Raw genomic sequence first — 115343 nt, 5'->3', positions numbered from 1 at the left:
GGATCGCATCACACCGCGTCCGGCGGCCGATCTCCCGGCGCGCATTAAGGCCCGGACGGGCATAGACGATAACGCCCCGGTTATGGGGGAACGCTTTATTCAGTGGGTGGTTGAAGACAATTTCCGCGACGTTCGTCCCGCGCTGGAAACGGTGGGCGTGGAGCTGGTGGGATCCGTCATCCCTTATGAAGAGGCGAAGATCCGCATCCTCAATGCCTCCCATAGCTGTATCGCCTGGGCGGGTACTCTGGTCGGGCAGCAGTATATCCATGAAAGCACGCTGACAGAATTTATCTACAAGATTGCCGACCGCTACGTGACGGAAGATGTCATTCCCTGCCTGGGAGATAATGGCATCGATCTGCCAGCCTACCGCGACGTGGTGCTTAAGCGTTTTACCAACCCCTGGATTCAGGACACCAACCAGCGCGTCGCGGCCGACGGGTTCTCGAAGATCCCGGCGATGATAGCCCCAACGCTGCGTGAATGTTACCAGCGCGGCGTACGTCCTGACGCTACCGCTATGCTGCCTGCGCTGTTCTACGTCTATATGGAGCAGTGGCATCACGGCAAGCTGCCATATGAATACCAGGACGGTATCCTCAACGCCTCTGCGGTACATGCGATGTTCGAATCGGACGATCCGATAGCCCGATATGCCAGCGATACCGCCCTGTTTGGCGATCTGACCGGCCGGGAAGATTTTGCCGCGCTTCTGCGTGAAAAAATCGCTGACGTCTACGCGCTGATTAAGTGAGAGGTGGGTATGTATCTGGGCATCGATCTTGGCACATCAGAAGTAAAGGCGCTGGTCATTGACGAAAACAACGGCGTTGTCGCCACCCATAGCGCGCCGCTGACGATACAGCGTCCGAAGCCGCACTGGTCTGAACAATCGCCGGAAGCCTGGTGGGAGGCAACCGAATACCTGATTGCCACCCTCCGGGAGAAGTGCGGCCACCACTGGCAGGCGATAAAAGCCATTGGCCTTTCCGGACAGATGCACGGTGCGGTACTGCTGGATGCCGCGGGTGAACCCCTGCGTCCGGCCATCCTGTGGAATGACACCCGCTGCGCGCAGGAGTGCGCAGAGCTGGAAGAGATGGCGCCCGAGCTGCACCAGGTGGCGGGGAACCTGGCAATGCCGGGGTTTACGGCACCAAAGCTGCTCTGGGTGCGCCGTCATGAGCCGCAGAACTTCAGCCGTCTCGCCACCGTGCTGCTGCCGAAGGATTATCTGCGCTTCAAAATGACCGGAAAAAAAATCTCTGATATGTCGGACTCGGCAGGGACGCTGTGGCTGGATGTGGGAAAACGAGACTGGTCGGATGCACTGCTGGAAAAATGTGGGCTGTCGCGTGCCGCCATGCCTGCGCTGGTGGAAGGGTGTGAGGTCTCGGCGCTACTCGAACCTGCGGTAGCGCAGCGGTGGGGTCTGAACCCCTCGGTTATCGTTGCCGGCGGCGGGGGAGATAACGCCGTCAGCGCGATAGGGGTTGGGGCCGTTTCGCCGGGCGATGCGTTTATTTCGCTGGGCACCTCCGGCGTGCTGTTTGTGGTCACAGATGCCTACCGTCCGGCGCCCCAGTCTGCCGTGCACGCGTTCTGTCACGTGCTGCCAAACCTGTGGCATCAGATGAGCGTGATGTTAAGCGCCGCCAGTTGTCTACAGTGGTTTTGCCGTCTGGTGGGCGTCACGGAGCTGGCATTGCTTGAGGAGATCGCCCAGCTAAGCGATGCGGAGAAAGCGAGCGCGCCGATGTTCCTGCCGTACCTTTCCGGGGAACGTACGCCGCATAACGATCCCTGTGCTCGGGGCATGTTCTGGGGGCTAACGCACTCCAGCCAGCGTGCGCTGATGGGGTATGCGGTGCTGGAAGGCGTCAGCTTCGGTATTGCCGATGGCCTTCGCGTGTTGCAGGAGAGCGGCACGCAGATTGAACAGTGCTCCCTCGTCGGCGGCGGGGCGCGGAGCCCCTTCTGGGCCCAGCTGCTGGCCGATATTCTGGCGATGCCGGTGGTGACGCATAAGGGCGGCGAAACCGGCGGTGCGCTGGGGGCTGCACGGCTGGCCTGTCTCGCAGCCGGTAAGCCGCTGGCTTCCGTGTGCGAAAAACCTGAAGTCTATAAAACCTGGCGCAGCGATCCGGCGCGCCACCGTGCGCTGATGACGCGTTACCAGCAGTTTAACGCGCTTTACCAAAACGACCTGAACTACCGAAACCCATAATTCTGTGGCAAAGACCCTCCGGTGATGCTGCCGGAGCGGTTCCCTGTACCCTAAAAACGAGGTCAATATGTCGTTAAATAACAAACAATGGCTGGGATTACCCCTGAGTCTGGTCTGGGGGTATATCGCTATCGCGGTCTTTATGACGGGCGATGGTTTCGAGCTGGCATTCCTGTCGCACTATATTAAGGCGCTGGGCTTCACGCCTGCTGAAGCCTCTTTCGCCTTCACGCTCTACGGTCTCGCGGCGGCGCTCTCCGCATGGATTTCCGGCGTGGTGGCTGAAATCATCACCCCGCAAAAAACCATGCTGATTGGCTTCGTCCTGTGGTGCGTTTTCCACGTCCTGTTTCTCGTTTTTGGTCTGGGTCAGGCAAATTACGCATTAATTCTGCTGTTCTACGGGATCCGCGGCCTGGCCTATCCGCTGTTCCTCTATGCCTTTATCGTCGCCATTGTGCATAACGTTCGCAGCGACAGTACCAGCGCGGCGCTGGGCTGGTTCTGGGCGGTTTACTCTATCGGCATCGGCGTGTTCGGCAGCTACATTCCTAGCTTTACCATTCCGCACATCGGGGAGATGGGCACCCTGTGGCTGGCGCTGGCATTCTGCGTAACCGGCGGGATCATTGCGCTGGTCTCTATGCGTAAGGTGGAAACGCCACGGCATATGCAGACTCTCTCCACCCGGGAAAAATTCGCCGAGCTGGGCCGTGCGGCGACGCTGCTCTACACCAACCGCAGTATTCTGCTCTCCAGCATGGTGCGTATCATCAACACCCTCTCCCTGTTCGGGTTTGCCGTCATCATGCCGATGATGTTTGTTGACGAGCTGGGCTTCACCACCTCCGAGTGGCTTCAGGTCTGGGCGGTATTCTTCTTCACCACCATCTTCTCGAACGTCTTCTGGGGCGTGGTGGCGGAAAAAATGGGCTGGATGCGGGTGGTGCGCTGGTTTGGCTGTATCGGGATGGCGCTCTCGAGCCTGGCGTTTTACTACATTCCGCAGCACTTCGGGCATAACTTTGCCATGGCGCTGGTCCCGGCCATCGCGCTGGGGATTTTTGTGGCGGCCTTCGTACCGATGGCGGCGGTGTTCCCGGCGCTGGAGCCGCGGCACAAGGGGGCGGCGATTTCGGTGTATAACCTGTCAGCCGGTCTGTCAAACTTCCTTGCGCCGGCGATTGCCGTGGTGCTGCTGCCCTGGTTCAGCACGCTCGGCGTGGTCATTGCCTACACGGCGCTGTATGTCGTGGCCTTCATCCTGTGTCCGTTTATTCGGGTTGAACAGCCTGGGTTTGTTCGTCAGGAAACCTGTAAGGGTGAAACGGTCGGAATTTCGTAATTTATTCAGGCCTGACGGCAGCGTCGGGCCATTCACGGAGACGTATGATGGATGTTAAGGCGGTAATTTTTGACATGGATGGCGTCATCATTGACTCCGAAGGCCTGTGGCGTCAGGCGCAGAAAGCAGCTCTGGCAGGCTGGCGTGCTGAGGTCAGCGACGAAGAGTGTGAGTCACTGACGAAAGGCAAGCGGCTGGATGAGATTGCCCGGACCTGGTGTGAATACTGTAAACTTGAGGCCGATCCTGTAATGATTGAAGCGGCCATTCGTCTGCGCATCATCGAACTGATTGGCCGGGAAGGCAAAGCGATAGAAGGCATCTACGACGTGATGTCGTATTTTCGTGAGGCAGGTTACCGGATTGCACTTGCCACCTCTTCGTCGCATGAAATCGTGCATGCGGTGCTTAAGAAACTCAGGATGGGTCACTATTTTGAGGTCATTTGCAGCGCCGACGATGAACGCTACGGAAAACCGCACCCTGCCGTCTATCTCTCGGCGCTGCGAAAATTAGGCCTGACGGCCTCGCAGTGCATAGTGATTGAGGACAGCCAGAGCGGCTACCGTGCCGCCCTTAGTGCGGGGCTCAAAACCCTCATCGTCTCGCCAGCGTGCCATCATGCCAGCTTTAACAATGCCAGTGGCCGGTATGCGTCTATGCATGCGCTGCTGGAAACGCTTGCCGTTCCAGCCCCGGAAGCGGGTTAGTTGACTGATTTGTAAGCGCAGAAGTTTCCGCGGGTTGTTGCCGGTCAGCATATTCCTGCTTCTGCGCTTACCTTCAAATAACGTCTCCCGATCAACCTCACATTTCCCCGCGCTTTTGTGAAAATTGTCACGTCCGACCGTGCATATGCCCAAAAAATAGCCTCTCCTTAACGCGTTTTGTCCGAGGACGTGCTGATTTTTTATGCTTAAATTACATACTGAAACGCATTTTTAAAATCATAAAACCCCTTTGTCATTTTCTGCTTCTGGGCTTATCGCCGGACTTAAGGACCGATAATGAAAATTGAATCTGTAGACGTCACCGTTTTTCAGTACCCGACGCGTCGGGTCTCTGACGCCGCGGGGCATTCGCATCCTGGGCCGGAGAGCATGGCCAAAATGGCAATGCTGACCATCACGGCAGAAGAGGGCACCCGCGGATATTCGTTCGCGCCGCCGGAAGTGGTGCGCCCCTTTGTGGTCAATACCTTCTTTCGCAAAGTGCTGGTGGGGCAGGACGCATTCAACCGGGAACGCATCTGGCAGGATCTGGCGCACTGGCAGCGGGGAAGCGCGCATCAGCTGACCGAGCGTGCGCTGGGCTTCGTTGAACAGGCGCTGTGGGATCTGATTGGCCGTAAGCTCAACCTGCCGGTCTGGAAACTGCTTGGAGGCTATCGCGATAAGGTGCCGGCCTATGGCAGCACCATGTGCGGCGACGATCTGCCGGGCGGATTATCCACGCCGGAGGAGTACGCCAGCTTTGCCGAAAAGCTGGTGGCGCGCGGTTACAAGGCCATCAAGCTGCACACCTGGATGCCGCCGGTCTCTTTCGCCCCCAATCCAAAGATGGACGTCAAAGCCTGTGCCGCCGTGCGTGAAGCGGTTGGCCCGGACATTGACCTGATGATTGACGGCTACCACTGGTACAGCCGTACCGAGGCGCTGTACATCGGCAAAGCGCTGGAAAAGCTTGACTTCGCCTGGTTTGAAGAGCCGATGGAGGAGGAGAGCATGGCCTCCTACGCGTGGCTGGCGGAGAACCTCTCGATTCCGGTTATCGGGCCGGAAAGCCTGGGCGGAAAGCACCACAGCCGTGCTGACTGGATCAAAGCCGGGGCCTGCGACATCCTGCGCGCAGGGTCGAACGGCGTGGGCGGCATTTCCCCAACGCTGAAGGTGGCGAACCTGGCGGAATCTTTTGGCATGGACTGCGAAATACACGGCAACGGCGCGGCCAGCCTGGCGGTGATTGGCGCCATCAAAAACTGCCGCTGGTACGAGCGCGGCCTGCTGCACCCGTTCCTCGACTACGACCAACCGGCGGCGTACCTCAACAGCCTGGTGGACCCGATGGACGAACACGGCATGGTCAGTCTGCCGACCCGCCCGGGACTGGGCGAAGACATTAATTTTGCATATATCGAAGCCAATACCGTCAGCCACGACTGACAGATAAAAACGTACCCTACAGGCGATATATACATGAAACGATCTCCCTTAGCCGGGGCGTGCTTGCTCGCGCTCTCGCTGATGATGGGGAGCGGTGCGGCGTACGCGAAAACGCCGCCCGACCAGCTCATCATCGGCATGAACATGAATAACCTGCTGACCCTCGATCCGGCGGCAATGACCGGTAACGAAGTGGTCGGCATTGTGGTCAATCTCTACGACTCGCTGGTGGAGCTGGACCCGAACGCGCTCACCAACGTCAGGCCCGCGCTGGCGACGTCCTGGGATATTTCGCCGGACCGTAAAACCCTGACCTTTCACCTGCGTGACGACGTTAAATTCCACTCTGGCAACCCGCTCACGGCGGAGGATGTGGTCTGGTCGATGCGCCGTCTGCTGCACCTCAACCTTGCCCAGGCCTCGGTGTGGAAGTCGTATGGATTTTCTAAGCAAAACATCGACAGCCAAATCAGCGCCCCCGATGCCTACACGGTGCAAATTGTTCTGCCTAAGCCTAACGATCCGCAGCTGGTGATCTACTCCCTCGGCGCGCTCGGCAACCTCGGCGTGCTCGACAGCAAAACGGTGCAGCAGCACGCGGTGAATAACGACTGGGGCAACCGCTGGCTTACCACCAACGAAGCGGGTTCCGGCCCGTTTATGCTGGAAACCTGGCAGGCGAAGGATGTGCTGCGCATGCAGCGCAACCCGCAATACTGGCGGGAAGAACCCAAAATGAGCCGGGTGGTGCTGCGTCATTTCCAGGAGTCACAAACCCTGCGCCTGATGATTGAGAAAGGCGACCTCGACGTTGCCAACAACATGGCGGTGGCGGACATTAACGCCCTGCGCAAAGACCCGCAGCTCACCGTCGAAGCCGTGCAGAAAGGCACGGTCTACTACGTGGCGATGAGCATGAAAGAGGCCCATTTCGCTAACCCGAAGGTGCGCGAAGCGGTGCGCTATCTGATTGACTATCAGGGCATCAACAGCGCGCTGATGCCGGGCTACGGCGTGCTGCACCAGCGCCCGATCAAGGCGGGTATGCCGTCCACGCTGCCGGACCCGGGCTATAGGCTCGATATCCCGCGCGCCAGAAAGCTGCTGGCGGAGGCGGGCTACCCGGACGGGTTTGACACCACCCTGCGGGTGCTGGCGGATCAGCCGTTCCTCAATATCGCCATCGCCGTGCAGTCGACGCTGATGCAGGCGGGCATCAACGCCAAAATCATCACCGGCACCGGGAACCAGATTTACGGCGCAATGCGCGAGCGCAAGTTCGACATGCTGGTGGGGCGCGGCGGTAGCGGCGTCGAACCCCATCCGCACTCCAGCCTGCGGGCGTTGGTCTATAACCCGGACAACAGCGATGAAGCCCGTCTGACCAACTTCCAGGGCTGGCGTACCAGCTTCTACGACAAGCCGCTCAACGAAATGATCGACAAGGCCCTGCTGGAGCGCGATCCGGAAAAACAGTTCGCCGACTACCAGCAGATCCAGGTCCGCTACGACGCGCTGATCCCGGCGATGATCCCCCTGTCACAGATGGTCGATTCGGTGGTGGTGCGTAACGAGGTGAAGAACTTCCAGTCGCACCCGTCGGCCACCACCTTCCTGCGTGAGGTCTACAAAACCGGAGGTGACAAATGAGTGTGGCAATTCTCGCGCCCGGCTCACGGACCCGGCGCTTCTCAAAGCGGTTAACGCAGGTGGTGGTGACGCTGTTCGGCCTTCTGCTGCTGACCTTTTTCATCGGCCGCGTAATGCCCGTTGATCCGGTGCTGGCGATTGTCGGACCGGATGCCGACCACAGCACCTATCAGCAGGTCTATCACCAGCTGGGATTCGACCGGTCGCTGCTGGCTCAGTTCGGTATTTACCTCAATAACCTGCTGCACGGCGATCTGGGCAATGCCCTGCTGACGGGTAAACCGGTGACTGCCGATATTCTGCGCGTCTTCCCGGCGACGCTCGAGCTGGCGACGATGGCGATTATCGTCGGTGCGGGTCTGGGCATTCCGCTGGGCGTACTGGCGGCGGCGCGGCGCAACAGCGTTTCCGACTACGTGGTGCGCATCATCAGTCTGGCGGGTTATTCCACGCCGATTTTCTGGGTCGGGATGATGGGGCTGCTGCTGTTCTACGCCTGGCTTGGCTGGGTGGGGGGCGCGGGGCGTGTGGATCTCGGACTGGAGGGGGTAGTCCCACGCCGCACCGGACTGATGACGGTGGATGCGCTGCTGGCCGGGAACGGCGCGGTGTTCTGGAACGCCATTAACCATCTGGTTTTGCCCGCGTCGCTGCTTGGCTTCCACTCGCTGGCCTATATCAGCCGCATGACCCGCAGCTTCATGCTGGCGCAGCTGTCGCAGGAGTTCATTATCACTGCCCGGGTGAAGGGCTTAACTGAACGTCAGGTGATCTGGAATCACGCGTTTCGCAACATTCTCGTGCAGCTCCTGACGGTAGTGGCGCTGGCCTACGGCTCGCTGCTGGAGGGGGCGGTGCTGATTGAAACCGTCTTCTCCTGGCCGGGCTTCGGTTCGTATCTCACCGGCAGCCTGCTGCTCGGGGATATGAACGCGGTCATGGGCTGCGTGCTGCTGGTGGGGGTCATCTTCGTGATGCTGAACCTGCTCTCCGACATGCTGTATCAACTCTTTGACCCGAGGACGAAATCATGACCGTTTCTCTGGATTCGCCGCTGGGGACCGGGCCATCCGAACGCCGCCAGCGTATCAGACGCACGCTGGGCCGCGCCGCGGGCTTCGTCGGCAAGATGGCGCGCAATCCGCTCACCGCCATCGGCGGCGGGATTATCCTGCTGCTGCTGATTGTGGCGGCGTTTGCCCCGCTGATCGCGCCGTACAACCCGCTGGTGCAGGACCTCAATAACGCGCTGGTCGCCCCGAACGCACTGCACTGGTTCGGCACCGACGAGTTTGGCCGGGACATCTTCAGCCGGCTGGTGTACGGCGCGCGCATCACGCTCTACATCGTGCTGCTGGTCTCCGTGACCGTTGGCCCGCTGGGGCTGCTGCTGGGCGTGACCGCAGGCTACTTCGGCGGCAGGGTGGACGCGGTGCTGATGCGCGTCACCGATATCTTTATCTCCTTCCCGAGCCTGGTGCTGGCGCTGGCGTTTGTCGCGGCGCTCGGGCCGGGGCTGGAGCACGTGGTGATTGCGATTACGCTCACCGCCTGGCCGCCGATTGCCCGTCTGGCGCGCGCCGAAACTCTCTCTCTGCGCCAGGCCGATTTTATCTCCGCCGTGCGGCTTCAGGGTGCTTCCCCGGTGCGCGTACTGTGGCGTCACATCGTCCCGCTGTGCCTGCCGTCAGTGATTATCCGCATCACCATGAACATGGCGGGGATCATTCTCACCGCCGCCGGGCTGGGCTTTCTTGGCCTTGGCGCACAGCCGCCGGAGCCGGAGTGGGGAGCGATGATCTCCAGCGGTCGTACCTACATGATGGAGTGCTGGTGGGTGGTGACTATTCCGGGGCTGGCGATCCTGATCAACAGTCTGGCGTTCAACTTCTTAGGAGATGGCCTGCGTGACATCCTCGATCCTCGTAGCGAATAACCCGATGCTCGACGTGCGCGATCTCCACGTCGATTTTATCAACGGCGACGCGGTCACCCACGCGGTGCGCGGCGTCTCTTTCCAGCTCGGACGCGAAAAGCTGGCGATTGTCGGTGAATCCGGTTCCGGTAAATCCACCGTCGGGCGGGCGCTGCTACGCCTGCATCCGGCCAAAGCGCAGATCCGCGCCGCGCGGATGCAGTTTGGCGATGTCGATTTACAGGCCGTCAGCGAGGCGCAGATGCGCGGCATTCGCGGCAAGCGCATCTCGATGATCATGCAGGACCCGAAATACTCCCTTAACCCGGTGGTGTGCGTGGGCGACCAAATTGCCGAAGCCTGGCTGACCCATCATCCGGGGCGCAAGGCGGAAGCCAAAGCCAGAGTGCTGGAGATGCTCGACGTGGTGCGCATTCGCCAGCCGGAGCGGGTGTATCACCTCTGTCCGCACGAGATTTCCGGCGGGCAGGGGCAACGCATCATGATCGCCATGATGCTGATCGCCGACCCGGAGCTGGTCATTGCCGACGAGCCGACTTCGGCGCTGGACGTGTCGGTGCGCTTGCAGGTGCTGGGGTTACTGGATGACCTGGTGCAGTCCCGCGGTCTGGGGCTGATCTTTATCAGCCACGACATCAACCTGGTGCGCAGCTTCTGCGACCGGGTGCTGGTGATGTACGCCGGACGGGTGGTGGAGTCGATTGCCGCGAAGGATCTGCACAACGCCAGGCATCCCTACACCCAGGGGCTCATCAGCGCGCTACCGGAAATCAACCATCGCCGACCGACGCTGCCGGTATTACAGCGTCAGGCCAGCTGGCTCACCGAGTAAGGAGCAGAGATGATCGAGATACAACACCTTAACCTGACGTTTGGCGAGGGCGAGAAGCGTAATCAGGTGCTGGACGATGTGAATATCAGCGTGAGGGACGGCGAGATTTACGGCCTGGTGGGGGAGTCCGGTTCGGGCAAAACCACGGTGCTGAAATGCCTTGCCGGGCTGTTTACCCACTGGGAGGGCGAGCTGGCGATTAACGGCAAGCGGCTGGAAAAACGTATCAGCCAGGAACGCTGCCGCCGGGTGCAGATGGTATTTCAGGATCCGTACGGCTCTTTGCATCCGCGTCACACCATCGGCGATATTCTGGAAGAGCCGCTGCACATTCACCGCATAAAAGATCGGGAGCGGCGCGTTCACGCCCTGCTGGATAAAGTTGGGCTTAGCCGGGCGTTTCGCGATCGCTATCCGCACCAGCTTTCCGGCGGGCAGCGCCAGCGCGTGGCGATTGCCAGGGCGCTGATTCTGGAGCCGCAGGTGCTGCTGCTGGATGAACCTACCTCGGCGCTGGACGTCTCGGTGCAGGCGGAAATCCTCAACCTGCTGGCGGAACTTCAGCGTGAGTCGAACCTGACCTACCTGATGGTGACCCACGATCTGGGCGTGATTGCCCATCTGTGTCAGAAGGTGGCGGTAATGCAGTATGGCAAAATCCTTGAAAGCCTGACGGTGGACGAACTGGTCGCCGGGCAGGCCAAAACCGACTATACGCGGATGCTGGTCAATGCCTCACAGCAGTATTCCCGCGAGATGGCGCGGGAGGTGGCGGTGTATTAGGTAGCCGGGTGGCGACTACGCGATCGGTCCTGTAGGCCGGGTAAGGCGTAGCCGCCACCCGGCAAACCATCAGCGCAAGAGCTGACAATCCGGCGGTAATCGGCACTGCAATGCGCCCGGAACAACTTCGATGCGGAATTTCTCTCCGCTCAGCGGTTCGCCATCAAGGTTAAAGGTCATGCCGTGTGGGGCGATCACTTCAAACCACGCGGATTTCCCGGCGATAATATTGGGGCTCTCCTCTGGCTGCGTCAGCGTCGTAAACAGCGCGGGCAGCAGCCCGTCGCCAGTAAAAATGCGCAGCTGTAGCTGACCATCATTAATCAGGGCTTCCGGGCAAAGCAGCTGTCCGCCGCCTGCCTGACGTCCGTTGCCGATACCAATCACCAGCGCGTCGCCCTGCCAGTGGAAGTTCTCACCGTGGATTTCACAGCTGTCGGGCTTGAGGGTGTCCATGCGCATCAGGCCGTGAATGAGGTACGAGACGCCGCCCAGCGCGGCTTTCAGCTTCTCCGGCGTTTCGCTGGTGATCCGCGTGCCGAAACCGCCCGTTGCCATGTTGATAAAACAGGTTCTTTCATTCACCTGCGCGATGTCGACGGCGGTCGCTTTCCCGAGGATAGCCAGTTGCAGTGCTTTGCCTAAATCCTCAGGTATGCCGGCGCTGGTGGCAAAATCATTGGCGGTACCGAGCGGTAAAATGCCCATCACCGGGCGATGTGCTGTGTTGAGGTCAATAAGCGCACCAGCGATCTCGTTGATTGTTCCGTCGCCGCCGCCTGAAATGATGGTCTCAGCACCTAACCTGATGCCTTCGTCGATATAGCGTGCCGCATCGCCTTTTTCAAAGGTCACCCGCACGTGAATGCGCGCGCCATCTTCACGCAATTCGGTGATCGCCTGGCGCAACAGATCGTTGCCTGCACTTTTGCCATTGAGAATTAATAAACTGTCTGGATAGGATGCCATCCGGGTTGCTCCCTTTTTTAACTATAGAAAGAGTGTATCCCAGAGAAGGAAAAAGCGGGTAAGAACAGGATGAAAGGCAAAAAATAAGCCCGCGTAAGGGAGATTACGCAGGCTAAGGAGGTGGTTCCTGGTACAGCTAGCATTTATGGGTTATGTTTTTCAGCGGGGGGATAATACCCGTATTGAACGAAGCGGTATGTGATCCGATTCTAAGAATTATCCCAGCGTGAAAAAATCCCGTTGATTGACTATTTGCCGTGTGGATTTCGGGTATTTTCACCTTCAAAATTACGCATCAGCAGTGCAAACTCCAGCTCTACCTCTTCAGGAACCGGCAGCCAGACCACATGGCCGTCGCCAGGAGCGACCTCTATCGCCTCACCTTTTTTGTTTTCCAGGTGCTCGAGGCGGAAGTTCATGTTGCCCTGAGGCGTCATCAGCTCCAGGCTGTCGCCTTTAGTGAATTTGTTTTTTACGGCGACGGCGGCCAGCGGACCTTTACGTTCGCCGGTGAAGTCGCCTACAAACTGCTGGCGTTCGGAAATCGAGTAGCCATGCTCGTAGTTCTGGTAGTCGTCGTGGGTGTGACGACGCAGGAAACCTTCGGTATAGCCGCGATGCGCCAGACCTTCCAGCGTTTCCAGCAGGCTGGTGTCGAACGGTTTACCGGCGGCGGCATCGTCGATGGCTTTGCGATACACCTGTGCGGTACGGGCGCAGTAGTAGTAAGACTTGGTGCGGCCTTCGATTTTCAGGGAGTGTACGCCCATCTGGGTTAAACGCTCGACGTGTGCGATGGCGCGCAGATCTTTGGAGTTCATGATGTAGGTGCCATGCTCGTCTTCGAAGGCGGTCATGTATTCGCCCGGACGTTTGGCTTCTTCGATCATAAACACGCTGTCGGTAGGCGCGCCGATACCCAGCGTTGGCTCAACGTTGGTGACCGGGATCGGCTCGTGTTTGTGCACGATATTGCCGATGTCATCTTCTTTGCCTTCCTGAACGTTATATTCCCAGCGGCAGGCGTTGGTGCAGGTGCCCTGGTTCGGGTCACGCTTGTTGATGTAGCCAGAGAGCAGGCAGCGGCCGGAGTAGGCCATGCACAGCGCGCCGTGAACGAAGATTTCGATCTCCATATCCGGCACCTGGGTGCGGATCTCTTCGATCTCTTCGAGGGACAGCTCGCGGGACAGAATGACGCGGGTCAGCCCCATCTGTTTCCAGAATTTCACCGTTGCCCAGTTGACGGCGTTAGCCTGCACCGAGAGGTGAATGTCCATCTCCGGGAAGTTCTCCCGAACCAGCATGATTAAACCCGGGTCCGACATGATCAGCGCGTCCGGCCCCATCTCCACGACCGGCTTCAGGTCGCGAATGAACGTTTTCAGCTTGGCGTTGTGCGGCGCGATGTTCACCACCACGTAGAATTTTTTGCCCAGGGCATGCGCTTCATTGATGCCGAGCTGAAGATTCTCGTGGTTGAATTCGTTGTTACGCACGCGCAGCGAGTAGCGCGGCTGGCCCGCGTAAACGGCGTCGGCACCATAGGCGAAAGCGTAACGCATATTTTGCAGCGTTCCCGCCGGGGAAAGGAGTTCCGGTTTAAACATGTTTGTTCTCGTTCTGATGACAGGTCAGATCCGCGTGCACCTGGTGCAGCGGTAAGGGGAGATCCCCCACTTTAAGGGCGGGCATTGTAGCGCTGCGGGGCGGGGAGGTAAAGCGCCTCACCCCTTTCAGATGACATAATACTTCGTATCTTTAAACCATTAGCGATATGACATACAAACACAAATATATTAAAGCAAGTAGAATAATACCGGCGATAAGAATGAAACCAATGGCATTCATCGTAGCCGTTCCAGAATACTTGACTGTCCAGATGGCAACTGTTCGAATGTTATGCAGTATTTTTGTGATCATATAGCTGATGAAAACAATAAGCAGCGTCAATTGCGTAAACATGGAAAGGTAAAACATGATAGCCTGCGGAATGAAGTAGTTAGATATTGCCCCTTTTGAGGTAAAGATAATCATGGTTTCGTTATCGATGAAATCCAGTGAAGACCGTATCACTTCCAGCGGGTTCCATGTCATTACAGGTCTGTCTTCAAAATACAGGCCTTGCTGGATATAGAGGTCCTCAATCGAAGCATTTTTAAGATGGGTGACGATAAGTGTAAATGAGAGCATAACGCCCAGAACAATTGAAGAAAAATAAACGATCGATTTTACAGACGAAAACCCTTTCGATAGACCTGCGTTAATGTAAGCTCTGATAAGATAAATTGACATCACATCAAGCAGTAAAGAGTACCAAAAGCCAAAATGAATAAAGTCATGTAATGCAACTTTAATGGTCAATGGCAGATGTTGAGGAATGATGTGCTCAGGATTTCTAAAAGTCAGCACCCAGAGATACCAAACTACAAATAAGATACTGGAATATAAAATCAATAAAAACGGTATGGTAATTAATTGCCTTTTTGAGAATGCATGATTACCGAATGCCAGGAAAAAAGCGCTTACCCATTGCTCGGAAAACTTGGTTATTCTGTTTTTTTTAGGTATGAGGAGTTCTATTTTTTGTATTGCTTTTGTTTTCATTTTTTTATTATAAGCAAATAACCCCAAGAAAAGGCTGGCAACGCTTATAGCTGTGGTGATGATAATGAATAAATTACCAATAACATTTTGCATTTCTTGAAGCCGTAATATTGTGATTTATTTCGTTTTTAACATCAAACATTACAATTTGCAATTGTCAAATCAGGTAGGGGTGTTGTTAGAAAGTGAATGTTATGAAGAACGATGATTACCTGGGCAGGTAATCATCGTTAAAGCAAATATTAAGCAATCCTGCACGCATCCGCTTCCCAGCGATAACCCACGCCGTACACCGCGCGAATAAACGACTGGTCGGCGTCCAGTGCCTCCAGCTTGCGGCGCAGGTTTTTGATGTGACTGTCGATGGTGCGGTCGGTCACTACGCGGTAATCGTCATACAGATGGTTGAGCAACTGTTCGCGGGAAAACACTTTTCCCGGCTCGTGGGAGAGCGTTTTCAGCAGGCGGAACTCCGCTGGGGTAAGATCCAATAGTTTGCTGCGCCAGCTCGCCTGGAAGCGGCTTTCGTCGACGATCAGCGGGCTTTGCGCATCCAGCACCTGCAATTCACGCTGTGGCTTACAGCGGCGGAGGATGGTTTTCACCCGAGCGACCACCTCCCGCGGGCTGTAAGGCTTGCAGATGTAATCGTCGGCGCCGATTTCGAGCCCCAGCAGACGGTCGATCTCTTCGATTTTGGCCGTCACCATCACGATGGGCACATCGGAGAAACGACGAATTTCCCGGCACAGAGTCAGGCCGTCGGTACCCGGCAGCATCAGATCCAGCAGGATCAGATCCGGCGGCGTCTGGCGCACGTAGTGCAGCACCTGGTCACCGTGGCTGATAAGCGTTGGCGCGTAACTTGCGGCACGCAAATAGTCGATCAGCAGTTGCCCAAGTTTAGGCTCGTCTTCCACGATCAAAATACGCGGTGTGTTGTCGTCAATCGGTAACTCGGTCATGCTTCCCTCGATAAATCCCGTTCCAGAGGTAACTCTACTGTAATGCTAACCCCGCCAAAAGGCGAATGGGCGGCGCGGATGGTGCCGCCGTGGGCCTCAACAATGTTAACGCAAATCGCCAGCCCAAGGCCGGAACCGCCGCTGGCGCGGTTGCGTGAACCTTCGGTGCGATAGAAGCGCTCGAACAGTTTTTCCAGCTGCGCATCTTTCACGCCAGGGGCGGAGTCCGCAAAGGTCAGGGCAAAGCGCCCGTTTTCCTGCCTGCCGGAGATATGCAGCGCGCCGCCGCCGTCGGTGTAGCGGAGGCTGTTCTCCAGCAGATTATTGAACAGCTGCATCAGGCGATCTCTGTCGCCAAATACCACCGCGCTGTCCGGCAGCGAGAGGTTGATTTTCAGGTCACGGCTGGCGAAGCGTTCGCGGAATGCGCCGGTCACGACTTCAAGGATATTGATCACGTCGACTGGGGCTTTCTGGTAGGCCAGGGCGCCTTCGTCGGACATGGAAAGCTGATGCAGATCGTCCACCAGCTTGGTCAGCGTGCCGACTTCCGCCTGAAGCGAGGCCACGGACTCGGGGGTGAACTGCCGCACGCCGTCCTGAATCGCCTCCAGCTCGCCGCGCAGCACCGCCAGCGGGGTGCGCAGCTCGTGCGAAATGTCGGCCATAAAGTCGCGGCGCATCTGCTGGTTTTTTTCCAGCGTGCTGGCGAGCTGGTTGAAGTCCTGCGCCAGCTTGCCCAGTTCATCCTGGCTGCGGGTGTCCACGCGGGTCGAGAAATCACCCGCCGCCAGCTTGTGCGTGCCTTCCACCAGGCGCTTAACCGGCGCCAGCAGGCCGCGCGCCAGCGGGAAGGTGGCGAGCGCCGCAAGCAGGGTAGAAAGCGCGACAATCAGCCAGCTGGTCTGACGCTGCTGGCGGTCAAAGTTGATGTCGGTGTTGCGCGTCAGCCGCTCGACCGGCGAGGCGATAACCCAGCCCACCGTGGCGCCGTTAGAGGTAATGGCGCGCTTTGTGCCGTCCGGCGGTACCGGAGAGCGTGGTCCAACGAGCACGCGCATCTCCTGATCTATCACCCAGAACTGGGTGCGCCAGCCGTGCGGCGGCATGCCCGGCCCCGGGCGGTCGTCGTCATTATCGTGCTCCAGCGAGCGCAGGATTTGAAACACAAAGCGATCGTTATTGCGCAGAAAACGCCAGTTACCGTGCAGGCTATACTGTTCGCCCAGCGCGTCGCTTAAGCCCTGTAGTCGCTGTTCGTTACCGTGCTTAATGTAGTCAATAAAGCCGCGCTCAAAGCTGACCCGCACCGCCCAGTGCATGGTAATCAGCAGAACGATACAGGTGGCGAAAATCGCCACAAAAAGCTTACCGGTGATCCCCGGACGCCAGAATTTCATGGTGCACTCCTTTTGCCGCGTCGGATCACGACGTTTTTGGTCGTGTCATTCGGTACTCTGGCAAAGATAAAAGCGGGCAGGGCGATAATTACCGCCATGCTGAGGTAAGTGTATAAAAAGACCTGATGCGCGACGGGGGTGTCGGCGCTGAGATGGTGCTGCCCGTACATGCCGAGCAGCAATCCGGCGACCGTGACCCCCACGCTCATGGAGAGCTGCATGATCATCGACAGCAGGCTGTTACCGCTGCTCGCCAGCTCGTCCGGCAGATCTTTCAGCGTCAGGGTGTTCATCGACGAGAAGCGCATGGAGTTGATGATCCCTTGGCAGAACAGCACCAGCGGCAGGATGTAGTACCAGCCCAGCAGCGCCACGGCCATAAACAGCAGGCAAACCAACGCCAGCCCGATCGTGGCGGCCACCAGCACCCGGCGATAGCCAAAGCGGTTCACCACCTGCACCACAATACGCTTCATCCCCATGCTGCCGAGCACCATCGGGATCATCATCAGCCCGGCGTGGAACGGCGAGAAGCCCATCCCAATCTGTAAAAATACCGGCGTCATAAACGGCAACATGCCGCTGCCGATGCGTCCGGCAAAGCTGCCGAACAGACCAAGACGGTAGGTGGGATTCCTGAACAGATTCAGGCTGAACAGCGCGTTAGCGTTGCCTCTGGCATGCCACAGATACCAGAGAATCGCGGTGATCCCCAGCGCCACCAGCAGGGCGAGCGACAGGGAGGATATCCCCAGCCCTTTTTGCCCGTCGAGGGCCAGGGTGAGCATCGCCATGCCAGCCGCCAGCAGGATGAAGCCAAAAAAATCAAAGCGCCGGGTCTGCATTTTATAGTTCGGCATCAGCGTCAGGGTGGCAATCGCGCCGATAATACCGACCGGCAGGTTGATCAGGAAGATCCAGTGCCAGGAGGCGTACTCCACCAGAATACCGCCTAGCGCCGGGCCAAGCAGCGGGCCGACCTGACCGGGCAGGGTGACGAAGGTCATCGCCGCCATATACTGCGCGCGCGGAACAATTTTCATCACCGTTAACCGCCCGACGGGCACCATCATCGCGCCCCCGACGCCCTGTAGCACGCGCGCCATCACCAGCTGGTCGAGGGTATTGGCCTGGGCGCAAAACAGCGACCCGGTGGTAAACAGCACAATGGCGGTGAAGAAGATATTTCTCACACCGACTTTATCCGCCAGCCAGCCGCTGGCGGGCAGCATCACGGCGACCGTCAGCACGTAGGCGACAATCACCATATGCATGTGCAGCGGGCTCTCCCCCAGGCTTTTCGCCATCGAGGGAAGGGCGGTGTTCACGATGGTCGTGTCCAGCGACTGCATAAAGAAGCCGAACGCGACGATCCACAATTGCCAGCGAACGTTACTGGGTAGGTCGGTCATTTACTCGGTCACCGTGGTTCTCTTTTTACGCGAAAAACGCAGCCGCAGTCGGTCAAAGAACAGATAGACTACCGGCGTGGTGTAGAGCGTCAGCAGCTGGCTCATCACCAGGCCGCCGACAATCGTGATCCCCAGCGGCTGGCGCAGTTCAGAGCCGTCACCGCCGGATATAACCAGCGGTAGCGCACCGAACAGCGCGGCCAGCGTGGTCATCATGATCGGGCGAAAACGCAGCAGACAGGCCTGGAATATCGCCTCGTCCGGCGTCAGGTTGCCGTTACGCTGGGCGTCCAGGGCAAAGTCGACCATCATAATCGCGTTTTTCTTCACAATACCTATTAATAGCATGATCCCGATGAGCGCGATTAGGCTGAACGGGGCACCGAACAGCTCCAGCGCCAGCAGCGCCCCCACGCCCGCAGAGGGAAGCGTGGAGAGAATGGTCAACGGGTGCACATAGCTTTCGTACAGCACGCCCAGCACGATATAAACCGTGGCAATAGCCGCCAGGATCAAAATGACCTGCGAGTTCATGGTGTCCTGGAACACCTGCGCCGTACCGGCAAAGCTGCCGCGCACGGAGGAGGGCACCCCGAGCTGGGTCATGGCGCGGTTGATGGCGTCGCTGGCCTCAGACAGCGACGAGCCGGTTGGCAGGTTAAACGACACGGTCGAGGCGGCGGAAAGCCCCTGGTGGTTCACCGACAGCGGCGCGTTCGACGGCTGCCAGCTGGCGAAGTACGACAGCGGGATCGCCTTGCCGTCATTATTGATCACAAACATCTTGTCCAGCGCGCTGATGTCCTGGGTGTAGCGCGGATCAACTTCCATCACCACCTTGTACTGGTTCATCGGCTGATAGATGGTGGAAACTTCACGCTGCCCGAAGGCGTTGTTAAGCAGGCTGTTGGCCGCTTCAACGTTAATGCCCAGGCGGGACATGGTTTCGCGATCGTAGGTGAGCGCCATCTCCGCGCCGTTATTCTGGCTGTCGGAGTTCACGTCCGCCAGCTGCGGCAGCGCGGCCAGCGCTTTACGGATCTTCGGCTCCCACTCGCGCAGGGCGGCTAAGTCATCTGAGAGCAGGGTATACTGATAGCTGGCGTTAGCCTGTCGTCCGCCGACGCGGATATCCTGAACGGCCATCAAAAACAGATTTGCCCCCGGCTCTTTGGCAAGCTTCAGCCGCAGGCGGTCAATGATCTGCTGCGCCGTTTCGTGACGTACACCGCGTGGCTTAAGGGTAATAAACATCATCCCGCTGTTAACGCGCGAGCCGCCGGTAAAGCCGGTGACGTTATCCACGGCCGGATCTTCCCGGATGATTTTCATAAAGTCTTGCAGTTTGCCCCGCATCGCCTGGAACGAAATACTCTGGTCCGCCTGAATACCGCCCATCAGCACGCCGGTATCCTGCTCCGGGAAGAAGGTTTTCGGGATGGTGATATACATCCAGACGTTGAGCACAATGGTGCCGATAAGCACCAGCCCGACCATCCGCGTGTGGTTCAGCACCCATTTCAGCGATTTGCCATAGCCTGACTGCATCGCCATCAGGACGCGGCCAAAGCCTTTCCTGCGCGGCTGCGAGTGCGGTTGGCTGCGCTTTAGCATCCAGCCGCACATCATCGGGGTCAGCGTCAGCGAAATCACCAGGGAGATACCGATGGCGACGGAAAGCGTGACGGCAAATTCGCGCAGCAGTCGCCCCGGCAGGCCGCCCATCAGCAGCAGCGGCAGGAACACCGCCACCAGCGACAGGCTCATGGACAGGACCGTGAAGCCCACTTCGCGCGTCCCCTGAAGCGCCGCCTGGAGCGGCTTCATGCCCGCTTCCAGATGGCGCGAGATATTCTCCAGCACCACGATGGCGTCATCCACTACAAACCCGGTGGCAATCGTCAGCGCCATCAGCGACAGGTTGTTAAGACTAAACCCACACAGGTACATGGCGGCAAAGGTGCCTATCAGCGATACCGGAACCGCCACCGCCGGGATCAGCGTGGCGCGCCCCGAGCGCAGGAACAGGAACACCACTAGGATCACCAGCGCGACGGAGATAATCAGCGTTTGCTCGACCTCCTCAAGCGAGGCGCGAATGGTAGGGGAGCGGTCCTGCGCAATCTGGAGGTCGATGGCCGCCGGAATCGTTTCCTGAAGCTCCGGCAGGCGCGCGCGGATGCTGTTCACCGTCTGGATGATGTTGGCTTCCGGCAGTTTGCGGATCATCAGCAAAATCGCCGGTTTGGCGTTGGTCATCCCGGCGTTACGCACGTCCTGCACCGAATCGGTGACGCTGGCGACGTCGCTCAGGCGCACCGCCGCACCGTTGTTGTAGTGAATAATCAACGGCTGATACTCGGCGGCGGTTTTCAGCTCGTCGTTGGTCTGGATCTGCCAGCGGTGGCTGTTGTCCTCAATCGCGCCCTGCGGCTTACGCACGTTGGCGTTGCTGATGGCGGAACGCACGTCGTCCAGCGACACGCCCTGGTTAAACAGCGCCTGCGGATTCAGCCCCACGCGCACGGCGGGCAGGGAGCTGCCGCCGACGTCCACGTCGCCCACGCCGTCAATCTGGGCGATGGTTTGCGCCAGCTGGGTGGAGGCAAAATCGTACAGCTCGCCCTGGGAGTAGGTCTCTGACGTGAGCGTCAGGATCATGATCGGCGCGTCGGACGGGTTAGCCTTGCGGTAGGTTGGACGGCTCGGCATGCCGCTTGGCAGCAGGCTTTGGGCGGCGTTTATCGCGGCCTGCACGTCACGCGCCGCGCCGTTGATGTCCCGGTCGAAGTTAAATTCCAGAATGATGCGCGTGCTGCCCAGCGAACTGCTGGAGGTCATCTCGTTAACCCCGGCAATTCGCCCAAGCGAGCGCTCAAGCGGCGTCGCCACCGATGACGCCATGGTTTCCGGCGAGGCACCCGGCAGCGAGGCGCTGACCATGATCACCGGGAAATCGACCTGCGGCAGCGGGGCCACCGGCAGCAGCCGGAAGCCCAGCACGCCGCACAGGGTAATAGCGACGGAGAGTAAAATCGTCGCCACCGGACGGTAAATGAAGAGGGCGAAAAACTTCACTTACGCCTCCTCTTCACGTTTCGGGAAGCGGCTTTTCGTCCACAGGGCCAGACGGTCAAACAGCAGGTAGATAACCGGCGTGGTAAACAGCGTCAGCACCTGGCTCACCAGCAGGCCGCCCACCATCCCGATGCCCAGCGGACGGCGCAGTTCGGCCCCCACGCCGGTGCTCAGCATCAGCGGCAGCGCGCCCAGCAGGGCGGCGAGGGTGGTCATCAGGATCGGACGAAAACGCAGCAGACAGGCCTGGTAAATGGCCTCGCGCGGCGCCATACCCTGCTCGCGCTCGGCGGCCAGCGCAAAGTCGATCATCATGATGGCGTTTTTCTTCACAATGCCGATAAGCAGGATGATGCCGATGATCGCAATGACGTCCAGCTCGCTCCCCGCCAGCATCAGCGCCAGCAACGCCCCCACGCCCGCTGTCGGCAGGGTGGAGAGGATGGTGATCGGATGGATAAAGCTTTCATACAGCACGCCAAGCACGATATACATCGCCACCACCGCCGCGACAATCAGCCAGACGGTGCTGCCCAGCGCGGCCTGGAACGCCAGCGTACTGCCCTGGAACTGGGTCTGAATATCGGACGGGAAGCTGAGTTCTTTCTCCGCGCCCAGAATGGCCTCCACCGCTTCGCCCAGGGAATACCCGTCCGGCACGTTGAAGGAAATGGTGGTGGACGGGAACTGATCGAGATGGTTAATCGACAGCGGGGTGTGACGCTCTTCCACGCTGGCAATGGCGCTGAGCGGCACAATCCCGCCGTCTTTGCTGGTCAGGCGCACCGTGTCCAGCGCGGCCAGCCCGGGCGTGTTTTCGGTGTTATGTTCCAGCACCACGCGATACTGGTTGGCCTGGGTATAGATGGTGGAGATCAGGCGCTGGCCAAAGGCGTTATACAGGGCGTTATCCACGTCGGACATGGTAATGCCCAGACGGCTGGCGGTGTCGCGGTTGACGTTCACGTACGCCGCCAGCCCTTTATCCTGCCAGTCGCTGCTGACGTCAGAAACCTGCGGCAGTGCTTTCAGCTTGTCCACCAGCTGCGGCACCCAGGTGCTCAGTGCCTCAAGCGAGGTGGCCTGGAGCGTAAACTGGTACTGCGTGCGGCTCACCTGCGTATCAATGGTTAAATCCTGGATCGGTTGCAGATACAGCTCAATGCCCGGCACGCGCGCCACCGCGCTTTGCAGGCGTTCAATCACCGCGTTAACGCGATCGTCGCGGTCATCGAGCGGTTTAAGGTTAATTTGCAGGCGCGCGCTGTTGAGCGACGGGTTGGTGCCGTCCACGCCCACGTAGGCAGTCAGGCTTTCCACGGCCGGATCTTTCATGATGATCTCAGACACCTGCTGCTGGCGCTGCGCCATGTTGGCGAAGGAGACCGTCTGCGGCGCCTGAAGCGTGCCCTGAATAATGCCGTTGTCCTGAATCGGGAAGAAGCCTTTCGGAATGAAAATCCACAGCATGACGCTGAGCGCCAGGGTGCCGAGCGCCACGCCGAGCGTTGCCCACGGATGGTTCAGCACTTTCGCCAGCACGCGGCCATAGGCGGCAATAATGCGCTCGAACATCCGCTCGGAGGCGCGCGAGAAGCGGTTTTGCTTGCGCAGGGACTCGTGGCTCAGCATGCGGGCGCACATCATCGGCGTCAGCGTCAGCGACACCACGGCAGAGATCAGAATGGCGACCGCCAGCGTCACGGCAAACTCGCGGAACAGCCGCCCGACGATATCGCCCATAAACAGCAGCGGGATCAGCACCGCAATCAGCGAGAAGGTGAGCGAGATAATGGTAAAGCCGATCTCCCCCGCGCCCTTCAGCGCGGCGGCTAACGGCTTTTCACCTTTTTCGATATAGCGCGAGATGTTCTCGATTACCACGATGGCGTCGTCCACCACAAACCCGGTGGCGATGGTGAGCGCCATCAGCGTCAGGTTGTTAATCGAGAAGTCGAGGAACATCATCACCGCGAACGTGCCGACCAGCGAGAGCGGCACGGCGACGGCGGGAATGATGGTTGCCGGGACGTTGCGCAGGAACAGGTAGATGATCATCACCACCAGCGCAATCGCCAGCATCAGCTCGAACTGGGTGTCGGTCACTGACGCGCGAATATTCGTGGTGCGGTCAGAGAGCACTTTCACGCTGACCGATTTTGGCAGGCTTTCCACCAGCTGCGGCAGCATGGTGCGAATGCTGTCGGCGGTATCAATAATGTTCGCGCCCGGCTGGCGCTGAACGTTCATGACAATCGCCTGCTGCTTATTGGCCCACGCCCCGAGCCAGCTGTTTTCCGCGCCTTGTTCAACGGTTGCCACGTCGCCCAAACGGATCGGCGCGCCGTTCTGGTAGGCAATGATCAGCTGACGGTACTCATCGGCGGACTGCATCTGGTCGTTGGCGGAGAGCGTGACCGCGCGGGTCGGGCCGTCCAGCGAACCCTTCGCTGAGTTGACGTTGGCGCTGCTGATGGCGGTGCGAATGGTTTCGCTGGTTAACCCCAGCGCGGCAATGGCCTGGGCATTCAGTTTGACGCGCACGGCGGGGCGTTGACCGCCCGCCAGCGTCACCAGCCCCACGCCGGTCACCTGCGAAATCTTCTGCGCCACGCGGGTTTCAACCATGTCTTCCACCTGGGTCATCGGCATGGCGGAGGAGGTGACGGCAAGGGTCATGATCGGCGGATCCGCCGGGTTGACCTTGCTGTAAACAGGTGGATTCGGCAGGTCAGACGGCAGCAGGTTTGTGGCGGCGTTAATCGCGGCCTGCACCTCCTGCTCAGCGACGTCCAGCGACAGCGTGAGCTGGAACTGAAGCGTGACGACCGAAGCGCCACCGGAGCTCTGGGACGACATTTGCTTCAGGCCAGACATCTGGCCAAACTGACGCTCCAGCGGGGCGGTGATGGCAGACGTCACCACATCCGGACTGGCGCCCGGATAGAGGGTGACAACCTGAATGGTCGGGTAGTCCACTTCCGGCAGCGCCGACACGGGCAGAAAACGGTAGCCAATGATCCCGGCCAGCAGGATCGCCACCATCAGCAGGGTCGTCGCAACCGGACGTAAAATAAACAGGCGTGATGGCCCACCTGTAGAGCTCGGCGGCATCACCTGCATCAGGCTTTTGCTCCTGTATTCTGCGCTTCCACCACCTCGACCTGCGCCCCTTCGGTCAGACAGTCAATACCGTCGGTCACGACGCGGTCGCCAGCGGACAGCCCGGCGCTGATCACCACCGTCTGGCTGTCCTGGATGCCGGTTTTCACCAGGTGTTTGCTGACCTTGTTTTCGCTGTTCAGCACCCAGACAAAGTTGCCTTCACTGCCCATTTGCAGGGCCGCCGTCGGGATCACCACCGCGTTTTCTTCGGTCGCGACCAGCATTCGCGCGTTGACGAACTGATTCGGGAACAGGGCATCGTCCTGATTGTTGAAGCGTGCTTTTAGCTTGATGGTGCCGGTGGTGGTGTCGATCTGGTTATCCAGGCTCAACAGCGAACCTTCGCTCAGCTTCTGCTTGTTGGTGCGATCCCAGGCTTCAACCACCAGCGCTTTTCCGGCCTTCTGCGCCTGTATCACCGTCGCAATGTCGCTTTCCGGCAGGGTAAAGACGAGATCGATAGGGTGCGTCTGGGTGATCACCACGATGCCCGTGGTATCGCCGCTGGAGATTTGGTTCCCGATATCGACCTGTTTCAGGCCCACGCGGCCGTCAATCGGCGCGGTGATCCGGCTCCAGTCGAGCTGGAGCTGGGCGCTGGCGACCGCGGCTTCGTCGGCCTTGATGGTGCCCTGAGATTCACTGACCAGAGACTGCTGGGTGTCCAGCTCCTGGCGTGACACGAGGTTGGTTTTTACCAGCTGCTGATAGCGGGCTAAATCGCGGCGGGCATTGGCGAGGGTGGCTTTGTCTTTCGCGAGCTGCCCCTGCGCCTGCGCCAGGGCCACCTTAAACTGGCTTGGATCGATTTCCGCCAGCAGATCGCCGGCTTTTACCTGCTGACCTTCCTGGAAATGGATGGCCATCAACTGACCGTCCACGCGGCTACGTACCGTCACGGTGTTGGCGGCGGTGATGGTTCCCAGCCCGGAGAGATAACGAGGCACCGCTTTATTCACCGCCGTTGCCGCCTGCACCGGTGCCAGCGCACCGCCGCGCATAGCGTGGCGCCCGCCGCCCGTTGAGCGTTGTGAGGGGCTATTAGCGCCAGCAGGTGCCGTGGAGTTCGCGGACTGGCTGTGCCAGTACCAGGCGGCGGCCAGGACCACCACAATCAGACCAACGGCGATTGCCCAGCGGGATTTGTTACTGCCTTTCATCGTTATACGTTCTCATCCTGAAACTCTTTCGGGGAATGATACTAGTTTAGTCAGCTAACACAGCGGAAAAATGGAGGAAATATGGAAGACTGTCGGGAATTGTCTGAGTGTGGCGCAGCGGTTTTCACCCTCTCCCCGTGGGAGAGGGCCGGAGTGAGGGCACCAGACCGCACCAACGCTAGCTAAACACCACCTGCGCCCAGCGCGCCAGCCCTGCCGTAACGGAGCCAAAGTCATCGCCGCCGGCAATCGGGATCCCCGGCAGCTGTTCCGCCAGCGCTTTCTTGATCAGCGGCGAACGGGCGCTACCGCCAGTCAGGTAAATTACGTCCGGCATCACTTTGCCGTTCTCAAGCGCCAGTCGCACCTGCTCCAGAATACGCTGAAGCGGCTGAGTGAGCGCCATTTCCAGCCCTTCCTGAGTGATAGCCGTAGCCAGATCGTCACTGATAAACGGCAGCGAAACCGCATGCTCTGGACGATCGGAAAGGGCAATTTTGCTCTCTTCGGCGGTGCGCACTACGCGGTAGCTCAGGCGCTGACGCCACACCTTATACAGAAGTGCGACCTTCTCTGCATCCTGCGCATCACGCACCAGATCGTTGAGGAAACGGCCATTCGCGGTGCTGTAAAAATCACTCTGGGCAGGGACGTCGTTGATGGCAATCGCGTTCCACCACGGCAGGATCGGCAGGGCGATGCCTTTCTCGGTTTGACCGCCCATGCCGAGCAGCGGCATCAGGCTCTTGAAGGCCAGGGCAATATCAAGATCGTTACCGCCCACGCGGCAGCCGCTGTGCCCCAGCAGACTATTTTCACGATCGCGACGGTGATGCCACTGGGGACCCATCAGCAGTAATGAACAGTCCGTCGTACCGCCGCCGATGTCCACCACCAGCACCCGTTTCTCTTCCGTCAGCGTGGCTTCAAAATCCAGCCCCGCCGCAACCGGCTCATACTGGAACACCACGTCACGGAAGCCTGCCCGGTGCGCTGCACGCTCAAGGATCCCCTGCGCCTGCTGGTTGGCTTCGTCGCCGCCCAGCCCCTGAAAGTTAATCGGACGGCCAATCACCGCCTGGGTGATGGCATCCGGCACCTGGGACTGCGCCTGATTGCGGATGTGCAGCATCATCGCGCAGACCAGATCTTCAAACATCGCCACCTGCTGCGGCTTCAGGCCGCTGGCGCCGAGGAAGGATTTCGGCGATTTAACGAAGTAGACCTCTTCCGGGTCTTCAATGTACTGCCCGAGGGAAGATAGGCCGAACTGCACGCTGGACGGGGTAACGTCGATATCTTCCTCGCGGTTAAAGCTGACCGCACGGCGCAGCAGCGCCTGGGTCTCTGCCGCCGTGGCCGGAACCTGATGGTGGCGGAACAGCCACTCGCTCACCGCTTCACGCGTGGGCGCACAAAGCATTGACGGCAACAGCGTACTGCCGTTTTCCATTTTCAGGAGCTGCGGTTGTCCGTTTTGCATTATCGCAACCGAGCAGTTTGCGGTGCCGTAGTCGAATCCAATAAACACAATAAATCCCCATGCCGGTGAGAAGGGGCGAGACTTTAGCGAAATGTCTGCCAGGCGACAACAGGAATATGAAAGCAAGGCGCAAGGCGATCTTTCGGTTTATGCTGAGGTAAATACAAAAGGAGAGACGATGTACACCCTGAACTGGCAACCGCCCTACGACTGGTCGTGGATGTTTGGCTTTCTTGCCGCGCGTGCGGTCACGGGGGTTGAGACCGTTACGGAGGATTACTACGAGCGCAGTTTTGGCTATGCCGGGCACCAGGGCGTTTTCCGGGTTACGCCAGACAGCGCAACCCCTACGCTGGCGGTGTCGCTCAGCCCTGGCCTGATCCCGGTGGCGGATATCTGCCTCGACCGCATCTCCCGTCTGTTTGACCTCGATTGCGACCCGCTGCACATTGCGCAGACTCTCGGCGATCTCGGCGCGGCGCGGCCGGGCTTACGTTTGCCGGGCGCGATGGATGCATACGAGCAGGGCGTGCGCGCCATTCTCGGGCAACTGGTGAGCGTGGCGATGGCGGCAAAACTGGCGTCACGGGTGGTGGCGCTGTGCGGTGAACCCATTGAGGATGCGCCGGGCTATCTCTGCTTTCCTCCGCCAGAGGTGCTGGCCGCGGCAGATCCGCTGGCGTTGAAAGCCCTCGGGATGCCGCTCAGGCGTGCGGAGTCGTTGATTCATCTGGCGCAGTCGGTGGTGGACGGTGAATTCCCGCTATTCCCGCCTGCGAACGTTGAGGCCGGGATGAAGGCGCTACAGCAGCGCCCCGGCATCGGGCGCTGGACCGCGAATTATCTGGCCCTGCGCGGCTGGCAGGCGAAGGATGTTTTCCTGCCGGATGACTATCTGATTAAACAGCGCTTTGCCGGTATGACGCCCGCGCAGATCCGTCGCTATGCCGAGCGCTGGCAGCCGTGGCGCTCGTATGCGCTGTTACATATCTGGTACACCGACGGCTGGTCGCCGTCAGTTGATGGCGAAATAGCTGGTATTCAGCAGTAGATCGAGCGGCTGCGCTTCCCCGATGGTGTCGCCGTAAATGAAGTCAACGCCGATACCCGATAGCGTATCCATCATGATCGACTGATGGCATGGCCCGGCAATGGTTTTTATGCCCAGACGCTGGGCGTGGCCCTGAATGATTGTCACCATCATCTCATCCATCAGATTGCCGTGGACGTTGGTCACCACGTCTGCATCCAGCAGCAGATAATCAGCGGTATTGGCGCTGAGCTGGCTGAAGACGTTCATATCGCGTCCGACCCGGGTCAGCACCACGCGACAGCCAGCCTGACGAAGCTTTTGTAGGCCCTGCTGCACGTTTTCATCCGTATTGCTCAGCACATCAACGGCGATCGCCAGATGCAGCAGCCGCGCCGGCAGCGGACCTCTGGTGATCAGGTCGAGCAGCTCATCCACCAGCGTGACGCTGGCTAAACCCGCTTCTGAGAGCGGCAGCGCGACGCCCATTCCTTTGGCCGCCACCTGTGCGGCATAGGTACGGAAAAATTCGCTGAATATACGTCGGTCCAGGGCGTGCAGCAGCTCCGGCTCCGCCAGCCCGGCGCGGAAGGCATGCTCTTCCAGCACTTCCCCCTGGCTGGTCCAAAGCCGCAAGGAAATCAGCCAAAAGCTGCTGCTCTCGGGAATGCGCGGCGAGGCGACGCTGCGGGCGATCATCAGCAGATGGTTATCTTTAATCATGTGCCACTGCTCATCCAGCGACATCATGCTGCGCGTGCTGTGGATCCGCTCCTGCTGGGGTTCGTAGACGGTGACCACGCCGCGCCCGCTGTTTTTCGAGGCGTAGCAGGCAATATCGGCCTGAGACATCACTTCCGCAGCCTGATAATTGGTGTCGTCAATCAGCGTAATCCCCGCGCTGGCGCCAATGCGGTGCAGGCGTCCTTCCCAGGAGAAATGATAGTTGTTGATGGCGTCGATCAACCGGCCCGCAATATAGCGTGCGCTTTCGACGTTGCAGTCCGGCAGCAGCAGGCCAAACTCGTCGCCGCCCAGACGCGCCAGCACGTCGCTGGAGCGCAGCATGGTCAGCATCAGCGAAGAGAGTTCGCGCAGGAGAGCGTCGCCCGCCGCGTGGCCTGCCGTATCGTTCACCGCCTTAAAACGGTCAAGATCGATAAAGACCAGCGCGTGACGCTGATGGGTCTCCTGTACCGTCTGCAACAGGCGCTTAAGATGGTTTTCAAAGCTGACGCGGTTCGCCAGGTGGGTAAGGGCGTCATGGGAAGCGCTGTAGCTCAGCTGGCGCAGCATTTTGCGCGACTCGGTGACGTCCTGAATCACCAGCACCGAGCCGATGGTGTGTCCTTCCAGAGTGCTGAGGGGGGTTATGCTGTAATGAATGTCGAAACTGCCGCCATTGCGGCAGTTAAGCACCACATCCTGTTCGATATCGGTACGGGACATATCGCCGCTGTGGATGTTTTCCATTAACGGACCGTTCTCGCCGAAGCTAATGTGCAGCACCTTCAGAATGGGCTGACCCAGCGCTTCGCTTTGCGACCAGCCGCTCATCTTCTCGGCGACCGGGTTCATAAAGGTGATGTTCATGTCGATGTCGGTACACAGCACCGCTTCGCCGATGGAGTCGAGGGTGATATGCAGGCGCTCTTTTTCCTGGAACAGCGCCTCGTTCAGCAGCTTCACCTCAGTCATATCCATGTTGATCCCTAACAGCCGCTCCACTTCGCCCTGTTTGTTCAGCACCCGGTTCGCCAGCGAACGAATGTGGCGAATGCCATCCTTGACGCGAATGCGAAATTCCAGCTTGAAAGGTACCCTGGCCTGGAGTGACTCACGCAGGACCTGTTCGGCGTGCGTACGATCTTCAGGCACCATGGCCGCATGCCAGAGCTGCCAGGTGGGTTTAATGTGCGGGGGGATTTCGTAAAGCTCAAACATCCGTTTATCCCAGCTGATCACGTCCGGCTCCAGATCCCACTCCCAAATCCCGATGCCACCGGCTTCGTTAGCGAGAGTGATACGCTCCATCAGACGCTTATTCACCCACTCGGTCTGTTTCAGATCGTTGATGTCTTCAATCTGGGCAATAAAGTAGAGCGGCGTGCCGTCGGCATGGCGCACAACGGAGACGGCCAGCAGCGCCCACACCACCTCGCCGCTGCGGGTGTAGTAGCGTTTTTCGAGGGTGTAGGTGTTGATCTCGCCGTGAATCAGCTGTTGCAACTGCTCCAGGTCGGTATTTAAATCTTCCGGCCAGGTTAACTGCTGGAACGTGAGCGACTGAAGCTCAGACTGGCTGTAACCGAGGAAATTGCACAGAGCCTTGTTGGCCTGGAGCCACTGGCCCTCAATGCCCACCAGCGCCATACCAATCGCGGAATACTCCATCGCATTGCGAAAACGTTCTTCGCTTTCCGTAATATGTTTACGCTCGGCCCGGAAGGCATACATCACCATCGTCATAATGTTGGCGGGGAGCAGCATCATCAGGAAGGGGAGCCACGGCGCGTTGAAGGTGACGATCATGGTGGAGGGCGTCATGGAGAGCGGATTTCGCGCCATCATCAGGGACACCATCATGATGGTGAATAAAAATATCAGGAACGCTTCCATACGCGGCAGACGGACCGCGCTCCACATCAGTAGAACGATAATGCAGGTGAATGGCCACGGCAGCCAGGTGATTGCCGTCCAGCTAAGAACCAGCGTGACGACCAGGGTCACCAGCGTTTCCAGCAGCAGTTTCGGGTTGCGGTGGCGCAGCAGGTAATGCGGCTTAAACAGCAGACCTAACGGCACCAGCGCCAGTGCGCCAATGGCTTCTGAAAGTACCCAGACAAGGAAATTACGCAGCGGCTCCGCGCTCGGCACCAGAAAATGAACCAGAACGCCCCCCACCAGCGGCGGCACCAGGGCACTGCCGAGGGCAAGCCGGACCCAGTCGTTGAGGTTTTGCAGCGGATTATACCAGGGGAGCAGTTTACGCAGTAACAGCGCGCCAACCGTGGCCTCAATGATATTGATCGCCGTGTAGGTGATGTTGAGCGATGCCCATGAGAAGAGCATCCACGAGGCAAAGATATTGCCAAAGGAGCAGGCGAGCGCAATGCCGGGCCACATTTTTCCCGCGTGGCGGTAAAACGCCACCATCATAATTGAAGTCGGGAACCATAATGGCGCCAACAGCGTACCGAAGCGAGTCAGCTCGAGGGAAAATAAGGTGAAGATGAACGTGACCAGACCCAGACAGACAAGCCGCAGTAAAGGATGTGGGGTAGTAACCAAAACCCGCTGGTATTGTTTATTCATTACCGCTCTATCCAGGGACGCCATGTTGTCAGGAGCCAGGTCCGGACGCGTGAAATTAATAATTTGGTTTATGCTAGTACAAACATTTTACAATTCATATGCTGAGTGGTCAGATTTTGACTTCATAGACTTATAAAATAGTTACTCTGCGAAGAAGGGTGATGAAATGGCGAAAAACCGCGCGTAAAAATTTCGCTAAAGGCGTGAAACGGCGCTTTTCAGCCCGCCTCGCATAACCTGCGCATTCGACTGGTATCACGCCCCCGAAATCCCTATAATTGCCGCGTTTGACGCTCCGGCGTCGTCCTTCCTTACATCCAGGTTAATCAGGTCGCTAAATTTATGACTGATAAGTCTCATCAGTGCGTCATCATAGGCATCGCCGGCGCATCGGCTTCAGGTAAAAGTCTTATTGCCAGTACGCTTTATCGCGAACTGCGTGAACAAGTGGGTGATGAGCATATCGGTGTGATTCCCGAAGATAGCTATTACAAAGATCAATCCCATCTTTCGATGGAAGAGCGCGTAAAAACCAACTACGACCACCCCAGTGCGATGGATCACAGCCTGCTGTTCCAGCATCTGGAAGCGCTGAAGCGCGGCGAGGCGATTGAGCTGCCCGTCTACAGCTACGTGGAACATACCCGCACCCAGGAAACGATCCGTATCGAGCCCAAGAAGGTGATTATCCTTGAAGGGATTTTGCTGCTCACCGACGCCCGTCTGCGCGAATCTATGAACTTCTCGATTTTCGTCGACACTCCGCTGGATATCTGCCTGATGCGGCGTATTAAACGCGACGTTAACGAACGCGGCCGCTCCATGGACTCCGTGATGGCGCAATATCAGAAAACCGTTCGCCCGATGTTCCTGCAATTTATTGAACCTTCGAAACAATACGCCGATATTATCGTGCCTCGCGGCGGTAAAAACCGTATTGCCATTGATATCTTAAAAGCGAAAATCAGTCAGTTTTTTGAATAAGCCGTGTGAATTGTGTACCGTTCAGAGATAACCTGGTTTTGCCCTGACGCCGTAAGGCTTCAGGGCGCGATGCACGAAAGGAGAAAGTGCCATGCGTCTTTGTGACCGCGATATAGAAGCCTGGCTGGATGAAGGCCGCCTGTCTATCACCCCGCGTCCGCCGGTTGAGCGTATTAACGGCGTGACCGTCGATGTGCGTCTGGGGAATAAATTCCGCACCTTCAGCGGCCACACGGCACCGTTTATCGACCTCAGCGGGCCGAAAGACGAAGTCAGTGCGGCGCTGGATCGCGTCATGAGCGACGAAATCGTCATCGAAGAAGGAGAGGCGTTTTATCTCCATCCTGGCGAACTGGCGCTGGCGGTGACCTTTGAATCGGTCACGCTGCCTGCGGACCTGGTCGGCTGGCTTGACGGACGCTCTTCCCTGGCGCGTCTGGGCCTGATGGTGCACGTCACCGCGCACCGTATCGATCCGGGCTGGTCTGGCCGTATCGTGCTGGAGTTCTTTAACGCCGGTAAACTGCCGCTGGCGCTTCGCCCGGGAATGATGATTGGTGCGTTGAGCTTTGAACCGCTAACCGGCCCGGCAGACCGTCCTTATAACCGCCGTCAGGACGCAAAATATCGCGACCAGCAGGGTGCGGTTGCCAGTCGTATCGATAAAGACTGATCTGTGAGTTCACTGAGGAAGCCATGAGAAGAGTTCTGACAACGCTGATGATTTTGCTGGTGGTGCTGGTGGCTGGCCTTTCAGCGTTGGTGCTGCTGGTTAACCCGAATGACTTCCGGGCCTACATGGTGCGGCAGGTGGAAGCGCGCAGCGGGTATGAACTCAAGCTGGACGGGCCGCTGCGCTGGCACGTCTGGCCTCAGCTCAGCATTCTCTCCGGACGTATGTCCCTCACCGCGCCGGGTGCCGCGCAGCCGCTGGTCACGGCGGATAACATGCGTCTTGATGTCGCGCTCATCCCGCTGTTATCCCATCAGCTCCAGGTAGAACAGGTGATGCTGAAAGGGGCGGTGATTCAGCTTACGCCGCAAACCGAAGCCGTTCGTCAGGCGGATGCTCCGGTCGCACCGCGTGAAAACACCTTGCCTGACGTCCCGTCTGACACCGGCTGGTCGTTCGATATTGGTAATCTGAAAGTTGCCGACAGCGTGCTGGTTTTCCAGCATGAAGATGACGAACAGATCACCGTACGCAATATCAACCTCAGGATGGAGCAGGACGCCAACCATCACGCCACCATGGAGTTCTCCGGGCGGATCAACCGCAATCAGCGCGATCTCAACCTGTCGATGAACGCGAACGTGAACGCCTCTGATTATCCGCACCAGCTGACGGCGGACGTTCAGCAGCTTAACTGGCAGCTGACCGGCGCGGATTTACCCGCGAAGGGGATTGCCGGCCAGGGCACGATGCAGGCGGTGTGGCATGAAGAGCGCAAACAGCTCGAACTGAACGCGCTCAACCTCCAGGCCAACGACAGTGCCCTGAAGGGGCAGGCGAGCGTCACGCTTGATGAGAAACCTAAGTGGGTGCTGGATCTGCAATTCGACAAGCTGAACCTCGAGAACCTGCTTCCGCCCCAATCGGTGAACGCGACCGATGAGGGAGCCACACAGGTGGGGCAAAGCCAGGTCACGCAGTCGCGTCCGGTGATCTCCTCAAATCTCGATCAGCCTGACTACAACGGCCTGCGCGGATTTACCGCCGACATTCTGCTGAAAGCGAACAGCGTGCGCTGGCGTGGGATTGATTTTACTGACGTCAGCAGCCAGATGTTCAACCACAACGGCCTGCTGGTCATCTCCGAGCTCAGCGGAAAAATGGGAGCAGGGAACCTCTCCCTGCCGGGCTCGCTGGATGTACGCAAAGACGTTGCCAGCGCCGCGTTCCAGCCGCGTCTGGAAAACGTTGAGATTGGCACCATCCTGAAAGCCTTTAATTACCCGATTGCCCTCACGGGGCAGCTGTCGCTGGCAGGGGATTTCTCTGGTACGAAGATTGATGCGGACGCTTTCCGTCGTAGCTGGCAGGGGCAGGCGCACGTTGAGCTGAAAGATTCGCGCATGGAAGGGCTGAACTTCCAGCAGCTGGTGCAGCAGGCGGTAGAGCGCAGCAGCAGCGTGAAAGCGAATGAAAACTACGACAGCGCAACCCGTCTGGACAGCTTTACCAGCGAGCTTGCCCTCGACAACGGTCAGCTCTCGCTGGACGACATGCAGGGGACTTCGTCACTGCTGGCGCTGACCGGAACCGGCGCGCTGGATCTGGTGAAAGAGACGGCAGACACCCGCTTCAACGTCCGCGTGAAGGCTGGCTGGGAAGGCGAAGGCCAGCTTGTGGAGTTCCTGAAAGAGACGCCGATACCGCTGCGCGTGTACGGAAAATGGCAGGAGTTGAATTACAGTTTGCAGGTCGATCAGATCCTGCGGAAGCACCTTCAGGATGAAGCGAAACGTCGGCTGAATGACTGGGCGGACCGCAATAAAGAGTCTCAGTCAGGTAAGGACGTGAAAAAGCTGCTCGATAAGCTGTGATGCCTGTTGTGCCGGGTGGCGGCTTTGTCTTACCCGGCCTATAAAAGCCAGACACCGTAGGCCGGGTAAGCGAAGCGCCACCCGGCTTTTTTACACCTCAAAATCCATCTCATCTTCACCGCGCAGCGGTATCAGCTGCACCTTCTGCACGCGATGGCTCTCTACCTGCAAGGTTTTGATCATGTAATCCCCCACCTGGACCTCTTCGCCCGGCTGCGGAATACGTTGCAGATATTCCATCAGCAAACCGGCGATGGTGTGGTATTCGCGCTTCTCATCCAGCGGAAGCGGAACGAACTGCACCAGATCTTCGAGCGGCATATGGCCGTTGGCGGTCCAGCTGCCGTCGGCGTTTTTCTGAATATCGTGACGCGCATCGATCTCATCCACCTCATTAGGCAGATTACCGGCGATGGTTTCCATCACGTCGCTGAGCGTTACCAGCCCTTCCACAGAACCAAACTCATCAACGACAAACGCGAAGTGGGTACGAGCGTTGCGGAACTGCTCCAGCGCGGAGAGCAGCGGCAGCGCTTCCGGGAAGACCAGCGGCTGGCGCACCAGCGCCCGCAGGTTGAGCGGCTCGCCATGGAGCTGCTGTTGCAGGAGGTCAATCACGTGTACCACGCCCAGCAGCTCTTCTTCCTCTTCACCGCCGGTCACGACCACGCGGGTGTGCTGGTTTTTATCCAGCAGGGCGCGGATCTGCTCTTCCGGCGCCGTCAGGTCAATATGCTCAATGTCATGGCGGGAGGTCATGATACTGCTCACCGAGCGCTGGTTGAGGTTAAGCACGCGCTCTATCATCCGGCGTTCCTGCGGGTTGAAGATCTGCCCGTCGCTGTGGTCGGCAAGCATCGCCGCGGATTCAGCATCCAGCTCGGCATCCTCTTTTTTGCCGCTCAGCAGGCGCATCACCGTATCTGCGGTGCGCTGTCGTAATGTCTGGTTCGCGGAGAGAAAACGGCGACGGTTGAAAATGGCTAGCTGGTTGAGAAACTCAATCAGCACCGAGAAACCAATGGCGGCGTACAGATACCCTTTCGGGATATGGAAGCCAAAACCATCCGCCACCAGGCTAAAGCCAATCATCAGCAGGAAGCTCAGACAGAGGATGACGATAGTCGGGTGACTGTTCACAAAGCGCGTCAGGGCTTTGCTGGCGAGCACCATCAGGGTGATGGCGATGATCACGGCGGCCATCATCACCGCCAGATGGTCAACCATCCCGACGGCCGTGATCACGGAGTCGAGAGAAAAGACGGCATCCAGCACCACTATCTGCGCGACCACCGGCCAGAATTTTGCACCGCGTCGCTGGGTGGGGTTTTCACTGTCTTTTCCTTCCAGCCGCTCATTAAGCTCAACCGTGGCTTTGAACAGCAGGAACAATCCGCCGAAAAGCATGATCAGGTCGCGGGCGCTAAAGCTCAGACCCTGCACGCTGAATAAGGGTTTGGTCAGCGTCACCAGCCAGGAGATTGAGGCCAGTAACAGCAGACGCATCACCATGGCGAGCAGAAGACCCGTCACGCGGGCGCGGTCGCGTTGTGAAGGGGGTAATTTATCGGCAAGGATGGCGATAAACACCAGGTTATCAATGCCGAGCACTAATTCGATGACGACCAGCGTCACCAGCCCGGCCCAGATTGATGGATCGGCAATCCATTCCATAATAAATGCAATACCTTCTGTTATATGACTAATGTCACACTTCGATCATGGATAAAGCCGACGGAAATTGCAATGCCGGGGTGAGATTTCTCTTAATGCTACACTCTGGTAAACCCCATTTGCCGGGCGGTGTAAATAAGTTAATTGCGAAGATTTAATTACACAAGTCGATATTTAGGAAATATCGCAATAAATGGTCCGGCGATCTATTTTGTCAATATAAAGAAAATCCGAAAACCTTAAAACTTTGCTCTTAATATTAATCTTAAAAACGAATATTAGGACGGTTGTCTCCTTGCCTGCTATTAGGTTAGCTGCAACAATTCTTCCAGCATCAAATGTTAAATCTCCTTGTTGCTATTTTTGTTTCGGTCTTTGGTGAAGGTTATACATTATCAATCGCCCCTGTGAGGCGTTTGATATATTTCGCAAAAGGCCTTATCCAAGAGGGTGTCTAACCATAACGCATTGTTTAGTCAGTGGATTGGTAACTGAAAGCCAAGGGCGGTAGCGTGCCTGAAAGCGTGTGAATCAGCCTCAATTATTCTGTCAATAGCCAATGGATGAATAAGCTTTTTTTAGGACTGATGCCAGTTATATTGCTAAATGATTAACTGCATTCTGATTGTCACCACGACCCGCGCTTATTTTAATTGCACAGGATAATTACTCTGCCAAAGTGATAAATAATCAATGATGAAATCCAAAATGAAATTGATGCCATTATTGGTGTCTGTGACCTTGATGAGTGGTTGCACGGTCTTTCCCGGCAGCAATATGTCGACAATGGGCAAGGATGTGATTAAACAGCAGGATGCTGATTTTGATCTCGACAAAATGGTGAATGTGTATCCATTAACCCCACGTCTGGTGGAACAATTACGCCCACGTCCAAATGTTGCTCAGCCAAATATGTCTCTGGACCAGGAAATTGCCTCTTACCAGTATCGCGTGGGTCCGGGTGACGTCATTAATGTGACCGTCTGGGATCACCCTGAACTGACCACGCCTGCGGGCCAGTACCGCAGCTCAAGCGACACCGGTAACTGGGTACAGTCCGATGGCACCATGTTCTATCCCTACATTGGCAAAGTGCACGTCGCGGGCAAAACGCTTGCTGAGATCCGTAGTGATATTACCGGCCGCCTGGCGCAGTACATTGCTGACCCGCAGGTGGACGTTAATATCGCCGCGTTCCGATCCCAGAAAGCCTATATCTCTGGCCAGGTCAATAAATCCGGCCAGCAGGCGATCACCAACGTCCCGCTCACCGTTCTCGATGCGATCAATGCCGCAGGCGGCTTAACCGACGGCGCTGACTGGCGCAACGTGGTGCTGACCCACAACGGCAAAGAGCAGCGCATTTCGCTTCAGGCGCTGATGCAAAACGGCGACCTGACCCAGAACCGCCTCCTTTATCCGGGCGACATTCTGTACGTGCCGCGCAACGACGATCTGAAAGTGTTCGTGATGGGTGAAGTGAAGAAACAGAGCACCCTCAAGATGGACTTCAGCGGTATGACCCTGACCGAAGCGCTGGGCAATGCGGAAGGCATCGATCTGACCGCCTCCAACGCCAGCGGTATCTTCGTGATCCGTCCTATCAAAGGCGAGAACGCGAAGGGCAAGATTGCCAACATCTACCAGCTGGATATGTCCGACGCGACGTCGCTGGTCATGGCAACGTCGTTCCGTCTCCAGCCGTACGATGTGGTCTATGTCACCACCGCGCCGGTTGCCCGCTGGAACCGTCTGATCAACCAGTTGCTGCCTACCATCAGTGGCGTTCGCTACATGACGGATACGGCGAGCGACGTTCATAACTGGTAAGCCGCGATGTTTAACAAAATTCTGGTGGTGTGCGTGGGGAACATTTGCCGCTCCCCCACGGCTGAAAGGCTGTTGAAAAATTACCAGCCTGCGTTAACGGTCGACTCCGCAGGGCTGGGCGCGCTGGTCGGAAAAGGTGCCGACGAACGTGCCGCAAGCGTTGCCCTTGAGCATAACCTCTCACTCGACGGGCACGTTGCCCGTCAGGTCTCTGGCCGGATGTGCCGGGAATATGACCTGATCCTCGCGATGGAAAAACGCCACATTCACGCGCTGTGCGATATCGCACCGGAGATGCGCGGCAAGGTGATGCTGTTTGGTCACTGGGATGGTGAGCGCGAAATTCCCGATCCGTATCGCAAGAGCCGCGAGGCCTTTGAGGCGGTATACACCTTACTAGACCAGTCTGCCCGTCAGTGGGCGCAGGCACTGAAAGCTCAGCAGGGATAACAATGACAGAAAAAACAAGACCTTCTGCCGCCCCGACGTCGGGCAGTGATGAAATCGATATCGGTCGCCTGGTCGGGACCGTTATTGAAGCGAAATGGTGGGTGCTGGGTATTACCGCCATCTTTGCCGTGGCGGCGATCGTTTATACGCTGTTCGCGACGCCTATTTACAGCGCCGACGCGCTGGTGCAGATCGAACAAAATACCGGAAACTCGCTGGTTCAGGATATCGGCTCGGCGCTGGCCAACAAGCCGCCGGCATCGGAAGCCGAAATTCAGCTGATTCAGTCGCGCCTGGTACTGGGCAAAACGGTTCACGATCTGGGGCTTGATATCGCGGTCACCAAAAATACCTTCCCGGTGTTTGGCGCAGGCTGGGATCGCCTGATGGGGCGCAGTAACGATACGGTAAAAGTGACTGACTTCGTGATCCCAAAAGGGGCAGGGGACCAAACCTTTACCCTGACCGTGCTGGGACCAAAACAGTATCAGCTGACCAGCGACGCGGGCTTCAGCGCACGCGGTGAGGTGGGGCAGATGCTGACCAAAGAGGGCGTCAGCATCAAGGTCAGCGCAATTCAGGCGCATGAGGGCGGGGAGTTTACGGTCACCAAATTCTCGACGCTCGGGATGATCAACAACCTGCAAAACAACCTGACCGTCACCGAAAACGGCAAGGACACCGGCGTCCTGAGCATGACATTCACCGGTGAAGACAAGGATCAAATTCGCGACATCCTCAATAGCATCACCCGCAACTATCTGGAGCAGAACGTTGAGCGTAAGTCAGCGGAAGCTGCAAAAAGCCTGGCGTTTCTCAGTAAACAGCTGCCGGAGGTGCGCGCCCGTCTGGATGACGCTGAGAACAAGCTGAACGCGTACCGTCAGGACAAGGATTCCGTCGATCTGCCGCTGGAGGCGAAATCGGTTCTCGACTCCATGGTGAATATTGATGCGCAGCTGAACGAGCTGACCTTCAAAGAGGCGGAGATTTCCAAGCTCTATACCAAACGTCACCCGGCGTACCGCACGCTGCTGGAGAAACGTCGTACCCTGGAAGAAGAGAAGGCGAAGCTGAATGACCGCGTGACCGCGATGCCGAAGACGCAGCAGGAAATTGTACGCCTGACGCGTGATGTGGAATCCGGCCAGCAGGTTTACATGCAGCTGCTGAACAAACAGCAGGAGCTGAAAATCACCGAAGCCAGCACCGTCGGCGACGTGCGTATCGTTGACCCGGCGATTACCCAGCCGGGCGTGCTGAAGCCGAAGAAAGCGCTGATTATTCTCGGCAGCATTATTCTCGGCCTGATGCTTTCCATCGTCGGCGTGCTGCTGCGCTCGCTGTTTAACCGCGGTATCGAAAGCCCGCAGGTGCTGGAAGAGAACGGGATCAGCGTGTACGCCAGCATCCCGCTCTCCGAGTGGCAGAAGTCCCGTGACAGCGTCAAAACCGTTAAGGGCGTCAAGCGCTACAAGCAGAGCCAGCTGCTGGCCGTGGGTAACCCGACCGACCTGGCGATTGAAGCGGTGCGCAGCCTGCGTACCAGCCTCCATTTCGCCATGATGCAGGCCAAAAACAACGTCCTGATGATGACCGGTGTCAGCCCGTCAATCGGTAAAACCTTCGTCTGCGCCAACCTGGCGGCGGTGGTGAGCCAGACCAACAAGCGCGTGCTGTTGATCGACTGCGATATGCGTAAGGGCTACACCCACGAGCTGCTGGGCACCAACAACGTTAACGGTCTGTCGGAAATCCTGCTCGGTAAAGGGGAAATCAGCGAGAGCGCCAAGCCGACGTCGATTCCGAAATTTGACCTGATCCCGCGTGGCCAGGTGCCGCCGAACCCGTCTGAACTGCTGATGAGCGAGCGCTTCACGCAGCTGATTGAGTGGGCGAGCAAAAATTATGACCTGGTGCTGATCGATACCCCACCAATTCTGGCGGTCACCGACGCTGCCGTGGTAGGGCGTCATGCGGGCACCACGCTGATGGTTGCACGCTATGCGGTGAACACCCTGAAGGAAGTGGAAACCAGCCTGAGCCGCTTTGAGCAGAACGGTATTGAGGTTAAGGGGGTCATTCTGAACTCCATCTTCCGCCGCGCGACCGGGTATCAGGATTACGGCTACTACGAGTACGAATACAAGTCTGACAGTAAATAATAATCCCCCTCATCCTAACCCTCTCCCCAGGGGGGAGAGAGGACTGCATGGTGCAGCTTTTCTCCCTCTCCCTCCGGGAGAGGGTCGGGGTGAGGGATAAGGGGAAGACCATGACCACACAACGCCCTTTGATTTCTATCTATATGCCGACATGGAATCGTCAGCAGCTGGCGATCCGCGCGATTAAATCGGTCCTGCGTCAGGATTACGATAACTGGGAACTGATTATCGTGGATGACTGTTCCTCCTCTTACGAACAACTGCAAAAGTTTGTTGAAGACCTGAACGACCCGCGCGTGGTGTACACCCACAACGCCATCAACTCCGGGGCGTGTGCGGTGCGCAACCAGGCGATTATGCAGGCGAAAGGGCAGTATCTGACCGGTATCGACGACGATGACGAATGGACGCCAAACCGTCTGTCAATCTTCCTGTCGCACAAAGCGCAGCTGGTGACCCACGCGTTTCTGTATGCCAATGACTATGTCTGCCAGGGCGAGGTCTATTCGCAGCCGGCCAGCCTGCCGCTGTATCCGAAATCACCGTATTCCCGCCGCCTGTTCTACAAGCGCAACATTATCGGCAATCAGGTGTTTACCTGGGCATGGCGCTTTAAGGAGTGCCTGTTCGATACCGAGCTGAAGGCCGCGCAGGATTACGACATCTTCCTGCGGATGGTGGTGGAGTACGGCGAGCCGTGGAAGGTGGAAGAGGCCACGCAGATCCTGCACATCAATCACGGGGAGATGCAAATCACCTCGTCGCCGAAGAAATTCTCGGGCTACTTCCATTTTTACCGCAAGCACAAGGACAAGTTTGACCGTGCCAGCCGGAAGTATCAGCTCTTCACCCTGTATCAGATCCGTAATAAGCGCATGAACTGGCGCACGCTGCTGACGCTGCTGTCGGTACGTAACGGCAAGCGTCTGGCTGACGGGCTTCGGGGGAAATAATGTTTCTGGAAGATTGCCGCGCTAACAGCTGGAGCCTGCGCCCGTGCTGCATGGTTCTGGCCTACCGTATTGCGCACTTTTGCTCGGTGTGGCGCAAAAAAAATGTGCTGAACAATATCTGGGCCGCGCCGGTGCTGGTGCTGTACCGCATCATCACCGAATGCTTTTTTGGCTATGAAATTCAGGCCGCTGCCACCATTGGCCGCCGCTTTACCATTCATCACGGCTATGCGGTGGTCATCAACAAGTTCGTCGTCGCGGGTGATGATTTCACCATTCGCCACGGGGTGACAATCGGCAACCGCGGGCCAGACAGCCTGGCCTGCCCGGTGATTGGCAATAACGTCGAGCTGGGCGCCAACGTGGTGATGATCGGGGACATTACCGTGGGCAATAACGTGACAATTGGCGCAGGCAGCGTGGTGCTGGACAGCATTCCGGACAACGCGCTGGTGGTGGGCGAGAAAGCCCGCGTGAAGGTGATTAAATGAACATTCTGCAATTTAACGTACGCCTCGCAGAGGGCGGGGCGGCAGGCGTAGCGCTGGATCTGCACCAGCGCGCGCTGCAAAAAGGACTCCAGTCGCGCTTTGTTTACGGTTACGGTAAAGGCGGCAAGAAAAGCGTCAGCCATGATAACTATCCGCAGGTGCTGAAGCAGACGCCACGTCTGACCTCCATCGCCAATATTGCGCTGTTCCGCCTGTTTAACCGCGACCTGTTCGGCAACCTGAATAATCTCTACCGCACCGTCACCCGCACTCGCGGCCCGGTTGTGCTGCACTTCCACGTGCTGCACAGCTACTGGCTGAATCTGGAGGAGGTGGTGGCGTTTTGTGGCAAGGTGAAGGCGCACAAGCCGGATACCCGATTTGTCTGGACGCTGCACGACCACTGGAGCGTGACCGGACGTTGCGCCTTTACCGACGGCTGCGAAGGCTGGAAAGATAACTGCCAGAAATGCCCTACGCTCAGCAACTACCCGCCGGTGAAGGTCGATCGCGCGCATCAGCTGGTTGAGGGTAAGCGTCAGCTGTTCCGCGATATGCTCTCGCTCGGCTGCACCTTTATCTCCCCAAGCCAGCACGTGGCGGACGCTTTTAATAGCCTGTACGGAGCAGGGCGCTGCCAGATCATCAACAACGGTATTGATGTGGCAACGGAAGCGATCCTGGCCGAACTGATGCCCGTAGCCGTTACCCCCGGTAGGCCGAAAATTGCGGTCGTCGCCCATGACCTGCGCTACGACGGCAAAACCAACCAGCAGCTGGTGCGCGACATGATGGCGCTCGGCGACAAAATTGAGCTGCATACCTTTGGCAAATTCTCGCCGTTTGATGGCGCTAACGTGGTGAACCACGGGTTTGAAACCGACAAGCGCAAACTGATGAGCGCGCTGAACGGTATGGACGCGCTGGTGTTCAGCTCCCGCGTGGACAACTACCCGCTGATCCTGTGCGAAGCGCTCTCCATCGGCGTACCGGTGATTGCCACCCACAGCGACGCCGCGCGGGAAGTGCTGGAGAAATCCGGCGGTAAAACCTTCAGTGAAAATGAGGTGCTGCCGCTGGTGCAGTTGTCGAAGGCCGATATCGCGCAGGCTGTTTTTGGCACGGACCTGGAATCGTTCCGCAACCGTAGCCGCAAAGCGTACAGTGGACAACAGATGCTGGAGGAGTATGTCTCGTTCTATCAGAATCTGTAGTTATCTGCTGCTGCCGCTGATCTACCTGCTGGTCAACGTCAAGATTGCCCAGCTCGGCGAAAGCTTCCCGATCACTATCGTCACCTTCCTGCCGGTTCTGCTGTTGCTTTACGTTGACAAGCTTAACCTCAAAAAGCTGATGATTGCGCTGGGCATCGGGTTTGGTCTGACGGCGTTTAACTACATCTTTGGTCAGTCGCTGGACGCCAGCAAATATGTCACCTCCACCATGCTGTTTGTTTATATCGTTATCATTATTGGCATGGTGTGGAGTATTCGCTTTAAAACTATTTCTCCGCACAATTATAGGAAAATCCTCAGGTTCTTTTATATTGTCGTCGGGCTGATTGTTGTGCTTGCGGCAATGGAGATGGCGCAAATTATTCTCACAGGCGGCAGCAGCCTGATGGAAATAATTTCGAAATATCTTATATACAGCAACAGCTATGTACTGAACTTCATTAAGTTTGGTGGCAAGCGTACAACCGCGCTCTATTTTGAACCGGCGTTTTTTGCTCTGGCATTAATCTCAATTTGGCTCAGCATCAAACAGTTCGGTATCAAAACCCCCAAGACCGATGCTATGATTCTTGCAGGAATCGTTCTGTCAGGGTCGTTCTCCGGGGTAATGACGTTTATTCTGTTTTACCTGCTGGAGTGGGCGTTCCAGTACCTGAACAAAGAGGCGATTAAGAAAAAACTGCCGCTGGCGATAATCTCTCTGACGGTATTTTTAGTGGGCGTAATATTTGCGTTTCCGTACATTTCTGAACGTCTGGGTGATTTGGGAACGGAAGGTTCGTCGTCCTATTATCGCATCATTGGTCCACTGGTGATGGTGGGTTATTCCTTAACCCATATTGATGGCGTAGTAAGATTCGGCTCACTTTACGAATATGTTGCATCATTCGGAATCTTTAACGGTGCGGATGTCGGTAAAACCATAGACAATGGTCTGTATCTGTTAATTATCTATTTTTCCTGGTTCGCCGTACTGTTGACACTGTGGTATCTGTTTAAAGTTTTCAAAATGATGATTAACGCGTTTGGTGATAACCAGAACTTTCGCGTGCAACTTTATCTGTTCACACCGGTGTCGTTGTTTTTTACCGGGTCAATATTTAGCCCGGAATATGCATTCTTAATTGTATGTCCGTTTATTTTGCGCAAAGCGCTGAATATTACGAGCGTATGACGAAATGAGGTGATTTATGTTTCTTAGCGTCATTACTGTCGCCTTTCGTAACTACGAAGGGGTGGTAAAAACCTGGCGCTCGCTGCGCAACCTGGCGCGCGATCCGAGCCTCACCTTTGAGTGGATCGTGGTCGATGGCGGCTCGAACGACGGCACGGCGGAGTTCCTGGAAAAACTCAACGGTGAGTTCAACTTACGTTACATCAGCGAGAAAGATAAAGGCATTTACGATGCCATGAATAAAGGCATCAACATGGCGCAGGGGCGTTACGCCATCTTCCTCAATTCCGGCGATGTGTTCCATGAAGATGTGGCGCTGTTTGCCCGTCAGCTGGCGCGCCAGAAAGAAGATGCCATGTTTATTGGTGATGCGCTGCTTGATTTCGGCGAGGGGAAAAAAGTGCTGCGCGGCGCGAAACCAGGCTGGTATATCTACCACAGCCTGCCGGCCAGCCATCAGGCTATTTTCTTCCCAATGAGCGGCCTGAAAAAACAGCCTTACGATTTGCGCTATAAAGTGTCATCAGATTATGCCCTGGCGGCCAGCCTGTACAAATCTGGCTACCCGTTCCGTCGAATTAAAGGACTGGTATCTGAATTTTCAATGGGTGGTGTGTCAACCTCGAATAATCTGGAACTGTGCCAGGATGCCAAAAACGTGCAGCGTAAAATATTACGCGTGCCGGGGTTCTGGGCGGAATTATCTTATTTCTTACGTCTGAAAACGACGGGTAAAGCGAAAGCCTTATATAACAAAGCCTGAGATATAAGGAAACGTAATGCAGGAATTAAATGGATTCTCCGTGCCGAAAGGTTTTCGGGGCGGGAGCGGTATTAAAGTTCAACTGTGGTGGGCTGTACAGGCAACGTTATTTGCCTGGTCGCCGCAAATACTGTACCGCTGGCGCGCATTTTTGCTGCGTCTGTTTGGCGCAAAAATAGGAAAAAACGTAGTCATTCGACCTTCGGTGAAAATTACTTATCCCTGGAAATTAACGCTTGGGGATTACGCCTGGGTTGGGGATGACGCGGTGTTATATACCCTTGGCGAGATTACGATTGGCGCAAATTCGGTGGTTTCACAGAAGTGTTATTTGTGCACCGGCAGCCACGATTTTATGAGCCCGCATTTTGATATTACCGCTTCGCCTGTTGTGATCGGTGAAAAATGCTGGCTGGCAACAGACGTCTTTGTTGCACCCGGTGTTTCTGTTGGCGATGGCACGGTAGTCGGTGCCCGCAGCAGCGTTTTTAAATCGCTTCCGGCAAATAAAATTTGCCGTGGCAACCCCGCAGTGGTGATACGCGAACGCGTTGAAACTGAAAAACTTTGATAAGTACAGAGGAATATAAACATGTCTAAAGTCGCTCTCATCACCGGCGTTACCGGACAAGATGGTTCTTACCTGGCAGAATTGCTGCTGGAAAAAGGGTATGAAGTTCACGGTATTAAGCGTCGTGCCTCTTCATTCAACACCGAGCGTGTCGATCACATTTACCAGGATCCGCATGCGGCAAACCCGAAATTCCATCTGCACTACGGCGACCTGACCGATACCTCCAACCTGACCCGCATCCTGCAAGAAGTACAGCCGGATGAAGTGTACAACCTGGGGGCAATGAGCCACGTTGCGGTATCCTTCGAGTCCCCGGAGTACACCGCTGACGTGGATGCGATGGGTACGCTGCGTCTGCTGGAAGCGATTCGCTTCCTTGGTCTTGAGAAGAAAACCCGCTTCTACCAGGCATCTACCTCTGAGCTGTACGGTCTGGTGCAGGAAATTCCGCAGAAAGAAACCACGCCGTTCTACCCACGTTCTCCGTACGCTGTGGCGAAACTGTACGCTTACTGGATCACCGTGAACTACCGTGAATCCTACGGCATGTACGCCTGTAACGGCATTCTGTTCAACCACGAATCTCCGCGTCGCGGCGAAACCTTCGTGACCCGCAAAATCACCCGCGCGATCGCCAACATCGCTCAGGGCCTGGAGTCTTGCCTGCACCTCGGCAACATGGATTCCCTGCGTGACTGGGGCCATGCGAAAGACTACGTGAAAATGCAGTGGATGATGTTGCAGCAGGAACAGCCAGAAGACTTCGTGATCGCGACCGGCGTGCAGTACTCCGTGCGTCAGTTCGTTGAGATGGCTGCGGCACAGCTGGGCATCAAGCTGCGCTTCGAAGGCACCGGCGTGGAAGAGAAGGGTATCGTTGTTTCCGTGACCGGCCACGACGCACCGGGCGTGAAGCCAGGCGACGTGATTGTCCAGGTTGATCCGCGTTACTTCCGTCCTGCTGAAGTGGAAACCCTGCTGGGCGACCCAACCAAAGCGCACGAGAAGCTGGGCTGGAAACCAGAAACCACCCTGCAAGAAATGGTATCCGAGATGGTGGCCAAAGATCTTGAAGCAGCGAAAAAACACTCCCTGCTCAAGTCTCATGGCTACGAGGTTGCCATCGCGCTGGAGTCCTGAGAATGACAAAACAACGTATTTTTGTCGCCGGTCATCGCGGAATGGTGGGTTCCGCGATTGTTCGCCAGCTGGAACAGCGCGGCGACGTTGAGGTGATTGTTCGCACCCGCGACGAGCTGAACCTGCTTGACAGCAAAGCGGTGCAGGACTTCTTCGCCAGCGAACGTATCGACCAGGTGTATCTGGCGGCGGCGAAGGTGGGCGGCATTGTCGCTAACAACACCTACCCGGCGGATTTCATCTACGAGAACATGATGATTGAGAGCAACATCATTCACGCGGCGCATCTGTACAACGTGAATAAACTGCTGTTCCTCGGCTCATCCTGTATCTACCCGAAAATGGCGAAGCAGCCGATCGCCGAGAGCGAACTGTTGCAGGGCACGCTTGAAGCCACCAACGAGCCGTATGCGATTGCCAAAATTGCCGGGATCAAGCTGTGTGAATCCTACAACCGTCAGTATAACCGCGACTATCGCTCGGTGATGCCGACCAACCTGTACGGACCGCACGACAACTTCCACCCGAGCAATTCGCACGTGATCCCGGCGCTGCTGCGTCGTTTCCACGAGGCGACTGCCGAGAACGCCCCGGACGTGGTGGTGTGGGGCAGCGGTACGCCAATGCGTGAGTTCCTGCACGTGGACGACATGGCGGCGGCCAGCATTCACGTCATGGAGCTGGATCGCGAGGTGTGGCAGGAAAACACCGAGCCGATGCTGTCGCACATTAACGTCGGGACCGGCGTGGACTGCACCATTCGCGAGCTGGCGCAGACCATCGCGCAGGTGGTGGGCTACAAAGGACGCGTGGTGTTTGACGCCACCAAACCGGACGGCACGCCGCGCAAGCTGCTGGACGTGACCCGTCTGCATCAGCTGGGCTGGTATCACGAGGTCTCACTGGAGCAGGGGCTGGCCAGCACCTACCAGTGGTTCCTGGAAAACCAGCACCGCTTCCGGGGGTAATGATGTTTTTAAGTCAGGAAGATTTTGCCACGGTAGTGCGTTCCACTCCGCTGATCTCAATTGATTTGATCGTGGAGAACGAACGCGGCGAGTTCTTGCTGGGGAAACGAACCAATCGTCCTGCACAGGGCTTCTGGTTCGTGCCCGGCGGGCGCGTGCAGAAGGATGAGACGCTTACCGATGCGTTTGAGCGTCTCACTCTGGCGGAACTGGGCCTGCAACTGCCGATGGCAGCGGGCCAGTTTTACGGGGTCTGGCAGCACTTCTATGACGATAACTTTTCAGGCACCGGGTTCACCACGCACTACATCGTGCTGGGGTTCCGCCTGAAGGTGAGTGAGGCAGACCTGCGTCTGCCTGATTCTCAGCATGACGATTACCGCTGGTTAACGCCAGAGGCGCTGCTGGCAAGCGACAACGTCCATGACAACAGTCGGGCGTACTTCCTTGCGGAACGTCAGGCCGAGGTGCCAGGTCTATGAAAATCCTCGTCTACGGAATTAACTACTCGCCGGAGCTTACCGGTATCGGGAAATACACCGGCGAGATGGTCGAGTGGATGGCGAGCCAGGGACATGACGTGCGGGTGATTACTGCCCCGCCGTATTACCCGGAGTGGAAGGTAGGCGAACGCTATTCCAGCTGGCGCTACCGCCGCGAAGAGGGCGCCGCGACCGTCTGGCGCTGCCCGCTCTACGTGCCGAAACAGCCCTCGACGCTGAAACGTTTAATTCATCTGGGTAGCTTTGCCCTGAGCAGTTTCTTCCCGCTGATGGCGCAGCGTCGCTGGAAGCCGGATCGCATCATCGGCGTGGTGCCGACGCTGTTCTGCACGCCAGGCATGCGCCTGCTGGGCAAACTCTCCGGCGCGCGCACCCTGCTGCACATTCAGGATTATGAAGTGGACGCCATGCTCGGGCTGGGAATGGCCGGGAAAGGCAAGGGCGGCAAGGTGGCGAAGCTCGCCAGCGCCTTTGAGCGCAGCGGCCTGCACAACGTGGATTACGTCTCGACCATTTCGCGCTCGATGATGAACAAGGCGCAGGAGAAGGGCGTCCCGGCGGAAAAAGTGATCTTCTTTCCGAACTGGTCCGAAGTGGCGCGCTTCCGCGATGTGACAGACCAGGATGCGCAGGCGTTACGCGCGCAGCTCGGGTTGCCTGCTGAGCAAAAAATCATTCTTTACTCAGGCAACATCGGCGAAAAACAGGGGCTGGAGAGCGTGATTGACGCCGCGCTTCAGCTGAGCGAACACCCGTGGATGTTCGTGATAGTCGGGCAGGGCGGCGGTAAAGCGCGGCTGGAAAAAATGGCCAGCGAGCGCGGACTGACCAACATCCGCTTCTTCCCGCTTCAGTCTTATGACGCGCTGCCCGCGCTGCTGAAAATGGCGGATTGCCATCTGGTGGTGCAAAAACGCGGCGCGGCGGATGCGGTGCTGCCGTCCAAGCTGACCAACATTCTGGCAGTGGGCGGAAACGCGGTGATTACGGCAGAAGCCGCAACAGAATTAGGCCAGCTGTGCAACAGCTACCCGGGCATTGCCGTTTGCGTGGAGCCGGAATCGGTTCCTGCGCTGGTGACCGGAATTGAGCAGGCACTCGCCATGTCAAAAGAGAACACGGTGGCACGTGAATATGCCGAACGCACGCTTGAGAAAGAGAACGTGCTGAGCCAATTTATTGCAGATATACGGGGATAAATCATGAGTCAAACCACTTTGTATCCGGTCGTAATGGCGGGTGGATCCGGGAGCCGGTTGTGGCCACTGTCCCGCGTGCTTTATCCAAAACAATTTCTGTGCCTGAAAGGCGACCTCACCATGCTGCAAACGACGGTTAACCGTCTGCACGGCGTGGAGTGTGAAAGCCCGGTGGTGATCTGTAACGAACAGCACCGCTTTATCGTTGCCGAGCAGCTGCGCCAGCTGAACAAACTGACCGAAAATATCATTCTGGAGCCTGCCGGACGCAACACGGCGCCTGCCATTGCCCTTGCGGCGCTGGCGGCAAAACGCAGCAGCCCGGACTGCGACCCGCTGATGCTGGTGCTGGCGGCTGACCACGTCATCCAGCAGGAAGAGGCCTTCCGCGATGCGGTACGCGCCGCGATTCCTTACGCTGAGAACGGCAAGCTGGTGACCTTCGGCATCGTGCCGGATCTCCCGGAAACCGGCTATGGCTATATTCGCCGCGGCAGCGTTACGCCGGGTGAAGGCGACAGCGTGGCCTTTGACGTGGCGCAGTTTGTCGAAAAACCGAATCTGGAAACCGCGCAGGCGTACGTCGCCAGCGGTGAATACTACTGGAACAGCGGTATGTTCCTGTTCCGCGCCGGTCGCTACCTGGAAGAGCTGGAAAAATATCGCCCGGATATCTTACGCGCCTGCGAAAAAGCGATGGCGGTGGTGGATCCGGATCTCGATTTTATCCGCGTGGACGAAGAAGCTTTCCTCGCCTGTCCGGAAGAGTCCATTGACTATGCGGTGATGGAACGTACGGCAGATGCGGTAGTGGTACCGATGGATGCGGGCTGGAGCGACGTCGGCTCCTGGTCGTCATTGTGGGAGATTAGCGCGCATACCCCGGAGGGTAACGTCCATCACGGGGATGTGATCAGCCACAAAACGGAAAACAGCTACGTCTACGCCGAATCTGGCCTCGTCACTACGGTAGGGGTGAAGGATCTGGTGGTCGTGCAGACCAAAGACGCGGTGCTGATTGCCGACCGTAATGCCGTGCAGGACGTTAAAAAAGTGGTGGAGAAGATCAAGGCCGATGGCCGCCACGAACACCATATTCACCGTGAAGTTTACCGCCCGTGGGGCAAATATGACTCCATCGACGCCGGCGAGCGTTACCAGGTGAAACGCATCACCGTGAAGCCGGGAGAAGGGCTGTCGGTGCAGATGCACCATCACCGCGCCGAACACTGGGTGGTGGTGGCGGGGACCGCCAAAGTGACCATCGACGGTGAAGTGAAGCTGCTCGGTGAAAACGAGTCCATTTATATTCCGCTGGGGGCGACGCACTGTCTGGAGAACCCGGGGAAAATTCCGCTCGACTTAATTGAGGTGCGTTCCGGCTCCTATCTGGAAGAGGACGACATCATCCGCTTCCAGGATCGCTACGGGCGCGTGTAGCACTCCGCATCATGCCCGGTGGCGCTGCGCTTTCCGGGCCTACGAATGACAAAAATAAATTTGGCCATTACATGGTCAGGGCCAACTGTTGCCTGAAAAAGGGGTCATCATGGAAAAATTAACCTGTTTTAAAGCCTACGATATTCGCGGCAAGCTGGGCGAAGAGCTGAACGAAGACATTGCGTGGCGCATCGGCCGCGCGTACGGCGAATACCTGAAACCAAAAACTATCGTGCTGGGCGGTGACGTGCGTCTGACCAGCAAATCCCTGAAGCTGGCGCTGGCGAAAGGGCTACAGGACGCGGGCGTCGATGTGCTGGACATTGGCCTTTCCGGTACCGAAGAGATCTATTTTGCCACCTTCCACCTGGGCGTGGACGGCGGTATCGAAGTGACGGCCAGCCATAACCCGATGGACTACAACGGCATGAAGCTGGTACGCAAGGGCGCGCGTCCTATCAGCGGCGACACCGGCCTGCGCGACGTGCAGCGTCTGGCCGAGGCCAACGACTTCCCGCCGGTGAATGAAGCCAGACGCGGCAGCTATAAGCAGATTAACCTGCAAAAAGAGTACATCGACCACCTGCTGGGCTACATCAACGTGGCAAACCTCAAACCGCTGAAGCTGGTGATTAACTCCGGCAACGGCGCGGCAGGCCCGGTTATCGATGCACTTGAAGCCCGCTTTAAGGCGCTGAACGTGCCGGTGACCTTCGTCAAAGTGCACAACACGCCAGACGGCAACTTCCCGAACGGTATTCCTAACCCGCTGCTGCCGGAGTGCCGTGACGACACCCGCAACGCGGTGATTGAGCACGGCGCCGATATGGGTATCGCCTTTGACGGCGATTTCGACCGCTGCTTCCTGTTCGATGAGAAAGGGCAGTTTATCGAAGGCTACTACATCGTTGGCCTGCTGGCGGAAGCGTTCCTTGAGAAAAACCCGGGGGCGAAGATCATTCACGATCCGCGTCTTTCCTGGAACACCGTCGACGTGGTGAAGGCCGCGGGCGGCGAGCCGGTGATGTCCAAAACCGGTCACGCGTTTATCAAAGAGCGTATGCGCGAGGAAGACGCCATCTACGGCGGCGAGATGAGCGCCCACCACTATTTCCGTGATTTTGCCTACTGCGACAGCGGGATGATCCCGTGGCTGCTGGTGACTGAGCTGCTGTGCCTGAAAGGGAAGAGCCTGGGCGAACTGGTGCGCGACCGCATGGCGGCGTTCCCGGCGAGCGGGGAGATCAACAGCAAACTGGCGCAGCCCGCTGAGGCCATTGCCCGCGTAGAACACCACTTTGCCATTCATGCGCTGGAGATTGACCGTACCGACGGTATCAGCATGGCGTTCCCGCAGTGGCGCTTCAACCTGCGCTCCTCCAACACCGAGCCGGTGGTGCGCCTGAACGTGGAGTCCCGGGCTGATACCGCGCTGATGGAAGCCCGAACGAAGGACATTCTGGCGCTGTTGAATCAGTAAAAAGAAAACCTTACCCCTCACCCTAACCCTCTCCCCAAAGGGGAGAGGGAACTTGAACACCCTCTCCACTTTGGGGAGAGGGCCGGGGTGAGGGGCGAGGGGTAAGGTTTAGAACTAAAGGAACAACGATGACAAATCTAAAAAAGCGCGAACGAGCGAGAACGAATGCATCGTTAATCTCTATGGTGCAGCGTTTTTCTGATATCACCATCATGGTCGGCGGACTGTGGGCGGTGTGTTGGGTCAGCGGGCAGTCGTTCTTATACATGCACTTGCTGATGGCGTTGATTGCGCTGGTGGTGTTTCAGATGATCGGCGGCATGACCGATTTTTATCGTTCATGGCGCGGCGTCAAAATGACCACCGAACTGATGCTGCTGCTCCAGAACTGGACCTTAAGCCTGGTTTTCAGCGCAGGGCTGGTGGCGTTCAGCCATGATTTTGATAACCGTCTTGTGACCTATCTCTGCTGGTATCTGTTAACCAGCATTGGCATGGTGGTCTGCCGCTCGCTGATCCGCTTTGGCGCGGGCTGGCTGCGCAACCGCGGGTATAACCGTCGCTTCGTTGCCGTAGCGGGCGACCTGCCGGTGGGGCAGGTGTTGCTCGACAGCTTCCGCAAAGAGCCGTGGTTAGGTTTTGAAGTGGTCGGGATTTATCACGATGCGAAGCCCGGCGGCGTGCCGTCCGACTGGGCAGGTAACTACGAACAGCTTATTGACGATGCGAAAGCCGGCAAAATTCATAACGTCTACATCGCCATGCAGATGAAAGATGAATCCCGCATCAAGAAACTGATGCGCGAGCTGGCGGATACCACCTGCTCGGTGATCCTCATCCCGGATGTCTTCACCTTCAATATTCTCCACTCCCGTATTGAAGAGGTGAACGGGGTACCGGTTGTTCCACTGTACGACACGCCGCTGTCGGGGATTAACCGCGTGCTGAAGCGCGTGGAAGATATCGTCCTTTCGTCCCTGATCCTGCTGCTCATCTCCCCGGTGCTGTGCTGCATTGCGCTGGCGGTGAAGCTCAGCTCGCCGGGGCCGATCATCTTCCGTCAGACCCGCTACGGCATGGACGGTAAGCCGATCATGGTGTGGAAATTCCGCTCCATGAAGGTGATGGAGAACGACAAGGTGGTGACCCAGGCGACGCAGAACGATCCGCGCGTCACCCGCGTGGGTAACTTCCTGCGTCGTACCTCGCTCGATGAGCTGCCGCAGTTCATCAACGTGTTCACCGGCGGGATGTCCATCGTCGGGCCTCGTCCTCACGCCGTGGCCCATAACGAGCAGTACCGTACCCTGATCGAAGGCTACATGCTGCGCCATAAGGTGAAGCCAGGCATCACCGGCTGGGCGCAGATCAACGGCTGGCGCGGCGAGACCGACACGCTGGAAAAAATGGAAAAACGTATCGAGTTCGATCTGGAATACATCCGCGAGTGGAGCCTCTGGTTCGATATCAAGATTGTTTTTCTGACCATTTTCAAAGGTTTCGTGAACAAAGCGGCGTACTAAGATGAGCTTACGAGAAAAAACCATCAGCGGCGCGAAATGGTCAGCCATGGCCACCATCGTCATTATTGGCCTCGGCCTGGTGCAGATGACGGTGCTGGCGCGCATTATCGATAACCACCAGTTTGGTCTGCTGACCGTCTCGCTGGTGATTATCGCCCTGGCCGATACGCTGTCGGACTTTGGTATCGCCAACTCCATTATCCAGCGCAAAGAGATCAGCCATCTGGAGCTGACCACCCTCTACTGGCTGAACGTCGGGCTGGGTATCTTCGTCTTTGTGCTGGTGTTCCTGCTGAGCGATGTGATTGCCGGCGTGCTGCATAACCCGGACCTGGCGCCGCTGATGCGCACCCTGTCGTTCGCTTTCGTGGTGATCCCGCACGGGCAGCAGTTCCGCGCGCTGATGCAGAAGGAGCTGGAGTTCAACAAAATCGGCATGATTGAAACCAGCGCCGTACTGGCGGGCTTTACCTTCACTGTGGTCAGCGCCCATTTCTGGCCGCTGGCGATGACCGCCATCCTCGGCTACCTGGTTAACTCTGCCGTGCGCACGCTGCTGTTTGGCTTCTTTGGCCGTAAGATTTATCGCCCGGGGCTGCATTTTTCGCTGGCGTCTGTTTCATCCAACCTGCGCTTCGGCGCGTGGCTGACGGCAGACAGCATTATCAACTACGTGAATACTAACCTCTCCACGCTGGTGCTGGCGCGTATTCTGGGCGCGAGCGTCGCGGGTGGCTACAACCTGGCGTATAACGTCGCGGTTGTCCCGCCGATGAAGCTCAACCCTATCATTACCCGCGTGCTGTTCCCGGCGTTCGCCAAAATTCAGGACGATACCGAAAAGCTGCGCGTGAACTTTTACAAGCTGCTCTCCGTCGTGGGGATCATCAACTTTCCGGTGCTGCTGGGGCTGATGGTGGTTGCCAGCAATTTCGTACCGCTGGTGTTTGGCGAGAAGTGGAACAGCATCATCCCGATCCTGCAACTGCTGTGCGTCGTGGGGCTGCTGCGCTCGGTGGGGAACCCGATTGGTTCTCTGCTAATGGCGAAGGCGCGCGTGGATATCAGCTTCAAGTTCAACGTGTTTAAAACTTTCCTGTTTATTCCGGCAATTATTGTGGGCGGCCACATGGCGGGCGCCATTGGCGTGACGCTCGGCTTCCTGCTGGTGCAAATCGTCAATACCGTGCTGAGCTACTTCGTGATGATCAAACCGGTGCTGGGCTCCAGCTACCGTCAGTACATCCTCAGCCTGTGGCTGCCGTTCTATCTCTCCTTACCGACGCTTGCGGTGAGCTACGGCCTGGGCGTGGTGCTCAACGGGCATCTGCCGCTGGCGGCGCTGCTTGCGGTGCAGGTCGCGGCAGGCGCGCTGGCGTTCGCCGTGATGATTGTGCTGTCACGCAATGCGCTGGTGGTCGAGATGAAGCGCCAGTTTTGCCGTAACGAAAAAATGAAAACGCTGCTTCGCGCAGGCTAATTTTACGAGGCCATTATGAAATTACTTATTCTTGGCAACCATACCTGCGGCAACCGTGGCGACAGCGCCATCCTGCGCGGTTTACTGGATGCAATTAACACCCTTAAGCCTGAGACTGAAGTGGATGTGATGAGCCGTTATCCGGTCAGCTCATCCTGGTTACTGAACCGCCCGGTGATGGGCGACCCGCTCTACAGCCAGATGAAACAGCACAACAACGCCGCGGGCGTGATGGGGCGCGTGAAGAAAGTGCTGCGTCGCCGCTACCAGCATCAGGTGCTGCTTTCTCGCGTGACCGACACCGGCAAGCTGCGCAACATTGCCATCGCGCAGGGCTTTACCGATTTTGTTCGTCTGCTGTCCGGCTATGACGCCATTATTCAGGTGGGCGGTTCGTTCTTCGTCGATCTGTACGGCGTGCCGCAGTTTGAGCATGCACTTTGTACGTTCATGGCGAAAAAGCCGCTGTTTATGATCGGCCACAGCGTCGGGCCATTCCAGGATCCGCAGTTTAACCAGCTGGCGAACTATGTCTTCGGCCACTGCGACGCGCTGATCCTGCGTGAATCGGTCAGCCTCGACATGATGAAGCGCAGTGAAATCGACACCAGCAAAGTGGAGCACGGTGTGGACACCGCCTGGCTGGTGGATCATCAGGATGACAGTTTCCAGGCCAGCTACGCGGTACAGCACTGGCTGGACGTGGCGGCAAAGCAGAAAACCGTCGCCATTACCCTACGTGAACTTGCGCCGTTCGATAAACGCCTCGGCACGACCCAGGCGGCGTACGAGAAAGCCTTTGCCGATGTGGTGAACCGCGTGCTGGACAGCGGTTACCAGGTGCTGGCGCTTTCCACCTGTACCGGTATCGACAGCTACAACAAAGATGACCGTATGGTGGCGCTCAACCTGCGCAACCTGGTGAACGACCCGTCCCGCTATCACGTGGTGATGGACGAGCTGAACGACCTTGAGATGGGCAAGCTGCTCTCCGCCTGCGACCTGACCGTGGGCACGCGTCTGCACTCGGCTATTATCTCGATGAACTTCGGCACGCCAGCCATCGCCATTAACTACGAACACAAGTCCGCGGGCATTATGCAGCAGCTCGGTATGCCGGAAATGGCCGTTGATATTCGTCATCTGCTGGACGGGTCGCTGGGTGCGATGGTGGGCGACACGCTCGGCCAGCTGCCTGCGATCAACGAACGTCTGGCGATAGCGGTAAAAGCCGAACGCGAAAAAGGTATTGGCATGGTGAAATCCGTACTCGACCGCGTCCGGGAGGGGAAATGAAGGTTGGTTTCTTCTTACTGAAATTTCCGCTGTCGTCTGAAACCTTTGTGCTGAACCAAATCACCGCGTTTATCGATATGGGGTATGACGTGGAGATTATCGCCCTGCAAAAGGGCGATACGCAAAACACCCATGCGGCGTATACCCGGTATGGGCTGGAGGCGAAAACCCGCTGGTTGCAGGATGAACCCACCGGACGAATGAACAAACTGCGCCATCGCGCCAGCCAGACGCTGCGCGGCCTTCATCGCGCCTCGACGTGGCGGGCGCTGAATATGTCGCGCTATGGGGCGGAGGCCCGCAACCTGATCCTTTCCGCCATTTGCGGGCAAACGGCCCAGCCGTACCGGGCCGATGTCTTTATCGCCCACTTTGGCCCGGCGGGCGTCACTGCGGCAAAACTGCGTGAGCTGGGGGTGATTGACGGCAAAATCGCAACCATTTTCCACGGTATCGACATCTCCAGCCGGGAAGTACTGAACCACTACACGCCGGAATATCAGCAGCTGTTTCGCCGCGGCGACATGATGCTGCCGATAAGCAACCTGTGGGCCGGACGCCTGAAAACCATGGGGTGCCCGAGCGAGAAAATCACCGTTTCACGCATGGGCGTGGATATGGAACGTTTCACTCAGCGACCGGTTAAGGTGCCGGGCAAGCCGCTGCAAATTATCTCTGTTGCCCGCCTGACCGAAAAGAAAGGGCTGCACGTAGCCATCGAAGCCTGTCGCCAGCTGAAGGCGCGCGGCGTGGACTTCCACTACCGCATCCTGGGTATCGGGCCGTGGGAGCGTCGCCTGCGCACGCTGATTGAACAGTATCAGCTGGAAGACGTGGTCGAGATGCCGGGCTTCAAGCCGAGCCACGAAGTGAAAGCCATGCTTGATGATGCGGATGTATTCCTGCTGCCTTCCGTAACCGGCGCCGACGGCGATATGGAAGGTATTCCCGTGGCGCTGATGGAGGCGATGGCGGTCGGCATTCCGGTAGTCTCGACCCTGCACAGCGGGATCCCTGAGCTGATCACCTCTGAATACTCCGGCTGGCTGGTCCCTGAAAACAATGCGCTGGCGCTGGCGGATCGTCTGGCTGCGTTCAGTGATATCGATCAGCAGACGCTGATCCCTGTGCTGCAAAATGCGCGGCAAAAAGTTGAAGCAGAATTCAATCAGCAGGTGATTAATCGCCAGTTAGCGAGCCTGCTGCAAACGCTGTAACGCTGAGGTTGTATGCTGAAAAAGATTACCCGACGCCGATTTGTCTCTTCTTTATCCGTCCTGGCTGCCATGCCGCTGCTGTCGCCCCGCGCTGTGCGGGCGGCAACCGGGAAGACGGTTTCTGTCGATCGCTACAACAATCACGACTGGAACGCCGCCTTTAAGCAGGCATTTACCGAGGGCGATACCGTTGTTGTTCCCGCCGGGTTAACCTGTGAAAACATCAATACCGGCATTTTCATTCCTGATGGCAAAACCCTGCTGATCCGCGGTGCGCTGAAGGGCAACGGCCGCGGGCGGTTTGTGCTCCAGGAAGGCTGTAAGGTCATTGGGGAAGGAGAGGGGCGCACGCATAACATTACGCTGGACGTGCGTGGCTCCGACTGTGTCATTAAAGGGCTGGCGATGAGCGGCTTCGGCCCCGTCACCCAGATCTACATCGGCGGTAAAAAGCCGAGAGTGATGCGTAACCTGCTTATCGATCGCATTGCCGTGAGCCAGGCCAACTACGCCATTCTGCGCCAGGGTTTTCATAATCAGGTGGACGGTGCGCGCATAACCAACAGTAAATTCAGCCATTTGCAGGGTGACGCGATTGAGTGGAACGTGGCGATTAACGACCGTAACATCCTGATCTCTGACCACGTGATCGATAACATCAACTGCACCAACGGCAAGATCAACTGGGGCATAGGTATTGGGCTGGCTGGCAGCACGTACGACAATGACTATCCTGAACAGCAGACCGTTAAAAACTTCGTGGTGGCAAATATCACCGGCAGCAACTGTCGGCAGTTGGTCCATGTTGAAAACGGTAAACACTTTGTGATCCGTAATATCAAGGCCAGCAATATTACTCCCGACTTCAGTAAAAAGGCCGGAATTGATAACGCGACGGTAGCTATTTATGGCTGTGATAATTTCGTTATTGATAATATCGATATGGTGAACAGCGCCGGAATGTTAATCGGGTATGGCGTGATCAAGGGCGATTATCTGTCGATACCGCAAAACTTCAAACTTAACGATATTCGCCTGGATAACCGCCAGCTGGCCTATAAGCTGCGCGGGATACAGATTTCCTCCGGCAATGCCACCTCGTTTGTTGCCATCACCAACGTCAACATGCAGCGAGCAACGCTTGAGCTGCACAACAAGCCACAGCACCTTTTCTTGCGTAATATCAACGTGATGCAGGAGTCAGCGACGGGACCAGCGCTTAAGATGAACTTCGACTTGCGCAAAGACGTGCGTGGGAAGTTTATGGCCAAAAACGAGACGCTGTTGTCGCTCGCGAACATAAAAGCGGTTAATGAAAAGGGGCAGAGTTCGGTGGATATTGATCGGGTCGATCAACACGTGGTGAATACGGAACGGTTGAATTTTGCGCTGCCGCACAGGTAATCCTAGAGCCTATTTTGCGACTATTCCTGGTACGGAATCGCGATCTATTCAGATTACAACTACTGTAATTTGTGGTGGGGTGACCTAGGATTACTTCATATTTACGGCAAAACATGCTGGCGAAAACAGGTTTAAAAGCTATAATTCGTCAACCATTTTAAGGTGGAAGAAATAATGATTAATTTGAAAGCAGTCATACCGGTAGCGGGTTTGGGCATGCATATGTTGCCCGCCACAAAGGCCATTCCTAAAGAGATGCTGCCGATCGTTGACAAGCCGATGATTCAGTACATCGTCGACGAGATTGTTGCTGCGGGGATCAAAGAAATCGTTTTGGTGACGCACTCTTCGAAGAATGCCGTTGAGAACCACTTCGACACCTCTTATGAACTCGAAGCGCTGCTTGAGCAGCGCGTTAAGCGTCAGCTTCTGGCAGAAGTTCAGTCTATCTGTCCTCCTGGCGTGACCATCATGAACGTGCGTCAGGCGCAGCCGCTGGGTCTGGGCCACTCAATCCTCTGCGCGCGCCCGGTGGTGGGTGATAACCCGTTCATCGTTGTTCTGCCGGATATCATCATTGATACCGCATCTGCGGATCCGCTGCGTTACAACCTGGCGGCGATGGTGGCGCGTTTCAACGAGACGGGCCGCAGCCAGGTGCTGGCGAAACGCATGGATGGCGATCTCTCTGAGTACTCTGTCATTCAGACGAAAGAAGCGCTGGAGACGGAAGGGCAGGTGAGCCGCATTGTTGAGTTCATCGAAAAGCCGGATCAGCCTCAGACCCTGGACTCCGACCTGATGGCAGTCGGTCGTTATGTGCTGAATGCGGATATCTGGGCTGAGCTGGAAAAAACCGAGCCTGGTGCCTGGGACCGTATCCAGCTGACCGATGCGATTGCTGAACTGGCTAAGAAGCAGTCCGTTGATGCCATGCTGATGACCGGCGACAGCTACGACTGCGGTAAGAAAATGGGGTATATGCAGGCATTTGTGAACTACGGTCTGCGTAACCTGAAGGAAGGGGCGAAGTTCAGAAGCCGCATTGAGAAGTTGCTGGCTAACGACTGATTCGTCTCTGTCTTTTTGAAAAAGCGGCAGTTATCATTTGGTATGTGTAAACATAACCAAAATGGTAACTGCCGTTTTTCGTTATTAATTCTAGTGATAACATGGAGTTATCTGATTCAAAAGTGGACTGATTTGTAACGATTTGTGCTTGTTTCCGAGTCCATTTAGGACGACAATTAACGCCAGTTTTTTGTCTGTAATCAGACCTCAAAATCCTTTATTCAACATTCGCTCAGTGCACTGGTAGCTGTTAAGCCAGGGGCGGTAGCGTGCCTTTTTTACACACAATCTAGTATTGAGCAAAGCAGGAGAAGCAGGATGTTACTTCCAGTGGTGATCGCAGGAGGAACAGGGAGTCGACTATGGCCGATGTCTCGCGAGTTGCAGCCTAAGCAATTCCTTTCATTCCATCAGGGCGGATCGATGCTGCAAAATACGATTTCACGCCTCGACGGTCTGGATGTGACCGATCCGATTGTTATCTGCAATGAAGATCACCGTTTTCTGGTGGCCGAGCAGTTGAGACAAATGCATAAGCTCGCCGGGAATATCATTCTTGAACCTGTTGGGCGCAATACGGCACCGGCTATTACTCTGGCTGCCCTCCATGCACTGGAAACTGGTGAAGATCCTGTCATGCTCATTCTGGCTGCCGATCACTTGATTGCCGACACAGCCACATTCCATTCCGTCATTACCAACGCCATTCCTTTTGCAGAACAAGGCAAATTGGTTACCTTCGGTATCGTGCCTACGCAGCCAGAAACTGGCTACGGCTACATTCAGCGTGGTGAAGAACAACATGCCGATCAGTCTACCGCCTGGAAAATCAAGCGCTTTGTTGAAAAACCGGATCAGGCGACCGCTATCTCTTACCTCGAAAGTAAAGAGTATCTCTGGAACAGCGGTATGTTTATGTTCCGGGCCTCTTCCTATCTGAACGAAGTTGCGAAATTTTGTCCGTCGATCCTTGATGCATGCAAAAATGCCATGCAGCAGCCCGTCAGCGATCTCGATTTTATCAAACTCGATAAAGAGACATTCACCTGTTGTCCGTCTGATTCCATCGACTATGCGGTGATGGAACATACAGACCTGGGCATTGTGACGGCGATGGATGCAGGGTGGAACGACGTGGGCTCGTGGTCAGCGCTATGGGAAACCTCGTCGCATGATGCTAATGGCAACGCGCTGATTGGCGATGTTTTCACCCATCAGACCCGCGATTGTTATATCCGCAGCGAAGGGAAATTAACCGCAGCGTTAGGGTTGGACGACCTTATTATTGTTAATACCAAAGATGCGCTGCTGGTTTCCCATAAGGATAATGTCCAGGATGTGAAAGTTGTTGTTGAGCATCTAAAAGCCCATTCACGTGCTGAATGTCGCGAACATACCACGCGTTATATGCCCTGGGGCCATGTCGAAACGCTTGTTCGGGATACGCGTTACCGGGTTAACCGTGTAACCATTATTCCTGGTGGTGAGCTCTCGCTTCAGCTGCATCATCATCGTATTGAGCACTGGGTTGTGCTGACCGGAACGGCGCTAATTGGTGTCGAAGGGAACGAAATTTATCTCACTGAAAATGAATCAACGACAATCCCTGTGGGAAAAAAACATAAGCTCTCGAATCCAGGAAAAATAAATCTGGAAATTCTGGAAATTCAGTTTGGTAGTTATTTGGGTGAAGATGACGTACTAAGGATTTCATAATGGAAAATAACAATAAAAAATTAAGTTGTTTTAAGGCCTATGATATTCGGGGGAAATTAGGTGAAGAGCTTAATGAGGATATTGCCTGGCGTATTGGTCGCGCTTATGCGCAATGTCTGGAACCAAAACAGGTTGTTGTCGGCGGCGACGTTCGTCTGACAAGTGAGTCTCTGAAGCTGGCTCTCGCGGAAGGCTTGATGGCGGGCGGCTGTGATGTGCTTGATATTGGACTTTCTGGCACAGAAGAGATTTACTTCGCCACCTTCCATCTGGGCGTTGATGGCGGTATAGAAGTAACGGCCAGCCATAATCCGATTGACTATAACGGGATGAAGCTGGTTCGCAGCGGTGCCCGGCCGATCAGCGGTGACACGGGTTTGAAAGAGATCCAGCTCCTCGCGGAAATAAATGATTTCGCCCCATCTCAGCGTATGGGAAGCTATAAAAAGATTAACGTTCTTAATGAGTATGTTGATCATTTACTGGGCTATATCAATCTCGACAATTTCCGCATTAAACCGATTAAGTTAGTCATCAACTCCGGTAATGGTGCCGCGGGGCACGTTATTGATGAAATTGAAAAGCGTTTCAAAACGGCCGGCATTCCTGTCGATTTTATAAAAGTTCATAACGATCCGGATGGTACTTTCCCGCACGGTATTCCAAATCCACTTCTGCCAGAAGCACGCCAGGATACCGCCAATGCGGTTGTTACAGCTGAAGCGGATATGGGTATCGCGTTTGACGGAGATTTTGATCGCTGCTTCCTGTTTGACGAGAAAGCCAATTTTATCGAAGGTTACTATATCGTTGGACTCTTAGCAGAAGCCTTCCTGAATAAAGAGCGTGGCGCGAAAATCATCCACGACCCGCGACTGACCTGGAATACGGTTGATATTGTCGAGCGCGCGGGCGGGATCCCTGTGATGTCTAAAACCGGTCATGCTTTTATTAAAGAGCGTATGCGCAAAGAGAATGCGGTATACGGCGGTGAAATGAGCGCTCACCATTATTTCCGTGAGTTTGCTTATTGTGACAGCGGCATGATTCCATGGTTGCTGGTTGCTGAACTGGTAATAACATCCGGACGCTCTCTTGGCTCGCTGGTGGAATCACGTATCGCACGCTTCCCTGTATCTGGTGAAATTAATCGCAAAGTGGTCCATGCTTCTGCGTTAATTGATGAGATTGAAAACCGCTACTCCTCCCTGGCTGTGGATATTGACTACACGGATGGACTGAGCATGTCTTTCCCGGGCTGGCGCTTTAACATTCGCACCTCCAATACCGAACCGCTGCTGCGTCTAAATGTGGAAGCAGATGCCGATCTGGGTTTAATGGAAGCGAAACGAGATGAGCTGTTAGGGCTGATAAAAAGCTAATTTCTAAGTTGCCTAATCGCGTGGGAAAATATTAATGTTAGAAGTCTTATTAGCGGCAATCGTAGGTTTAATTTTCTTTTTTGTTTTCCTCGCTCTGCACCTACGCATCAGGTTGTTAATGGTGCTGGTATGTAGCATTCCGCAGCTCTATCTGGTGCAATTAGGTGGAGCCGATGTTCCAATGGCATTTCTGCTTCCGGCATTGCTCCTGCCTGAATTTATTATTAATGCAAACCGGTTCTTAGCAAAAGCAACGAATATTATGCTTCTTGGCCTGATACTCATCAGCACCCTGAGCCTTGCGTGGTCGGTTGAGAAATCGATGGGTATTCGTGATATTGCCTATTTGTGTGAATTTATCGTCATCTCAAACGCCGTCTACGTTTTAGCGGTGAAAGATCGAGTTGCATTGTATAAAACTATCAACGTTATGCTGTTTTTTGTTTGCTTGCAGGCGATTACGGTCATCATCTTTAGATTTAATGAGTCACTCGAATTGGCGGTAGTGTTGTCCCCTATAAGTAAATATACGATGGGAATGAATACGCTTCAGAGCTTATTAGATGGAGCCAGGAATAACTTCTACGATCCGGTTAAAGCGGGTGGGGTTTTGTTCGTTAATGCCAATGCTGCTGCCTGTTATGCAGGAATCTCATCCTTTATGGCTTGGGGCATTTACAAGGCGTTGAAATCAAAAATCACGCTTATGATGGCTATTCTGCTCTGGGCAACCGTATTTTTTACCGGCTCCAAAGCGGGCGTCCTTTTCGCGATACTTATCCCGGCATTTATTTTCTATCTGAAACTTCAGCGTTCGACACGCGTCATTTTGAGTTCAGTAGGCGCCTCGTTTGCCATAGTATTAATCGCTATAAGCGTTGTTTTCAGCATTACCGAACAAAGCGTTTTTTTAAAAGAATCCACGGATACGGCTGAAACACGTTACGAGATATGGAACTATGCATTTGACGCATTTTTAAATAATCCACTGATGGGGCAGGGCTACGGTGGTTGGGAAGCCGATTACAGTAAGCACACTGATTATTTCCTTCCGCCACACAACACGCTTATTTATCTTTGGTCTAAGTCAGGAATTATTGCTTCAATGCTGGGGCTAGGTTTTATCCTTTGCAGCATTGGGGTTGCTTTGAGAGCAATACGAAGTACAAATAATGAACAAAAAAACATCGGCTTTTCCTTCCTGATGGTGCTTTCCTGGCTTTTTGCTCACGGATTTGGCGAAAACTTTGGCTTAATAGGTGAGCAACACCAGATGATCGTGTTAGCCGTAATGCTTGGGCTTTGCCTGGCAGCAAATTTACCAATTAATCGGCATAATAGGGTACAGGAATGAAGACGGTCGGTATTTTCAGAAACCAGCTTTTTAAGGGTTCGGAAGTTTTTATTCAGCAGCAGGCTGAAGCATTACAGTGTTTTGATAAATGCTATATCGGCAGACGCCTCATCGGGACGAAACCAGAAGGCTCAGTCGCATGTGTATTGAATGAACATGGAAATGTTTACGGTAAACTCGCAGAAATGGTGAATGCGATCACCACGTCGCAGCTGCCTTATCAGTCTGTTTTAAAATCACAGCCCTTAGACCTCATTCATGCACACTTTGCGATCGATGGACTTTATGCTTTAAAGCTGGCGCAGAAGAAAGGTATTCCTTTGGTGACGACACTTCATGGATTTGATGTGACGGTCAGTAATAAGGATTTACTGGCGTCCCGGTCACCAGCCTGGATTAATTATCTTCTCCATCAAAACAAAGTTAAAAGTCAGGGCGATAAGTTTATTTGTGTTTCAGATTTCATTGCCCGTCAGGCACTGCAACATGGTTTCCCGGAAAGCAAAATCATTCAGCACTATATTGGTATCGATGTGAATAAATATCAGCCGCGTGCAAAAGAGGACGATCAAGGCATTATCCTTCATGTTGCAAGGCTGGTAGAGAAAAAAGGGACGGCCGTTTTAATCAATGCAGTCAAGCAGGTAAAGGTATCAAATCCTGATGTTAAGCTTGTGATTATAGGAGAAGGTCCGTTATTGGATGGGCTAAAGGCTCAGGTCACATCCCTTGGTCTGGATCAAACCGTTACTTTTACAGGCGCGTTGCCCCACGTCGATGTTATGGAATGGATGCGTAAAGCCAGCATGTTGGTTTTACCAAGCATTACAGCGAAAACCGGTGATGCTGAAGGGTTGGGTATGGTTCTTCTTGAAGCGGCAGTGACCGGTGTTCCTGTCATCGGTACTCAGCATGGTGGGATACCAGAGGCGATTATCGATGAGCAAACTGGGTTTTTAGTTAAAGAGCGAGATGATAAGCAATTAGCGGAAAGAATCTCGTTTCTAATGAAGGATGAACATAAGCGGTTTGAAATGGGTAAAAATGCCCGTATTTTCATTAGCGAAAAATTTAACTTGTCCAAACAAACCATAAAATTAGAAAAAATATATCAGGAACTGATTCATGGCTGAGGAAGTAATCATATTTGCTCGCTCTCTTCCATTCCATCACCTTGGCGGAATGGAAGTTGTAGCATGGGATTTAGCGGTTCAGCTACAGGTTAAAGGCTTTAAGGTTACTGTAGTTACCACGGATTTTGATGAAGATATTCCTGTTTTAGAAAATACCCCACAAATAATAAAGTTAAAAAATATCCCTAAGGCGGCATATTCGCCCGGTTGGTGGGCTGAGACTGAAAAAATCATTGAAACGTGGAGAACTAAAGATAATGTTAGTGCGGTAATTAGCATTAGCGCAGGGGCATTTAGTACACTTAAACACAAAAAATTATTCCCAAATGCAAAGTTTATTATGCAGGCCCATGGCACATCAATTGGTGAATTAGTTTCTAAGATAAAAACACGGAAAATTAAAAAGATTTTATCAAGTGTTAAAAATATACTTGGTTTTTATTCAGATGCTAAACATTACTCTTACTTCGACTGGGTTGTTGCTGTTGGGGACGCTGTAAAAAAAGATTTAACGTCCTTTCCAACAACGCTTATTTGCAGTAACGATAAAGTAGTTAAAATCGAAAATGGAATTGACGAATATTTGTTCTCTGATGATATATCTCAGCGAAACACTGTGCGCGAGCAGTTAGGCATAAGCTTTGAAGCAAAAATATTCTTGTCAGCATCACGCCTACATGAGCAAAAGGGGGTTGATAAAAATATCGATCTTTTCGCTGAAATAAAAAAAGTTAACGTAGATGCGAAACTTTTGATTTGTGGTGATGGACCTTATGAAAAACAGTTGCGAAAGAAAGTTGACGAACTCAAGTTAAATCATGATGTAATTTTCTTGGGGGCAAAAACGCGAACTGATTTGGCAAAAATAATGCAAGGTGCCGATATTTTTCTATTCCTTACCAAAAGAGTTGAAGGATTGCCATTGAATGTACTGGAGGCGATGAGCTCCGGATTACCTCTTATAATATCGGAACATCTTACATTTAATTCGAGCGATAAGATATTCAAGTGCAATCCTAATCATATTCCTTTTAAAGATGTGCAGGCTTATATTAATACTCTTAGTAGCAAGGAAAGAAGATCTTTTATCCCCAAAAAAAATACATTAAGTCACTCTGTGAGCGAATATACCTCATTATTCCTAAGAAATTCTAAATGAAAAAAGCTATTAGCCAGCTGCTAGGCGGCAACATGCTTTCGAAAGTCCTTGGATTGGTCAGGGAAGTTTTGATGGCAAAGTTTTTTGGTACAGGAGATGTCAACGGGGCTTATCGTATTGCGCAGACGGGAACCCTTGTACCAATCAATTTTATGACCAGTGACAGCCTTAATTCAGCATTCATCCCATTATATAAAAAATATCTCACCGAGAATGAATTTCGTGCATCGACTTTCAAGCTCTGTATGTTTATTTTTTTCGCTCTGATATCTGTATTTATATTCATTGTTCTGTATTTTTTATCAGACTATTGGGTCGGTATCATGGCTCCCGGAATTGGCGGGAATGCGCGTGAGATGTCGACTGAGTTACTTAAGATAATGGCTATCTGTTGTCCTTTCTATCTTTTTTCAGCGTTAATAAATTATTTGTCGATGGCACATGGAGATTATAAACCCATATCTATGCGGGCCTCCATTCAAAATGTCGGCATGCTGTTGGGTGTGGTTGCTGCATATTATTATAATAATTATCTATTACTTGCATGGGGTTTTACAGGTAGCTATATAATTTTTAGTATCTGGGCGCTTATCCGTGCAAGAAAGGGCACTATTCTAGCCCTCCCTGGTCGTTTTGATGCGACCGAAGTCAAATTGGTAATGAAGAGTTTTTGGATAACGCTTCGGCCCTTGCTTATACTACCTCTAATATTGCAAGGTAATATTACTCTGGAAAGAGCACTAGCATCATTAATCAGTATTGATGTAGTGTCCGGACTCGATTATGCCCGGTTTATTACTGACACTGTTGTTTTTATTTTGTCTGTGCCGATAGCATTTGCTGGATTATCTGAATGGTCATCGCAGAAGCCAGAAGTTGTTCGAGATAAGATAAGGTTTATTTATAATTGGCTGGCACTGCTTGTTATAAACATGTCTTTTTTCATTTTTTTCTATGCAAAAGACATCGTTATTCTACTGTTTATGCGTGGTGCATTTGATCAGCACTCCGTAACGGTAACAACTGATATTATTCAAGGAATGTGCATAGGCCTTTGGGCTCAGGTGATAGGTTATATATTCATTAAGGCATTGAGCGCACATCTCAATAATAAGAAAGTATTAGTTGTGATGATGGTTGCATTGCTGAGCAATGCGGTTGTCAACCTGGCGACGTATAAAATGTGGGGTGCATTTGGGTTAGGGCTAGGGAATTCGATATACAGTTTAATGATGTTTATCCTTAGCGCGTGTTACTTAAGGATTGCAAAAGATCTTTTTCCTGTGATAATTAAAATTTCTTTGGGATTAATTCTTTATACATCTATTATCTTGACTCTTGGGCATTACATTATTCAACCTGATAATGTTATTTTCCGACTTTTAATTAATGGCGCAATATTTGTGATGTTTAGTCTGTTATGGGCAATGTTATTCCCATTGTACCGAAATGGTATTAAAGGGATTTTCCTAAAAAAAGGACTGAGATAGCATATTTTTATGAACAAAAAAAAAGATATAAAAGACATCGTCGTCTTATCCACGGCAGACTGGGACAACCCATTCTGGACAAATAAACAGCATGTTGCCTTAGAGCTGGCAAACCGTGGGCACCGTGTTCTTTACATAGAGTCTCTGGGACTGCGCCGACCTAGTGTAAATAAGAAAGACCTTTCGCGTATCTTCCGCCGGGTTCTTAAAGCGATTAAAGCACCTCGAAAAGTGCGCGACAATGTCTGGGTATGGTCACCAATTTCCATCCCATTTAATAACTACGCTTTTGTGCGTAAGCTTAATAAACTGATTTTGAGCAGCGCGCTCAAATTCTGGTGCTGGCGTTTAAAATTCAAAGACGAAACGCTATGGACCTATAACCCGTTGACCACGCGTTTTCTGGAGCCGGGTGATTTCGGTTATGTTGTTTATCATTGTGTCGACGAAATTAAAGCTCAGCCTGGAATGCCGGTAGAGATCCTTCAGGATGCAGAGGAAGAGCTTGTACGTCGCGCAGACATTACCTTTGTCACTTCTCTGACGCTTCTGAAGTCAAGAAAGCATTGGAGCGATGAGGTCTATTACTTCTCTAACGTAGCTGATTATAATCACTTTTCAAAAGCGCTGGATGATCAACTGCCCGTTCCTGCCGACCTGAACGCGATCCCGGAGCCAAGAATTGGCTTTATTGGTGCGATTAGCGGCTATAAGGTGAATTTCTCTCTCCTGGAAGCGATTGCAGAAGCTCATCCTGAATGGTCGCTCGTGATGATTGGCGATGTTGGCGAAGGAGATCCTAACACTGATGCGACCCAACTTACCCGTCACAAAAATATTCATTTAATTGGGCCAAGGGCGTACCAGCAGTTGCCTGGCTACCTGAAGGGCTTTGCCGCAACTTTGCTGCCTAATAATTTGAATGAATATACTGCTTCAATGTTCCCTATGAAGTTCTTTGAGTATCTGGCGGCAGGGAAGGCAGTGGTGAGTGTCGATTTAGCGTCCTTGTGTGACTTTAAAGACTATTTTCGCGTTGCCCACACCCCCGCTGAGTTTATTTCAGCTCTGGAAGATATTACCTCTGGCGATCGGATTTCTGTGGAGAAATGTCAGGAGCTTGCCCGAGAATATACTTACCAGTCACGCACTAAAAAAATGTTTAAGCTAATTGATGAGAAGCGCAATGAAAGTAGCAATCGTTCATGAGTGGTTCAGTTCCTATGCGGGTTCTGAAAAAGTGGTTGAGCAAATTTTACGTTGTTATCCCGATGCGGATGTTTTCGCTGTATGTGATTTCTTAAAGCCGAAAGACAAACATTTTCTTAATAATAAAAAAGTCACTACTACATTTATTCAGCGTTTACCATTTGCAGCAAAAAAATTCCAGTCTTATCTGCCGTTGATGCCATTGGCAATTGAACAGCTTGATATGTCAGCTTATGATGTTGTTATTTCAAGCAGTCATGCTGTTTCTAAAGGGGTGATTACAGGCCCTGACCAGATTCATGTGTCATATGTCCATTCGCCTATTCGTTATGCTTGGGATTTCCAGCACCAGTATTTGCGTGAATCTGGCCTGAACAAAGGTCTTAAAGGCTGGCTTGCCAAGTATCTCCTGCATAAGATTCGTATTTGGGATTACCGTACTGCTGCGGGCGTTAATCATTTTATTGGTAACTCGCGATTTATTGCACGTCGCATTAACAAAGTTTATGGCAGACAAGCAGACGTCATCTATCCGCCTGTGAATACGGATAAGTTTGAATTCAGTGAAAAAAAAGAGGATTTCTATCTGGCTGCTTGTCGCATGGTACCTTATAAGCGTGTAGATCTCATTGTTAGTGCGTTTGCCAAAATGCCTGATAAAAAGTTAGTGGTTATCGGTGATGGTTCTGAGATGGATAAGATCAAACAGCTGGCGACGGATAATATCACGCTACTCGGCTATCAGGATGATGCTGCCATGGTAGACTATATGAAGCGTGCCAAAGCTTACGTATTTGCCGCAGAAGAAGATTTTGGTATCTCACCTGTAGAAGCACAAGCAAGCGGTACGCCGGTCATTACGTACGGTAAAGGCGGGTGCCTTGAAACGGTTAAACCCCTTGGTAGCGATAAACCGACGGGGCTGTTCTTCTTTGAACAAACCGCAGACGCTATATGCGAAGCCGTGAATACTTTTGAAAAATACGCCGATAAAATTAAGCCAGAAGACTGTCGCGAACATGCTTTAACCTTCTCAGAGCAGCGTTTCCGTGACGAGATTAGTCAGTATGTCGATAGTGCCTGGGCTCAATATTCTGAGTCACTGATCAATACTCAGGCTGCGCGAGTACAGAACAGTTATACTCATCCGGAAAAATAATGACCACGGCATAAATCAGTCGATTTATGTCAGGGATTAAACAATGAAAATTAGCGTATTTAAAGATCAAAAGAAAGAATTCATTTGCCGTGGGGCCTTAATTGCATCGGATTTATTTTGGCTTAATGTTTCTTTGGGGCTTTCCTTTTTAACCGTCATGTTTTTTATTGGCGATTTAAATACCTTTATGCCAATTCGCCAGATTGATGTGAGGGTGTTATCACACTTTATTCTGACTGTAATGTGTGTGTTTTGGTTTGGCGTCCGCTTACGTCATTATGCACAAAAGAAACCCTTCTGGTCTGAACTTAAAGAAACACTGCGTACTATTGTCATTTTTTCGATCTTCGATCTTGCATTAGTGGCATTTTCTAAATGGCACTTTTCTCGCTATATTTGGGCCTACTGTTGGCTATATGCCATCATTATGGTTCCGTTATCGCGTGAAATTACAAAAATCATTCTTAACAAATTTGGCTACTGGAAAAAGCGCACCGTTATTTTAGGTTCCGGACGAAATGCGCGTGAAGCCTATTATGCTTTACAAAGCCATGAGGTGTCTGGTTTCAAAATTGATGCGTTTTGTGATTTTGATGCGACAGCCGATATTATGGAAGAGTGTCCGATCGTTAAAGATGAAGAGACATTGCTTACTCATTATAATTCGTTTTCAACTCAGTTCGTAGTCGCGTGCGATTTTGACGAAAAAGATAAATTTGAAAACTGGTTACGATTCCTTGCGAAACATAAGTGCCGTAACGTTATAATTATTCCATCTCTGAGAGGATTCCCTTTATACGGCACTAGTATGTCATTTATATTTAGCCACGAAGTATTACTTCTTCAGGTTCACAATAATCTGTCTAAACTGACCTCGCGCTTCATTAAGCGTACTTTCGATATCGTCTGCACCTTAGGCATTCTTCTTGTTTCATCGCCACTGCTGGTTTACCTGTGGTATAAAGTTTCCCGTGATGGTGGGCCAGCTATCTATGCTCATACGAGAATTGGGCGCCGTGGTGAGAAATTTGACTGTTATAAGTTTCGCTCTATGAATATCAATTCAAAAGAGATCCTTGCAGAATTACTTGAGAAAGATCCTGAAGCGCGTGCTGAATGGGAAAAAGATTTTAAGTTGAAAAACGATCCGCGTATTACTGCTATTGGTCACTTCATTCGTAAAACGAGTCTTGATGAGTTACCTCAGTTATTTAACGTACTCAAAGGTGAGATGAGCCTGGTCGGCCCGCGTCCGGTCATCCACGAAGAGCTGGAACGCTATGCCGATGACGTTGAATATTATCTGATGGTAAAGCCAGGCATGACTGGCCTGTGGCAGGTGAGTGGACGTAACGATGTTGACTACACCACGCGTGTTTATTTTGACTCCTGGTATGTCAAAAACTGGTCTTTGTGGAATGATATCGTCATTCTCTTCAAAACCGTCAATGTGGTTCTGTTGAGAAAAGGCGCTTACTGAATTAAGCACATTGGATATGGCCTCTAATACGGAGTTTTAATGAAAGCCTTTGTTTTTGTTAATGATAACGGCGCTGCCTTTAGCCGTTATAAAAAAAATGAGATCCCTGCGCAGTTCGTATACGGCGTATCCAAATTAGAAAAGATGGGCTTTGAGGTAATGGTCGGTCGGGGAAACTTACTTAATGATCTGATTTCATTTTGGAAGTTCAAACCAGATTTGTTCTTTATGCCTTTTATTAAAAGAAAAACGATGCTTTTTTATATTCTGGCACGTATTTTTTTATTTAAAACAAAGTTTGCGGGTTGGATGCATCTCGATGTTTTCTCCCCTCCAGTGTCTCGGTTAAAGAAAGTAATACATTCATTGCTTCTGCCATTTTTAAAGTGTTATGTAAGAAAAATTGATGCGATTTTCTTTCTTTCGGAAAAGTCACGCGATGAAATCAAGGCCTCAAGAGGACTTCATTCTCATCAATGTCACTTTATACCATGGGGAGGAGATGCAACTTTCTATGCACCTTTTATTAATGGATTACATAACGAGAATATAATTTCGACAGGGCGTGAAAATAGGGATCTGCCGTCTGTAATGTCATCGGTAAAAAATAGCGACGTTACAATTGATATCTATACCAGCGATTTAAATTTGCCTGATAGCTATGCAAATGTAAATGGCGACATTAGGATAAATAAAGGTCGCTGGGCATATACAGACTTGCTTGAGAAAGTAAGTGCATCAAAGAGCATGATTATCCCTATTAAAACAGATAAGATCAATTATTGTGTCGGATTGTCTTCATTGATTGAGGCTATCGCTTTAGGCGTGCCAGTTATTGCTACATACAACCCTTACTGGTATGTCGATATTGAGAAAGAGAAGTGCGGGATTTATATTAAAGATAATTCTTTAATTGAATGGACGCGCGCTCTAGAAAAGATTAATAGGGATCCCGAGTTGGTTGCTCAAATGTCTAAAAATGCATTGAAAACATTCGAAGAAAAATGTGACTTTGTCCGTACGGAAGAGATGCTTGCAATGCATATAGATAATATACTCAAAAAAAAGTGATCCTTTAACAGCTTATAAAGAATTGTATGAGTCAGTTGAGTATAGAGCTCCTCTGAATAACTAACAGAAAGTGAAAACTATGAAAATTCTTGTCACTGGTGGTGCTGGTTTTATTGGTTCAGCCGTGGTTCGGCATATTATAAATAATACTCAGGATTCAGTATGCGTGGTTGATTGTTTAACCTATGCAGGTAATGTTGAGTCTCTGGCACCAGTTGAAAAAAATTCGCGATACTCATTCTCTCTAACTGATATTACTAATGCGAAAGCTGTTGCGGATATTTTCAATTCCTTCCAGCCTGATATCGTGATGCATTTGGCTGCTGAAAGTCATGTTGACCGTTCTATCGACGGGCCCGCGGCCTTCATCCAGACTAACGTAATAGGTACATTCATTCTTCTTGAAGCATCGCGTCAGTATTACGCATCACTTGATGATGATAGGAAGAAGGTTTACCGCTTCCACCACATCTCTACTGATGAAGTTTTTGGCGATCTTCACGATGCTGACGGATTATTCACTGAAGAAACACCTTATGCGCCAAGTAGCCCTTACTCGGCCTCTAAGGCTGGTAGCGATCATTTAGTTCGCGCCTGGAATCGTACCTATGGCTTACCAACGGTGATTACCAACTGTTCTAACAACTATGGCCCCTACCATTTTCCAGAGAAGTTAATTCCGCTCATTATTCTTAATGCTTTGTCGGGAAAACCACTCCCGGTCTATGGGAACGGCGAGCAGATCCGCGATTGGCTGTATGTTGATGATCACGCCCGCGCACTGTACAAAGTGGCTACAGAGGGCAAGATCGGTGATACATATTGCATTGGTGGTCATAACGAACGTAAAAATATTGATGTTGTAAAAACTATTTGCGCAATTCTTGATAAAATCATAGATAAAAAACCAAACGGTATTGTCAATTTTGCAGAGCTTATAACTTTTGTTGCCGATCGTCCTGGACATGATCTTCGTTATGCCATTGATGCAACTAAAATGAAAAATGATCTCGGCTGGGAGCCTCTTGAAACCTTTGAAAGCGGGATCGAAAAAACTATTCAATGGTATCTTAATAATGAAGGTTGGTGGCAGCGTGTTCTTGATGGCTCTTACGCTGGTGAACGTCTTGGCCTGAACAAATAATCGAGGTATAGCGTTATGAAAGGAATTGTTTTAGCTGGCGGTTCAGGTACACGCCTGTACCCGATTACACAAGGTGTGTCTAAGCAACTGCTCCCTATATATGACAAGCCTATGATTTTTTACCCAGTATCGGTACTCATGCTTGCCGGTATTCGGGATATCCTCATTATCACCACACCTGAAGATATGCCTGCTTTCCAGCGCTTAATGAAAGATGGCTCGCAGTTTGGTGTTAATTTCACCTACGCCGTGCAGCCCTCACCAGATGGCCTGGCACAGGCATTTACGATCGGTGAAAAGTTTATTGGCGACGAGCCTTGCGCATTAGTGTTGGGTGATAATATTTTCTTTGGTCAAAGTTTCGGTATGAAGTTGAATGCGGCGGCAAAGAAAACGTCAGGGGCAACTGTGTTTGGTTATCAGGTTCAGGATCCGGAGCGCTTTGGTGTTGTCGAGTTCGATGAACATTTCAAAGCATTATCTATTGAGGAAAAACCCCTCAAGCCTAAATCAAACTGGGCAGTTACTGGACTCTATTTCTATGACAATAATGTTGTCGACATGGTTAAGGAAATAAAGCCTTCTGCTCGCGGTGAGCTTGAAATCACAACTCTAAATCAGATGTATCTTGACCGGGGTGAGCTTGAGGTGGAGTTATTAGGTCGTGGATTTGCCTGGCTCGATACAGGTACTCACGATAGCTTGATTGAAGCTTCTCAGTTCATTCATACCATTGAAAAGCGGCAGGGTATGAAAGTGGCATGCCTTGAAGAAATTGCATTCCGTAATAGATGGCTTAGTGCGGACGAAATAGCAGTTCAGGCCGATCTGCTTCAGAAAACATCTTATGGTCAATATTTGAAAATGTTGATTGGACAATAAACCGGCATGCCAATGAAAATTTTACTTGTAGGAAAAAATGGGCAGGTTGGATGGGAATTACAACGTTCTCTTTCCACTCTTGGAGAAGTCATCGCAGTAGATTATTTCGACAAGCATTTATGTGGTGACTTGACTGACCTTCCTGGCATCGCACAAACCGTACGATTGGTGAAACCTGATGTTATCGTTAACGCGGCAGCGCATACCGCTGTGGACAGAGCCGAACAAGAACGTAACCTGTCTAAGTTGCTCAATCAGAAAGGGGTTGCGGTTCTCGCTGAGGAGTCAGCGAAATTAGGTGCGCTCCTAATTCATTACTCTACAGATTATGTGTTTGATGGTGAGGGCGATCATTATCGTCTGGAAGATGAGGCACCAGCACCGTTAAATGTCTACGGTGAGACTAAATTAGCAGGCGAGTTGGAAATTACGCGCCTTAATCCCCGACATCTCATATTCCGCACCAGCTGGGTTTATGCCACTCGTGGTAATAATTTTGCGAAAACCATGCTGCGTTTAGCTCGTGAGAAAGAGAGGTTGTCCGTTATCAACGACCAGCATGGCGCTCCGACAAGTGCTGAATTATTGGCTGATTGTACTGCACTCGCAATTCGTGAAGAGCAGAATAATAAATCTGTTGTTGGTAAATACCATTTAGTCGCAAGCGGGGAAACGACCTGGTTTGATTATGCTAATTTTGTTTTCGAAACGGCTAAAGCTCAGGGTGAGCCTCTGCTTATCCAGGAAGTTAACGGCATTTCTACCAGTGAATATCCGACACCTGCTACTCGTCCGTTGAATTCACGCCTCTCAAATCAGAAATTCCAGCGTGTGTTTAATGTGACACTTCCAGACTGGAAACAAGGTGTTGAACGTGTGGTAATAGAAGTTTTGGGGAAATAAAGAGTTAATAATGAAAGTCATTGATACTGAAATTCCTGATGTAAAAATCATCGAGCCGGTCACTTTTGGTGATGAACGGGGTTTCTTTATGGAAACTTGGCAACAAAAGAAATTTTGTGAATTGGTATGCGAACGTAACTTCGTGCAGGATAACCACTCAAAATCTGCAAGAAATATTTTGAGAGGCTTACATTACCAGACTCAAAATCCACAAGGAAAATTGGTACGTGTTGTCAGCGGAGAAGTCTTTGATGTTGCTGTTGATATGCGAAAATCATCAGCCACGTTTGGGCGCTGGACAGGTATTATGCTTTCCGCTGAAAACAAACGTCAACTTTGGATCCCTGAGGGATTTGCTCACGGTTTTTACGTCTTGTCTGAAAGCGCTGAGTTTGTCTATAAGTGCACTGATTATTATAACCCTTTGTCTGAACATTCCCTATTGTGGAATGATGATTCTGTTGGGATTAAGTGGCCACTTATTGATGGTGAGTTACCCCTGCTGTCATCCAAGGATAGTTTAGGCAAGACGTTCGCCGATTCCGTCTATTTTGACTAAACGATACACTGTTTGCCTATCTCGCGGCCGTTAGCGCACCAAAGGCTATCCATAAGTAACAGGCTTGAGTTAACATCGTATATACATTCAAACTGCATCGCACCGCAGTGATTATCCCCAAGACAGGAGTATGTAATGTCAAAGCAACAGATCGGCGTTGTCGGTATGGCAGTGATGGGGCGCAACCTGGCGCTCAACATCGAAAGCCGTGGTTATACCGTCTCCGTTTTCAACCGCTCCCGTGATAAGACCGAAGAAGTCATCGCTGAGAATCCAGGCAAAAAACTGGTTCCTTTCTATACGGTTAAAGAGTTCGTTGAGTCTCTGGAAACACCTCGTCGTATCCTGTTAATGGTGAAAGCGGGCGCAGGTACCGATGCCGCTATCGATTCACTGAAACCGTATCTGGATAAAGGCGACATCATTATCGATGGCGGCAACACCTTCTTCCAGGACACCATTCGTCGTAACCGTGAACTGTCTGCTGAAGGCTTCAACTTCATTGGTACCGGCGTATCCGGCGGTGAAGAGGGCGCTCTGAAAGGTCCATCCATCATGCCTGGCGGTCAGAAAGAAGCGTACGAACTGGTTGCGCCTATTCTGACTAAAATCGCAGCCGTAGCTGAAGACGGCGAGCCATGCGTGACCTATATCGGTCCTGATGGCGCTGGTCATTACGTGAAAATGGTTCACAACGGCATTGAATATGGCGACATGCAGCTGATTGCTGAAGCCTACTCTCTGCTGAAAGGCGGCCTGAACCTCTCCAACGAGGAGCTCGCAGAGACCTTCACCGAGTGGAATAAAGGCGAGCTGAACAGCTACCTGATCGACATCACCAAAGATATCTTCACCAAGAAAGATGAAGAGGGTAAATACCTGGTTGATGTGATTCTGGATGAAGCCGCTAACAAAGGTACCGGTAAATGGACCAGCCAGAGCTCTCTGGATCTGGGTGAGCCGTTGTCCCTGATCACCGAATCCGTCTTCGCACGTTATATCTCTTCTCTGAAAGAGCAGCGCGTTGCAGCATCTAAAGTGCTGTCTGGCCCGAAGGCCAAACCCGCTGGTGATAAAGCAGAGTTCGTTGAGAAAGTCCGTCGCGCGCTGTATCTGGGTAAAATCGTCTCTTACGCGCAGGGCTTCTCTCAGCTGCGCGCGGCATCTGACGAGAATAACTGGGATCTGAACTACGGCGAGATTGCGAAGATCTTCCGTGCCGGCTGTATCATTCGCGCTCAGTTCCTGCAAAAAATCACCGATGCCTACGCTGAGAATGCGGGTATCGCAAACCTTCTGCTGGCGCCTTACTTCAAACAAATTGCTGACGAATATCAGCAGGCGCTGCGTGATGTTGTTGCGTACGCGGTGCAGAATGGTATCCCGGTTCCGACCTTCTCCGCTGCGGTGGCATATTACGACAGCTATCGCGCTGCCGTTCTGCCAGCGAACCTGATTCAGGCACAGCGTGACTACTTCGGTGCGCATACCTATAAGCGTACCGATAAAGAAGGTGTGTTCCACACCGAATGGCTGGATTAATCTGATTTAACTCAGTCTGATAGCATGGCCCGGTGAGTCTCACCGGGCTTTTTTTATCGCTTTCGGCCCATGTTGACTTACTTTTTCCAGCCAACCACTTTCATTGCCGCATAAATCACTACGTTTATCCCTTTCTGAAGCAAGGCATTCGCCTTGACAGTCCCTCAACTTAAGAGGTAAAAACCTCAACAGTTGTTTATTGCGGTGGTGTGCTTACGCCTCCAGAAACTCAAACTTGAAGAAGTTAAACGAATGAAAATAACTATCTCCGGAACAGGCTATGTTGGTCTCTCAAACGGTATTCTGATTGCACAAAACCATGAAGTGGTTGCGCTGGATATCGTGCAGGCAAAAGTGGACATGCTTAACCAGAAGAAGTCCCCGATCGTCGATAAAGAGATTGAAGAATACCTCGCGACCAAACCGCTGAACTTCCGCGCTACCACGGACAAAGAAGACGCATACCGCGATGCGGATTTCGTCATCATCGCCACCCCAACCGACTACGATCCTAAAACTAACTACTTCAATACCTCAACCGTTGAAGCGGTGATTAAAGACGTTACGGCAATCAACCCGAACGCAGTGATGATCATCAAGTCGACAATTCCAGTGGGTTTCACCAAATCGATTAAAGAAGAGTTGGGTATTGATAATGTCTTCTTCTCGCCGGAATTTCTCCGCGAGGGCAGGGCGTTATACGATAACCTGCACCCATCCCGTATCGTGATTGGCGAGCGTTCCGAGCGTGCGGAGCGTTTTGCTGCGTTGCTTCAGGAAGGCGCAATCAAAAAAGATATTCCGGTCCTGTTCACCGATTCCACAGAAGCTGAGGCCATTAAGCTTTTCGCCAATACCTATCTGGCGATGCGTGTGGCTTACTTCAACGAACTTGACAGCTATGCCGAAAGCTTAGGTCTGAACACCCGTCAGATCATCGAGGGCGTGTGTCTTGACCCGCGTATCGGTAACCATTACAACAATCCGTCCTTCGGTTACGGTGGTTACTGCCTGCCAAAAGATACCAAGCAGCTGCTGGCAAACTATCAGGCAGTGCCGAACAACCTGATTTCCGCCATTGTGGATGCCAACCGCACGCGTAAGGACTTCATCTCAGATTCCATTCTGGCGCGTCAGCCGAAAGTGGTGGGTGTATATCGTCTGATCATGAAGAGCGGTTCTGATAACTTCCGCGCTTCTTCCATTCAGGGGATCATGAAGCGTATTAAGGCGAAGGGCGTTCAGGTGATTATTTATGAACCGGCCATGCAGGAAGACGAGTTCTTCCATTCGCGTGTGATCCGCGATCTGGATGCATTCAAAAAAGAAGCGGACGTAATTATCTCCAACCGTATGGCGGAAGAGCTGGCGGACGTGAAAGATAAAGTCTATACCCGCGATTTGTTCGGCAGCGACTGATTAATATCGTGATATAAAAAAACCCGGCGCTCTGCCGGGTTTTTGTTTTTAAACGTTATAGAAGTTGCGGTACCAGTCGACGAAGTTTTTCACGCCTTCTTTGACTGAGGTTTGTGGTTTAAACCCAATAACGTCATACAGCGCTTTGGTGTCCGCACTGGTCTCCAGCACGTCACCCGGCTGGATCGGCATCATATTTTTTACCGCTTCCTTGCCCAGCGCCTCTTCAAGTGCGGTAATGTAATCCATCAGTTCGACAGGTGAACTGTTACCGATGTTATACACGCGATACGGGGCTGAACTGGTTGCTGGCGAACCGGTTTCGACTGTCCAGTCGGCATCGGCCTGAGGAATGACGTCCTGTAGGCGAATAATCGCCTCCGCAATATCATCGATATAGGTGAAGTCGCGCTTCATCTTGCCGTAGTTGTATACGTCGATGCTGTTGCCTTCAATCATGGCTTTGGTGAATTTAAACAGCGCCATGTCCGGGCGTCCCCATGGGCCATACACGGTAAAGAAGCGCAGGCCAGTGGTTGGCAGGTTATACAGATGCGAATAGGTATGCGACATCAGCTCATTGGCTTTTTTGGTTGCCGCATACAGGGATACCGGATGGTCTACGGAATCGTCAGTAGAAAACGGCATCTTACGGTTGAGGCCGTAAACAGAACTGGATGACGCATACAGAAGATGCTGAACCTTATTGTGGCGACAGCCTTCCAGCACGTTCAGGTGACCTACCAGGTTAGCATCTGCGTAGGCATGCGGGTTTTCCAGCGAGTAACGCACGCCCGCCTGTGCGGCAAGATGGATCACGCGGTCAAATTTCTCATTGGCGAAGAGCGCAGCCATGCCCTCGCGGTCCGCTAAGTCCAGCTTGTGGAAGGTGAAACTCTCGGATTTGAGCAGTTCGAGGCGAGCGAGCTTGAGGTTAGGGTCATAGTAATCATTCAGATTATCAATCCCAACAACTTCATGCCCTACATCAAGCAGGCGCTTGCTGACATGAGAACCGATAAAGCCCGCCGCGCCCGTTACCAGAAATTTCATAGCTTCCCTCATTTACAGTGTTCTTATTGATGCCCCAGACATCAGAATCCGACTATGATAGCGCGTCGCACTTCACTTACATAACTCATCTTTCCGATATAACTCATCGGATTCTTATAGAAAAATCGCCAGCAACAGATACACTATGGAAACAAGATTGTTTTTGCCCTTTTTCATCTGTTAGGGATTGTATGACGCACAACAACGATAACCTGGTCACACGCAACAATGACCCGGAGCAAATTGATTTACTGGATTTAGTGCTACAGCTGTGGCGTGGTAAGTGGGTAATAGGGGCATTTGTTGCTGCTTTTATCGTTCTCGCCGTTATTTATATTACTGTAGCCAAAGAGAAATGGACGTCATCCGCCATCATAGCCCAGCCAGATGCGGCACAAATCGCCACCTATTCCAATGCGTTGAATATCCTCTATGGCGGGGCAGCACCTTCAACCTTAGATATCCAAAATCGTGCTATTGGTCGTTTTAATTCTTCTTTTTCAGCATTAGCGCAAGCGCTGGACAACCAGGAATTTCCCGAGAAATTGAGCATTGAGCCTACTGTAAAGGGACAGAGTGTACCTTTAACTGTCAGTTATCAGAGCGATTCGGCTGAAGCAGCACAAAAGCAGTTGGCTCAGTACATCCAGCAGGTTGACGAACAAACGGCCAAAGAACTGACGCTTGACCTCAGAGACAACCTCAAGCAACAGATCACAACCCTGAACGACTCTCTTCTGAACCAGGAGAAAGTGGCACAGGAGCAAAAAGATCTGCGTATCAAGCAAATTTCTGAGGCGCTTAAGAACGCGGAAGCGGCGAAAATTAGTACACCGCAGCTCCAGCAAACGCAGGATGTTACTCAGGAAACCATGTTCCTGCTGGGCACCGTAGCGCTCAAATCAATGGTTGATAACGAGGCGTCCCGTCCGCTGGTCTTCCCTGGCTCTTACTATCAGACCAAAAAGAACTTACTGGATATTGAAAACCTCAATGTTAACCCAGACACAGTACACGTGTATCGTTACGTGATGAAACCAGATCTGCCAATCAAGCGTGACAGCCCTAAAAAGGCCATCACCCTCATCCTTGCCGTTCTCCTCGGCGGGATCATCGGTTCTGCTGTCGTCCTCGGCCGTAACGCGCTGAGAAACTACAAACCAAGAGCCTGATTTACACACAAAAAAAGACCGGGTCTCCCCGGTCTTTTTTTATTTATGTCGTTTCCGCAAATTCTCAATCACCGTCGTTAAATCCAGCTCCTGATCCTGAAGCAGCACCAGCAGGTGATACATCAAATCCGACGCTTCGTTCGTCAGCTCCTCCCGGTCATGCACGGTGGCCGCCAGCGCCGTTTCAACGCCTTCTTCACCCACCTTCTGCGCAATACGCTTGGTGCCGCTGGCGTACAGCTTCGCCGTGTACGAGCTCTCGGGATCCGCTGATTTACGCTCTGCCAGCAGCTGTTCCAGCTGATAGAGGAACAGCCACTGGTGGCTCGCCTCGCCAAAGCAGCTGCTGGTACCTTTGTGGCAGGTCGGCCCAATCGGGTTGACCAGCACCAGCAGGGTGTCGTTGTCGCAGTCTGGCGTAATGCCGACCACATTCAGGAAGTGACCTGAGGTTTCCCCTTTCGTCCACAGGCGCTGTTTGGTGCGCGAGAAAAACGTCACCTTGCCGCTGTCGATCGTTTTTGCCAGTGCCTCCTGGTTCATGTATCCCAGCATCAGCACTTCGCCTGAAACGGCATGCTGTACAACCACCGGCAGTAATCCGTCAGTTTTTTCCCAGTCCAGCTGCGCCTGTTGTTGCTCTGTTAACATACCCTGATCTCCACGCCCTGGTCGGCCAGGTACGTTTTTAACTCACCAATATTGATAATCTGTTTGTGGAACACGGAAGCGGCCAGCGCGCCGTCTACGTTCGTATCGCGGAAGGCTTCAAGGAAGTGTTCCATGGTGCCCGCGCCGCCGGAGGCAATCAGCGGAACCTGGCAGACCGCGCGCACTTTTTTCAGCTGCTCGAGGTCGTAACCGTTGCGTACGCCGTCCTGGTTCATCATGTTCAGCACGATCTCACCCGCGCCGCGTTTTTGTACTTCCTGCACCCAGTCCAGCGTCTCCCATTGGGTGACGCGCGTGCGGCTTTCATCGCCGGTGTACTGGTTAACGTGATATTTGCCCGTCGCGGTATCAAACCAGGTGTCGATCCCCACGACAATGCACTGCACGCCAAAGCGGTCCGCCAGACGCGTAATCAGCTCCGGATCTGCAAGCGCAGGGGAGTTAATCGAAATTTTGTCCGCACCGAAAGAGAGAATTTTCGCCGCATCGTCAGCAGATTTAATCCCGCCCGCCACGCAGAAGGGAATATCAATCACCTCTGCCACGCGCGCCACCCAGCTTTTGTCCACCACGCGGCCATCGCTGGAGGCGGTGATATCGTAAAATACCAGTTCGTCTGCGCCTTCTTCGGCATAACGTTTTGCCAGCGGAACGATGTCGCCAATGATCTCGTGGTTGCGGAACTGCACGCCTTTTACAACCTGACCATCACGCACGTCCAGGCAGGGAATTATCCGTTTTGCCAGCATTGAATCGCCTCCTTCACCGTAAATTTGCCTTCCAGCAGCGCGCGACCCACGATCACGCCACGTACACCGGTTCCGCGCAGAGCGGCGATATCCGCCAGGTCGCCGATACCGCCAGAGGACTGAAACGCCACCTGCGGATAACGGGCGCAAACCTCTTCATACAGTGAGACGTTAGATCCTGCGAGCGTACCATCGCGTGAAATATCCGTGCACAGGACGTGCTTAAGCCCTACCGGGAGATACATCCCGACCAGCTCTTCCAGCGTTACGCCGGAGTTTTCCTGCCAGCCGCTGACTGCGACCTGCTTGTTACCCTGCGCGTCAATGCGCACATCCAGCGCCAGCACCAGCGCATCCGCACCGAAGCGGCGGAACCAGCCCTTGACACTCTCAGGATCTTTCACAGCGGTCGAACCCACTACCACGCGCGCCACGCCCGCGTCCAGTAAGGCGGCAACATCGGCTTCCGTACGCACGCCGCCGCCCACCTGCACCGGGACGTCCACGCCAGCCACCAGTGTTTTAAGCAGTGGGATCTGGCGTTTGGCCGGATCTTTCGCGCCGGTCAGATCGACCAGATGCAATACCTCAGCGCCCTCGGCGGCGTAAGCCTGTAACCGCGGCAGCGGGTCGTTGCCGTAGTCGCGCTGCTGCCGGTAATCGCCCTGGTGGAGACGAACAACCGTGCCGTCAATCAAATCTAAAGCGGGAATTATCATCACATCTCCAGGAAATTTTTCAGCAGTTGCGCACCGGCGGCGCCGGAGCGTTCCGGGTGAAACTGCACGCCGTAAAAGTTATCTTTCTGCACGGCGGCGGTGAACGCCTCGCCGTAATTGCACTGGGCGATGGTGTAGGCATTCACGGGCATGGCGTAGCTGTGAACAAAATAGAAGTACGCGCCGTCTTCAATACCCTGGAACAGCCTGTTGCCCGCCTTCGGATAAACGCGGTTCCAGCCCATGTGCGGCAGCGGCAGGCCGTGGTCGGTCATTTTCGGCACGTCTTCTTCAATAATGCCCAGCAGATCAACGCCGTTGCTCTCTTCGCTGCGCCGGCCAAGCAGCTGCATGCCGAGGCAAATGCCCAGCACCGGTTGAGTACAGGCTTTGATGAGATCCACCAGCTCGCGCTCATGGATCTGATCCATCGCCGCCTGGGCGGTGCCTACGCCCGGCAGAAAGAGTTTATCGGCACGCAGCACCACGTCCGGGTCGCGGCTCACCACCGGCTCATAGCCGTGGCGCATAATCGCCGACTGTACGGAGTTCAGGTTGGCGCATCCGGTGTCCAGAATCACCACGTTCATTACAGCACTCCTTTCGACGAGGGCAGGGCGTCACCTTCCACGCGGATCGCCTGGCGCAGGGTACGGCCAAAGGCTTTGAACAGGCTCTCGACGCGGTGGTGATCGTTTTTGCCTTTGGTTTTCAGGTGCAGCGTCAGGCCCATGGTGTAAGAGAGCGAGCGGAAGAAGTGTTCCACCATCTCGGTGCTGAGATCGCCCACGCGCTGGTAGGTAAAGTCGGCTTTGTATTCCAGGTGCGGACGCCCGGAGATATCCATCGCGCAGCGCGCCAGGCACTCGTCCATCGGCAGCACGAAGCCGAAGCGGTTGATGCCGCGCTTGTCGCCGAGCGCCAGCTTCAGGGCTTCGCCCAGCGCCAGGCCGGTATCTTCCACGGTGTGGTGATCGTCGATATACAGGTCGCCCTTAACGGTGATCTCCATGCGGAAGCCGCCGTGCGTGGCGATTTGATCCAGCATGTGGTCAAAGAAACCGACGCCGGTGTGGATCTTGCTGCCGCCTTCGCGGTCGAGCCAGACCTTCACGTCGATCTGCGTCTCTTTGGTGTTGCGTTCAACGTGGGAATAGCGGTCGCGTCGGGTGAGTTGCTCGCCAATCATCGCCCAGTTTAGCGTGTCGCGGTTATAGCGCAGGCCCGCAATGCCCATGTTGTCCGCCAGCGTGATATCCGTGACGCGATCGCCGATCACATAGCTGTTGCTTTTATCCAGCGCCTCTTCCGCCAGATAACGCTCAACCAGCTTCACTTTTGGCTTGCGGCAGTCGCACTCGTCGGCAGGCATATGCGGGCAGATCAGCACTTCGTCGAAGGCGATGCCCTGCGAGGTCAGCACCTGCATCATTAGGTTGTGCGGGCCGTCAAAGTCTCCCTGCGGGAAGCTGTCGGTGCCCAGACCGTCCTGGTTGGTGATCATCACCAGCTTATAGCCTGCTTTCTGAAGCTTCAGCAGCACCGGGATCACATCGGGTTCAAAGGCCAGCTTGTCGAAACGATCGACCTGAAAATCGCTGGGTGGCTCCGAGATGATGGTGCCGTCACGATCGATAAAGAGATACTTCTGACTCATACTTTCTCCGCTTTCAGGGCGTCAATCACGCGCTGGCTCTCTGCACGGGTGCCGACGGTAATACGCAGGCAGCCGCTCAGGGTAGGTTGTTTATTCTGGTCTCGTAAGATAATGCCCTGATCCCACAACGATTTAAATATCGCGCTTGAGGCGGTGAAGCGCACCAGGATGTAGTTGGTTTCCGAGTCGAACACCTGCTCCACGCACGGAATCGTTTTAAGGGCATCAACAAGATACTGACGCTCTTCCAGGATCTGCGCCACACGCTCGCGCATCGCGCTGATGCCCTGCGGGGCCAGCGCCTGTGCCGCAATATCGGCAACCGGCGTTGAGAGCGGATACGGGGCGATCACTTTCAGCAGCAGGTCGATAACCGCTTTATTCGCCAGCGTAAATCCACAGCGAAGGCCAGCGAGGGCGAAGGCTTTGGAAAGGGTACGCAGCACAACGAGATGCGGATACTCCTCAAGCCAGCCTGTCAGCGTCGCCTGCGGGCAGAACTCAATGTAGGCTTCATCAGCGACGACCAGCGCCTTTCCGCGCGTCATCTCCAGCAGGGTGCGGATATCCTGCGGATGAATAATCTGCCCGGTGGGGTTATTCGGGCTACAGACAAACACCACCTTCACGCCGTCGAGGTTATCGGCGATGCCCTGCAAATCCAGCTGCCAGTTGTCGAGCGCCTGCACGTTGCGGCAGGCCACGCCAAAGGTTTCGGCGCTCACGCTGTACATCCCGTAGGTGGGCTGGCAGTACATCACCGCGTCTTTACCCGGCTCACAGAAGGCGCGGATCAGCAGCTCAATCCCTTCATCAGCCCCACGGCTGACCAGCACCTGCTCAGGCTTCACGCCTGCATACTGCGCATAGTTCTCGATCACCGCTTTCGGCTGACACTCCGGGTAGCGGTTCAGCGTCTGCTGCGAAAGCTCAAAGGCCACCGCCGTGGGATATTCATTGGCATTCAGCCAGACGTCGCCGTTCCCGCCCAGACGACGCGCAGACTGATAGGGCGTCAGGCGACGGACATTTTCGCGGGCTAATTCTTCGATGTTCATGCTTGCTCCTTCAGGGCGGCAACGCGCAGCGTCACGGCATTTTTGTGGGCAGTCAGGCGCTCGGCGGCGGCCAGGGTTTCAATGGTCGACGCCAGCGAGGCAAATCCCTCGCGGGAGAGTTCCTGCACGGTCATGCGCTTCTGGAAATCCGCCAGCCCCAGGCTGGAGCAGGTTGAGGTATAGCCATACGTCGGCAGCACGTGGTTGGTGCCGGAGGCGTAATCCCCGGCGGATTCCGGTGACCAGTCGCCGAGAAACACTGAGCCTGCGCTGGTTATGCTGTCGACCAGTTCGCGCGCGTTGCGGGTCTGAATAATCAGGTGCTCAGGACCGTACTGGTTAGAGATGGCGATGCACTGGTCAAGATCGCGGGCCACAATCAGGCGGCTGGCGGATAGCGCCTGACGCGCCGTTTCCGCCCGCGGCAGGTCAGCCAGCTGACGCTCAACGGCGTCGCCCACGCGTTTTGCCATGTCGGCATCTGGCGTCAGTAAAATCACCTGCGAGTCAGGGCCGTGCTCGGCCTGCGAGAGCAGGTCAGAGGCCACGAAATCCGGTGTAGCGCCGCTGTCGGCAATCACCAGCACCTCAGACGGACCGGCAGGCATATCAATCGCCGCGCCGTCCAGACGCTGGCTGACCTGGCGTTTCGCCTCGGTCACGTAGGCATTGCCCGGGCCAAAGATTTTGTCGACCTTCGGAATGGATCCCGTCCCGAACGCCAGGGCGGAAATCGCCTGCGCACCGCCCACTTTATAGATCGCCTGCACGCCGCACAGCCTCGCCGCGTACAGGATCTCGTCGGCGATCGGTGGCGGAGAGCAGAGCACCACCTTCTGACAACCGGCAATACGTGCCGGGGTGGCCAGCATCAGGACGGTCGAAAACAGCGGGGCAGAGCCGCCAGGAATATAGAGGCCGACGGACGCCAACGGGCGTGTCACCTGCTGGCAGCGTACGCCGGGCAGGGTTTCCACATCCACCGCCTGCAATTTCTGCGCGGTGTGGAAGGTATCAATATTTTTCACCGCGACGGCCATCGCCTGTTTGATGTCATCACCCAGACGATTGCTGGCATCAATGATTTCCTGCTCGGTAACCTGTAACGCGTCGACCTCAGTTTTATCAAACTTCGCGCTGTACTCGCGCAGCGCGTCGTCCCCGCGGGCTTTGACGTTATCAAGGATCTCCGCCACGGTGCGGGTGATGCTCTCCGAGGCGGAAATTGCTGGGCGCATCAGCAGCTCGCGCTGTTGCGCGTCGCTACAGGTATTCCAGTCGATGATTGTGTTAAAGCTCATGGTCGTTACTCCATCATCTTCTCAATTGGCAGCACCAGAATGGAACTTGCGCCCAGCGCCTTCAGTTTTTCCATGGTTTCCCAGAACAGGGTTTCGCTGCTCACCATGTGCATCGCCACGCGCTGCTGGTCGCCCGCCAGCGGCAGAATGGTTGGGCGCTCAGCGCCCGGCAGCAGGGCAATCACTTCGTCCAGGCGCTCGGTCGGCGCATGCATCATGATGTATTTGGATTCACGCGCCTGAATCACGCCCTGAATGCGGGTCAGCAGTTTGTCGATGAGCTGCTGTTTGGCGTCGGCCATCTCGCCGTCGCGCTGGATAAGGCACGCTTTGGAGCGGTAGATCACTTCCACTTCGCGCAGGCCGTTCGCTTCGAGCGTGGCGCCGGTGGAGACGAGGTCACAGATGGCATCGGCCAGGCCCGCACGCGGCGCCACTTCAACGGAGCCATTCAGCAGACAGGATTTAAACTGTACGCCTTTTTGATCGAGGTAACGCTTCAGCAGGTGAGGGTAAGAGGTGGCGATACGTTTGCCGTTCAGCGCGGCCGGGCCGTCCCAGGCTTCATCGACCGGCGTAGCCAGCGACAGGCGGCAGCCGCCAAAGTCCAGACGACGCAGGGTAAAGTAGCGCGGATCTTCGCCCTGCGCGCGGCGGGTTAATAACTCTTCTTCCAGTACGTTTTCGCCGATGATGCCGAGATCAACGACGCCATCCATCACCAGGCCCGGGATATCGTCATCACGTACGCGCAGAATGTCGATCGGCATATTTTCAGCCAGGGCGATCAGGCGCTGGGTGTGCAGGTTGATTTTAATCCCGCAGCGGGCCAGCAGTTCGCGTGAATCGTCGCTTAAACGGCCTGATTTTTGAATAGCTATGCGTAAACGTGAGTTATCTAACATTCTGTGTTCCTCGTTAACCTGTTTTAACCTGTCTGAATGCGGTCCAAAAAAAAGCCCCCGGAAGAAGATCTTCCGGGGGCTTTTTCATGCGTTCATGCACCACTGGAAGATCCAAACGTCTTCCAGCACACATCGCCTGAAAGACTAGTCAGGATGATGGTGATGATGGTGGTTTTTAAAAGGAACGCGTGTCATATAAATTCTCGTTGAATGCTTATGCATTTGATGTCTTTTAACCTAAACCAGTTGTACGCCATAAAGCAAGGGCTTTTTTTGATCATTAATTCATTTCATATTGATGGTATGAATTGTGCGTTCCACCAGGCTGGCGTAGCCTTATAACAGGCATCGTTAAGCGGAGAATGTAATGAAAAAGGTCGCGATTGTCGGGTTAGGATGGTTAGGAATGCCACTGGCGATGTCATTAGCCGCGAAAGGCTGGCAGGTGACAGGGAGTAAGACCACCCGAGATGGGGTTGAAGCGGCACGCATGTGCGGCATTGATGGTGTCGAGCTGCGTCTCGAACCCGAGCTTATCTGCGATACCGACGAGCTGGATGAACTGATGAATGTGGACGCGCTGGTCATTACCTTACCGGCGCGGCGCAGCGGCCCGGGTGAGTCTTTTTACTTGCAGGCGGTGCAGGAGATTGTCGACAGCGCCCTGGCGCACCATATCCCGCGTATCATTTTCACCAGCTCCACCTCCGTCTATGGCGATATCGACGGTACGGCGAAAGAAAACACCGAGCGCCGTCCGGTGACCGCCAGCGGCCGGGTACTGAAAGAGCTGGAAGACTGGCTGCACAATCTGCCTGGCACGCAGGTGGATATCTTACGTCTGGCCGGGTTGGTGGGGCCGGGGCGTCATCCGGGGCGCTTCTTTGCCGGTAAATCTGCGCCGGATGGCCAGCACGGGGTTAATCTTGTGCATCTTGAGGATGTTATCGGCGCCATAGAACTGCTTTTGCAGGCTCCGAAAGGGGGGCACATCTATAATATATGTGCGCCTTCGCATCCGCCGCGCAGTACCTTTTATCCGCTGATGGCGCGCCAGCTGGGTCTGGCGCCGCCGGTATTCAGTGAGGCGCAGGGGGAACGCAAAGGCAAAATTATTGATGGCAATCGTATTTGCCATGAACTGGGATTTGAATATCAGTATCCCGATCCGCTGGTTATGCCCATGGAATAATTGCGCCGGCGGAGACAATCGCACACCGCAAGGGGGCGAAGATGAAACCGCTGCTGGATGTTCTTGTTATTCTGGATGCGCTGGAAAAAGAGGGGAGCTTTGCCGCCGCCTCGGCGAAGCTCTATAAAACCCCTTCGGCTCTGAGCTACACCGTGCAAAAGCTCGAGAGCGATCTTAATATCCAAATCCTTGACCGCACCGGGCATCGCGCGCGTTTCACCCGTACAGGGCAGATGCTGCTGGAAAAAGGGCGTGACGTGCTGCATACGGTGCGCGAGCTGGAAAAACAGGCCGTCAAACTTCACCAGGGCTGGGAAAATGAGCTGGTGATTGGGGTTGATGATACATTCCCTTTCTCCCTGCTTACCCCGCTTATTGAGGCGTTCTATCAGCGCCACAGCGTCACCCGGCTGGTTTTTATCAATGGCGTGCTGGGCGGTTCCTGGGAGGCCCTGACGCAGGGCAGGGCGGATATCATCGTTGGCGCGCTGCATGAGCCTCCCCAGTTGAGCGAATTTGGTTTTGCGCGGCTCGGCGTTCTGGAGCAGGTTTTTGCCGTTGCGCCTCATCACCCGCTGGCGAATGAACCGGAGCCTGTTACCCGACGCGTCATTAAAAACTATCGTGCCATTGTGGTTGGAGACAGTTCTCGCCCCGAGTGCGGCATTTCATCGCAGCTGCTGGATGAGCAGGAGGCCATCACCGTTTTTGATTTCAAAACCAAGCTGGAGCTGCAAATAAGCGGCCTGGGGTGCGGTTACCTTCCCCGTTATTTAGCGCAGCGGTTTATTAACAGCGGAGCGCTGGTGGAAAAACAGGTTTTAGCGCAAAGCAGTAACGAATCGGTATGGGTAGGCTGGAATGAACAGACCGCCGGGCTTGCCAGCGCCTGGTGGCGAGACGAAATTTTAGCAAATAGTGCTATCGCTACAGTTTACACTCAGGCAGGTGATGGGAAATCAATCAGTTAGTAAAATTAATTTATGGGCAGGTTTCTCAATGTATTGCCTTTTGTATCTGGAATAGGGCAAAATGCCGCCGCTGCAAACAAATGAATAATCGACGATATAAAAGGCGTCGGTTATTTTTTTTTGCATGTACGAAACGAAACTAAAAACCAAGAGGCCGGGCTTCGTACCGGATAGATATTTACTAAAATCCGACAGTTGTTGTCGCTGAGGAAGAAAGAAATGGGGCAATTTTTCGCTTACGTGGCGGTTATCACCGTAAAGGAGAATAACTATGTCGCATAACGCAACTCCAAACACCTCTCGCGTGGAATTACGTAAAACGCTTACGTTGATTCCGGTTGTTATGATGGGCCTTGCCTATATGCAACCGATGACGCTGTTCGATACATTCGGTATCGTATCAGGCCTTACTGACGGTCACGTTGCAACGGCGTACGCCTTTGCGCTGGTCGCCATCCTCTTTACAGCGCTGAGCTACGGTAAACTGGTTCGCCGTTTCCCGTCCGCAGGCTCTGCGTACACCTATGCTCAGAAATCCATTAGCCCGGCGGTTGGCTTTATGGTGGGCTGGTCATCACTGCTGGACTACCTGTTCATGCCGATGATCAACATTCTGCTGGCAAAAATTTACTTCGAAGCGCTGGTGCCTTCCGTGCCGTCGTGGATCTTCGTTGTGGCGCTGGTGGCCTTTATGACCATCTCTAACCTGCGCAGCATCAAGACCGTGGCTAACTTCAACACCCTGATTGTGATCCTTCAGATGGGGATTGTTGCGGTTATCGTTGGGCTGATCATCTACGGCGTTTCCCACGGTGAAGGCGCAGGTACGCTGACCAGCACCCGTCCGTTCTGGTCTGAAGGCGCGCACGTAGTGCCGATGATCACCGGTGCAACTATCCTGTGCTTCTCGTTCCTGGGCTTCGACGGTATCTCTTCTCTGTCTGAAGAGACCAAAGACGCTGAGCGCGTGATCCCGAAAGCGATTTTCCTGACCGCGCTGATTGGCGGCCTGATCTTCATTGGTGCGTCTTACTTCTTACAGCTGTACTTCCCGGATATCTCTCGCTTTAAAGATCCGGATGCATCACAGCCTGAAATTATGCTGTACGTGGCGGGTAAAACCTTCCAGTGGGGCGTGCTGATCTTCTCCAGCGTCACCGTACTGGCTTCCGGTATGGCTGCGCACGCGGGCGTCTCTCGTCTGATGTACGTGATGGGCCGTGACGGTGTGTTCCCAACCCGCTTCTTCGGTTACGTGCATCCTAAATGGCGTACCCCGGCGTGGAACGTGCTGCTGGTGGGCGCTATTGCCCTGCTGGCGATTAAATTCGACCTGGTAACGGCCACGGCGCTGATTAACTTTGGTGCGCTGGTGGCGTTCACCTTCGTTAACCTCTCCGTGATTTCGCAGTTCTGGATCCGTGAGAAGCGCAACAAGACGCTGAAGGACCACATCAACTATCTGGTGCTGCCAGTGTGTGGTGCCCTGACGGTGGGTGCGCTGTGGATTAACCTGGAAGAGAGCTCAATGGTTCTGGGTCTGATCTGGGGTGCGATCGGTCTGATTTACCTGGCTTGCGTGACCAGAAGCTTCCGCAACCCGGTTCCTCAGTACGAAGACGTCGCGTAAGACTGTGTCGGGTGGCGGCTACGCACCCGACCTACGGACTTCTAAACCGTAGGCCGGGTAAGCGTTAGCGCCACCCGGCAAAAAAAAAGCCGGAGACATCGCCTCCGGCTTTTTTGTACCCGCTATTCAGACAATCTCTTGCGCATACTGGAACAGCGCTTTCAGCAGCGCCTGCTTCTCAGCATTCCCTTCATACTGACCGTAAAGCATCTCCAGCTCCTGGGCGTAGCTATTAAGAAACTCCGGCGTAAACACGTTGCGCCGATGCTGTAACCAGCGTTCCTGCTCTGCTTCATCCAGCGTGCCGGGATAGTTACGCGCGCGATAATTAAACATCAGCTTCTCAATGCGCTTATCTGCGAAGGTGATATCCAGCGCGGGCAGGTTACGCGGGTCGGTTTGCAGCACGATATTCATCGCCGCGCGATCGGCGTCGCTGAAGAAGCCGTTATAAAGCTGCGCATCCACATTCTCAGACGGCACGAACGGCTCTGCTTCGGCAAAAATGGCGACAACTTTCTCGCGCACCTGCGGGTTGTCGCGCAGCACTTTCAGGTTATCGAGGCAGTGCTGACGGTTAATCCCCAGCCGGTCGGCGTCTTCCGGGCGCAGCGTGTTGGCCTGCGCCAGCACCGGGCACTTATTGATGTGCACCAGTTTTACCGGTACGGCTGGCAGGTCACCCAGCGCCTCTTTCGGCGTATAGAGCCGTTCACGTAAGGTGTCGCTGTTGAGCTCAAGCAGCGGGGAGATATCTCCGGCGAGATCCACCATGATGACGGCGTTACGGTTGTCCGGATGCCAGGCAAGCGGCGCCACCCAGCTTGTATTCCCGCGCCACGCACCGAACATCCCTGAAATATGCACCAGCGGTTTCATCTGCGGCACGTCAATTAGCGTCATCAGCTTTTGCTTGCTGCGATGGCTCAACAGATACTCAAACAGGCGCGGCTGCGCGGTTTTTACAAGTTTCGCCATAGCGATGGTCGCGTAAACGTCTGCCATCGCGTCGTGGGCGTTGCTGTGCTCAATGCCGTTGGCCCGCGTCAGGTGCTCGAGCCTGAAGCTCGGCAAGCCGTCGTCGTTCTCCGGCCAGTTAATCCCCTCCGGGCGCAGCGCATAGCAAACGCGCATGATATCCAGCAAATCCCAGCGTGAATTACGGTTCTGCCAGCTCCAGGCATACGGATCGTAGAAGTTGCGGTAGAAGATATTGCGCGTCACTTCATCGTCAAAACGGATGTTGTTGTAACCCACCACGCAGGTATTGGGCACCGTGAACAGGTCGTGGATGCGACGGGCAAATTCTGCTTCGCTAACGCCTTTATCCCGCGCTTCCTGAGGCGTGATGCCCGTCACCATTACCGCGCCCGGCTGCGGCAGATAGTCATCGGCGGGCTTACAGTAAAACACCTCGGGTTCGCCGATGACGTTAAATTCGTCATCGGTACGGATAGCCGCAAACTGCGCCGGTCGGTCCAGCGCCGGATGGGTGCCAAAGGTTTCGTAATCGTGGAACAAAAAAGTCGGGCGCGCGGCAGAGTCAGACACCAGTAATCTCATCCTGTTAAAAATTGACGTCTCTATGGTAAACGATTGGGGTGAGCAGTCCGAATAAAAAGCACCGTCAGGCAAGAAATTTGCGAGATTTGTTCCGAAAAAATCTGCGTGCTGTCACATTTTTTTGCAATTAAGGCAGGTAACGACATCAGAACTCCCGTAAAAAGGTCATCGATTTTTACTGACCTGAGGATATACCGTTGAAACGCCGTCTGTTTATTGCTGTTTCTTTACTCGTTTCGAGTATTTCATCCGCGCTGGCTGCCGAGCCGCTGGATTTTTCACCTCAGCCGCCTGCCATCCAGGCTGGCTCCTGGGTATTGATGGATTACACCACGGGTCAAATCTTAACGGCGGGCAACGAACATCAGCAGCGTAATCCGGCGAGCCTGACCAAACTGATGACGGGGTACGTTGTCGATCGTGCCATTGATAGCCACCGCATCAGCCCCGATGACATTGTGACGGTCGGACGTGACGCATGGGCAAAAGGCAATCCGGTCTTTGACGGTTCGTCGCTGATGTTTCTGAAGGAGGGCGATCGGGTTTCCGTGCGCGATCTCAGCCGCGGCCTGATTGTTGATTCCGGCAATGACGCCTGCGTGGCGCTGGCGGATCACGTGGCGGGCGGTCAGCCGCAGTTCGTCAGGATGATGAATGACTACGTTGAAAAGCTGAACCTGCGCGATACCCACTTCGAAACCGTACACGGGCTGGATGCACCGGGTCAGCACAGCTCCGCTTACGATCTCGCCGTGCTTTCCCGGGCCATCATTCACGGCGAGCCTGAGTTCTATCACATGTACAGCGAAAAGAGCCTGACCTGGAACGGCATCACCCAGCAGAACCGCAACGGCCTGCTGTGGGATAAGACCATGAACGTGGATGGCCTGAAAACGGGTCACACCTCGGGCGCGGGCTTTAACCTGATTGCCTCCGCGGTGGACGGTCAGCGTCGACTGATTGCTGTGGTGATGGGGGCAGACAGCCCGAAAGGACGTGAAGATCAGGCGCGCAAGCTGCTGCACTGGGGACAGCAAAATTTTGATACGGTGCAGATCCTGCATAACGGTAAAAAAGTGGGAACCGAGCGCATCTGGTACGGCGATAAAGAGCAGATCGCGCTGGGCACGGATCAGGACTTCTGGCTGGCATTACCCAAATCGGAAGTGCCGAACATCAAGGCGAAATACGTGATGGATAAAAAAGAGCTGGAAGCGCCGATCGCCGCGCATCAGCGGGTAGGGGAGATCCAGCTGTACGATCGTGACAAGGTGGTCGCGCACTGGCCATTGGTTACGCTGGAAAGCGTTGAAAAGGGCGGCCTTTTCTCCCGTATTGGCGATTATCTGCATCATAAACTCTGACCTTTTTGGGCAGACTGGCAGTGTTGCGAGTCTGCTCACATAATAAACACTCCTGGTTTGCCGTTAATCTCGATTCTGCTTTACAGTGTATATATATACAGTAATAAACGGAGGCAGCATGGACTACAGCATCAGGCAGCAACAGAAACGTATGATCGCTGGCTTTCATCTCGTGGGGCCGTGGGAAAAGACGGTCAAGCAGGGATTTGAACAGCTGGTCATGTGGGTAGACGGGCGTCATATTCAGCCGCAGGAGTGGGTGGCCGTTTATTATGACAATCCGGATGACGTGCCGGCAGAAAAGCTCCGCTGCGTTACCGCCGTAACGGTAACGGACGATTTCACTATCCCTGAAAACAGCGAAGGGGTGATGATGACCGAAATTGCTGCCGGAGAGTATGCTATTGCCGCCGCGCGCGTCGAAAATCATGATTTCGCCACTCCGTGGTATCAGTTCTTCAACTCCCTGCTGGAAGACAACAAATTCCAGATCGCGGCAAAACCCTGCTTCGAACGCTATCTGAACGATGGCAATGCTGACGGCTACTGGGATATTGAGATGTTTGTACCGGTAGAGCACAAAGTGGGATAATCCTGCGGAATGCAGGGTTTTTCAGCCGGGCGCGATCCACCCGGCTGAAAACACAGTACAATTGTGGTTTGCCGTAGAGCTGGAGACGGGTGTGCGCCCCGACAAGTCATTAACCCCTTTTGAAATTCGGTTATACAAACATTATCGCGTGGTGCACGGTTGCCGCATTGCGCTGGCGTTTGTGTTGACCTTCGTACTGGTTCGTCTGCTGGATATCCCGGAAGGGACGTGGCCGCTGATCACGCTGGTGGTGGTGATGGGGCCGATCTCATTCTGGGGGAACGTGGTCCCGCGCGCTTTCGAACGCATAGGCGGCACCGTTTTAGGCTCAGCGCTTGGGCTTATCGCCCTGAAGCTGGAGCTGATTTCGTTTCCGGTCATGTTGCTGTGGTGCGCGGTGGCGATGTTTCTTTGTGGATGGCTGGCCCTCGGCAAGAAACCGTATCAGGCGCTGCTGATTGGCATTACGCTCGCGGTTGTGGTCGGCGCACCGGCGGGCGATATGACCACCGCATTGTGGCGAAGCGGGGACGTGATCCTCGGCTCGTTGCTCGCCATGCTGTTTACCGGCATCTGGCCGCAGCGCGCCTTCCTGCACTGGCGCATTCAGATGGCAAACTACGTCACGGCATTTAACCGGGTCTACCAGGCCGGGTTTTCGCCGAATCTGATTGAGCGCCCGCGTCTGGAAAAGCACCTGCAAAAAATCCTCAATGATGTGGTCAAAATGCGCGGGTTGATTACCCCGGCAAGCAAAGAAACCCATATCCAGAAAGCCATTTTTGAAGCTATTCAGACGGTCAGCCGTAATCTGGTCTGTATGCTTGAACTGCAAATCAATGCCCACTGGGCCTCACGCCCCAGCCATCTTCTGATGCTCAACGCGCATACGCTGAAAGAGACGCAGCAGATGACGCAACAAACCCTGCTGACCATCGCCCATGCGCTATATGAAGGTAACCCACAGCCGATACGGGCGAACAGCGAGCGGCTGAACGAAATCGTCGCCGAGCTTAAACAGCTGATGAATGAGCGCCAGGGAGACAATGTGGCGGAAACGCCCATCCATGGTTATGTCTGGCTGAGTATGGAGCTGGCGCGACAGCTGGAGTTGTTATCGCAGCTGATTTGCCGGGCGCTGCGCAAATAAAAAGCGTATGTGATGCCTGCTGCTTCGATTCAGCAACAATTAGGGTTATGATGGTTTTAAACGATATACTCATTGTCATTCGCAGCCGCTGTCTGTTAAAACGGTTGCTTTAACGAATCCGAATCTCACATTATCAGGGGTATAAAAATGGAAACTACCAAGCCTTCGTTCCAGGATGTTCTGGAGTTCGTCCGCCTGTTCCGCCGCAAAAACAAGCTACAGCGCGAAATCCAGGACGTAGAGAAGAAGATCCGTGACAACCAGAAACGTGTCCTGCTGCTGGACAACCTGAGCGACTACATCAAGCCTGGCATGAGCGTTGAAGCTATTCAGGGCATCATCGCCAGCATGAAGAGCGATTATGAAGATCGCGTTGATGACTACATCATCAAAAACGCTGAGCTGTCCAAAGAGCGTCGCGACATCTCCAAGAAGCTGAAAGTGATGGGCGAAATCAAAAACGTCGACGCTAAAGGCGAGTAATCGCACACTCTGTTGCCCGGTGGCGCTGCGCTTACCGGGCCTACAGGACTGTTATTACGTAGGTCGGGTAAGGCGAAGCCGCCACCCGACAATTTCACGAACGCAGAAAAGCAAAAAGCCTGCTCTAAAAGCAGGCTTTTTAAATTTGGCTCCTCTGACTGGACTCGAACCAGTGACATACGGATTAACAGTCCGCCGTTCTACCGACTGAACTACAGAGGAATCGTTGTGGAGGCTTATCTTAGCGGCGAAAAAACTTTTGTCAAACCTGATCTCAGGCAAAAGCGTTTGATTGATGATTCTGTCGTCATTTTGTTGTAAATCCAAACATAATTTTATGGAAAATACTTTGCAGGATACGCATTTCTGCCCCATCATTTGAAATGGAGTTTCAACTTTCTCGCTAAGGTCCATTTTGAACGTCACCGCACCCCTACGCCAGGCGATTATGCGCACGCCCTGGTATGCAAAACGTAAGAGCTATCGAGTTCTGTTCTGGCGTGAAATCACCCCCCTTGCCGTGCCTATTTTCCTGGAGAATACCTGCGTCCTGCTAATGGGGGTGCTGAGCACTTTTCTGGTGAGCTGGCTCGGTAAAGAAGCCATGGCCGGGGTGGGGCTGGCGGACAGTTTCAACATGGTGGTGATGTCCTTCTTTGCCGCTATCGATCTCGGTACGACGGTGGTGGTGGCGTTTAGCCTGGGCAAGCTTGATCCGAAGCGTGCCCGCGAAGCGGCCAGACAGTCGCTGATGATCATGACCCTCTTTTCGATCATCCTTGCGGCGGTTATCCATTATTACGGCAAAGAAATTATCGACATTGTCGCGGGAGAAGCGACCAGCGAGGTGAAGGATCTGGCTCTCACCTACCTGGAAATGACGGTGCTGAGTTATCCGGCGGCTGCCATCGCGCTGATTGGTAGCGGTGCGCTTCGTGGAGCAGGAAATACCAAAATTCCGCTGCTGATCAACGGCGGCATGAACATCCTGAATATCATTATCAGCAGCGTTTTGATTTACGGCGTCTTTTCCTGGGAGGGGCTGGGCTTTGTCGGCGCGGGTTTGGGGCTAACCATTTCCCGCTATATTGGTGCGGCGGCGATAATTGGCGTACTGATGGCGGGAATTACGCCATCGCTGCGCCTGACACTGAAAAGCTATTTCCGTCCGCTTAACTTCGCCATTATCTGGGAAGTGATGGGGATCGGGATTCCGGCCAGCATCGAATCCGTGTTGTTTAACGGTGGGAAACTGCTGACGCAGATGTTTGTTGCCGGGATGGGAACGGACGTCATCGCCGGCAACTTTATTGCCTTCTCCATCGCCTCGCTCATTAACCTGCCGGGAAACGCGCTGGGGTCGGCGTCGACGATCATCACCGGCAGACGCCTCGGAAAGGGGCAGATAGGGCAGGCGGAACGACAACTTCGGCACGTCTTCTGGCTTTCAACTATTGGACTGACGGCGATTGCGTGGGGAACTGCGCCTTTTGCCGGGCTGATGGCCTCGTTCTATACGCATGAAAATGACGTGAAAGAGGTCGTGAAGGTGCTCATTTGGCTCAACGCGGCGTTTATGCCAATTTGGGCCGCGTCCTGGGTACTTCCTGCCGGGCTGAAAGGGGCGCGCGATGCCCGGTTTGCGATGTGGGTCTCCATGCTCGGCATGTGGGGCTGTCGCGTTGTGGCGGGCTACACGCTGGGGGTAATGTTGGGTATGGGCGTTGTCGGCGTCTGGCTGGGGATGTTCCTTGACTGGGCCGTGCGCGGGGCGCTGTTCTACTGGCGCATGGTGAGCGGGCGCTGGCTGTGGAAATATCCGCGAAAAAAACCGGAGCAGGAGGTTTCGGAAACGGCAAGTGCCTGACAAATGTGCGAAGTGGAGAATAAATCGGCAAACGATTGAAAATCTGCATTCACCCTTTGACATCCTCAGGGCGCATCGATAATATGCGCCCCGTTCACACGATTCCTCTGTAGTTCAGTCGGTAGAACGGCGGACTGTTAATCCGTATGTCACTGGTTCGAGTCCAGTCAGAGGAGCCAAATTTGAAAAGCCTGCTTTTAAAGCAGGCTTTTTGCTTTTCTGCGTTCGGTCAGTTTGTCGGGTGGCGCTCCGCTTACCCGACCTACGGAATCCCAGGCCGGGTGAGTGGGTCCTTGTTATCAGCGGAACGGTGGCTCATTGAAGGTGCGCAGCTTGCGGGAATGCAGTTTGTCGCCCTCTGCACGCAGTAAATCGATGGCGCGAATACCAATCTGAAGGTGCTCAGAGATCGCCCCTTCGTAGAAACGGTTCGCCTGGCCCGGCAGTTTGATCTCGCCGTGCAGCGGTTTATCGGACACGCACAGCAGCGTGCCGTAAGGGACGCGGAAGCGGTAGCCCTGGGCGGCAATGGTGGCGCTTTCCATATCGATTGCGACCGCACGGCTGAGATTGAAACGCAGGGCGGAGGCGGAATAGCGCAGCTCCCAGTTACGATCGTCGGTGGTGACGACCGTACCGGTACGCAGGCGCTGCTTCACCTCTTCACCCGGCATGCCGCTCACCTCTTTGGTGGCGTCGTACAGGGCGCGCTGCACTTCAGCGATACTCGGGATAGGAATATCCGGCGGCAGAACCGCGTCAAGGACATGGTCGTCACGCAAATAAGCGTGGGCGAGGACGTAATCGCCAATCAGCTGACTTTCACGCAGGCCGCCGCAATGGCCGATCATCAGCCAGACGTCCGGGCGCAGTACCGCCAGATGGTCGCAGATGGTTTTCGCATTCGACGGGCCAACGCCGATGTTAATCAGCGTAATGCCCTGACCGTCGGCGGTGATCAGGTGCCAGGCTGGCATCTGGTGCTTTTTCCACGCCAGGTCGGAGATGGCCTCTTCCGGTGCTTCGGTTTCGGCGGTGATCCATATCCCGCCCGCGCAGGAGAGGGCGATGTAAGGGCTGTCCGGATCGAGGATCTGGCTACAGCCCCAGCGGACAAATTCGTCCACATAGCGGGTGTAATTGGTAAACAACACGAACGGCTGGAAATGTTCGGCTGGGGTGCCGGTGTAGTGGCGCAGGCGTGCCAGCGAGAAATCGACACGGCGGGCATCAAAGTGCGACAGCGGTGAAAACTCTGCCGGGTGATAGATCCCGTCCGCCGTCTCATCGCCAATCTGCGACAGCTCAGTGGTCGGGAAGTGGCGGGTCAGCCCCGCGCTCATGGAGCGATCCAGCGTCAGCGCTGAACCGTCTATCACGTACGGGTAAGGGATCTCGTGCAGGGACGGTTCAACGCTGATATGCGCGCCGTAATCCTGATACAGCAGGGTAAGCTGCTCTTCCAGGTAGGGGCGGAACAGCGCAGGTCGCGTGATGGTCGTGCTGTAACAGCCGGAGTGGGTGAAACGCGCATAGGCGCGGGTTTTCGGATTGCTGCTGGCGCTGCCGTCCCAGGTGACAGAGAGCGATGGATAAACAAAAAGGCCCTGGGTTCTGGCCTTTTCATCGGGAAGCTTCCCTGTTTCGATATAGTCACTGATGGCGCTGCGCAGTGCATTAACGGACTGTTCATACAGCGCGTCGAGTTTTTCCAGCGCCTGAGCCGGGGTCAGGCTGGAGCCCTTATTATTCATGTCTGTCTCCTTGTTCCACAGGTGTGCGGCTTTACCCGATAGTATGTCACACGCCTGTGAAACAAAAGTGAGGAGATCAGCTGTGCGTGGTTTCCTTCATCAACAGGGCGGTGGCGGCAGAAAGCAGGCAACCCGCCAGCAGATAAATCGCCACGCTATGCCAGTTACCGCCCGAGAACGTCACCAGCGCGGCGGCGATAAATGGCGTAAACCCGCCGCCGACCACGCTCGCCACCTGATATCCCACGCCCGCGCCGCTGTAACGGTAGCTTGCGCCAAACAGCTCGGTAAACATTGGCTGCTGCACGCAGACCACCATATCGTGAGCGATGTTCGCAAGCATGATCGCGAAGAAGACAATCCAGAAGACCGACTGTGCCTCCAGCGCCATAAAGAACGGCCAGGCGCTGAGTGTGCCGATCAGCGCCCCGGTGATATACACCCGTCGACGGCCAAAGCGATCCGCCAGCCAGGCGAAGCAGGGGATGGTCAGGCAGCTGATCCCGCCCACCACCAGGCCAATATTCAGGAACAATTCCCGCGGCAGGCCGAGGTTTTGCGTGGAGTAGTTCAGGGCAAAGGCGGTGACGATATACATCGTCAGCAGTTCGCACAGGCGCAGGGCGATAATTTTCAGAAAAGCGCCAGGGTGCTGCACCAGCGCTTCCATCACCGGCAGCCGTTTCTTCGCGACCGGTTTTTCGCGCTGCTGCCGTTCAAACTCAGCCGACTCTTCCATGCCGTTACGGATCCACAGGGCCACCACGACCAGCACAATGCTGAAGATAAACGGAATACGCCAGCCCCAGCTCAGGAACTGCTCGTCTGTCGTGAGCTGACTTATTAGCGACACCAGGCCCGTGGAGAGCAGCAGACCCACGCCATAACCCACCTGCACGCCGCTGCTGTAAAACGCTTTCTTATTCTTCGGAGCGCTTTCCACGGACAGCAATGCCGCGCCGCCCCATTCGCCGCCGACGGCAAAGCCCTGAATGGCGCGCAGCGTCACCAGCAACACCGGAGCCCACCAGCCAATCGAGGCAAAGGAGGGCAAAATACCGATCAGCGCGGTGGCAATGCCCATCATCCAGACGGTGAGCATCAGCATACGTTTCCGGCCAAGGCGGTCACCGAAGTGGCCGAAAATTATCCCGCCCAGAGGACGAAACAGAAAACCGACGCCGAAGGTGGCAAACGCAGCAAGCGTGCCCATGGCGGGGCTGATCTGGGGAAAGAATTCACGGTTAAAGACCAGCGCAGCGGTAATACCGTAGAGCAGAAAGTCATACCAGTCGACGACGGCGCCTGCGAAGCTACCTAAAGCGGCGCGGCGGGCGCGGTTAAGCGAAGGTGTCTCCTCGTTGCGGCGAGCGGAGATAAGGGTGGAGTCCATAGTTGTCCTGTCTGTACTGATTTTTAATTATTGGTATAAGAAAAGGTCACTCACATCGCGGCCGTCATATTGACGGAATGTATGAGACTACCGCGACAGGCGGCCTGAGAAAACGTTTTTATCTTTCCTGAAAGCGCAGAATAAATAATTTTCATCTTATCGGGCGACAACATAAATCAGCCTGTTTGGCTCCGGTTAGGGCTGAATGGTTTACAGTAATAATGATCGCTGCGTGACGTAAGCTGAGGGAATAACGATGCAACGCCTCTTTCCTGCACTGTGGGTAGTCCTGGTTTTAGTCGTATCTCCGCTGCATGCGGAGCCGAAAGTCTATGGCGAACAGCGTATTCACCGCTGGTGGGATGCAGTAACGGACGATATTGCGCAAACCTGGGAACAGCCGGATCGTTACGATCTCTACCTTCCGTTTCTGAGCTGGCATGCACGCTTCATGTATGACAAAGAGAAAACGGACAACTACAACGAAATGCCGTGGGGCGGGGGGCTGGGCGTGTCCCGCTACAATGACGAGGGCAACTGGAGCGCGCTCTTTGCCATGATGTTCAAAGATTCACATAACGAGTGGCAGCCCGCGATGGGCTACGGCTGGGAGAAGGGCTGGTATCTGGATAACGCAAAAGATTTCCGTCTGGGGCTGGGGGCCGCTGCGGGGATCACGGCACGCGACGACTTTGCCAACTATGTCCCGCTGCCGTTTATCTTCCCGCTTTTCTCTGCCGGATATAAGCGCGTCACCGTCCAGTTCACCTATATTCCCGGAACCTACAACAACGGCAACGTGCTGTTTGCCTGGCTGCGCCTGGGCTTTTAGAGGGTGATCACTTTTTTGGCCACTGCGTTGGACAGGATCAGCAGCGAAAACAGGACCGACGTAACAAACGTAAGCACAATCAGAGCAAGTTTGGTGCTCAGGGACGTCACCGGAATGAGCGCGGTCAGCAGGTGAAACACCGAGTAGTGCATAATATAGACCCCGGTCATGGTTTTGCTAATGGCGGCCAGCACGGACTCTTTAAACTCCGCATTGCGGCGAAACCGCACGCCGTTGGCCGCAATCACCAGGGCAATAATCAGAATGTAGATTTGCGATCCGGTGAGGATAAAGGCGTTTCTGTCTGCTTTAAATAGCGCAAAAAAGAAGTGCCGCTCGTAAAACCACGTGAAGAGATAAATAAACGGTATGGCAATCACCGCTGCCCTGACCACATTTTTGCGGCCGATCCACGCCGCGATCTGCGGATCGCAAAAGAGCTGCCCCGTCAGATAAAACAGCAGCCACGTCCACAGGCGATACTGCGGCGACAATGAAAGGACATGGGCATCAGGATAGAGGGCTGACAGTAAATCGTACCCGTATGAGAAAAGCAGCAGGGCGGCAATTACCCCGCAAAAGAGCGTTCGTCGCTGGCTGAGCCACTCCACCACCGGGTGAAACGTGTAAATCACGATAAACGCGAACACGAACCAGGGTTGGATCAGATATCCGCGCTGATAGGGCTCCCACAGGTAGTAAATCGTTACCCAGAACAGAAAGACGTTCACCAGGCTTTTGATCTTATCCAGCTGCCAGCGCGTGCCGTGTCGGGATTGCCCGTCCAGATACCCTGCAACCACAAAAAATAACGGCGTGGCGATGGTCGAAATGAAGGTTAAAAAACCGAGGATCCAGTGATAGTCATAATCGTAATGATCCCAGGTGTTGTAGATGGTGAAAAAGGTAACCGCCGTCATACACCCCAGCGTCTTGATGATATTCAGCCCTGTCGCATTCATTGTTGTTCAGCTTTGTCCTTACGATGGAAACACGCGTAAATTACGGGGAGTACCAGCAGCGTCAGGATTGTAGCAAACCCAAGCCCAAACATAATCACAACGGCCATGCTCTGGAAGAACACATCCAGCAGCAGAGGGGCGAGGCCGAGTACGGTCGTAAAGGCGGTGAGGAGGATGGGACGCAGGCGCGACGTGGCGGCGTAAACGATCGCACTGTGCTGATCCTGCTGCACTTTCTGCTGTTCTATCTCTTCAACCAGCACAATGCCGTTGCGGATCAGCATCCCGCTCAGGCTCAGCAGGCCAATCAACGCCATAAAGCCAAAAGGGATGCCGGTAATTAAAAACCCCGGCGTCACGCCGATCAGCGCCAGCGGCACGGTCAGCCAGATGGCGACGGCGTTTTTCACCGAACTGAACATCAGTACCGTGATCACAAACATCACCAGATACCCGAGCGGCAGCGTGGTGAACAGCCCCTGCTGCGCTTCGCTGGAGTTCTCCGCGTCCCCGCCCCACTCAATGCTGTAGCCGTGGGGCAGGGGCAGGGCATCTATTTGCGGCTTCACGCGGGCGAGAATATCGCCGGAGGTTTGCTGGCTTAGCGGGTCAGGGTCGGTCTGCACGGTCAGCACGCGGGAGCGGTCACGGCGCAGGATCAGCGGATCTTCCCACTCCAGCGCGAAGCCGCTGATGACGTTGCTCAGCGGAATATACTGCTGCCGGGTCTGGCTCCAGACCAGAACGTTATTCAGGTGATTGGCGTCCAGCCGCTCGCTTTCCGGCGGGCGCACCACCACGGGCAACAGGTCGCTGCCTTCTCTGTACAGTCCTGCCCGACTGCCGGAGAAATTCATCTCCAGTGCGTTATCGACGTCCTGCTTATCCACGCCAAGCTCACGTCCCAGCGCGGTGACGTACTGCGGGCGGAGCACTTTGCTGCGATTTTGCCAGTCGTTCCTGACGCTGTCCGTAGCCGGATCGCGCGTAAGGATGTTGTCTACCTGGCTGGCGATCAGACGCAGCCTGTCCGGATCGGGGCCTTTAATACGTATTTCAATGGCGCTGTCGCCGGAGGGGCCAAACATCACCCGCTTCGTGCTGGCGTTAACCTGCGGATAGTTCCGTGCGATGTACTCATCAACGTGGCGGGTCAGGGCGGGGATGTTACGCTGGTCGTCCATTCTCACCATAATTTGCGCATAGTTGCTGTACTGCCGCTGTCCGCTGTAGGTCAAAATAAATCGCATACTTCCCTGACCAATCGTCGAGACCGTAGTTTCCACGCCTGGCTGGCCGTTAATGGTTTTCTCGATATCACCGGTCATCTTCTCGGTCCAGTTAATGTCGGTACCGTAAGGGAGCCAGAGGTCGACAAAGAAAATTGGCGTACTGGAGGAGGGGAAGAAGTTCTGCCGCACCGAGCCAAAGCCCCAGATGGCGGCGGCCAGCAGTGCGGCCATCACTACCAGCGTTGGCGCTTTACGCCGTAACAGCGCGTTGAGCACACCCTGATAGATCCGATAGATGCGTTTGTCATAGGGATCCGTTTCGTCGGCCTTTGGCGGTGCAGCATCTCGTTTAAACAGCCACCACTTAATCAGCACTGGCGTAATGGTGAGGGCTGAGAACCAGCTCAGCATGAGCGAAATCAGCAGGACCTGAAACAGCGACTTACAGTATTCGCCGGTGGAATCCTGCGACAGCCCGACGGGCGCAAAGGCCAGGATGGCGATGACCGTTGCACCCAGCAGCGGCAGCGCAGAACGGCGAATAATGTCGCTAATGGCGTTCATCAGGGACGAGCCCTGCTGCCGGGCTACCAGTACCCCTTCGACAATAACAATGGCATTGTCGACCAGCATGCTGAGGGCGATGATCAGCGCGCCCAGTGAAATGCGCTGTAGTTCAATACCCCAGAGATACATGATCAGCAGCGTGCCCAGCACGTTGAGGGCGAGGGAAAAGGCAATAATGATCCCGCTGCGTAAGCCCATAAAGATCAACAACACGCCGATGACAATCGCCAGCGCCATCAGGAAGTTAATGATAAATCCGTTAACGGAATGCCCGACCTCCGCCGCCTGATCGTAAAACAGGTCGATATGGATACCTGCCGGTTTCTCGGCTGACATCTGCTCTAGCTTCGCCTCCAGGTCATGTCCCACGTCGATCACGTTAACGCCGGGGATAAAGGAGACGCCCATGGTGACGGCTTTTCTGCCGTTGGCATGGTAGATGCTGGCAGGGGACGCATCCAGCCCGCGTGACAGGGTGGCAATATCCCGTAAGCGGGTAGCCGCCCCAACGCCGGGCGGGGTCACGATGAGATCGGCCAGCTCGTCAATACTTTCGAATTCACCGGTAGGATGCAGACGAATTGACTCGGTACCGGAGGGGATCTTTCCCGCGCTGGAGACCACGTTCAGCCTGCTGAGCTGGGCAGAAAGCTGGTTCAGCGTTATCCCGCGCGCGGCCATTTTGCTCAGAGAAATGTCCACGTTAATCTGCTGAGTGAGGGCTCCGCCGATGGCCACTTTGCCCACGCCTGGCACGAGGACCAACTCCCGGCGCAGCTGCTCGGCATACCGGACCAGTTCCGGATTGCTGAATTCATCTCCGGAAATGGCAAAGAAAAAGCCGAACACATCGCCAAAATCGTCATTCACAAACGGGGTCACTACGCCGGGTGGAAACTGTCTGGCGGCATCTCCCACCCGGCGACGCAGTTCATCCCAGATTTGCGGCAGTGCATTTGAGTGGTAGCGCGAGGCTATATTGACCGTGATCTGCGACAGGCCGCTGGAGGAGATGGAGCTGACGTTATCCAGATAAGGTAACTGCTGAAGCGCATTTTCCAGCGGCAGGGTGACCTCTTCCTCAACCTGCTGCGCCGACGCGCCCGGATAATGGGTGATCACCACCGCCGTTTTGATGGTAAACGCCGGATCTTCCAGTCTGCCAATGTTCAACAGGGCAATAATGCCGCCTACGCCCAGCAGCAAAATCGTCAGCCAGACGCGAACCGGGTTGCTGATAAACTGACGAGAGATATCCATTACAGTCCCCGTTCACGCGTCCAGATACGTACCGGCTGGTTGGGATGTAGCTCCCCAACGCCTGCGGCCACCACGCGTTCACCGGCCTTAAGCCCACCGACGATGACGACCCCCTCAGCGCTGACTTGCCCCACGCTGACCTTACGATCTTCAAGGTGCAACGTATCGCCTTCGCCCGTCACCACCCAGACATGTGGCTCATTGCGCGGGCGGTTATCCGGGTTAAAGACCGCTTCAACCGGCACTACCAGCGCCTCACTGCCCACACCAGCCGGAAGGTTGGTTAAATTGATGGTGACCGTTCCGCTGACGCCGCCCACGACGGGAAAATCATCCGGGCGGGGCATGGTTAAAATCACCTGCCAGGTCAATGTGTTGCTGTCGCTACTGCCTGAGTGCTCTTTGTACACAGCGGTAAACTCGCGACCGGGCAGGGCGTTGATCCTCACTACCGGTTTGTACTGCGCATTGCGAATATCGAAGGTGTTAAACAGGTTCTCTGGAAGGCTGAACACCACGTCCAGCAGATCGGTACGGGTCAAAGTGACGACGGGCTGGCCGGCGGAGACGACCTGATGATTTCGCACATGGACGCTGGCCGCTGTCCCGCTAAAGGGGGCGACGAGCGTCATCTGGCTTAATTCTTCGCGCGCAATCTGTAGCGCGGCGTTTGCTGAATCGCGGTTGGCGCGCTGGACATCCATCTCGGCTTTCGACACGGCCTGGCGTCCCGCCAGGGTCTGGAAGCGGTCGAATTGCCGCTGAGCCAGGGTCGCCGCCGTTTGCCTGTCGTTCAGGCGCTGCCGGGCTTCACGGGCGTTGAGGCTGGCGAGTCGTTGCCCCTGTTTGACAACGGCACCCTGGCGAATGTCCAGGGTCTCAATCTGCCCGGCTCGTTTGAACGCGAGATCCGTGGCGTCGCCGGATTCAATACGGGCGGGAAACACGCGCTGCTGCGCGTTGCCGGCCTTGACCACCTCTGCGACTTTTACCATTTTCGGCAGGGGCGCGGCGCGGTCGGGTTTCGGATCGCACGCCGTCAGCAGCAATAAAACAGCAGGCAGAAGAGAGAGGTAGCGCTTCACAGTATTCCCCTGATAATAATTGTTTTATTTATTTCGTCATCAATGCTGGGGTGGCGCTATTCTGCCAGGGCCGAGACGACCACATAGGTAAATAGACCGATTGCTGTGCTGGCGATAATGGCGAGCGCAATAAACAAACCAAGGCGAATCAGGCTTAAACCGTACATGCATTCCTCCATGAGGTAGAAGGTGGCGCGGGATAAAGAGAATAAACGTGTTGCATGCCTGACTATGAGCATAGTCGGTGAATAAATAAATGTTAAATAACCATTATTAGTGGCGTGACATACTCAGGCGAAACAAGCGTTACGATGGTGTATCCCCTTTGAATAACATCCTGATATTCCTGTGCTACGTTTAATAGCATCCATTCCTTTTTTCCGTAAAAGGCATTCACGCCTGTACCCATGGGTTTGATGCGATCTCTCCTGATTCACTCACTGTTGTGTTGGTTATAAAAAGGATGCTTGATATGTATAAAACGATTCTGGTGCCGGTGGATGTATACGAAACAGCATTGTCTGATAAAGCGCTACAGCATGCCCAATTCCTGGCGCAAAGCGCATCGGGTAATGTCCATCTGCTGTACGTTATGCCAAAGTTCTCGGCGGAACTGACCCGCGGTTTTATTGCAGACGCGAGAAAGATGGATGAATATATGATTAATAATGCTAAAGAAAAACTGGCTGCGCTGGTAAAAAAAATCAACCTGCCCGAAGCAAATGTCCATCTACATGTTCGCAGCGGGAATATACGTGATGAGGTAATCAAACTGGCGGATGAGCTTAACGTCGGTGCGATTATTGTGGGATCACGTAATCCAAATATTCAAACTCATTTATTAGGATCAGAGGCGGCGAGTATCGTTCGTTACGCGCATGTTCCTGTTTTCGTTATTCGTTAATGTCATGAAAGCAAGGTGATTTCTGAAAAGAACCTGAGGAAGGAACGATGATAACAGAAAAGCCTCACCGTCCGTATTATCAACAGACCGTTGATGAAACCCTGACAAATATCCAATCCAGCCTCGACGGACTTAGCAGTACAGAAGCCACCGCCAGGCTGGAAAAATACGGTGAAAATGCCTTACCGCAAAAACCGGGTAAACCTGGCTGGCTGCGCTTTCTGGCCCATTTCAACGATGTCCTTATTTACGTCCTTCTGGCGGCGGCGCTGCTGAAGCTGATAATGGGACACTGGGTGGATATGTTTGTCATTCTTGGGGTAGCCATTATTAACGCCCTGATTGGCCATATTCAGGAGAGCAATGCGGAGAAATCGCTGCAAAGTATTCGCAATATGCTCTCCAGCGAGGCTGTGGTCATCCGGCAGGGCAACCATGAAACTATCCCGACGACAGCACTGGTGCCCGGAGATATCGTCGTGATACGCGCCGGGGATCGCATTCCTGCCGATCTTCGCGTGACAGAGGCGCACAATCTGCGGGTGGAAGAAGCTATTCTCACCGGCGAATCCACGGTAGTGGAGAAAAGCAGCGATGCGCTCCACGGGGAGTTGCCGTTAGGCGACCGTTACAACCTGCTTTATTCTGGCACCACCGTCAGCTCCGGTGGGGGAAAAGGGTTGGTGGTGGCGACCGGTGGGGAGACCGAACTCGGCCATATCAACCAGATGATGTCAGACATTGAAAAACACCGTACCCCGTTGATGGTGCAAATGGACAAGCTCGGCAAGACCATTTTTATCACCATTCTGGTAATGATGCTGGCGCTGTTCGTTTTCAGTCTTATCTTCCGTGATATGCCCGTATCAGAGCTGGTGCTGTCGTTGATTAGCCTTGCGGTAGCGGCGGTGCCGGAAGGATTACCGGCCATTATCTCGATCATCCTCTCGCTGGGCGTGCAGGCGATGGCGCGTCGCAAGGCGATTATTCGCAAGCTGCCTACCGTGGAAACGCTGGGGGCGATGACGGTTATCTGCTCGGATAAAACCGGCACCCTGACCATGAATGAGATGACGGTAAAAGCGGTGATTACCGCGGACACCACCTACCGCGTGGAGGGAGACAGCTACGAGCCGGTGGGTACTATTCACCCCGTTGACGATCCGACACCGGTCACCGTGACCCCGGGATCTGTGCTTGAGCGCTATCTGCGCACAGTCGATCTCTGTAATGACAGCCAGCTGATCAAAGATGAGCAGGGGCTGTGGAAAATCACCGGCGGTCCAACCGAAGGCGCGCTGAAGGTGCTGGCGGCCAAAATCCCGCTTCCGGCAATTGACGCCGAATTGCGCAGTAAAATCCCATTTGATTCGCAATATAAATACATGTCCACCCTCTATCGCCTGGGCGACGAAGAGGTGATGTTAATCACCGGTGCGCCGGACGTCCTTTTCCGTCTTTGCCAGCACCAGCAGACCCAAAACGGGCTGGAGCCGTTCAACCTGCACTACTGGGAAGAGAAGATTGAAGAGTATGCGCGCGAGGGATTGCGCATGGTGGCTGCGGCCTGGAAACCGGCCGCCAGCGGGCAGCGCGAGCTGACGCATGCGGATCTGCAAGAAGGGGTCATACTGCTCGGCATTGCGGGCATGATGGATCCCCCGCGCCCGGAAGCCATTTCGGCCATTGCCGACTGCTTGCAGGCGGGTATTCGCGTGAAAATGATTACCGGGGATCATCCACAAACGGCGATGAGCATTGGACAGATGCTGGGTATTGGCAACGCGGCGAGCGCCATCACCGGGCGCGAGCTGGAGGCGATGGACGATCACCAGCTGAGCGAGGCGGCGCAAAAATACGATATCTTTGCCCGCACCAGCCCGGAAGATAAATTCCGCCTGGTGCAGGCGCTGCAAAGTAAGCAGGAAGTGGTCGGAATGACCGGGGACGGGGTGAACGATGCGCCGGCGCTGAAGCGGGCGGATGTCGGCATCGCGATGGGGATCAAAGGTACTGAAGTCACCAAAGAAGCCGCCGATATGGTGTTAACGGATGATAACTTTGCCACCATTGCCCGGGCGGTCCATGAAGGGCGTCGGGTCTACGACAACCTGAAAAAGACCATTTTGTTCGTTATCCCGAGCAACATCGCCCAGGCCTTACTGATCATTATTGCCCTGCTGGCGGGGAACCTGATCCCACTAACGCCGGTACTGATCCTGTGGATGAACATGGCAACCTCGGCAACGCTGTCGTTTGGCCTGGCGTTTGAAGCGGGTGAGAAGGACATCATGAACCGGCCGCCGCGTAAGTCAAACCTGCATGTGATGGACGGTTATGCCATCTGGCGAGTGGTGTTTGTCGGCCTGATGATTGCCATCAGCGCCTTTGTGCTGGAGGCCTGGCTGCAACCACGCGGCTACTCACCGGAGTTCATTCGCACCGTGTTGCTGCAAACGCTGGTCACCGCCCAGTGGTTTTACATGCTCAACTGCCGCGTCACCGACGGCTTCTCCCTGAGTAAAGGTCTGCTGGCTAACAAGGGGATATGGATCGTGAGCGGCGTACTTCTGGCCCTTCAGCTTCTGATCATCTATGCGCCGTTCATGCAAATGCTGTTCGGTACCGAAGCGCTACCGTTCCGCTACTGGATCATTACCTTCCTGATTGGGTTTGCGATGTTCATGATTGTTGAAGCAGAAAAAGTCCTTACCCGGAGATGGCGCACGACGAAAAGATGACTGAATGAGTAGGCTAAGCCTGCCCACCGGCAGGCTTTCTCTTTGACTGAGTAGAACACTATGATTCGATTTGCCTCGTTCGTTTTTACGCTTGGTATTCTGGTTCCCGCTGCATCTGCTGTAACCTACCCCCTCCCTCCCGAGGGCAGCCGTCTGGTGGGGGCGCCGATCACCATCACCGTGCCTGACGGCAATACTCTGCCGCTCGAAGCGTTTGCAGCGCAGCACGGGCAGGGGTTGAGCAATATGCTGGAAGCCAACCCGGGGGTGGATCCGTTTTTACCGCGAGCCGGAACACAGTTGGTGGTACCGCAGCAGCTTATTTTGCCGCCAACGGTGCGCGAGGGGATTGTGGTGAACGTCGCGGAAATGCGACTTTACTATTATCCACCCGGCAGCAACACGGTTGAGGTGCTGCCTATTGGCATCGGTCAGGCCGGGCGCGAAACGCCGCGTAACTGGGTAACCGCCGTTGAGCGCAAACAGGAAGGCCCAACCTGGTCACCCACGGCAAATACGCGACGCGCTTACGCGAAAGAGGGGAAAACGTTGCCCGCGTTCTTTCCCGCCGGGCCGGATAACCCGATGGGGCTGTATGCCCTCTATATCGGCAGGCTGTACGCGATCCACGGTACCAACTCAAATTTCGGCATTGGTCTGCGCGTCAGCCAGGGCTGCATTCGCCTGCGTAATAACGATATCAAATACCTGTTCGATAACGTTTCGGTGGGGACGCGGGTACAGCTTATCGATCAGCCCTTAAAGGTGACCACCGAGCCGGACGGTAGCCGTTGGGTAGAGGTTCACGAGCCGCTTTCACGCAATCGCGCGGAATTTGAATCGACAAATAAGGTGCCGCTGCCCATTTCAGCCGCACAAAGGACGCAGCTAATAAGTGAAGGGGCGGGCGCTGAGCTGGAACGGCGGTCGGGGATGCCGGTGAAGCTTGCTATGCCGGTGGCGCTGCGCTTACCGGGCCTACAGGACCGTAGGTCGGGTAAGGCGAAGCCGCCACCCGACAATTTTACCGAACGCAGAATGTAGGTCGGGTAAGCGCAGCGCCACCCGACAAACTGACCGAACGCAGAAAAGCAAAAAGCCTGCTTTAAAAGCAGGCTTTTCAAATTTGGCTCCTCTGACTGGACTCGAACCAGTGACATACGGATTAACAGTCCGCCGTTCTACCGACTGAACTACAGAGGAATCGTGTGAACGGGGCGCATATTATCGACCTGCGTACGCCTTGTCAAAGGATGGATCGCCGACTTTGAACTGTTTGCTGACAAAACCAGCAAAGTGACGTTTTTGCCAACGGAATGCACCATTATTGTGCAGATATACCCCGAATGGGGCAGATCGGAAACCGTTGTCCCCGTCTCAAAACAGGCACCAGTGATTGGCTTTCCTTATTTTCAGCCGCTTAGCAGCGACATACACCCGCTGCAAAAAACTGGCATCCATATTGCAAAACCTGTTTAACAACACAGCCGTTACCGGCACGCTATTTTCGAACAGGGGGCAACATGAACTTAAGACGACTGAAATACTTCGTAAAAATCGTCGATATCGGCAGCCTGACCCAGGCGGCTGAAGTGCTGCATATCGCGCAGCCTGCGCTGAGCCAGCAGGTCGCGACTCTGGAAGGCGAAATGGACCAGCAACTGTTGATCCGCACCAAGCGCGGCGTAACGCCTACCGAAGCGGGAAAAATTTTATATACCCATGCCCGCACGATCCTGCGTCAGTGTGAACAGGCGCAGCTGGCCGTGCACAATGTGGGTCAGACCCTGAGTGGCCATGTCTCCATCGGGCTGGCGCCGGGAACGGCCG

The 115343-nt window shown here is 54.5% G+C and carries 94 protein-coding genes, 3 tRNA genes and 1 other annotated feature (2 of these 98 cut by a window edge); of the genes, 67 read left to right on the top strand and 30 right to left on the bottom strand.

Features of this window, described 5'->3' with window-relative positions; genetic code table 11:
- The 10 genes from dalD to L463_RS04420 all read left to right on the top strand — a co-directional run.
- Positions 1-757, top strand: the 3' portion of a protein-coding gene (dalD, locus tag L463_RS04375; protein WP_032104897.1) for a D-arabinitol 4-dehydrogenase. 611 nt of this gene lie to the left of the window's left edge; only the last 757 of its 1368 coding nucleotides appear in the window; its start codon lies off the left edge, out of view; it ends in the stop codon at positions 755-757.
- A gap of 9 nt (positions 758-766) precedes the next feature.
- Positions 767-2230, top strand: coding sequence for a xylulokinase (gene xylB, locus L463_RS04380; RefSeq protein WP_015572354.1), 1464 nt, complete (start codon positions 767-769; stop codon positions 2228-2230).
- A gap of 67 nt (positions 2231-2297) precedes the next feature.
- Positions 2298-3575: an RbtT/DalT/CsbX family MFS transporter gene (locus tag L463_RS04385; protein ID WP_017693074.1), complete on the top strand. Its 1278-nt coding sequence runs from the start codon at positions 2298-2300 to the stop codon at positions 3573-3575.
- Between the two features lie 44 nt (positions 3576-3619).
- Entirely contained in the window at positions 3620-4285 is a 666-nt protein-coding gene (locus tag L463_RS04390; protein WP_080024813.1) for an HAD family hydrolase, read from the top strand.
- Positions 4286-4582: 297 nt separating this feature from the next.
- Positions 4583-5737 (top strand): mandelate racemase family protein, encoded by a 1155-nt coding sequence (locus tag L463_RS04395; RefSeq protein ID WP_017383258.1) that lies wholly within the window; start codon positions 4583-4585, stop codon positions 5735-5737.
- Positions 5738-5770: 33 nt separating this feature from the next.
- The gene (locus L463_RS04400; RefSeq protein ID WP_032104611.1) at positions 5771-7387 is read left to right on the top strand and encodes an ABC transporter substrate-binding protein; all 1617 of its coding nucleotides are present in this window, start codon (positions 5771-5773) and stop codon (positions 7385-7387) included.
- On the top strand, positions 7384-8421 hold the full coding sequence (locus L463_RS04405) for an ABC transporter permease (protein ID WP_032104610.1): 1038 nt from the start codon (positions 7384-7386) through the stop codon (positions 8419-8421). Before L463_RS04400 ends, L463_RS04405 begins: the two co-directional genes overlap by 4 nt.
- Entirely contained in the window at positions 8418-9323 is a 906-nt protein-coding gene (locus tag L463_RS04410; protein ID WP_015572358.1) for an ABC transporter permease, read from the top strand. The genes L463_RS04405 and L463_RS04410 overlap by 4 nt, the downstream gene beginning before the upstream one ends.
- Positions 9295-10155 carry an ABC transporter ATP-binding protein gene (locus L463_RS04415; protein ID WP_032104614.1) on the top strand — a complete coding sequence of 287 codons (861 nt, stop codon included), beginning with the start codon at positions 9295-9297 and terminating at the stop codon, positions 10153-10155. Before L463_RS04410 ends, L463_RS04415 begins: the two co-directional genes overlap by 29 nt.
- 9 nt (positions 10156-10164) lie before the next feature.
- A complete protein-coding gene (locus tag L463_RS04420; protein ID WP_032104609.1) occupies positions 10165-10938 on the top strand; it encodes an ABC transporter ATP-binding protein in 774 nt (257 codons plus the stop codon).
- A gap of 69 nt (positions 10939-11007) precedes the next feature.
- On the opposite strand, the gene yegS is transcribed toward L463_RS04420, so the two are convergent.
- The 10 genes from yegS to yegD all read right to left on the bottom strand — a co-directional run bounded on the left by yegS (position 11008) and on the right by yegD (position 27225).
- Positions 11008-11907: a lipid kinase YegS gene (gene yegS / locus L463_RS04425; protein ID WP_032104608.1), complete on the bottom strand. Its 900-nt coding sequence runs from the start codon at positions 11905-11907 to the stop codon at positions 11008-11010.
- Positions 11908-12155: 248 nt separating this feature from the next.
- Positions 12156-13517, bottom strand: a complete 1362-nt coding sequence (yegQ, locus tag L463_RS04430; RefSeq protein ID WP_017383261.1) for a prephenate-dependent tRNA uridine(34) hydroxylase TrhP — start codon at positions 13515-13517, stop codon at positions 12156-12158.
- Between the two features lie 151 nt (positions 13518-13668).
- Complete coding sequence (locus tag L463_RS04435) at positions 13669-14607, bottom strand: hypothetical protein (RefSeq protein ID WP_015572363.1); 939 nt, start codon at positions 14605-14607, stop codon at positions 13669-13671.
- A 149-nt stretch (positions 14608-14756) separates the two neighbouring features.
- The gene (gene baeR, locus L463_RS04440; protein ID WP_032104607.1) at positions 14757-15479 is read right to left on the bottom strand and encodes an envelope stress response regulator BaeR; all 723 of its coding nucleotides are present in this window, start codon (positions 15477-15479) and stop codon (positions 14757-14759) included.
- Positions 15476-16879: an envelope stress sensor histidine kinase BaeS gene (gene baeS, locus L463_RS04445; protein WP_015572365.1), complete on the bottom strand. Its 1404-nt coding sequence runs from the start codon at positions 16877-16879 to the stop codon at positions 15476-15478. Before baeS ends, baeR begins: the two co-directional genes overlap by 4 nt.
- Complete coding sequence (locus L463_RS04450) at positions 16876-18291, bottom strand: MFS transporter (protein WP_023295026.1); 1416 nt, start codon at positions 18289-18291, stop codon at positions 16876-16878. The genes baeS and L463_RS04450 overlap by 4 nt, the downstream gene beginning before the upstream one ends.
- Positions 18292-21369, bottom strand: a complete 3078-nt coding sequence (mdtC, locus tag L463_RS04455) for a multidrug efflux RND transporter permease subunit MdtC (protein ID WP_023295025.1) — start codon at positions 21367-21369, stop codon at positions 18292-18294.
- Positions 21370-24492: an MdtB/MuxB family multidrug efflux RND transporter permease subunit gene (locus L463_RS04460; RefSeq protein ID WP_032648877.1), complete on the bottom strand. Its 3123-nt coding sequence runs from the start codon at positions 24490-24492 to the stop codon at positions 21370-21372.
- Positions 24492-25694, bottom strand: a complete 1203-nt coding sequence (locus tag L463_RS04465; protein WP_032673259.1) for an MdtA/MuxA family multidrug efflux RND transporter periplasmic adaptor subunit — start codon at positions 25692-25694, stop codon at positions 24492-24494. The genes L463_RS04460 and L463_RS04465 overlap by 1 nt, the downstream gene beginning before the upstream one ends.
- Positions 25695-25872: 178 nt before the next feature.
- Positions 25873-27225 (bottom strand): molecular chaperone, encoded by a 1353-nt coding sequence (gene yegD, locus L463_RS04470; RefSeq protein WP_032103514.1) that lies wholly within the window; start codon positions 27223-27225, stop codon positions 25873-25875.
- Positions 27226-27355: 130 nt separating this feature from the next.
- Between yegD and alkA the strand changes: the two genes are divergently transcribed.
- The gene (alkA, locus tag L463_RS04475; protein WP_032103513.1) at positions 27356-28228 is read left to right on the top strand and encodes a DNA-3-methyladenine glycosylase 2; all 873 of its coding nucleotides are present in this window, start codon (positions 27356-27358) and stop codon (positions 28226-28228) included.
- Here alkA and L463_RS04480 read toward each other — a convergent pair.
- Positions 28193-31522, bottom strand: coding sequence for a diguanylate cyclase (locus L463_RS04480; RefSeq protein ID WP_032103511.1), 3330 nt, complete (start codon positions 31520-31522; stop codon positions 28193-28195). The two genes, alkA and L463_RS04480, sit on opposite strands and share 36 nt — an antisense overlap.
- 342 nt (positions 31523-31864) lie before the next feature.
- Between L463_RS04480 and udk the strand changes: the two genes are divergently transcribed.
- The 3 genes from udk (at position 31865) to asmA (ending at position 35053) form a co-directional block, all read left to right on the top strand.
- Positions 31865-32506 (top strand): uridine kinase, encoded by a 642-nt coding sequence (gene udk / locus L463_RS04485; protein ID WP_000130320.1) that lies wholly within the window; start codon positions 31865-31867, stop codon positions 32504-32506.
- Between the two features lie 91 nt (positions 32507-32597).
- Positions 32598-33179 carry a dCTP deaminase gene (dcd, locus tag L463_RS04490; protein WP_006811250.1) on the top strand — a complete coding sequence of 194 codons (582 nt, stop codon included), beginning with the start codon at positions 32598-32600 and terminating at the stop codon, positions 33177-33179.
- A gap of 23 nt (positions 33180-33202) precedes the next feature.
- Entirely contained in the window at positions 33203-35053 is a 1851-nt protein-coding gene (gene asmA / locus L463_RS04495; RefSeq protein WP_032103510.1) for an outer membrane assembly protein AsmA, read from the top strand.
- Between the two features lie 90 nt (positions 35054-35143).
- On the opposite strand, the gene L463_RS04500 is transcribed toward asmA, so the two are convergent.
- Positions 35144-36727, bottom strand: a complete 1584-nt coding sequence (locus L463_RS04500; RefSeq protein WP_015572372.1) for a TerC family protein — start codon at positions 36725-36727, stop codon at positions 35144-35146.
- A 693-nt stretch (positions 36728-37420) separates the two neighbouring features.
- On the opposite strand from L463_RS04500, the gene L463_RS04505 reads away from it, so the two are divergent.
- The 37 genes from L463_RS04505 (at position 37421) to ugd (ending at position 80685) form a co-directional block, all read left to right on the top strand.
- A complete protein-coding gene (locus tag L463_RS04505) occupies positions 37421-38557 on the top strand; it encodes a polysaccharide export protein (protein ID WP_003862079.1) in 1137 nt (378 codons plus the stop codon).
- A 6-nt stretch (positions 38558-38563) separates the two neighbouring features.
- A complete protein-coding gene (wzb, locus tag L463_RS04510) occupies positions 38564-39007 on the top strand; it encodes a low molecular weight protein-tyrosine-phosphatase Wzb (protein WP_003862078.1) in 444 nt (147 codons plus the stop codon).
- Positions 39008-39009: 2 nt separating this feature from the next.
- The gene (gene wzc, locus L463_RS04515) at positions 39010-41172 is read left to right on the top strand and encodes a tyrosine-protein kinase Wzc (protein ID WP_015572374.1); all 2163 of its coding nucleotides are present in this window, start codon (positions 39010-39012) and stop codon (positions 41170-41172) included.
- Positions 41173-41282: 110 nt separating this feature from the next.
- The gene (gene wcaA / locus L463_RS04520) at positions 41283-42125 is read left to right on the top strand and encodes a colanic acid biosynthesis glycosyltransferase WcaA (RefSeq protein ID WP_017383272.1); all 843 of its coding nucleotides are present in this window, start codon (positions 41283-41285) and stop codon (positions 42123-42125) included.
- On the top strand, positions 42125-42616 hold the full coding sequence (gene wcaB, locus L463_RS04525) for a colanic acid biosynthesis acetyltransferase WcaB (RefSeq protein ID WP_003863505.1): 492 nt from the start codon (positions 42125-42127) through the stop codon (positions 42614-42616). The genes wcaA and wcaB overlap by 1 nt, the downstream gene beginning before the upstream one ends.
- Complete coding sequence (gene wcaC / locus L463_RS04530; protein WP_032103508.1) at positions 42613-43830, top strand: colanic acid biosynthesis glycosyltransferase WcaC; 1218 nt, start codon at positions 42613-42615, stop codon at positions 43828-43830. Before wcaB ends, wcaC begins: the two co-directional genes overlap by 4 nt.
- Positions 43805-45025, top strand: a complete 1221-nt coding sequence (gene wcaD / locus L463_RS04535; protein WP_003863508.1) for a colanic acid polymerase WcaD — start codon at positions 43805-43807, stop codon at positions 45023-45025. The genes wcaC and wcaD overlap by 26 nt, the downstream gene beginning before the upstream one ends.
- 16 nt (positions 45026-45041) lie before the next feature.
- A complete protein-coding gene (gene wcaE / locus L463_RS04540; protein ID WP_003863510.1) occupies positions 45042-45788 on the top strand; it encodes a colanic acid biosynthesis glycosyltransferase WcaE in 747 nt (248 codons plus the stop codon).
- Positions 45789-45804: 16 nt separating this feature from the next.
- A complete protein-coding gene (gene wcaF / locus L463_RS04545) occupies positions 45805-46359 on the top strand; it encodes a colanic acid biosynthesis acetyltransferase WcaF (RefSeq protein WP_015572376.1) in 555 nt (184 codons plus the stop codon).
- A gap of 21 nt (positions 46360-46380) precedes the next feature.
- Positions 46381-47502: a GDP-mannose 4,6-dehydratase gene (gene gmd / locus L463_RS04550; RefSeq protein ID WP_003863514.1), complete on the top strand. Its 1122-nt coding sequence runs from the start codon at positions 46381-46383 to the stop codon at positions 47500-47502.
- Between the two features lie 2 nt (positions 47503-47504).
- Positions 47505-48470, top strand: coding sequence for a GDP-L-fucose synthase (locus L463_RS04555; protein WP_023303988.1), 966 nt, complete (start codon positions 47505-47507; stop codon positions 48468-48470).
- A gap of 2 nt (positions 48471-48472) precedes the next feature.
- The gene (locus L463_RS04560) at positions 48473-48952 is read left to right on the top strand and encodes a GDP-mannose mannosyl hydrolase (RefSeq protein ID WP_065186924.1); all 480 of its coding nucleotides are present in this window, start codon (positions 48473-48475) and stop codon (positions 48950-48952) included.
- Positions 48949-50172: a colanic acid biosynthesis fucosyltransferase WcaI gene (gene wcaI / locus L463_RS04565; protein WP_032103506.1), complete on the top strand. Its 1224-nt coding sequence runs from the start codon at positions 48949-48951 to the stop codon at positions 50170-50172. Before L463_RS04560 ends, wcaI begins: the two co-directional genes overlap by 4 nt.
- A gap of 3 nt (positions 50173-50175) precedes the next feature.
- A complete protein-coding gene (gene cpsB / locus L463_RS04570) occupies positions 50176-51612 on the top strand; it encodes a mannose-1-phosphate guanyltransferase (RefSeq protein WP_017383276.1) in 1437 nt (478 codons plus the stop codon).
- Positions 51613-51721: 109 nt separating this feature from the next.
- The gene (gene cpsG, locus L463_RS04575) at positions 51722-53092 is read left to right on the top strand and encodes a colanic acid biosynthesis phosphomannomutase CpsG (protein WP_032103505.1); all 1371 of its coding nucleotides are present in this window, start codon (positions 51722-51724) and stop codon (positions 53090-53092) included.
- A 128-nt stretch (positions 53093-53220) separates the two neighbouring features.
- Entirely contained in the window at positions 53221-54615 is a 1395-nt protein-coding gene (wcaJ, locus tag L463_RS04580) for an undecaprenyl-phosphate glucose phosphotransferase (protein ID WP_006811236.1), read from the top strand.
- 1 nt (position 54616) lies between these two features.
- Positions 54617-56095, top strand: coding sequence for a colanic acid undecaprenyl disphosphate flippase WzxC (gene wzxC, locus L463_RS04585; protein WP_015572379.1), 1479 nt, complete (start codon positions 54617-54619; stop codon positions 56093-56095).
- A gap of 15 nt (positions 56096-56110) precedes the next feature.
- Positions 56111-57391 (top strand): colanic acid biosynthesis pyruvyl transferase WcaK, encoded by a 1281-nt coding sequence (gene wcaK, locus L463_RS04590; RefSeq protein ID WP_032103503.1) that lies wholly within the window; start codon positions 56111-56113, stop codon positions 57389-57391.
- On the top strand, positions 57388-58608 hold the full coding sequence (wcaL, locus tag L463_RS04595; protein ID WP_032103501.1) for a colanic acid biosynthesis glycosyltransferase WcaL: 1221 nt from the start codon (positions 57388-57390) through the stop codon (positions 58606-58608). The genes wcaK and wcaL overlap by 4 nt, the downstream gene beginning before the upstream one ends.
- Before the next feature lie 12 nt (positions 58609-58620).
- On the top strand, positions 58621-60012 hold the full coding sequence (wcaM, locus tag L463_RS04600; RefSeq protein ID WP_015572381.1) for a colanic acid biosynthesis protein WcaM: 1392 nt from the start codon (positions 58621-58623) through the stop codon (positions 60010-60012).
- A gap of 174 nt (positions 60013-60186) precedes the next feature.
- Positions 60187-61083, top strand: a complete 897-nt coding sequence (galF, locus tag L463_RS04605; protein WP_010431970.1) for a GalU regulator GalF — start codon at positions 60187-60189, stop codon at positions 61081-61083.
- 318 nt (positions 61084-61401) lie between these two features.
- Complete coding sequence (locus L463_RS04610) at positions 61402-62799, top strand: mannose-1-phosphate guanylyltransferase/mannose-6-phosphate isomerase (protein WP_032103498.1); 1398 nt, start codon at positions 61402-61404, stop codon at positions 62797-62799.
- The gene (gene cpsG / locus L463_RS04615) at positions 62799-64181 is read left to right on the top strand and encodes a phosphomannomutase CpsG (RefSeq protein ID WP_032103495.1); all 1383 of its coding nucleotides are present in this window, start codon (positions 62799-62801) and stop codon (positions 64179-64181) included. The genes L463_RS04610 and cpsG (L463_RS04615) overlap by 1 nt, the downstream gene beginning before the upstream one ends.
- A 34-nt stretch (positions 64182-64215) precedes the next feature.
- Entirely contained in the window at positions 64216-65535 is a 1320-nt protein-coding gene (locus L463_RS04620) for an O-antigen ligase family protein (protein WP_023295011.1), read from the top strand.
- A complete protein-coding gene (locus L463_RS04625) occupies positions 65532-66668 on the top strand; it encodes a glycosyltransferase (protein WP_032103494.1) in 1137 nt (378 codons plus the stop codon). Before L463_RS04620 ends, L463_RS04625 begins: the two co-directional genes overlap by 4 nt.
- A complete protein-coding gene (locus tag L463_RS04630; RefSeq protein ID WP_032103492.1) occupies positions 66661-67827 on the top strand; it encodes a glycosyltransferase family 4 protein in 1167 nt (388 codons plus the stop codon). Before L463_RS04625 ends, L463_RS04630 begins: the two co-directional genes overlap by 8 nt.
- Positions 67824-69317, top strand: a complete 1494-nt coding sequence (gene murJ / locus L463_RS04635; protein WP_032103490.1) for a murein biosynthesis integral membrane protein MurJ — start codon at positions 67824-67826, stop codon at positions 69315-69317. The genes L463_RS04630 and murJ overlap by 4 nt, the downstream gene beginning before the upstream one ends.
- A gap of 9 nt (positions 69318-69326) precedes the next feature.
- Positions 69327-70526 carry a glycosyltransferase gene (locus L463_RS04640; protein ID WP_032103488.1) on the top strand — a complete coding sequence of 400 codons (1200 nt, stop codon included), beginning with the start codon at positions 69327-69329 and terminating at the stop codon, positions 70524-70526.
- On the top strand, positions 70504-71685 hold the full coding sequence (locus L463_RS04645) for a glycosyltransferase family 4 protein (RefSeq protein ID WP_172973740.1): 1182 nt from the start codon (positions 70504-70506) through the stop codon (positions 71683-71685). The genes L463_RS04640 and L463_RS04645 overlap by 23 nt, the downstream gene beginning before the upstream one ends.
- A gap of 43 nt (positions 71686-71728) precedes the next feature.
- Entirely contained in the window at positions 71729-73165 is a 1437-nt protein-coding gene (gene wbaP / locus L463_RS04650) for an undecaprenyl-phosphate galactose phosphotransferase WbaP (protein ID WP_032103487.1), read from the top strand.
- Between the two features lie 39 nt (positions 73166-73204).
- On the top strand, positions 73205-74236 hold the full coding sequence (locus tag L463_RS04655) for a glycosyltransferase (RefSeq protein ID WP_032103486.1): 1032 nt from the start codon (positions 73205-73207) through the stop codon (positions 74234-74236).
- A 79-nt stretch (positions 74237-74315) separates the two neighbouring features.
- Positions 74316-75380 (top strand): dTDP-glucose 4,6-dehydratase, encoded by a 1065-nt coding sequence (gene rfbB, locus L463_RS04660; RefSeq protein WP_032103484.1) that lies wholly within the window; start codon positions 74316-74318, stop codon positions 75378-75380.
- Positions 75381-75395: 15 nt separating this feature from the next.
- On the top strand, positions 75396-76262 hold the full coding sequence (gene rfbA / locus L463_RS04665) for a glucose-1-phosphate thymidylyltransferase RfbA (protein ID WP_032103483.1): 867 nt from the start codon (positions 75396-75398) through the stop codon (positions 76260-76262).
- Between the two features lie 12 nt (positions 76263-76274).
- The gene (gene rfbD / locus L463_RS04670) at positions 76275-77165 is read left to right on the top strand and encodes a dTDP-4-dehydrorhamnose reductase (protein ID WP_032103481.1); all 891 of its coding nucleotides are present in this window, start codon (positions 76275-76277) and stop codon (positions 77163-77165) included.
- Positions 77166-77175: 10 nt separating this feature from the next.
- Entirely contained in the window at positions 77176-77724 is a 549-nt protein-coding gene (gene rfbC / locus L463_RS04675) for a dTDP-4-dehydrorhamnose 3,5-epimerase (RefSeq protein WP_023295000.1), read from the top strand.
- 135 nt (positions 77725-77859) lie between these two features.
- Complete coding sequence (gene gndA, locus L463_RS04680) at positions 77860-79266, top strand: NADP-dependent phosphogluconate dehydrogenase (RefSeq protein WP_017693097.1); 1407 nt, start codon at positions 77860-77862, stop codon at positions 79264-79266.
- Between the two features lie 252 nt (positions 79267-79518).
- Entirely contained in the window at positions 79519-80685 is a 1167-nt protein-coding gene (gene ugd, locus L463_RS04685; protein WP_003859477.1) for a UDP-glucose 6-dehydrogenase, read from the top strand.
- Between the two features lie 48 nt (positions 80686-80733).
- Here ugd and L463_RS04690 read toward each other — a convergent pair whose 3' ends face one another.
- Entirely contained in the window at positions 80734-81738 is a 1005-nt protein-coding gene (locus tag L463_RS04690; protein ID WP_032103480.1) for an NAD-dependent epimerase, read from the bottom strand.
- A 191-nt stretch (positions 81739-81929) separates the two neighbouring features.
- Between L463_RS04690 and wzzB the strand changes: the two genes are divergently transcribed.
- Positions 81930-82910: an LPS O-antigen chain length determinant protein WzzB gene (gene wzzB, locus L463_RS04695; protein WP_032103478.1), complete on the top strand. Its 981-nt coding sequence runs from the start codon at positions 81930-81932 to the stop codon at positions 82908-82910.
- Between the two features lie 39 nt (positions 82911-82949).
- On the opposite strand, the gene hisIE is transcribed toward wzzB, so the two are convergent.
- The 9 genes from hisIE to hisL form a co-directional block, all read right to left on the bottom strand.
- The gene (gene hisIE, locus L463_RS04700; protein WP_032103476.1) at positions 82950-83561 is read right to left on the bottom strand and encodes a bifunctional phosphoribosyl-AMP cyclohydrolase/phosphoribosyl-ATP diphosphatase HisIE; all 612 of its coding nucleotides are present in this window, start codon (positions 83559-83561) and stop codon (positions 82950-82952) included.
- Positions 83555-84331, bottom strand: coding sequence for an imidazole glycerol phosphate synthase subunit HisF (hisF, locus tag L463_RS04705; protein ID WP_032103475.1), 777 nt, complete (start codon positions 84329-84331; stop codon positions 83555-83557). Before hisF ends, hisIE begins: the two co-directional genes overlap by 7 nt.
- The gene (hisA, locus tag L463_RS04710) at positions 84313-85050 is read right to left on the bottom strand and encodes a 1-(5-phosphoribosyl)-5-[(5-phosphoribosylamino)methylideneamino]imidazole-4-carboxamide isomerase (RefSeq protein ID WP_032103473.1); all 738 of its coding nucleotides are present in this window, start codon (positions 85048-85050) and stop codon (positions 84313-84315) included. Before hisA ends, hisF begins: the two co-directional genes overlap by 19 nt.
- Positions 85050-85640 (bottom strand): imidazole glycerol phosphate synthase subunit HisH, encoded by a 591-nt coding sequence (gene hisH / locus L463_RS04715; RefSeq protein WP_015572396.1) that lies wholly within the window; start codon positions 85638-85640, stop codon positions 85050-85052. The genes hisA and hisH overlap by 1 nt, the downstream gene beginning before the upstream one ends.
- Positions 85640-86707 carry a bifunctional histidinol-phosphatase/imidazoleglycerol-phosphate dehydratase HisB gene (gene hisB, locus L463_RS04720; RefSeq protein WP_032103470.1) on the bottom strand — a complete coding sequence of 356 codons (1068 nt, stop codon included), beginning with the start codon at positions 86705-86707 and terminating at the stop codon, positions 85640-85642. Before hisB ends, hisH begins: the two co-directional genes overlap by 1 nt.
- A complete protein-coding gene (gene hisC / locus L463_RS04725; protein WP_032103469.1) occupies positions 86704-87765 on the bottom strand; it encodes a histidinol-phosphate transaminase in 1062 nt (353 codons plus the stop codon). The genes hisB and hisC overlap by 4 nt, the downstream gene beginning before the upstream one ends.
- Positions 87762-89066: a histidinol dehydrogenase gene (gene hisD / locus L463_RS04730; RefSeq protein WP_032103468.1), complete on the bottom strand. Its 1305-nt coding sequence runs from the start codon at positions 89064-89066 to the stop codon at positions 87762-87764. The genes hisC and hisD overlap by 4 nt, the downstream gene beginning before the upstream one ends.
- A gap of 5 nt (positions 89067-89071) precedes the next feature.
- Positions 89072-89971, bottom strand: a complete 900-nt coding sequence (gene hisG / locus L463_RS04735) for an ATP phosphoribosyltransferase (RefSeq protein ID WP_000886595.1) — start codon at positions 89969-89971, stop codon at positions 89072-89074.
- Positions 89972-90016: 45 nt separating this feature from the next.
- Positions 90017-90140, bottom strand: a sequence feature (His leader region).
- On the bottom strand, positions 90116-90166 hold the full coding sequence (hisL, locus tag L463_RS24360) for a his operon leader peptide (RefSeq protein WP_099516347.1): 51 nt from the start codon (positions 90164-90166) through the stop codon (positions 90116-90118). (Overlaps the previous feature by 25 nt.)
- 172 nt (positions 90167-90338) lie before the next feature.
- Between hisL and L463_RS04740 the strand changes: the two genes are divergently transcribed.
- From L463_RS04740 to L463_RS04750, 4 genes are all read left to right on the top strand, one after another.
- Positions 90339-91163, top strand: a complete 825-nt coding sequence (locus tag L463_RS04740) for an SDR family oxidoreductase (RefSeq protein ID WP_017383300.1) — start codon at positions 90339-90341, stop codon at positions 91161-91163.
- A gap of 41 nt (positions 91164-91204) precedes the next feature.
- Entirely contained in the window at positions 91205-92134 is a 930-nt protein-coding gene (locus L463_RS04745) for a LysR substrate-binding domain-containing protein (protein ID WP_023294990.1), read from the top strand.
- A 219-nt stretch (positions 92135-92353) separates the two neighbouring features.
- The gene (yoeI, locus tag L463_RS24355; protein ID WP_099458931.1) at positions 92354-92416 is read left to right on the top strand and encodes a membrane protein YoeI; all 63 of its coding nucleotides are present in this window, start codon (positions 92354-92356) and stop codon (positions 92414-92416) included.
- Positions 92406-93764, top strand: coding sequence for an APC family permease (locus tag L463_RS04750; protein ID WP_006811203.1), 1359 nt, complete (start codon positions 92406-92408; stop codon positions 93762-93764). The genes yoeI and L463_RS04750 overlap by 11 nt, the downstream gene beginning before the upstream one ends.
- 126 nt (positions 93765-93890) lie before the next feature.
- Here L463_RS04750 and sbcB read toward each other — a convergent pair whose 3' ends face one another.
- On the bottom strand, positions 93891-95327 hold the full coding sequence (gene sbcB, locus L463_RS04755) for an exodeoxyribonuclease I (RefSeq protein WP_369700768.1): 1437 nt from the start codon (positions 95325-95327) through the stop codon (positions 93891-93893).
- A 191-nt stretch (positions 95328-95518) separates the two neighbouring features.
- Here sbcB and dacD point away from each other — a divergent pair, with 191 nt between their 5' ends.
- The 4 genes from dacD to L463_RS04775 all read left to right on the top strand — a co-directional run bounded on the left by dacD (position 95519) and on the right by L463_RS04775 (position 98916).
- Positions 95519-96691 carry a serine-type D-Ala-D-Ala carboxypeptidase DacD gene (dacD, locus tag L463_RS04760; protein ID WP_139152761.1) on the top strand — a complete coding sequence of 391 codons (1173 nt, stop codon included), beginning with the start codon at positions 95519-95521 and terminating at the stop codon, positions 96689-96691.
- A 118-nt stretch (positions 96692-96809) separates the two neighbouring features.
- Positions 96810-97283, top strand: coding sequence for a DNA gyrase inhibitor SbmC (gene sbmC, locus L463_RS04765; RefSeq protein ID WP_023303964.1), 474 nt, complete (start codon positions 96810-96812; stop codon positions 97281-97283).
- Between the two features lie 91 nt (positions 97284-97374).
- Positions 97375-98433, top strand: a complete 1059-nt coding sequence (locus L463_RS04770) for an FUSC family protein (protein ID WP_017693112.1) — start codon at positions 97375-97377, stop codon at positions 98431-98433.
- 147 nt (positions 98434-98580) lie between these two features.
- Entirely contained in the window at positions 98581-98916 is a 336-nt protein-coding gene (locus tag L463_RS04775) for a DUF496 family protein (protein ID WP_000450410.1), read from the top strand.
- 146 nt (positions 98917-99062) lie between these two features.
- On the opposite strand, the gene L463_RS04780 is transcribed toward L463_RS04775, so the two are convergent.
- Positions 99063-99138 (bottom strand) — tRNA-Asn (locus L463_RS04780).
- Positions 99139-99364: 226 nt separating this feature from the next.
- On the opposite strand from L463_RS04780, the gene emmdR reads away from it, so the two are divergent.
- A complete protein-coding gene (gene emmdR / locus L463_RS04785) occupies positions 99365-100783 on the top strand; it encodes a multidrug efflux MATE transporter EmmdR (RefSeq protein ID WP_023294986.1) in 1419 nt (472 codons plus the stop codon).
- A gap of 103 nt (positions 100784-100886) precedes the next feature.
- Positions 100887-100962: transfer RNA gene (locus tag L463_RS04790), tRNA-Asn, on the top strand.
- A 120-nt stretch (positions 100963-101082) separates the two neighbouring features.
- Here the strand turns inward: L463_RS04790 and L463_RS04795 are convergent.
- Complete coding sequence (locus L463_RS04795) at positions 101083-102537, bottom strand: AMP nucleosidase (protein ID WP_015572404.1); 1455 nt, start codon at positions 102535-102537, stop codon at positions 101083-101085.
- A gap of 76 nt (positions 102538-102613) precedes the next feature.
- Entirely contained in the window at positions 102614-103930 is a 1317-nt protein-coding gene (gene shiA / locus L463_RS04800) for a shikimate transporter (RefSeq protein WP_032104790.1), read from the bottom strand.
- 256 nt (positions 103931-104186) lie between these two features.
- On the opposite strand from shiA, the gene pagP reads away from it, so the two are divergent.
- Entirely contained in the window at positions 104187-104762 is a 576-nt protein-coding gene (gene pagP / locus L463_RS04805) for a lipid IV(A) palmitoyltransferase PagP (protein WP_032104792.1), read from the top strand.
- Here the strand turns inward: pagP and L463_RS04810 are convergent.
- Genes L463_RS04810 through L463_RS04820 form a run of 3 tightly spaced genes read right to left on the bottom strand, consistent with a single transcriptional unit; the run spans position 104759 to position 109868 of the window.
- On the bottom strand, positions 104759-105724 hold the full coding sequence (locus L463_RS04810) for an acyltransferase (RefSeq protein ID WP_032104793.1): 966 nt from the start codon (positions 105722-105724) through the stop codon (positions 104759-104761). The genes pagP and L463_RS04810 overlap by 4 nt on opposite strands.
- Positions 105721-108783 carry an efflux RND transporter permease subunit gene (locus L463_RS04815; RefSeq protein ID WP_032104794.1) on the bottom strand — a complete coding sequence of 1021 codons (3063 nt, stop codon included), beginning with the start codon at positions 108781-108783 and terminating at the stop codon, positions 105721-105723. Before L463_RS04815 ends, L463_RS04810 begins: the two co-directional genes overlap by 4 nt.
- Complete coding sequence (locus tag L463_RS04820; RefSeq protein WP_032104796.1) at positions 108783-109868, bottom strand: efflux RND transporter periplasmic adaptor subunit; 1086 nt, start codon at positions 109866-109868, stop codon at positions 108783-108785. Before L463_RS04820 ends, L463_RS04815 begins: the two co-directional genes overlap by 1 nt.
- A gap of 472 nt (positions 109869-110340) precedes the next feature.
- On the opposite strand from L463_RS04820, the gene L463_RS04825 reads away from it, so the two are divergent.
- From L463_RS04825 to ldtA, 3 genes are read left to right on the top strand one after another with little or no spacing between them, the layout of a single operon-like run.
- Positions 110341-110772 carry a universal stress protein gene (locus tag L463_RS04825; protein ID WP_003859525.1) on the top strand — a complete coding sequence of 144 codons (432 nt, stop codon included), beginning with the start codon at positions 110341-110343 and terminating at the stop codon, positions 110770-110772.
- 47 nt (positions 110773-110819) lie between these two features.
- The gene (locus tag L463_RS04830; RefSeq protein ID WP_015572411.1) at positions 110820-113513 is read left to right on the top strand and encodes a cation-transporting P-type ATPase; all 2694 of its coding nucleotides are present in this window, start codon (positions 110820-110822) and stop codon (positions 113511-113513) included.
- A 60-nt stretch (positions 113514-113573) separates the two neighbouring features.
- Positions 113574-114557: a L,D-transpeptidase gene (ldtA, locus tag L463_RS04835; RefSeq protein ID WP_223826490.1), complete on the top strand. Its 984-nt coding sequence runs from the start codon at positions 113574-113576 to the stop codon at positions 114555-114557.
- 83 nt (positions 114558-114640) lie between these two features.
- Here the strand turns inward: ldtA and L463_RS04840 are convergent.
- A tRNA-Asn gene (locus L463_RS04840) sits at positions 114641-114716 on the bottom strand.
- Positions 114717-115036: 320 nt separating this feature from the next.
- On the opposite strand from L463_RS04840, the gene nac reads away from it, so the two are divergent.
- Positions 115037-115343, top strand: partial view of a nitrogen assimilation transcriptional regulator NAC gene (nac, locus tag L463_RS04845; RefSeq protein ID WP_003859531.1) — the 5' portion only. The gene runs 611 nt beyond the window's last position; the window shows 307 of its 918 coding nt (coding positions 1-307); the start codon lies at positions 115037-115039; its stop codon lies beyond the right edge, outside the window.

Source organism: Enterobacter sp. BIDMC 27 (assembly GCF_000534415.1).
Taxonomy (GTDB): domain Bacteria; phylum Pseudomonadota; class Gammaproteobacteria; order Enterobacterales; family Enterobacteriaceae; genus Enterobacter; species Enterobacter hormaechei_C.
Note: the sequence above shows the minus strand (reverse complement) of the source record. Positions and strands in the feature narration are given on the sequence as shown.

Excerpts from the sequence above, each read along its gene's own strand:
- yegQ (WP_017383261.1), bottom strand. The coding sequence starts at position 13,517 with ATGTTTAAACCGGAACTCCTTTCCCCGGCGGGAACGCTGCAAAATATG.
- hisA (WP_032103473.1), bottom strand. The coding sequence starts at position 85,050 with ATGATAATTCCCGCTTTAGATTTGATTGACGGCACGGTTGTTCGTCTC.
- wcaI (WP_032103506.1), top strand. The coding sequence starts at position 48,949 with ATGAAAATCCTCGTCTACGGAATTAACTACTCGCCGGAGCTTACCGGT.
- hisC (WP_032103469.1), bottom strand. The coding sequence starts at position 87,765 with ATGAACATCGAAGAATTAGCCCGCGAAAATGTCCGTCGCCTGACGCCC.
- L463_RS04480 (WP_032103511.1), bottom strand. The coding sequence starts at position 31,522 with ATGAATAAACAATACCAGCGGGTTTTGGTTACTACCCCACATCCTTTA.
- wcaL (WP_032103501.1), top strand. The coding sequence starts at position 57,388 with ATGAAGGTTGGTTTCTTCTTACTGAAATTTCCGCTGTCGTCTGAAACC.
- wcaA (WP_017383272.1), top strand. The coding sequence starts at position 41,283 with ATGACCACACAACGCCCTTTGATTTCTATCTATATGCCGACATGGAAT.
- cpsG (WP_032103495.1), top strand. The coding sequence starts at position 62,799 with ATGGAAAATAACAATAAAAAATTAAGTTGTTTTAAGGCCTATGATATT.
- L463_RS04435 (WP_015572363.1), bottom strand. The coding sequence starts at position 14,607 with ATGCAAAATGTTATTGGTAATTTATTCATTATCATCACCACAGCTATA.
- hisD (WP_032103468.1), bottom strand. The coding sequence starts at position 89,066 with ATGAGCTTTAACACAATCATCGACTGGAATACCTGTAGCGACGCGCAA.
- rfbD (WP_032103481.1), top strand. The coding sequence starts at position 76,275 with ATGAAAATTTTACTTGTAGGAAAAAATGGGCAGGTTGGATGGGAATTA.
- L463_RS04410 (WP_015572358.1), top strand. The coding sequence starts at position 8,418 with ATGACCGTTTCTCTGGATTCGCCGCTGGGGACCGGGCCATCCGAACGC.
- L463_RS04560 (WP_065186924.1), top strand. The coding sequence starts at position 48,473 with ATGTTTTTAAGTCAGGAAGATTTTGCCACGGTAGTGCGTTCCACTCCG.
- wcaM (WP_015572381.1), top strand. The coding sequence starts at position 58,621 with ATGCTGAAAAAGATTACCCGACGCCGATTTGTCTCTTCTTTATCCGTC.
- udk (WP_000130320.1), top strand. The coding sequence starts at position 31,865 with ATGACTGATAAGTCTCATCAGTGCGTCATCATAGGCATCGCCGGCGCA.
- sbmC (WP_023303964.1), top strand. The coding sequence starts at position 96,810 with ATGGACTACAGCATCAGGCAGCAACAGAAACGTATGATCGCTGGCTTT.
- gndA (WP_017693097.1), top strand. The coding sequence starts at position 77,860 with ATGTCAAAGCAACAGATCGGCGTTGTCGGTATGGCAGTGATGGGGCGC.
- cpsG (WP_032103505.1), top strand. The coding sequence starts at position 51,722 with ATGGAAAAATTAACCTGTTTTAAAGCCTACGATATTCGCGGCAAGCTG.
- hisH (WP_015572396.1), bottom strand. The coding sequence starts at position 85,640 with ATGAACGTGGTGATTCTGGACACCGGATGCGCCAACCTGAACTCCGTA.
- pagP (WP_032104792.1), top strand. The coding sequence starts at position 104,187 with ATGCAACGCCTCTTTCCTGCACTGTGGGTAGTCCTGGTTTTAGTCGTA.
- hisB (WP_032103470.1), bottom strand. The coding sequence starts at position 86,707 with ATGAGTCAGAAGTATCTCTTTATCGATCGTGACGGCACCATCATCTCG.
- wcaD (WP_003863508.1), top strand. The coding sequence starts at position 43,805 with ATGTCTCGTTCTATCAGAATCTGTAGTTATCTGCTGCTGCCGCTGATC.
- wzxC (WP_015572379.1), top strand. The coding sequence starts at position 54,617 with ATGAGCTTACGAGAAAAAACCATCAGCGGCGCGAAATGGTCAGCCATG.
- L463_RS04450 (WP_023295026.1), bottom strand. The coding sequence starts at position 18,291 with ATGACCGACCTACCCAGTAACGTTCGCTGGCAATTGTGGATCGTCGCG.
- murJ (WP_032103490.1), top strand. The coding sequence starts at position 67,824 with ATGAAAAAAGCTATTAGCCAGCTGCTAGGCGGCAACATGCTTTCGAAA.
- L463_RS04555 (WP_023303988.1), top strand. The coding sequence starts at position 47,505 with ATGACAAAACAACGTATTTTTGTCGCCGGTCATCGCGGAATGGTGGGT.
- cpsB (WP_017383276.1), top strand. The coding sequence starts at position 50,176 with ATGAGTCAAACCACTTTGTATCCGGTCGTAATGGCGGGTGGATCCGGG.
- L463_RS04610 (WP_032103498.1), top strand. The coding sequence starts at position 61,402 with ATGTTACTTCCAGTGGTGATCGCAGGAGGAACAGGGAGTCGACTATGG.
- L463_RS04690 (WP_032103480.1), bottom strand. The coding sequence starts at position 81,738 with ATGAAATTTCTGGTAACGGGCGCGGCGGGCTTTATCGGTTCTCATGTC.
- L463_RS04405 (WP_032104610.1), top strand. The coding sequence starts at position 7,384 with ATGAGTGTGGCAATTCTCGCGCCCGGCTCACGGACCCGGCGCTTCTCA.
- L463_RS04740 (WP_017383300.1), top strand. The coding sequence starts at position 90,339 with ATGAAAAAGGTCGCGATTGTCGGGTTAGGATGGTTAGGAATGCCACTG.
- wbaP (WP_032103487.1), top strand. The coding sequence starts at position 71,729 with ATGAAAATTAGCGTATTTAAAGATCAAAAGAAAGAATTCATTTGCCGT.
- L463_RS04815 (WP_032104794.1), bottom strand. The coding sequence starts at position 108,783 with ATGGATATCTCTCGTCAGTTTATCAGCAACCCGGTTCGCGTCTGGCTG.
- wcaK (WP_032103503.1), top strand. The coding sequence starts at position 56,111 with ATGAAATTACTTATTCTTGGCAACCATACCTGCGGCAACCGTGGCGAC.
- wcaC (WP_032103508.1), top strand. The coding sequence starts at position 42,613 with ATGAACATTCTGCAATTTAACGTACGCCTCGCAGAGGGCGGGGCGGCA.
- L463_RS04625 (WP_032103494.1), top strand. The coding sequence starts at position 65,532 with ATGAAGACGGTCGGTATTTTCAGAAACCAGCTTTTTAAGGGTTCGGAA.
- L463_RS04795 (WP_015572404.1), bottom strand. The coding sequence starts at position 102,537 with ATGAATAATAAGGGCTCCAGCCTGACCCCGGCTCAGGCGCTGGAAAAA.
- shiA (WP_032104790.1), bottom strand. The coding sequence starts at position 103,930 with ATGGACTCCACCCTTATCTCCGCTCGCCGCAACGAGGAGACACCTTCG.
- sbcB (WP_369700768.1), bottom strand. The coding sequence starts at position 95,327 with ATGAGATTACTGGTGTCTGACTCTGCCGCGCGCCCGACTTTTTTGTTC.
- L463_RS04750 (WP_006811203.1), top strand. The coding sequence starts at position 92,406 with ATGTCGCATAACGCAACTCCAAACACCTCTCGCGTGGAATTACGTAAA.
- wcaE (WP_003863510.1), top strand. The coding sequence starts at position 45,042 with ATGTTTCTTAGCGTCATTACTGTCGCCTTTCGTAACTACGAAGGGGTG.
- emmdR (WP_023294986.1), top strand. The coding sequence starts at position 99,365 with ATGCGCACGCCCTGGTATGCAAAACGTAAGAGCTATCGAGTTCTGTTC.
- L463_RS04645 (WP_172973740.1), top strand. The coding sequence starts at position 70,504 with ATGAAAGTAGCAATCGTTCATGAGTGGTTCAGTTCCTATGCGGGTTCT.
- L463_RS04745 (WP_023294990.1), top strand. The coding sequence starts at position 91,205 with ATGAAACCGCTGCTGGATGTTCTTGTTATTCTGGATGCGCTGGAAAAA.
- baeS (WP_015572365.1), bottom strand. The coding sequence starts at position 16,879 with ATGAAATTCTGGCGTCCGGGGATCACCGGTAAGCTTTTTGTGGCGATT.
- L463_RS04395 (WP_017383258.1), top strand. The coding sequence starts at position 4,583 with ATGAAAATTGAATCTGTAGACGTCACCGTTTTTCAGTACCCGACGCGT.
- L463_RS04655 (WP_032103486.1), top strand. The coding sequence starts at position 73,205 with ATGAAAGCCTTTGTTTTTGTTAATGATAACGGCGCTGCCTTTAGCCGT.
- ugd (WP_003859477.1), top strand. The coding sequence starts at position 79,519 with ATGAAAATAACTATCTCCGGAACAGGCTATGTTGGTCTCTCAAACGGT.
- L463_RS04630 (WP_032103492.1), top strand. The coding sequence starts at position 66,661 with ATGGCTGAGGAAGTAATCATATTTGCTCGCTCTCTTCCATTCCATCAC.
- gmd (WP_003863514.1), top strand. The coding sequence starts at position 46,381 with ATGTCTAAAGTCGCTCTCATCACCGGCGTTACCGGACAAGATGGTTCT.
- L463_RS04500 (WP_015572372.1), bottom strand. The coding sequence starts at position 36,727 with ATGGAATGGATTGCCGATCCATCAATCTGGGCCGGGCTGGTGACGCTG.
- dcd (WP_006811250.1), top strand. The coding sequence starts at position 32,598 with ATGCGTCTTTGTGACCGCGATATAGAAGCCTGGCTGGATGAAGGCCGC.
- L463_RS04810 (WP_032104793.1), bottom strand. The coding sequence starts at position 105,724 with ATGAATGCGACAGGGCTGAATATCATCAAGACGCTGGGGTGTATGACG.
- wcaJ (WP_006811236.1), top strand. The coding sequence starts at position 53,221 with ATGACAAATCTAAAAAAGCGCGAACGAGCGAGAACGAATGCATCGTTA.
- L463_RS04775 (WP_000450410.1), top strand. The coding sequence starts at position 98,581 with ATGGAAACTACCAAGCCTTCGTTCCAGGATGTTCTGGAGTTCGTCCGC.
- hisF (WP_032103475.1), bottom strand. The coding sequence starts at position 84,331 with ATGCTGGCAAAACGGATAATTCCCTGCCTGGACGTGCGTGATGGTCAG.
- alkA (WP_032103513.1), top strand. The coding sequence starts at position 27,356 with ATGTACACCCTGAACTGGCAACCGCCCTACGACTGGTCGTGGATGTTT.
- L463_RS04460 (WP_032648877.1), bottom strand. The coding sequence starts at position 24,492 with ATGCAGGTGATGCCGCCGAGCTCTACAGGTGGGCCATCACGCCTGTTT.
- L463_RS04420 (WP_032104609.1), top strand. The coding sequence starts at position 10,165 with ATGATCGAGATACAACACCTTAACCTGACGTTTGGCGAGGGCGAGAAG.
- ldtA (WP_223826490.1), top strand. The coding sequence starts at position 113,574 with ATGATTCGATTTGCCTCGTTCGTTTTTACGCTTGGTATTCTGGTTCCC.
- L463_RS04640 (WP_032103488.1), top strand. The coding sequence starts at position 69,327 with ATGAACAAAAAAAAAGATATAAAAGACATCGTCGTCTTATCCACGGCA.
- rfbB (WP_032103484.1), top strand. The coding sequence starts at position 74,316 with ATGAAAATTCTTGTCACTGGTGGTGCTGGTTTTATTGGTTCAGCCGTG.
- L463_RS04465 (WP_032673259.1), bottom strand. The coding sequence starts at position 25,694 with ATGAAAGGCAGTAACAAATCCCGCTGGGCAATCGCCGTTGGTCTGATT.
- L463_RS04385 (WP_017693074.1), top strand. The coding sequence starts at position 2,298 with ATGTCGTTAAATAACAAACAATGGCTGGGATTACCCCTGAGTCTGGTC.
- hisG (WP_000886595.1), bottom strand. The coding sequence starts at position 89,971 with ATGTTAGATAACTCACGTTTACGCATAGCTATTCAAAAATCAGGCCGT.
- rfbA (WP_032103483.1), top strand. The coding sequence starts at position 75,396 with ATGAAAGGAATTGTTTTAGCTGGCGGTTCAGGTACACGCCTGTACCCG.
- rfbC (WP_023295000.1), top strand. The coding sequence starts at position 77,176 with ATGAAAGTCATTGATACTGAAATTCCTGATGTAAAAATCATCGAGCCG.
- wzc (WP_015572374.1), top strand. The coding sequence starts at position 39,010 with ATGACAGAAAAAACAAGACCTTCTGCCGCCCCGACGTCGGGCAGTGAT.
- hisIE (WP_032103476.1), bottom strand. The coding sequence starts at position 83,561 with ATGTTAACAGAGCAACAACAGGCGCAGCTGGACTGGGAAAAAACTGAC.
- L463_RS04505 (WP_003862079.1), top strand. The coding sequence starts at position 37,421 with ATGATGAAATCCAAAATGAAATTGATGCCATTATTGGTGTCTGTGACC.
- yegS (WP_032104608.1), bottom strand. The coding sequence starts at position 11,907 with ATGGCATCCTATCCAGACAGTTTATTAATTCTCAATGGCAAAAGTGCA.
- wzb (WP_003862078.1), top strand. The coding sequence starts at position 38,564 with ATGTTTAACAAAATTCTGGTGGTGTGCGTGGGGAACATTTGCCGCTCC.
- galF (WP_010431970.1), top strand. The coding sequence starts at position 60,187 with ATGATTAATTTGAAAGCAGTCATACCGGTAGCGGGTTTGGGCATGCAT.
- wcaF (WP_015572376.1), top strand. The coding sequence starts at position 45,805 with ATGCAGGAATTAAATGGATTCTCCGTGCCGAAAGGTTTTCGGGGCGGG.
- L463_RS04390 (WP_080024813.1), top strand. The coding sequence starts at position 3,620 with ATGATGGATGTTAAGGCGGTAATTTTTGACATGGATGGCGTCATCATT.
- L463_RS04400 (WP_032104611.1), top strand. The coding sequence starts at position 5,771 with ATGAAACGATCTCCCTTAGCCGGGGCGTGCTTGCTCGCGCTCTCGCTG.
- L463_RS04825 (WP_003859525.1), top strand. The coding sequence starts at position 110,341 with ATGTATAAAACGATTCTGGTGCCGGTGGATGTATACGAAACAGCATTG.
- baeR (WP_032104607.1), bottom strand. The coding sequence starts at position 15,479 with ATGACCGAGTTACCGATTGACGACAACACACCGCGTATTTTGATCGTG.
- L463_RS04620 (WP_023295011.1), top strand. The coding sequence starts at position 64,216 with ATGTTAGAAGTCTTATTAGCGGCAATCGTAGGTTTAATTTTCTTTTTT.
- L463_RS04830 (WP_015572411.1), top strand. The coding sequence starts at position 110,820 with ATGATAACAGAAAAGCCTCACCGTCCGTATTATCAACAGACCGTTGAT.
- asmA (WP_032103510.1), top strand. The coding sequence starts at position 33,203 with ATGAGAAGAGTTCTGACAACGCTGATGATTTTGCTGGTGGTGCTGGTG.
- wcaB (WP_003863505.1), top strand. The coding sequence starts at position 42,125 with ATGTTTCTGGAAGATTGCCGCGCTAACAGCTGGAGCCTGCGCCCGTGC.
- wzzB (WP_032103478.1), top strand. The coding sequence starts at position 81,930 with ATGACGCACAACAACGATAACCTGGTCACACGCAACAATGACCCGGAG.
- xylB (WP_015572354.1), top strand. The coding sequence starts at position 767 with ATGTATCTGGGCATCGATCTTGGCACATCAGAAGTAAAGGCGCTGGTC.